The organism is Crossiella sp. S99.2 (assembly GCF_023094165.1).
Classification (GTDB): Bacteria; Actinomycetota; Actinomycetes; order Mycobacteriales; family Pseudonocardiaceae; genus Crossiella.
The window spans coordinates 819,644-931,212 of record NZ_JALMDK010000002.1 but is presented as its reverse complement, the minus strand read 5'-3'; the positions used below and the strand labels follow the sequence as shown (position 1 = coordinate 931,212).

At 70.8% G+C, this 111,569-nt stretch carries 112 protein-coding genes, 1 tRNA gene and 1 pseudogene (2 of these 114 running past the window's edge); 58 read left to right on the top strand and 56 right to left on the bottom strand.

Going from position 1 to position 111,569, the window contains the following annotated elements; all coding sequences use genetic code 11:
- Window positions 1-793: the 3' portion of a sigma-70 family RNA polymerase sigma factor gene (locus tag MZC64_RS10935; RefSeq protein WP_247763320.1), read on the top strand. Its footprint begins 587 nt before the window's first position; 793 of the gene's 1,380 nt are visible here — the last part of the coding sequence; its start codon lies beyond the left edge, outside the window; the stop codon is at window positions 791-793.
- On the opposite strand, the gene MZC64_RS10930 is transcribed toward MZC64_RS10935, so the two are convergent.
- Entirely contained in the window at window positions 794-1,840 is a 1,047-nt protein-coding gene (locus tag MZC64_RS10930) for a questin oxidase family protein (protein ID WP_247763319.1), read from the bottom strand.
- Window positions 1,841-1,948: 108 nt separating this feature from the next.
- Between MZC64_RS10930 and MZC64_RS10925 the strand changes: the two genes are divergently transcribed.
- From MZC64_RS10925 to MZC64_RS10915, 3 genes are read left to right on the top strand one after another with little or no spacing between them, the layout of a single operon-like run.
- Complete coding sequence (locus tag MZC64_RS10925) at window positions 1,949-3,598, top strand: acyl-CoA carboxylase subunit beta (protein WP_247763318.1); 1,650 nt, start codon at window positions 1,949-1,951, stop codon at window positions 3,596-3,598.
- Entirely contained in the window at window positions 3,595-4,722 is a 1,128-nt protein-coding gene (locus tag MZC64_RS10920; protein ID WP_247763317.1) for a hypothetical protein, read from the top strand. Before MZC64_RS10925 ends, MZC64_RS10920 begins: the two co-directional genes overlap by 4 nt.
- Window positions 4,719-4,931 carry an acyl-CoA carboxylase subunit epsilon gene (locus tag MZC64_RS10915; protein ID WP_247763316.1) on the top strand — a complete coding sequence of 71 codons (213 nt, stop codon included), beginning with the start codon at window positions 4,719-4,721 and terminating at the stop codon, window positions 4,929-4,931. The genes MZC64_RS10920 and MZC64_RS10915 overlap by 4 nt, the downstream gene beginning before the upstream one ends.
- 1 nt (window position 4,932) lies before the next feature.
- Here MZC64_RS10915 and MZC64_RS10910 read toward each other — a convergent pair whose 3' ends face one another.
- Window positions 4,933-6,474 (bottom strand): carboxylesterase/lipase family protein, encoded by a 1,542-nt coding sequence (locus MZC64_RS10910; RefSeq protein WP_247763315.1) that lies wholly within the window; start codon window positions 6,472-6,474, stop codon window positions 4,933-4,935.
- The gene (locus MZC64_RS10905) at window positions 6,450-7,067 is read right to left on the bottom strand and encodes a TetR family transcriptional regulator (protein ID WP_247763314.1); all 618 of its coding nucleotides are present in this window, start codon (window positions 7,065-7,067) and stop codon (window positions 6,450-6,452) included. Before MZC64_RS10905 ends, MZC64_RS10910 begins: the two co-directional genes overlap by 25 nt.
- A gap of 155 nt (window positions 7,068-7,222) precedes the next feature.
- On the opposite strand from MZC64_RS10905, the gene MZC64_RS10900 reads away from it, so the two are divergent.
- Entirely contained in the window at window positions 7,223-9,154 is a 1,932-nt protein-coding gene (locus tag MZC64_RS10900; RefSeq protein ID WP_374205691.1) for a Xaa-Pro dipeptidyl-peptidase, read from the top strand.
- 170 nt (window positions 9,155-9,324) lie between these two features.
- Here the strand turns inward: MZC64_RS10900 and MZC64_RS10895 are convergent, their stop codons facing one another.
- On the bottom strand, window positions 9,325-10,470 hold the full coding sequence (locus MZC64_RS10895; protein WP_247763313.1) for an ROK family protein: 1,146 nt from the start codon (window positions 10,468-10,470) through the stop codon (window positions 9,325-9,327).
- Window positions 10,471-10,537: 67 nt separating this feature from the next.
- Here MZC64_RS10895 and MZC64_RS10890 point away from each other — a divergent pair, with 67 nt between their 5' ends.
- From MZC64_RS10890 to MZC64_RS10880, 4 genes are all read left to right on the top strand, one after another.
- Window positions 10,538-12,340 carry a glycoside hydrolase family 27 protein gene (locus tag MZC64_RS10890; RefSeq protein WP_247763312.1) on the top strand — a complete coding sequence of 601 codons (1,803 nt, stop codon included), beginning with the start codon at window positions 10,538-10,540 and terminating at the stop codon, window positions 12,338-12,340.
- 43 nt (window positions 12,341-12,383) lie between these two features.
- On the top strand, window positions 12,384-13,016 hold the full coding sequence (locus tag MZC64_RS10885; protein WP_247763311.1) for a Maf family nucleotide pyrophosphatase: 633 nt from the start codon (window positions 12,384-12,386) through the stop codon (window positions 13,014-13,016).
- A gap of 77 nt (window positions 13,017-13,093) precedes the next feature.
- Window positions 13,094-13,171: a putative leader peptide gene (locus MZC64_RS49090; protein ID WP_374205690.1), complete on the top strand. Its 78-nt coding sequence runs from the start codon at window positions 13,094-13,096 to the stop codon at window positions 13,169-13,171.
- A 56-nt stretch (window positions 13,172-13,227) separates the two neighbouring features.
- On the top strand, window positions 13,228-14,550 hold the full coding sequence (locus MZC64_RS10880; protein ID WP_247763310.1) for a dicarboxylate/amino acid:cation symporter: 1,323 nt from the start codon (window positions 13,228-13,230) through the stop codon (window positions 14,548-14,550).
- Between the two features lie 6 nt (window positions 14,551-14,556).
- Here the strand turns inward: MZC64_RS10880 and MZC64_RS10875 are convergent, their stop codons facing one another.
- Window positions 14,557-15,309 carry a hypothetical protein gene (locus MZC64_RS10875; RefSeq protein WP_247763309.1) on the bottom strand — a complete coding sequence of 251 codons (753 nt, stop codon included), beginning with the start codon at window positions 15,307-15,309 and terminating at the stop codon, window positions 14,557-14,559.
- 180 nt (window positions 15,310-15,489) lie between these two features.
- Between MZC64_RS10875 and MZC64_RS10870 the strand changes: the two genes are divergently transcribed.
- The 9 genes from MZC64_RS10870 (at window position 15,490) to MZC64_RS10830 (ending at window position 22,204) form a co-directional block, all read left to right on the top strand.
- Window positions 15,490-17,244 carry a biotin carboxylase N-terminal domain-containing protein gene (locus tag MZC64_RS10870; RefSeq protein ID WP_374205681.1) on the top strand — a complete coding sequence of 585 codons (1,755 nt, stop codon included), beginning with the start codon at window positions 15,490-15,492 and terminating at the stop codon, window positions 17,242-17,244.
- Between the two features lie 5 nt (window positions 17,245-17,249).
- A complete protein-coding gene (locus MZC64_RS10865) occupies window positions 17,250-17,519 on the top strand; it encodes a hypothetical protein (protein ID WP_247763307.1) in 270 nt (89 codons plus the stop codon).
- A 119-nt stretch (window positions 17,520-17,638) separates the two neighbouring features.
- Complete coding sequence (locus tag MZC64_RS10860) at window positions 17,639-18,133, top strand: DUF1707 domain-containing protein (protein WP_247763306.1); 495 nt, start codon at window positions 17,639-17,641, stop codon at window positions 18,131-18,133.
- A 9-nt stretch (window positions 18,134-18,142) separates the two neighbouring features.
- Window positions 18,143-18,607, top strand: a complete 465-nt coding sequence (locus MZC64_RS10855; protein WP_247763305.1) for a DUF1707 domain-containing protein — start codon at window positions 18,143-18,145, stop codon at window positions 18,605-18,607.
- A 10-nt stretch (window positions 18,608-18,617) separates the two neighbouring features.
- The gene (locus MZC64_RS10850) at window positions 18,618-19,157 is read left to right on the top strand and encodes a GNAT family N-acetyltransferase (RefSeq protein ID WP_247763304.1); all 540 of its coding nucleotides are present in this window, start codon (window positions 18,618-18,620) and stop codon (window positions 19,155-19,157) included.
- A gap of 20 nt (window positions 19,158-19,177) precedes the next feature.
- Window positions 19,178-19,759 carry a DUF3558 domain-containing protein gene (locus MZC64_RS10845; RefSeq protein WP_247763303.1) on the top strand — a complete coding sequence of 194 codons (582 nt, stop codon included), beginning with the start codon at window positions 19,178-19,180 and terminating at the stop codon, window positions 19,757-19,759.
- A 100-nt stretch (window positions 19,760-19,859) separates the two neighbouring features.
- Window positions 19,860-20,246 carry a transcriptional regulator gene (locus MZC64_RS10840; RefSeq protein WP_221489823.1) on the top strand — a complete coding sequence of 129 codons (387 nt, stop codon included), beginning with the start codon at window positions 19,860-19,862 and terminating at the stop codon, window positions 20,244-20,246.
- Window positions 20,247-20,261: 15 nt separating this feature from the next.
- Window positions 20,262-21,410, top strand: a complete 1,149-nt coding sequence (locus tag MZC64_RS10835) for a PPE domain-containing protein (RefSeq protein ID WP_247763302.1) — start codon at window positions 20,262-20,264, stop codon at window positions 21,408-21,410.
- A complete protein-coding gene (locus MZC64_RS10830) occupies window positions 21,407-22,204 on the top strand; it encodes an ESX secretion-associated protein EspG (protein ID WP_247763301.1) in 798 nt (265 codons plus the stop codon). Before MZC64_RS10835 ends, MZC64_RS10830 begins: the two co-directional genes overlap by 4 nt.
- Before the next feature lie 65 nt (window positions 22,205-22,269).
- Here the strand turns inward: MZC64_RS10830 and glpD are convergent, their stop codons facing one another.
- On the bottom strand, window positions 22,270-24,012 hold the full coding sequence (gene glpD, locus MZC64_RS10825; protein ID WP_374205680.1) for a glycerol-3-phosphate dehydrogenase: 1,743 nt from the start codon (window positions 24,010-24,012) through the stop codon (window positions 22,270-22,272).
- Between the two features lie 205 nt (window positions 24,013-24,217).
- Between glpD and MZC64_RS10820 the strand changes: the two genes are divergently transcribed.
- On the top strand, window positions 24,218-24,955 hold the full coding sequence (locus MZC64_RS10820; protein WP_247763300.1) for an MIP/aquaporin family protein: 738 nt from the start codon (window positions 24,218-24,220) through the stop codon (window positions 24,953-24,955).
- 30 nt (window positions 24,956-24,985) lie between these two features.
- Window positions 24,986-26,506 (top strand): glycerol kinase GlpK, encoded by a 1,521-nt coding sequence (gene glpK / locus MZC64_RS10815; protein WP_247763299.1) that lies wholly within the window; start codon window positions 24,986-24,988, stop codon window positions 26,504-26,506.
- Between the two features lie 103 nt (window positions 26,507-26,609).
- Here glpK and MZC64_RS10810 read toward each other — a convergent pair whose 3' ends face one another.
- From MZC64_RS10810 to MZC64_RS10790, 5 genes are all read right to left on the bottom strand, one after another.
- Entirely contained in the window at window positions 26,610-27,251 is a 642-nt protein-coding gene (locus MZC64_RS10810; protein ID WP_247763298.1) for a class F sortase, read from the bottom strand.
- On the bottom strand, window positions 27,232-27,855 hold the full coding sequence (locus tag MZC64_RS10805; protein WP_247763297.1) for a hypothetical protein: 624 nt from the start codon (window positions 27,853-27,855) through the stop codon (window positions 27,232-27,234). The genes MZC64_RS10810 and MZC64_RS10805 overlap by 20 nt, the downstream gene beginning before the upstream one ends.
- A gap of 179 nt (window positions 27,856-28,034) precedes the next feature.
- On the bottom strand, window positions 28,035-28,640 hold the full coding sequence (locus tag MZC64_RS10800) for a class F sortase (protein ID WP_247763296.1): 606 nt from the start codon (window positions 28,638-28,640) through the stop codon (window positions 28,035-28,037).
- Window positions 28,637-29,341 carry a hypothetical protein gene (locus MZC64_RS10795; protein ID WP_247763295.1) on the bottom strand — a complete coding sequence of 235 codons (705 nt, stop codon included), beginning with the start codon at window positions 29,339-29,341 and terminating at the stop codon, window positions 28,637-28,639. Before MZC64_RS10795 ends, MZC64_RS10800 begins: the two co-directional genes overlap by 4 nt.
- A 133-nt stretch (window positions 29,342-29,474) precedes the next feature.
- Window positions 29,475-30,878: an NAD(P)H-quinone dehydrogenase gene (locus tag MZC64_RS10790; protein WP_247763294.1), complete on the bottom strand. Its 1,404-nt coding sequence runs from the start codon at window positions 30,876-30,878 to the stop codon at window positions 29,475-29,477.
- A 135-nt stretch (window positions 30,879-31,013) separates the two neighbouring features.
- Between MZC64_RS10790 and MZC64_RS10785 the strand changes: the two genes are divergently transcribed.
- A complete protein-coding gene (locus tag MZC64_RS10785) occupies window positions 31,014-31,475 on the top strand; it encodes a gamma-glutamylcyclotransferase family protein (protein WP_247763293.1) in 462 nt (153 codons plus the stop codon).
- 43 nt (window positions 31,476-31,518) lie between these two features.
- On the opposite strand, the gene MZC64_RS10780 is transcribed toward MZC64_RS10785, so the two are convergent.
- The 7 genes from MZC64_RS10780 to xylB all read right to left on the bottom strand — a co-directional run bounded on the left by MZC64_RS10780 (window position 31,519) and on the right by xylB (window position 39,684).
- Entirely contained in the window at window positions 31,519-32,412 is an 894-nt protein-coding gene (locus MZC64_RS10780; RefSeq protein WP_247763292.1) for a DUF559 domain-containing protein, read from the bottom strand.
- A gap of 144 nt (window positions 32,413-32,556) precedes the next feature.
- Complete coding sequence (locus MZC64_RS10775) at window positions 32,557-33,843, bottom strand: M20 family metallopeptidase (RefSeq protein WP_374205678.1); 1,287 nt, start codon at window positions 33,841-33,843, stop codon at window positions 32,557-32,559.
- Window positions 33,840-35,060 carry a M20 family metallopeptidase gene (locus MZC64_RS10770; RefSeq protein ID WP_247763291.1) on the bottom strand — a complete coding sequence of 407 codons (1,221 nt, stop codon included), beginning with the start codon at window positions 35,058-35,060 and terminating at the stop codon, window positions 33,840-33,842. The genes MZC64_RS10775 and MZC64_RS10770 overlap by 4 nt, the downstream gene beginning before the upstream one ends.
- A 225-nt stretch (window positions 35,061-35,285) precedes the next feature.
- Window positions 35,286-35,594 carry a hypothetical protein gene (locus MZC64_RS10765; RefSeq protein ID WP_247763290.1) on the bottom strand — a complete coding sequence of 103 codons (309 nt, stop codon included), beginning with the start codon at window positions 35,592-35,594 and terminating at the stop codon, window positions 35,286-35,288.
- Between the two features lie 99 nt (window positions 35,595-35,693).
- Entirely contained in the window at window positions 35,694-36,857 is a 1,164-nt protein-coding gene (xylA, locus tag MZC64_RS10760) for a xylose isomerase (protein ID WP_247763289.1), read from the bottom strand.
- A 2-nt stretch (window positions 36,858-36,859) separates the two neighbouring features.
- Window positions 36,860-38,110, bottom strand: coding sequence for an ROK family transcriptional regulator (locus tag MZC64_RS10755; protein ID WP_247763288.1), 1,251 nt, complete (start codon window positions 38,108-38,110; stop codon window positions 36,860-36,862).
- Window positions 38,111-38,283: 173 nt separating this feature from the next.
- Window positions 38,284-39,684 (bottom strand): xylulokinase, encoded by a 1,401-nt coding sequence (xylB, locus tag MZC64_RS10750; protein WP_247763287.1) that lies wholly within the window; start codon window positions 39,682-39,684, stop codon window positions 38,284-38,286.
- Between the two features lie 76 nt (window positions 39,685-39,760).
- Between xylB and MZC64_RS10745 the strand changes: the two genes are divergently transcribed.
- From MZC64_RS10745 to MZC64_RS10735, 3 genes are read left to right on the top strand one after another with little or no spacing between them, the layout of a single operon-like run.
- Window positions 39,761-41,509, top strand: coding sequence for a serine/threonine-protein kinase (locus tag MZC64_RS10745; protein WP_308300984.1), 1,749 nt, complete (start codon window positions 39,761-39,763; stop codon window positions 41,507-41,509).
- Between the two features lie 37 nt (window positions 41,510-41,546).
- Window positions 41,547-42,350: a purine-nucleoside phosphorylase gene (locus MZC64_RS10740; RefSeq protein WP_247763384.1), complete on the top strand. Its 804-nt coding sequence runs from the start codon at window positions 41,547-41,549 to the stop codon at window positions 42,348-42,350.
- Window positions 42,347-44,044 (top strand): phospho-sugar mutase, encoded by a 1,698-nt coding sequence (locus MZC64_RS10735; RefSeq protein WP_247763286.1) that lies wholly within the window; start codon window positions 42,347-42,349, stop codon window positions 44,042-44,044. The genes MZC64_RS10740 and MZC64_RS10735 overlap by 4 nt, the downstream gene beginning before the upstream one ends.
- A gap of 69 nt (window positions 44,045-44,113) precedes the next feature.
- Here the strand turns inward: MZC64_RS10735 and MZC64_RS10730 are convergent, their stop codons facing one another.
- The 4 genes from MZC64_RS10730 to MZC64_RS10715 all read right to left on the bottom strand — a co-directional run bounded on the left by MZC64_RS10730 (window position 44,114) and on the right by MZC64_RS10715 (window position 46,182).
- Entirely contained in the window at window positions 44,114-45,106 is a 993-nt protein-coding gene (locus tag MZC64_RS10730; RefSeq protein ID WP_247763285.1) for an aldo/keto reductase, read from the bottom strand.
- Window positions 45,103-45,504: a MerR family transcriptional regulator gene (locus MZC64_RS10725; protein ID WP_247763284.1), complete on the bottom strand. Its 402-nt coding sequence runs from the start codon at window positions 45,502-45,504 to the stop codon at window positions 45,103-45,105. Before MZC64_RS10725 ends, MZC64_RS10730 begins: the two co-directional genes overlap by 4 nt.
- 63 nt (window positions 45,505-45,567) lie before the next feature.
- Window positions 45,568-45,954: a Fic family protein gene (locus MZC64_RS10720; protein ID WP_185001645.1), complete on the bottom strand. Its 387-nt coding sequence runs from the start codon at window positions 45,952-45,954 to the stop codon at window positions 45,568-45,570.
- Window positions 45,955-45,975: 21 nt separating this feature from the next.
- Window positions 45,976-46,182 (bottom strand): ribbon-helix-helix protein, CopG family, encoded by a 207-nt coding sequence (locus tag MZC64_RS10715; RefSeq protein WP_185001644.1) that lies wholly within the window; start codon window positions 46,180-46,182, stop codon window positions 45,976-45,978.
- A 90-nt stretch (window positions 46,183-46,272) separates the two neighbouring features.
- Here MZC64_RS10715 and MZC64_RS10710 point away from each other — a divergent pair, with 90 nt between their 5' ends.
- Window positions 46,273-46,875 carry a TetR/AcrR family transcriptional regulator gene (locus MZC64_RS10710; RefSeq protein WP_247763283.1) on the top strand — a complete coding sequence of 201 codons (603 nt, stop codon included), beginning with the start codon at window positions 46,273-46,275 and terminating at the stop codon, window positions 46,873-46,875.
- Between the two features lie 97 nt (window positions 46,876-46,972).
- On the opposite strand, the gene MZC64_RS10705 is transcribed toward MZC64_RS10710, so the two are convergent.
- The 3 genes from MZC64_RS10705 to upp all read right to left on the bottom strand — a co-directional run bounded on the left by MZC64_RS10705 (window position 46,973) and on the right by upp (window position 51,466).
- Window positions 46,973-48,316: a glycoside hydrolase family 18 protein gene (locus tag MZC64_RS10705; protein ID WP_247763282.1), complete on the bottom strand. Its 1,344-nt coding sequence runs from the start codon at window positions 48,314-48,316 to the stop codon at window positions 46,973-46,975.
- Window positions 48,317-48,394: 78 nt separating this feature from the next.
- Window positions 48,395-50,338, bottom strand: a complete 1,944-nt coding sequence (locus MZC64_RS10700) for a glycoside hydrolase family 18 chitinase (RefSeq protein WP_247763281.1) — start codon at window positions 50,336-50,338, stop codon at window positions 48,395-48,397.
- Between the two features lie 504 nt (window positions 50,339-50,842).
- On the bottom strand, window positions 50,843-51,466 hold the full coding sequence (upp, locus tag MZC64_RS10695) for a uracil phosphoribosyltransferase (RefSeq protein ID WP_247763280.1): 624 nt from the start codon (window positions 51,464-51,466) through the stop codon (window positions 50,843-50,845).
- 97 nt (window positions 51,467-51,563) lie between these two features.
- On the opposite strand from upp, the gene deoC reads away from it, so the two are divergent.
- Genes deoC through MZC64_RS10680 form a run of 3 tightly spaced genes read left to right on the top strand, consistent with a single transcriptional unit; the run spans window position 51,564 to window position 54,869 of the window.
- On the top strand, window positions 51,564-52,568 hold the full coding sequence (gene deoC / locus MZC64_RS10690; RefSeq protein ID WP_185001641.1) for a deoxyribose-phosphate aldolase: 1,005 nt from the start codon (window positions 51,564-51,566) through the stop codon (window positions 52,566-52,568).
- 2 nt (window positions 52,569-52,570) lie between these two features.
- Window positions 52,571-54,010, top strand: a complete 1,440-nt coding sequence (locus tag MZC64_RS10685) for an aldehyde dehydrogenase family protein (protein ID WP_247763279.1) — start codon at window positions 52,571-52,573, stop codon at window positions 54,008-54,010.
- Window positions 54,003-54,869 carry an aldehyde dehydrogenase family protein gene (locus tag MZC64_RS10680; RefSeq protein WP_247763278.1) on the top strand — a complete coding sequence of 289 codons (867 nt, stop codon included), beginning with the start codon at window positions 54,003-54,005 and terminating at the stop codon, window positions 54,867-54,869. The genes MZC64_RS10685 and MZC64_RS10680 overlap by 8 nt, the downstream gene beginning before the upstream one ends.
- A 37-nt stretch (window positions 54,870-54,906) precedes the next feature.
- Here the strand turns inward: MZC64_RS10680 and MZC64_RS10675 are convergent, their stop codons facing one another.
- The 3 genes from MZC64_RS10675 to MZC64_RS10665 form a co-directional block, all read right to left on the bottom strand.
- Window positions 54,907-55,386, bottom strand: a complete 480-nt coding sequence (locus MZC64_RS10675; RefSeq protein ID WP_247763277.1) for a hypothetical protein — start codon at window positions 55,384-55,386, stop codon at window positions 54,907-54,909.
- Window positions 55,387-55,501: 115 nt separating this feature from the next.
- Window positions 55,502-56,083, bottom strand: a complete 582-nt coding sequence (locus MZC64_RS10670; protein WP_247763276.1) for an SMI1/KNR4 family protein — start codon at window positions 56,081-56,083, stop codon at window positions 55,502-55,504.
- A 140-nt stretch (window positions 56,084-56,223) separates the two neighbouring features.
- Entirely contained in the window at window positions 56,224-56,586 is a 363-nt protein-coding gene (locus MZC64_RS10665) for a PadR family transcriptional regulator (RefSeq protein WP_247763275.1), read from the bottom strand.
- A gap of 179 nt (window positions 56,587-56,765) precedes the next feature.
- Between MZC64_RS10665 and MZC64_RS10660 the strand changes: the two genes are divergently transcribed.
- The 5 genes from MZC64_RS10660 to MZC64_RS10640 all read left to right on the top strand — a co-directional run bounded on the left by MZC64_RS10660 (window position 56,766) and on the right by MZC64_RS10640 (window position 60,417).
- Window positions 56,766-57,086: a type VII secretion target gene (locus MZC64_RS10660; RefSeq protein ID WP_247763274.1), complete on the top strand. Its 321-nt coding sequence runs from the start codon at window positions 56,766-56,768 to the stop codon at window positions 57,084-57,086.
- A 19-nt stretch (window positions 57,087-57,105) separates the two neighbouring features.
- Window positions 57,106-58,260, top strand: coding sequence for a C40 family peptidase (locus MZC64_RS10655; RefSeq protein WP_247763273.1), 1,155 nt, complete (start codon window positions 57,106-57,108; stop codon window positions 58,258-58,260).
- A 14-nt stretch (window positions 58,261-58,274) separates the two neighbouring features.
- Window positions 58,275-58,676, top strand: a complete 402-nt coding sequence (locus MZC64_RS10650) for a YbaB/EbfC family nucleoid-associated protein (protein ID WP_247763272.1) — start codon at window positions 58,275-58,277, stop codon at window positions 58,674-58,676.
- On the top strand, window positions 58,673-59,128 hold the full coding sequence (locus MZC64_RS10645) for a YbaB/EbfC family nucleoid-associated protein (protein ID WP_247763271.1): 456 nt from the start codon (window positions 58,673-58,675) through the stop codon (window positions 59,126-59,128). Before MZC64_RS10650 ends, MZC64_RS10645 begins: the two co-directional genes overlap by 4 nt.
- A gap of 62 nt (window positions 59,129-59,190) precedes the next feature.
- Window positions 59,191-60,417: a primosomal protein gene (locus MZC64_RS10640; protein ID WP_247763270.1), complete on the top strand. Its 1,227-nt coding sequence runs from the start codon at window positions 59,191-59,193 to the stop codon at window positions 60,415-60,417.
- Between the two features lie 57 nt (window positions 60,418-60,474).
- Here the strand turns inward: MZC64_RS10640 and MZC64_RS10635 are convergent, their stop codons facing one another.
- A complete protein-coding gene (locus tag MZC64_RS10635; protein ID WP_247763269.1) occupies window positions 60,475-61,563 on the bottom strand; it encodes an adenosine deaminase in 1,089 nt (362 codons plus the stop codon).
- 407 nt (window positions 61,564-61,970) lie between these two features.
- Between MZC64_RS10635 and MZC64_RS10630 the strand changes: the two genes are divergently transcribed.
- A complete protein-coding gene (locus MZC64_RS10630) occupies window positions 61,971-63,236 on the top strand; it encodes a hypothetical protein (protein ID WP_282105173.1) in 1,266 nt (421 codons plus the stop codon).
- Window positions 63,237-63,395: 159 nt separating this feature from the next.
- Here MZC64_RS10630 and MZC64_RS10625 read toward each other — a convergent pair whose 3' ends face one another.
- The 6 genes from MZC64_RS10625 to MZC64_RS10600 all read right to left on the bottom strand — a co-directional run bounded on the left by MZC64_RS10625 (window position 63,396) and on the right by MZC64_RS10600 (window position 70,199).
- A complete protein-coding gene (locus MZC64_RS10625; protein ID WP_247763267.1) occupies window positions 63,396-64,673 on the bottom strand; it encodes a thymidine phosphorylase in 1,278 nt (425 codons plus the stop codon).
- Window positions 64,670-65,071, bottom strand: a complete 402-nt coding sequence (locus MZC64_RS10620) for a cytidine deaminase (RefSeq protein WP_247763266.1) — start codon at window positions 65,069-65,071, stop codon at window positions 64,670-64,672. Before MZC64_RS10620 ends, MZC64_RS10625 begins: the two co-directional genes overlap by 4 nt.
- Before the next feature lie 2 nt (window positions 65,072-65,073).
- A complete protein-coding gene (locus MZC64_RS10615) occupies window positions 65,074-66,345 on the bottom strand; it encodes an ABC transporter permease (RefSeq protein ID WP_247763265.1) in 1,272 nt (423 codons plus the stop codon).
- Entirely contained in the window at window positions 66,342-67,415 is a 1,074-nt protein-coding gene (locus MZC64_RS10610) for an ABC transporter permease (RefSeq protein WP_247763383.1), read from the bottom strand. The genes MZC64_RS10615 and MZC64_RS10610 overlap by 4 nt, the downstream gene beginning before the upstream one ends.
- 2 nt (window positions 67,416-67,417) lie before the next feature.
- A complete protein-coding gene (locus MZC64_RS10605; RefSeq protein ID WP_247763264.1) occupies window positions 67,418-68,986 on the bottom strand; it encodes an ABC transporter ATP-binding protein in 1,569 nt (522 codons plus the stop codon).
- A gap of 82 nt (window positions 68,987-69,068) precedes the next feature.
- Window positions 69,069-70,199: a BMP family protein gene (locus MZC64_RS10600; protein ID WP_247763382.1), complete on the bottom strand. Its 1,131-nt coding sequence runs from the start codon at window positions 70,197-70,199 to the stop codon at window positions 69,069-69,071.
- Window positions 70,200-70,622: 423 nt separating this feature from the next.
- On the opposite strand from MZC64_RS10600, the gene sdhC reads away from it, so the two are divergent.
- Genes sdhC through MZC64_RS10580 form a run of 4 tightly spaced genes read left to right on the top strand, consistent with a single transcriptional unit; the run spans window position 70,623 to window position 74,020 of the window.
- Window positions 70,623-71,048, top strand: a complete 426-nt coding sequence (sdhC, locus tag MZC64_RS10595; protein WP_247763263.1) for a succinate dehydrogenase, cytochrome b556 subunit — start codon at window positions 70,623-70,625, stop codon at window positions 71,046-71,048.
- Between the two features lies 1 nt (window position 71,049).
- On the top strand, window positions 71,050-71,472 hold the full coding sequence (locus MZC64_RS10590) for a succinate dehydrogenase hydrophobic membrane anchor subunit (protein WP_247763262.1): 423 nt from the start codon (window positions 71,050-71,052) through the stop codon (window positions 71,470-71,472).
- 14 nt (window positions 71,473-71,486) lie between these two features.
- Complete coding sequence (gene sdhA, locus MZC64_RS10585; RefSeq protein ID WP_247763261.1) at window positions 71,487-73,238, top strand: succinate dehydrogenase flavoprotein subunit; 1,752 nt, start codon at window positions 71,487-71,489, stop codon at window positions 73,236-73,238.
- Entirely contained in the window at window positions 73,238-74,020 is a 783-nt protein-coding gene (locus MZC64_RS10580; RefSeq protein WP_247763260.1) for a succinate dehydrogenase iron-sulfur subunit, read from the top strand. Before sdhA ends, MZC64_RS10580 begins: the two co-directional genes overlap by 1 nt.
- 94 nt (window positions 74,021-74,114) lie before the next feature.
- Here MZC64_RS10580 and MZC64_RS10575 read toward each other — a convergent pair whose 3' ends face one another.
- Together MZC64_RS10575 and MZC64_RS10570 are read right to left on the bottom strand one after the other, a co-directional pair.
- Window positions 74,115-74,462: a hypothetical protein gene (locus MZC64_RS10575; protein ID WP_247763259.1), complete on the bottom strand. Its 348-nt coding sequence runs from the start codon at window positions 74,460-74,462 to the stop codon at window positions 74,115-74,117.
- Between the two features lie 43 nt (window positions 74,463-74,505).
- Window positions 74,506-74,751 carry an SCO4848 family membrane protein gene (locus MZC64_RS10570; RefSeq protein ID WP_247763258.1) on the bottom strand — a complete coding sequence of 82 codons (246 nt, stop codon included), beginning with the start codon at window positions 74,749-74,751 and terminating at the stop codon, window positions 74,506-74,508.
- A 60-nt stretch (window positions 74,752-74,811) separates the two neighbouring features.
- Here MZC64_RS10570 and MZC64_RS10565 point away from each other — a divergent pair, with 60 nt between their 5' ends.
- The 3 genes from MZC64_RS10565 to MZC64_RS10555 all read left to right on the top strand — a co-directional run bounded on the left by MZC64_RS10565 (window position 74,812) and on the right by MZC64_RS10555 (window position 77,898).
- On the top strand, window positions 74,812-76,134 hold the full coding sequence (locus tag MZC64_RS10565) for a D-alanyl-D-alanine carboxypeptidase family protein (protein ID WP_247763257.1): 1,323 nt from the start codon (window positions 74,812-74,814) through the stop codon (window positions 76,132-76,134).
- Between the two features lie 208 nt (window positions 76,135-76,342).
- On the top strand, window positions 76,343-76,750 hold the full coding sequence (locus tag MZC64_RS10560) for a YciI family protein (RefSeq protein ID WP_247763256.1): 408 nt from the start codon (window positions 76,343-76,345) through the stop codon (window positions 76,748-76,750).
- A complete protein-coding gene (locus tag MZC64_RS10555) occupies window positions 76,747-77,898 on the top strand; it encodes an RNA polymerase sigma factor (RefSeq protein ID WP_247763255.1) in 1,152 nt (383 codons plus the stop codon). Before MZC64_RS10560 ends, MZC64_RS10555 begins: the two co-directional genes overlap by 4 nt.
- 22 nt (window positions 77,899-77,920) lie before the next feature.
- Here MZC64_RS10555 and yhjD read toward each other — a convergent pair whose 3' ends face one another.
- The 5 genes from yhjD to MZC64_RS10530 all read right to left on the bottom strand — a co-directional run bounded on the left by yhjD (window position 77,921) and on the right by MZC64_RS10530 (window position 83,932).
- A complete protein-coding gene (gene yhjD, locus MZC64_RS10550) occupies window positions 77,921-78,946 on the bottom strand; it encodes an inner membrane protein YhjD (RefSeq protein ID WP_247763254.1) in 1,026 nt (341 codons plus the stop codon).
- Window positions 78,947-79,008: 62 nt separating this feature from the next.
- The gene (gene trpS / locus MZC64_RS10545; RefSeq protein WP_247763253.1) at window positions 79,009-80,040 is read right to left on the bottom strand and encodes a tryptophan--tRNA ligase; all 1,032 of its coding nucleotides are present in this window, start codon (window positions 80,038-80,040) and stop codon (window positions 79,009-79,011) included.
- A gap of 38 nt (window positions 80,041-80,078) precedes the next feature.
- Window positions 80,079-80,303 carry a hypothetical protein gene (locus MZC64_RS10540; RefSeq protein ID WP_247763252.1) on the bottom strand — a complete coding sequence of 75 codons (225 nt, stop codon included), beginning with the start codon at window positions 80,301-80,303 and terminating at the stop codon, window positions 80,079-80,081.
- 206 nt (window positions 80,304-80,509) lie between these two features.
- On the bottom strand, window positions 80,510-83,011 hold the full coding sequence (locus tag MZC64_RS10535) for a bifunctional FO biosynthesis protein CofGH (RefSeq protein WP_247763251.1): 2,502 nt from the start codon (window positions 83,009-83,011) through the stop codon (window positions 80,510-80,512).
- A gap of 123 nt (window positions 83,012-83,134) precedes the next feature.
- On the bottom strand, window positions 83,135-83,932 hold the full coding sequence (locus MZC64_RS10530; RefSeq protein ID WP_247763250.1) for an exodeoxyribonuclease III: 798 nt from the start codon (window positions 83,930-83,932) through the stop codon (window positions 83,135-83,137).
- Between the two features lie 149 nt (window positions 83,933-84,081).
- Between MZC64_RS10530 and MZC64_RS10525 the strand changes: the two genes are divergently transcribed.
- Window positions 84,082-84,164, top strand: a tRNA-Leu gene (locus tag MZC64_RS10525).
- An 80-nt stretch (window positions 84,165-84,244) separates the two neighbouring features.
- On the opposite strand, the gene MZC64_RS10520 is transcribed toward MZC64_RS10525, so the two are convergent.
- The 3 genes from MZC64_RS10520 to MZC64_RS10510 all read right to left on the bottom strand — a co-directional run bounded on the left by MZC64_RS10520 (window position 84,245) and on the right by MZC64_RS10510 (window position 87,994).
- The gene (locus MZC64_RS10520) at window positions 84,245-85,159 is read right to left on the bottom strand and encodes a S1 family peptidase (protein WP_247763249.1); all 915 of its coding nucleotides are present in this window, start codon (window positions 85,157-85,159) and stop codon (window positions 84,245-84,247) included.
- A gap of 137 nt (window positions 85,160-85,296) precedes the next feature.
- Window positions 85,297-87,534 carry a catalase/peroxidase HPI gene (katG, locus tag MZC64_RS10515; protein WP_247763248.1) on the bottom strand — a complete coding sequence of 746 codons (2,238 nt, stop codon included), beginning with the start codon at window positions 87,532-87,534 and terminating at the stop codon, window positions 85,297-85,299.
- Window positions 87,535-87,562: 28 nt separating this feature from the next.
- Window positions 87,563-87,994 (bottom strand): Fur family transcriptional regulator, encoded by a 432-nt coding sequence (locus MZC64_RS10510; RefSeq protein ID WP_247763247.1) that lies wholly within the window; start codon window positions 87,992-87,994, stop codon window positions 87,563-87,565.
- Window positions 87,995-88,148: 154 nt separating this feature from the next.
- Between MZC64_RS10510 and MZC64_RS10505 the strand changes: the two genes are divergently transcribed.
- Complete coding sequence (locus MZC64_RS10505; protein WP_247763246.1) at window positions 88,149-90,260, top strand: tetratricopeptide repeat protein; 2,112 nt, start codon at window positions 88,149-88,151, stop codon at window positions 90,258-90,260.
- Here the strand turns inward: MZC64_RS10505 and MZC64_RS10500 are convergent.
- Window positions 90,257-91,135: an SGNH/GDSL hydrolase family protein gene (locus tag MZC64_RS10500; protein WP_247763245.1), complete on the bottom strand. Its 879-nt coding sequence runs from the start codon at window positions 91,133-91,135 to the stop codon at window positions 90,257-90,259. The two genes, MZC64_RS10505 and MZC64_RS10500, sit on opposite strands and share 4 nt — an antisense overlap.
- Window positions 91,136-91,337: 202 nt before the next feature.
- Between MZC64_RS10500 and MZC64_RS10495 the strand changes: the two genes are divergently transcribed.
- A complete protein-coding gene (locus MZC64_RS10495; RefSeq protein WP_247763244.1) occupies window positions 91,338-92,249 on the top strand; it encodes an SDR family oxidoreductase in 912 nt (303 codons plus the stop codon).
- A 6-nt stretch (window positions 92,250-92,255) separates the two neighbouring features.
- Here MZC64_RS10495 and MZC64_RS10490 read toward each other — a convergent pair whose 3' ends face one another.
- Window positions 92,256-93,389, bottom strand: a complete 1,134-nt coding sequence (locus tag MZC64_RS10490) for a monodechloroaminopyrrolnitrin synthase PrnB family protein (protein ID WP_308300983.1) — start codon at window positions 93,387-93,389, stop codon at window positions 92,256-92,258.
- 35 nt (window positions 93,390-93,424) lie between these two features.
- On the opposite strand from MZC64_RS10490, the gene MZC64_RS10485 reads away from it, so the two are divergent.
- On the top strand, window positions 93,425-93,874 hold the full coding sequence (locus tag MZC64_RS10485; RefSeq protein WP_247763243.1) for a YdeI/OmpD-associated family protein: 450 nt from the start codon (window positions 93,425-93,427) through the stop codon (window positions 93,872-93,874).
- Window positions 93,875-94,026: 152 nt separating this feature from the next.
- Entirely contained in the window at window positions 94,027-95,058 is a 1,032-nt protein-coding gene (locus tag MZC64_RS10480) for an alcohol dehydrogenase catalytic domain-containing protein (RefSeq protein ID WP_247763242.1), read from the top strand.
- Here MZC64_RS10480 and MZC64_RS10475 read toward each other — a convergent pair.
- The gene (locus tag MZC64_RS10475) at window positions 95,055-95,633 is read right to left on the bottom strand and encodes a TetR/AcrR family transcriptional regulator (RefSeq protein WP_247763241.1); all 579 of its coding nucleotides are present in this window, start codon (window positions 95,631-95,633) and stop codon (window positions 95,055-95,057) included. The genes MZC64_RS10480 and MZC64_RS10475 overlap by 4 nt on opposite strands.
- A gap of 166 nt (window positions 95,634-95,799) precedes the next feature.
- Between MZC64_RS10475 and MZC64_RS10470 the strand changes: the two genes are divergently transcribed.
- Window positions 95,800-96,438, top strand: coding sequence for a hypothetical protein (locus MZC64_RS10470; RefSeq protein ID WP_247763240.1), 639 nt, complete (start codon window positions 95,800-95,802; stop codon window positions 96,436-96,438).
- 4 nt (window positions 96,439-96,442) lie between these two features.
- On the opposite strand, the gene MZC64_RS10465 is transcribed toward MZC64_RS10470, so the two are convergent.
- The gene (locus MZC64_RS10465) at window positions 96,443-96,784 is read right to left on the bottom strand and encodes an SH3 domain-containing protein (protein WP_247763239.1); all 342 of its coding nucleotides are present in this window, start codon (window positions 96,782-96,784) and stop codon (window positions 96,443-96,445) included.
- A 181-nt stretch (window positions 96,785-96,965) separates the two neighbouring features.
- Window positions 96,966-98,186 (bottom strand): NADP-dependent isocitrate dehydrogenase, encoded by a 1,221-nt coding sequence (locus tag MZC64_RS10460; protein ID WP_185001597.1) that lies wholly within the window; start codon window positions 98,184-98,186, stop codon window positions 96,966-96,968.
- Window positions 98,187-98,348: 162 nt separating this feature from the next.
- Between MZC64_RS10460 and MZC64_RS10455 the strand changes: the two genes are divergently transcribed.
- Complete coding sequence (locus MZC64_RS10455; protein WP_247763238.1) at window positions 98,349-99,185, top strand: metal-dependent hydrolase; 837 nt, start codon at window positions 98,349-98,351, stop codon at window positions 99,183-99,185.
- Here the strand turns inward: MZC64_RS10455 and MZC64_RS10450 are convergent.
- Window positions 99,182-99,838, bottom strand: a complete 657-nt coding sequence (locus MZC64_RS10450; protein WP_247763237.1) for a TetR/AcrR family transcriptional regulator — start codon at window positions 99,836-99,838, stop codon at window positions 99,182-99,184. The genes MZC64_RS10455 and MZC64_RS10450 overlap by 4 nt on opposite strands.
- Window positions 99,839-99,954: 116 nt before the next feature.
- Here MZC64_RS10450 and MZC64_RS10445 point away from each other — a divergent pair.
- The 6 genes and pseudogenes from MZC64_RS10445 to MZC64_RS10420 form a co-directional block, all read left to right on the top strand.
- Window positions 99,955-100,080 (top strand): annotated as a pseudogene (locus MZC64_RS10445) (zinc-binding dehydrogenase); the annotation flags it as partial.
- A gap of 17 nt (window positions 100,081-100,097) precedes the next feature.
- Entirely contained in the window at window positions 100,098-101,099 is a 1,002-nt protein-coding gene (locus tag MZC64_RS10440; RefSeq protein WP_247763235.1) for a zinc-binding dehydrogenase, read from the top strand.
- 5 nt (window positions 101,100-101,104) lie between these two features.
- Window positions 101,105-101,926 (top strand): ABC-2 family transporter protein, encoded by an 822-nt coding sequence (locus tag MZC64_RS10435; protein WP_247763234.1) that lies wholly within the window; start codon window positions 101,105-101,107, stop codon window positions 101,924-101,926.
- Window positions 101,919-102,719, top strand: a complete 801-nt coding sequence (locus tag MZC64_RS10430) for an ABC transporter permease (protein WP_247763233.1) — start codon at window positions 101,919-101,921, stop codon at window positions 102,717-102,719. Before MZC64_RS10435 ends, MZC64_RS10430 begins: the two co-directional genes overlap by 8 nt.
- Window positions 102,716-103,732 carry an ATP-binding cassette domain-containing protein gene (locus MZC64_RS10425; RefSeq protein ID WP_247763232.1) on the top strand — a complete coding sequence of 339 codons (1,017 nt, stop codon included), beginning with the start codon at window positions 102,716-102,718 and terminating at the stop codon, window positions 103,730-103,732. Before MZC64_RS10430 ends, MZC64_RS10425 begins: the two co-directional genes overlap by 4 nt.
- Window positions 103,733-103,789: 57 nt before the next feature.
- Window positions 103,790-104,161, top strand: a complete 372-nt coding sequence (locus tag MZC64_RS10420) for a hypothetical protein (RefSeq protein WP_247763231.1) — start codon at window positions 103,790-103,792, stop codon at window positions 104,159-104,161.
- Here MZC64_RS10420 and rsmI read toward each other — a convergent pair whose 3' ends face one another.
- The gene (rsmI, locus tag MZC64_RS10415) at window positions 104,162-105,016 is read right to left on the bottom strand and encodes a 16S rRNA (cytidine(1402)-2'-O)-methyltransferase (protein WP_247763230.1); all 855 of its coding nucleotides are present in this window, start codon (window positions 105,014-105,016) and stop codon (window positions 104,162-104,164) included.
- Window positions 105,017-105,172: 156 nt separating this feature from the next.
- On the opposite strand from rsmI, the gene MZC64_RS10410 reads away from it, so the two are divergent.
- Window positions 105,173-106,636 (top strand): dolichyl-phosphate-mannose--protein mannosyltransferase, encoded by a 1,464-nt coding sequence (locus tag MZC64_RS10410; RefSeq protein ID WP_247763381.1) that lies wholly within the window; start codon window positions 105,173-105,175, stop codon window positions 106,634-106,636.
- A gap of 16 nt (window positions 106,637-106,652) precedes the next feature.
- Here the strand turns inward: MZC64_RS10410 and MZC64_RS10405 are convergent, their stop codons facing one another.
- Window positions 106,653-107,894 carry a hypothetical protein gene (locus tag MZC64_RS10405; protein WP_247763229.1) on the bottom strand — a complete coding sequence of 414 codons (1,242 nt, stop codon included), beginning with the start codon at window positions 107,892-107,894 and terminating at the stop codon, window positions 106,653-106,655.
- A complete protein-coding gene (locus MZC64_RS10400) occupies window positions 107,891-108,511 on the bottom strand; it encodes an ATP-binding cassette domain-containing protein (protein ID WP_247763228.1) in 621 nt (206 codons plus the stop codon). Before MZC64_RS10400 ends, MZC64_RS10405 begins: the two co-directional genes overlap by 4 nt.
- 69 nt (window positions 108,512-108,580) lie before the next feature.
- On the opposite strand from MZC64_RS10400, the gene MZC64_RS10395 reads away from it, so the two are divergent.
- Window positions 108,581-108,913, top strand: coding sequence for a hypothetical protein (locus tag MZC64_RS10395; RefSeq protein ID WP_247763227.1), 333 nt, complete (start codon window positions 108,581-108,583; stop codon window positions 108,911-108,913).
- The gene (locus tag MZC64_RS10390) at window positions 108,910-109,152 is read left to right on the top strand and encodes a hypothetical protein (protein WP_247763226.1); all 243 of its coding nucleotides are present in this window, start codon (window positions 108,910-108,912) and stop codon (window positions 109,150-109,152) included. Before MZC64_RS10395 ends, MZC64_RS10390 begins: the two co-directional genes overlap by 4 nt.
- Before the next feature lie 4 nt (window positions 109,153-109,156).
- Here the strand turns inward: MZC64_RS10390 and MZC64_RS10385 are convergent, their stop codons facing one another.
- Window positions 109,157-109,633 (bottom strand): GNAT family N-acetyltransferase, encoded by a 477-nt coding sequence (locus MZC64_RS10385; protein WP_221489817.1) that lies wholly within the window; start codon window positions 109,631-109,633, stop codon window positions 109,157-109,159.
- A gap of 142 nt (window positions 109,634-109,775) precedes the next feature.
- Here MZC64_RS10385 and MZC64_RS10380 point away from each other — a divergent pair, with 142 nt between their 5' ends.
- On the top strand, window positions 109,776-111,035 hold the full coding sequence (locus tag MZC64_RS10380) for a hypothetical protein (RefSeq protein WP_247763225.1): 1,260 nt from the start codon (window positions 109,776-109,778) through the stop codon (window positions 111,033-111,035).
- On the opposite strand, the gene MZC64_RS10375 is transcribed toward MZC64_RS10380, so the two are convergent.
- Window positions 111,017-111,569: the 3' portion of an AraC family transcriptional regulator gene (locus MZC64_RS10375; protein WP_247763224.1), read on the bottom strand. Its footprint extends 491 nt past the window's final position; 553 of the gene's 1,044 nt are visible here — the last part of the coding sequence; its start codon lies beyond the right edge, outside the window — the gene reads right to left on this strand; the stop codon is at window positions 111,017-111,019. The two genes, MZC64_RS10380 and MZC64_RS10375, sit on opposite strands and share 19 nt — an antisense overlap.

Genomic DNA, 111,569 nt, shown 5'->3' with positions numbered 1-111,569 from the left:
CGGCCGGCCGCAATCGCTGTCACTGCCGCAGCGGATGAGCGTGGACCGGCACCTGCGCCGCTGCCCGCAGTGCCGGGACCTGGCCGGCCGCCTGACCACGCCGCTGACCGTGCTGGGCGTGCTGTTCGCGGGCGCCTCGGTGGCCGCCGACCACCCGGCGCTGCTGCCGGTGAACGCCGGGAACTCCCTGGTGTTCAAGGCTTCCGTGCCGGTCGCGCTGGCCGCGGCACTGGCCGTGGGCTACTACCTGCTGCCGCACCCGGTCGACCCGCCGCAGGCCGCGCCGCCACCCCCGGCCACCAGCACCTCGACCACCACCGCGGAACCGACCACGACCACCCCGCCACCGCCGAGCAGTTCCACGCCGCCGACCTCGACCACCCGCCCGCGCCCGAGCAGCACCCCGCCGAGCACCGCCCCGGCCGGTCCCGGCGAGGCGCTCACGGTGCTGATCAACGACCGCCGCTCGGCCGCGGGCTGCCCGCCACTGCGCCAGGACCCGCGGCTGAACACCGCGGCCAGGCAGCACAGCACGGACATGATGAAGAACAACTACATCGGCATGTCCAGCCCGGACGGCACCTCGGTCGACGATCGCGCCCGGGCCGCGGGCTACCAGCAGACCGCGGGCGCCGCGGTGGCCGCCTACCGGGAGACCGCCAAGGACATGGCGCCCACGATCGCCGACGACGGCTCACCCGCGCTGCGCTGCGACGTGCGCTCGGTGGGCATCAGCCGGGCCGTCGGCGGCGAATGCCACTACTACTGGACGGTGATCTACGGCCGCGCCTGATCACGGCCACCGGTCGGCCATCGCGTGCGCGGCGTGCAGCAGGGCGGTGTCGCCGGTGCGCGCGTGCTCCCGGAACGCGGCCTCGGTCAGCTTGATCACGTGCGCGTCGCCGGAGGCCACCGCCCGCGCCACCAGCTCCTCGGCGGCGGGCGGCTCCGCCAGCACGACGTCGAGGCCGTCGATCCGGTCCGGGGAGAACGCGGCCACGATCCCGCCGACCACCTGCCAGGACGCGGCCACCGCCGGCGCGGCGAACTCAGCGGGCAGATGCGGCAGCACCAGCCGGATCGCGGCGGGCGCGGTGACCGCGTGGCAGAACTCGATCGGCGCCTCCGGCCTGGCCAGGAACACCCTGGCCGCCGCGCTGATCAGCTCGTCCAGCACGGCCGCCGGATCGGCCGGGGCGCCGTAGCCGTCCAGGCCCTCGGCGAACCCGGGCAGCTCGTCCAGGTGGGCCAGATCGCCGCTGATCCCGCCACCCAGCCCGATCTTGTCCGGGGTGAGCCGGGGCAGCCGGGTCAAGGCCACGCCCAGCGGGTCCGGGCCGCGCAGTGCGGGCGAGCCGGGCAGTTCCTGGTAGCGGGCGGCCCAGAAACCCAGGCCCTTGGCCAACTCGTCCACCAGCAGCGGGTCCGGGTCCGCCCCGGCCAGCTCCAGCGCGCGCACCCCGTGCGCGGTGCGGATCACCCCGTGCGTGGCGCTGGCGGCCAGTCCGGGCAGCAGCCGCGGCCACCAGGCACGCAGCACCTCTGGCCAGGGCCGCTCGGTGAGTTCGCGGCGGAACAGGCCGGTCCAGTCGCCGAGCCGGTCGATCTCGCCGAGCTGCTCGGGCCAGTCCGCGGGGTCCAGCCGGAACCGTTCGGCGGGTTCGGGTTCCAGGATCGGCCGGTACCGCAGGGTCCAGTCCGGGGCGGCCGCGGACTGGCCCAGCGCCACCAGCGCCTCGGCCGCCATCGGGCCGTGGTTGGCCAGGTAGCCGCGCCGCTCGGCCCCGGTGTCGGCCAGAACTTCCAGGCTGGCGAGGAGTTTGTCCAGGTCATCACGCATGGGTCCACGGTGTGACCTCCAGCGCGGTGGAGGTCAAGGGGTGACGTCGACGTGACATGGGCTACGGGCCGGTAGCTTCCGCCGTGATGCTGGTTACGCTGCCTGGTCATGAGCAGTGCCACCGCGCCGATGGGGCAGCCGCTGGAGTCCGCCCCGGCCGAACCGGACATCCACACCACGGCAGGCAAGCTGGCCGACCTGTACCGCCGCAACGACGAGGCGGTGCACGCCGGATCGGCGCGGGCGGTGGAACGCCAGCACGCCAAGGGCAAGATGACCGCCCGCGAGCGGATCGACCTGCTGGTCGACCCCGGTTCGTTCGTGGAGCTGGACGAGCTGTCCCGGCACCGCTCCACCAACTTCGGTCAGGAGCACAACCGGCCCTACGGCGATGGCGTGGTCACCGGCTACGGCACCGTGGACGGGCGGCCGATCTGCGTGTTCAGCCAGGACGTGACCGTCTTCGGCGGCTCGCTGGGCGAGGTCTACGGCGAGAAGATCGTCAAGGTGATGGACCTGGCGCTCAAGACCGGGCGGCCGCTGGTCGGCATCAACGAGGGCGGTGGCGCGCGGATCCAGGAGGGCGTGGTCTCCCTCGGCCTCTACGGCGAGATCTTCCGGCGCAACACGCTGGCCTCCGGGGTCATCCCGCAGATCTCGCTGATCATGGGCGCGGCCGCGGGCGGGCACGTGTACTCCCCCGCGCTGACCGACTTCACCGTGATGGTGGACAAGACCTCGCATATGTTCATCACCGGCCCGGACGTGATCAAGACCGTCACCGGTGAGGAGGTCGGCTTCGAGGAACTGGGCGGCGGGCGCACGCACAACACCAAGTCCGGCAACGCGCACTACCTCGGCTCCGACGAGGAAGACGCGATCTCCTACGTCAAGTCGCTGCTGTCCTACCTGCCCGCGAACAACCTCTCCGAGCCGCCGGCCTACCCGGGCCCGGCGCTGACCGAGTCCTCCATCGCCGACTCGCTCACCGAGGAGGACCGCGAGCTGGACACGCTGATCCCGGATTCGGCGAACCAGCCCTACGACATGCACGAGGTGCTCACCCGGGTCCTCGACGACGGCGAATTCCTTGAGGTGCAGCCGTTGTTCGCGCCGAACATCCTGATCGGCTTCGGCCGGGTGGACGGGCGCAGCGTGGGCGTGGTGGCCAACCAGCCCACCCAGTTCGCCGGCTGCCTGGACATCGACGCCAGTGAGAAGGCGGCCCGGTTCGTGCGCACCTGCGACGCGTTCAACGTGCCGGTGCTGACCTTCGTGGACGTGCCGGGCTTCCTGCCGGGCACCGACCAGGAGTGGAACGGCATCATCCGGCGCGGCGCGAAGCTGATCTACGCCTACGCCGAGGCCACCGTGCCGCTGGTCACCGTGATCACCCGTAAGGCCTACGGCGGCGCCTACGACGTGATGGGCTCCAAGCACCTGGGCGCCGATGTGAACCTGGCCTGGCCGACCGCGCAGATCGCGGTGATGGGCGCACAGGGCGCGGCCAACATCGTGCACCGCAAGACACTGGCCCAGGCGGCCGAGCGCGGCGAGGACGTGGACGCGTTGCGCGCCAAGCTCCAGCAGGAGTACGAGGACGCCCTGTGCAACCCGTACGTGGCCGCCGAACGCGGTTACGTGGACTCGGTGATCCCGCCCTCCTATACCCGAGGCTATGTGGCCCGCGCGCTGAATTTGCTGAAAGACAAAAGGGAAACCCTGCCGCCGAAGAAGCATGGGAACATCCCGCTGTGAGAACCGGTTTCCTGCTCCTGGCCGCCGCGTTGGCCGTGGCTGTCCCCGCGCCCGCCGCCGCGGCGGCCCAGGACGAGTGCGCCGCACCGGCGAACCTGAACCTGCGGATCAAGGCGCACTACGACTTCACGATGATCTACAAGTCGCAGTGCGCGGAGCAGAAGAACTGGGGCCGCGAGTTCCCGGACCTGACCGCGGACAACGGCGCCGTGTCGGTGACCACCTCCACCGCGCTGGCCGGGTCGATCGCGTCAGTTCGTTGGGGCGGCAGGGAATTCATCGGCAGCGGTGGGCACGGCGCGGCCTTCCAGTGGGCGCTGCGCCCGCTGGTGACCCGGCTGCAGGACCCGACCGGCAAACCGGGGCCGACCGAGTGCTTCAACCCGACCCAGGCCGGCAGCCAGGACGATGACCGCGAGACGAACGCGCCCTTCCACGGCGACAGCACCAGCTACCTGCACGACCCGAAGCTGACCGGAGCCACCTTCAGCTCGGTCAACCGGATGGCCAACTACGTGCCGTACGGGCAGGAGGGTCACCCGAACCCGGGCGAGACCGCGAACTGCAAGGCCACGGACTACCAGCGCAACGTCTCGCCGTTCTCCGACGGTCTGTCCCAGTACGTGCTGTGGAGCCAGATCGCGCTGGCGCCGGACCACGATCTACCGCTGCCCAACGTCTTCCGCGTCCGCGGTGACATCGTCAGCGAGGACAGCCCGCGCACGGTGGCCAGCACGCTGGTCGCCTACACCCTCAAGGAATTCAGCGCGCAGTACCGGTACAACCTGGATGCCAAGCAGCTCACCGAGTTCGGCCACGACGAGGGCGGGCAGGCCGATCCGGTGCTGCGCTGCACCGAGACCGGCTCCCACTGCATGGCCTTCTACCTACAGCGGTCCCGGTTCCCGTTCCAGGCGCCCGCCGGGGCGCCGATGAACAACACCTATTTCTGGGCGCACAGCGAGGCGCCGCGCGCGTACAACGCCTGGGGCGGGGCCTACACCATGGAGGTCACCAACTACACGGACAACTTCCGCGGGCTCAACGCGGAGGTGTACGTCGCGGTCGGTGACCAGGACCTGGTACTGAAGACGCTGGACAAGCTGCGGGAGTTGAAGCCATGAGCGAACGTCCCCTGCTCAGGGTCGTCCGGGGCACCCCGGACGACCTCGAACTGGCCGCGCTGACCGCGGTGGTCGCCGGACTGGCCAGCGCACCGCAGGCCGAGCCGGAGCCGGAGCCCCGCTCGGCCTGGGGTGATCGCGCCCGCCTGCACCGCCCGGAGCTGCGGCCCGGCCCCGGCGCCTGGCGCGCCTCAGGGTTGCCACGCTGACTCAGCGCAGGGTCCGCCAGAACTCCAGCCGGTGCTGGGCCACGAAGTCGACCTGACGGGTGCCCTCGCCGGGCGCCAGCGCCTGCACGTACTTCGCACCGCCGAACTCCGCCCAGCGCGGCAACCCCGGCCCGTTCGGATCGCCGGTGCGGGCGAAATTGGCCCAGTACTTCAGCATCCGCTCGGACAGCTCGCGCTGCCCCGGCCCGGCCTTGTCCCGGAAACCCTTGTCCGGGAACAGGTACGGCGTGTCCGCGGCGTGGAAAGCCCCGGGCGGCACGGTGTCCGGGAACGGCAGGTACACCGGCGCGTCCCGGTCGGCGAAGGAGTAGGCGAAGGTCTTTCCCTTGCCCGCGGCCAGTTCCGCCTGCTCGAAGGTCGCCGTGGCCCACAGTCCGTCGGTCAGCACGGTGGCCCAGGCCAGCGCCGGTGAGTCGAACCGGCTCAGCGGGTACTCCCGCAGAATCGCCGCCGCCCGCGGGCCGAACGCTTCGGCCACCAGCCGCGGGTACTCCTGCGCGGTCAGCTTGTCCCGGAACAGCCCGACGAAGGTCCGGTGCTCATCCCTGGTCATCCCGGTCATCATCGACACCGCCTGGGATCGCCCTTCCCGCAACGCCTTCGGCGGCAACTCGGGCAGCACCTCGCCGCCGTAGGCGTAGCTCTGGAACAGCCGCATCAGCGGGAACAGCTTGTCCACCGGGAGCTTCCGCAGGCAGTCCAGGTCCGCGCAACCCAGCTCCGGCGCCATGGCCGCGCCCAGCTGCTCGGTCTCGGCCAGCGACCGCCAGATGAACCAGTCCACCGCCGGGATCCCCGGCGTCACCGCGCCCGCGGGCAGCGGCATCAACGCCTCTCCACTGTGGACGGACGCCCGCTGGAAAAGCCCTTGCCCCCCAGGTGAAACCAGGTGCGCGCCGATCGAGGAAGCCCCGTAGGAGGAGCCGATCACGGTGACATTGCCCGGATCCCCGCCGAACGCGCCGATGTTGCGCTGCACCCAGCGCAGCGCGGCCTGCTGGTCGGCCAGCCCAAACGTGCCCGACCCGGCCAGTCCCGGGTAGCCGAACCCGCCGAACACGCCGAGCCGGTAGTTGATGGTCACCACCACCGCGTCCCCGGAGGTGGCCAGCGGAACCCCGTCGAACAACGCCCCGGAGCCGACCACCCCGTCACCGTGGATCCACACCAGCACCGGCTTGCGCCCGCCCGGTTTCGGCGTGGTCACGTTGAGGTACAGGCAATCCTCGGTGGTGCTGCTCGTTTTCGCGTACTCGGTGCCCTCCTGCGGGCACGCGTTGCCGGGCTTGTCCGCCGCCCGCACACCGGTCCAGGCCGCGGCCGGTTTCGGCGGCTGCCAGCGATCCGCGCCCACCGGCGGCGCGGCATACGGAATCCCTTGGTAGCTCAGGTGATTCGCCGCCACCGTGCCGCGCAGCTCACCCGTGTCGATCCGCACCAGCCCGTCCGCCGCCGCCGGCGCACTCGTGCAGCCGGCCAGCAGCAATGCCGCCAGCGCTAGTCCCGCTGTTCCCCTGCCCATGTCTCCCCCGGTTCACACGTGGCCAACTCGAACATCCGCACCACCTCCACCGCGCAGGCGGCCAGGTCCAGTTCCGGCTCGGCCGCCAGCCTGCGCAGCACCCCGTCCCGCACCGAGCGGATCGCCAGCGCCAGCACCTTCGGGTCGAACTCGCGGAACTCCCCACGCCGCTGACCCTCGCGCAACAGCTCCGCCAGCCCGGCCAGATCGCTCTCCAGCAGACCTGGATCCCCCGCGCTCGGGCGCAGCACCTGGCCGATCTCCAGCAACGCCAGCAACTTCGGCCGGTGCGCGGCCATGAAGTCGAAGTTGGCCAGCAGGAACGCGCGCAGCTGCGCACCGGCCGAGTCCAGCCCGGCCATCCTGGGCAGCACGTGCTCCCGGAACTCCGCCAGCACGGTGGCCGCCACCTCGGTGATCAGCTCCTCCTTGCCCGCGAAGTGGTAGCTGATCAACCCGGTGCTGCTCAGCCCGGCCCGCTTGGCGATCCGGGCGAACGAGGTCCGCGCGTGCCCCAGCTCGGCCAGCGTCTCGATCGCGGCGGCCACGATCTGCGCCCGCCGCGCGGTCTCGGTGAAGGTCTTTTTGCTCATCTGAGCAAAAACTAGCACAGCTGAGCAGAGTCCGGCCGCGCGCCCAATAGTCCGGACGCGCGGACCTGGCAACAGAAGGGCAGTGGCCCTAGCGTCAGTGCAGATCACAGGAGGTGTTCGTGACCCACCGCCGACCACTGCGCGCACTCACCGCGCTGCTGGCCACCGTGGCTTGCAGCTTTGGCGCGCTGACTCTCGTGCCCATGGCCAACGCGTCCCCGAACCAGTCGTTCCAGCTGCGGGGCGGGGTCAGTGACCCCATCTACTCCTATGCCAACGCGATCCGCGAGACCGTGTACGTGCCCACCGGGTTCGACCTGGACGGGGACAACGTGATCGACCGGGTCGCCGCGGACATCGTCCGGCCTTCGGAAGCCGCCCAGCAGGGCAAGAAGGTCCCGGTGATCATGGACGCGAGCCCGTACTACGACAACCTGGGCCGCGGCAACGAGAGCGAGAAGAAGACCTACAACGGCCAGCAGCCGGTGGGCTTCCCGCTGTTCTACGACAACTACTTCGTGCCGCGCGGCTACGCGGTGGTGCTGGTGGACCTGGCCGGGACCACCCGGTCGGAGGGTTGCAGCGATATCGGCGGCAAGTCGGACGTGGCCTCGGCCAAGAAGGTCATCGACTGGCTCAACGGCAACGCGGACGGGTTCACCACCAAGGCGGGCAACGCCAAGGCGTCTTCCTCGTGGAGCACCGGCGCCACCGGCATGATCGGCAAGTCCTATGACGGCACCATCGCCAACGGGGTGGCCGCCACCGGCGTGCCCGGCCTGAAGACGATCGTGCCGATCGGGGCGATCAGCTCCTGGTACGACTACTACCGCAGCGACGGCGTGTCCTTCGGCTTCAACCCGGTCGGCCTGGCCAACACGGTGGAGAAGGGCGGCCGCCCGGACTGCGGCGCGCAGAAGACCAAGCTCACCAACGGCGCCACCGGCAACGGCGACTACAACGCCTTCTGGGCCGAGCGGGACTACCTGCCGAACGCGAGCAAGGTCAAGGCCAGCGTGTTCGTCGTGCACGGCCAGGGCGACCTCAACGTCAAGACGCTGCACTACGGGCAGTGGTGGGACAAGCTCGGCGCGGCCGGGGTGACCCGCAAGATCTGGCTGACCCAGGCCGGGCACGTGGACCCGTTCGACTTCCGCCGCTCGGTGTGGGTGGACACCCTGCACCGCTGGTTCGACCGCTGGCTGCTGGGCGTGAACAACGGCATCGAGAACGAGCCGAGGGCCACCATCGAACGCGCCCCCGACACCTGGGTGAACGAGCCGACCTGGCCGCTGGCCGGGACCGAGCAGGTCAACCTGCGCATCCGCAAGGGCCAGAACGCGGGCCTCGGCCAGCTGGGCACCACCCAGGCCACCCCCGGCAGCACCGAGAAGTTCACCGACACCGCGGGCCAGGGCTCGGCGAACTGGGCCGCCAACCCCAACACCGCCTCCAACGCCAGGACCCTGTTCAGCACCGGCCCGCTGGCCAAGGACCTGCGCATCTCCGGCACCGGCTCGGTGACCGTGCGGGTCACCCCGACCACCAGCACCGCCCACCTGAGCGCGGTCCTGGTGCACTACGGCCCGTCCACCATCCGCAACTACGCGGGCGCCGGTGAGGGCATCAGCACCCTGGGCACCGAGTCCTGCTGGGGCGAGGCCACCCCGAGCGACAACGGTTGCTACAAGAACACCGCGACCACCACCGCGAACGTGGGCCTTGAGGTCTTCTCCCGCGGCTGGGCCGACCTGGCCAACTCGGAGTCCTTGACCAGCCAGACCCCCATCGTGCCCGGCCAGGCCCGCACCATGACCTTCCGCCTGGCCAGCACCGACCACGTGATCCCCGCGGGCCACCGCCTCGCGGTGATCATCGCGGGCACCGACTCGGGCCGCATCGTGGCCCCCGCCAACCGCCCCACGGTCACCATCGACCTGGCCCGCTCCTTCGTCACCCTCCCCATCGTGGGCGGCGCGGCCACGGTGCCCCCCGCGGCCCGGGACGCGCTGACCCCTGACCTGCCCGGCCACCTCCCGCAACTCGACCCGGCCGAGCAGACCAACGGAGACTTCGTGCGGCGCTGACACTCCACACGAATCCCCAGGCGGGGCACCCCTCCCTCAGGGGTGCCCCGCCTCCCTTTTTCCCGCGTGTTGGCCAATCTCGTACGCCGAGTTGGCCAAACTCGTACGCCCCGTTGGCCCAAGTCGTACGCCGAGTTGGGCCAACCGGTACGGGCCACCGGGGGGTTGGGTCAGGTGGGGCTGAGGAGGGCTTCGATGCCTACTACGGCGGCGCCCCGGGCCCAGTCCTCGAAGGAGAGCGGGCGTAGTTCCAGGGTGCAGCGGGCCGCGGCGCCGAAGGCGTGGGCGGTGAAGGTTTCGCGGAGGCGTTCGCCGATCAGGTCGTAGGCGGCCAGGCCCTCGCCGGAGACCACGATCCGTTCCGGGCCGACCAGGTTGGCCAGGGCGGCCAGGCCCAGGCCGATGGCGTGGCCGGCTTGGGCGAAAACCGCGCGGAGCGGCTCGTCACCGGAGCGGGCCGTGGCTACCGCTTCGGCCAGGGACAGGTCGGTTCCGGCTACCTCGCTCGCCCTGGCCACGATCGCGCGCTCTGCCGCCACCGCTTCCACGCAACCGGTTCGACCGCAAGGGCAGCGCGGGCCGTCCGGGACCACCGGCACGTGGCCCAGTTCCCCGGCCACGCCGTGCGCGCCGGCCACCAGCGAACCGTTGACCACCAGGCCGCAGCCCACGCCGGTGCCCAAAGTGACCAGGGCGAAGGAACTCGCGCCCAGGCCACTGCCGAACCAGCGTTCGGCGGCGGTGAGGGCCTTGACGTCGTTCTCCACCAGCACCGACAGGCCGGTGGCCGCGCCCAACTGGGCGGCCAGGTCGACCTGGGTCCAGCCCAGGAAGGGGGAGGAGCGGACGACGCCGGTGGCCCGGTCGATGTCGCCGGAGACGGCCACGCCCAGGGTGCGGACGCGGGGTCGGCGGCCAGGTTCGGTCAGGAGTTCCTCGACCAGGGCGGCGATGGCGGGAACCACGGTCTCGGGGGTGCACTCGGGCAGGGGGCGGCGGGTGGTGGCGCGGACACCTGCCCGCAGGTCGGTGACCACCGCGATCAGTTCGGCCGCGGTGACCTTGACGCCCAGGAAGAACTCGCGGTCCGCGCGGATGGCCAGCGGGCTGCGCGGTCTGCCCCGGCCGGAGGGGTCCTCGGCCCGTTCCTCCACCAGATAGCCGTTGTCCAGGAAGGGCCGGGTGGCCTTGGTGACCGTGGCCGAGGACAGCCCGGTCAGCTCGCCGATCTCCACCCTGGACAGCGGACCCCTGGTCAGGACCGTGGTGAAGACCAGCGCACCGGCCGGCGTGGGCTGGGGGCTGTTGTAGTGCACACCACGATGCTAATTTTCCTTCCCAAGGAAACAAAACCCGGTCCCCGCCAGTGAAGGGTCAGCAACGATGCGGTCCTTACCCCGAATCCTGCTCGCGCTCGGCCTCGTGGCCAGCGGGCTGGGCGCCGCCGCGCAGGCCGCACCCGCTGCCCAGGCGCCGGTGGTCCAGCAGGAAACCCAGTCCGCCGACGCCCAGGCCGCGCCCGCGGTGCGGCCGTACCTGGGCTGGAGCAGCTGGAGCCTGCAGACCACCTCCTACCCGGGGGTGAACCCGAAGGGGCGCGCCAGCTTCCTCACCGAGGCCAACGTGCTCAAGCAGGCCGAGGTGCTGGCCCGCGATCTCAAGCAGTACGGCTACAACTACCTCAACATCGACGCGGGCTGGTGGCACACCTGGGGCTGGGTGCCGCAGTTCGACGAGTACGGCCGCCCCAAGGCCGACCAGGAGAAGTTCCCGCGCGGCATCAAGTGGCTCTCCGAGCAGCTGCACCGCAAGGGGCTGAAGTTCGGCCTCTACCAGCCCGTCGGCCTGCAGAAAGAGGCTTTCGGTCTGGACCAGGCCAACCGGAAGAACTTCCCCGTCCAGGGCGCGCCCGGCTGCACCGGCAACGACATCGTCTACCCGGACTGGCGCACCACCAACGGCTGGGACAACGCCTACAAGATCGACTTCGACAAGCCCTGCGCGCAGAAGTACATCGACTCGATCACCCGGATGTTCGGTGACTGGCAGGTCGACTTCTTCAAGCTGGACGGCGTCGGCCCCGGCTCATGGAAGGAAGGCCCCAACTACGACAACCGCCCGGACGTGGCGGCCTGGCGCAAGGGCCTGGACAAGACCGGCCGCAAGATCATCCTTGAGATTTCCTGGTCGATCGACATCAAGGCCATCGACTTCTGGAAAGAGCACGCCACCGGCTGGCGGATCAACACCGACGTCGAGTGCTACTGCCCGACCCTGGTGACCTGGCAGAACTCCGTGGACGACCGGTTCGCCGACCTGCCGCAGTGGATCCAGCATGCGAAGCCGGGCCAGTGGAACGACCTGGACACGCTCAACGTGGGCAACGGCGTGATGGACGGCCTGACCCCGGACGAGCGGCGCAGCTACATGACCCTGTGGTCGATCACCAACGCCCCGCTCTACATCGGCGACGACCTCACCCAGCTGGACAGCTTCGGCAAATCGCTGCTGACCAACCGCGAGGTGCTGGCCATCAACCAGAACGGCATGCCTGCCAAGCCGGTGCGCACCGGGGTGGACCAGCAGGTCTGGTCGGTCAAGAACGCCGACGGCAGCCACACCGTGGCGCTGTTCAACCTGGGCGCGGCCAAGGCCCCGGTAGACGCGGTCTTCGCCGAACTGGGCATCACCGGCCCGGCCCAGGTCCGCGATGTCTGGGCGGGCGCCTCGATGGGCGCCTACCAGCACGGCTTCACCGCCGAGGTGCCCACGCACGGCACCCGGCTGCTCAAGATCACCCCGGGCGGTCAGCCCACCGGAGTGGAGGCCGAGGCGACGGACAGCGTGCTCGCCGGCGGCGCCAAGCTCGCCGACTGCGCGGGCTGCTCGGGCGGCCGCAAGGTCGGCGACCTGGGCAACGGCTCGGTCACCCTCAACGGGATCACCGTGCCGAGGGCCGGTGACTACACCGTGCGGGTGGGCTACGTCTCCGGCGATCCGCGGACCTTCGCGGTCGGGGTGAACGGGGCCGCCAACATCAACTTCGACCTGCCGCCCACCGGCGGCTGGGGCACCCCGGGCGTGGCCGAGATCGTGGTGAAGCTCAAGGCCGGGACGAACTCGCTGAAGTTCAGCAACCCCGGCAACTACGCGCCGGACCTGGATCGCATCGAGGTCGTGAAGTAGAGCCGACTCGAAGCGCACGGCCGGGCAACTAAGCTGCCCGGCCGTGCGCTTTGTTCTGGCTTCCCAGTCCCCCGCCCGGCTCAACGTGCTCCGCACCGCGGGCATCGACCCCGTGGTGCACGTCTCCGGCGTTGACGAGGACGCGGTCGCCGCCGCGCTGCCCGACCCCAAGCCCGCCGAAGTCGTGGTCGCGCTGGCCGCGGCCAAGGCCGAGGCCGTGCTGCCCGCGGTGACCGCCGAACTGACCGAGGCGGTGGTGGTCGGCTGCGATTCGATGCTGCTGATGGACACCCCGGACGGCCCGGAGATCGTCGGCAAGCCCGCGACCACCGAGATCGCCCGGCAGCGCTGGCTGCTGATGGCCGGGCGCACCGGCGAGCTGCTCACCGGGCACGCGGTGGTCCGGATCAGCGGCGGTCAGGTGGTGGCCCGCGCGCAGGAGACGATGAGCACCACGGTGCGCTGGTCCGCGCCGAGCGAGGCCGAACTGGATGCCTACCTGGCCAGCGGCGAACCCCTGCACGTAGCGGGCGGGTTCACCCTGGACGGGCTGGGCGGCTGGTTCGTGGAGGGCATCGACGGCGACCACGGCAGCGTGATCGGGATCAGCCTGCCGCTGACCCGCCGGCTACTCAGCGCGGTCGGCGTCTCGGTAGTTGATCTTTGGGTTAAATAGCCTGCTCAACGTGACTGTCCTCACCCGTTAGGGGGTCGGGGAAGACGTGAACAGGATTTACAGTTCTACCCATAGTCATGGGCATCCGATGGTTCTTCACTGAGCGCCGCCACGTCGATCTGGGACGTCTGGCGAGTTCGCTCTGTCCGGCCTGAGCCTCGCCCCCGCTCAGGCCTGAACCATCCCAACCCATGATTCCCTGGGGGAATTCGTGCTGTCCGCACTCAAGAAGTTTCCGTTCTGGGCGCAGACCGTCACCGGTCTCGTGCTCGGCGTCCTACTCGGCGTTCTCGCCAGGGCAAACGATCTGACCTGGCTTTCCACCACGCTGGCCACCATCGGCAGCACCTTCGTCCAGCTGCTCACGCTGGCCGTGGTGCCGCTGGTGTTCACCGCGATCGTGGTGAGCATCGCCAACCTGCGCAACGTCAACGGCGGGCCAGGCACGGTGGCCAGGCTGGCAGGCAAGACGCTGCTCTGGTTCGGCATCACCTCGCTGATCGCGGTGCTCGTCGGCATTGGCGTCGGCCTGCTGACCAACCCCGGTCAGGGGGTCACCCTGCCGGTGGACCCGGGCTACAAGCCGAAGAGCCAGGGCGGCTGGCTGGACTTCCTCAAGGGCCTGCTGCCGACCAACCCGGTGCTGGCCTTCACCGAGGGCCGGGTGCTGCAGATCGTGTTCCTGGCCGTGGTGATCGGCATCGCCGCGTACAAGATCGGCGGCAAGGCCGAGCCGTTCGTGAACTTCAGCCGGTCCCTGCTGGAGATCACCCAGAAGGCGTTGTGGTGGGTCATCCGGCTCGCCCCGCTGGGCACCCTCGGCCTGATCGGCAAGGCCACCGCGCAGTACGGCTTCGACCTGCTGCGCCCGCTGGCCACCTTCGCCATCGCGGTCTACGCCGGCTGCGCGATCGTGCTGTTCGTGGTCTACCCGCTGCTGCTGGCCCTGGTCGGCAAGGTCAACCCGGTCCGCTTCTTCGCCAAGGCGTGGGCGCCGATCCAGCTGGCCTTCGTCTCCCGCTCCTCCATCGGCACCCTGCCGCTGACCCAGCAGACCACCATCCGCCGCCTCGGCGTGCCCGAGCAGTACGCCAGCTTCGCGGTGCCCTTCGGCGCGACCACCAAGATGGACGGCTGCGCCGCGGTCTACCCGGCCATCGCCGCGATCTTCGTGGCCCAGGTCTACGGCGTGCAGCTCTCCTTCACCGACTACGTGCTCATCGCCGCGGTGTCGGTGTTCGGCTCGGCCGCGACCGCCGGGCTCACCGGCGCGATCGTGATGCTCACCCTCACCCTGTCCACGGTGGGCCTGCCGCTGGCCGGGGTCGGCCTGATCATCGCCATCGACGCGATCCTGGACATGATCCGCACCGCCACCAACGTGGCCGGTCAGCTGGTGGTGCCGGTGCTGGTCGCGCGCAGCGAGGGCACCCTGGACGACGAGGTGTTCAACGCCCCGGCCACCGGCGACCCGCTGGCCGTGGATTCGACCGAGGAGATCAGGACCGAGCAGCGGGTGCCCGCCACGGTCTGAACCCGCTCAGCACTCCCGGAGCTGCTGCTTGGTCGGCGCCAGATTGGGCCAGCCGGGCAGCAGCTCCTTGCGGTTCACCACCGCGGTGCAGCCGACGAAGCTGCCGTCGTGGTTGAACACCCGGAGCACGAACCGCTTGCAGCCCTGGAAGTTGCCGTTGCCGTCGCAGGCGGTCTCCACACTGAGCACCTCGGGGATGCCGTCGTTGTTCACATCCCGCAGCTGCAACACGCCCAGGTCGGACGGGTAGGAGGCCTCCACCCGCACCCACGGCCTGCCCGGCGGCTTCTCGTACAGCGTGCCCATCCTGGAGCCGTCGCCGGACTGGGCGAAGGTGACCAGGCAGGACTGGTGCTTGCTGGTGGCCACGCAGGTCAGCGAGCCCTTCTGCACCCGGCCGCCCAAGGAGATGGCCAGCGTCTCGTGCACGTTGAGCTGGGAGTCGCCGCCCTCGTTGAACCGCACCCGGCTGGACTCGCCCGCCGCGTCGGCGAGCAGCTCCACCTTCACCCCGTCCAGGGTGGCGCTGTCCACCTCGACGCACGGACCGGAGCCGCAGCGCAACGAGGGCCCGGCGGGCGGGCTGCTGGCCGGAGCACGCAGCTCGGCGCTGGACAGGGCCGAACCCGACACGCCGCCCGAGGCCGACGGGGCCTCCCGCAGCACAGCCGAACCCAGCAACGCCGCGACCGTCAGCACCGCGGACGACCACATCGCGACCTTCACCGCCCGTGGCACCCTGGCCGTTTGCTCGGCCACCGCACTTCACCTCCGTCGTTCACCCAACGTGCTCATACCACCAACGCGGACACGGCACGTGAGGTTGCTCTCGCCCAGTGCATCACCCCTGGACCCTAGACTCGCCGAACACCACCCTTTTCGATGACGTGTCGTCTCGTAAGAACGTGTCGTTCCGGGTCGCCAGCACATGGAGGTGCCGTGCCACTGCGCAAGGTGCTCATCGCCAACCGCGGTGAGATCGCCGTCCGAGTCATCAGGGCCTGCCGGGACGCCGGGCTGACCAGCGTCGCGGTCTACGCCGACCCGGACCGGGACGCGCCGTTCGCGCGCCTGGCCGATGAGGCCTTCGCGCTGGGCGGCGCCACCGCGGCCGAGTCCTACCTGGTCGCGGACAAGCTGATCGACGTGGCCAAGCGCGCGGGCGCGGACGCGGTGCACCCCGGCTACGGCTTCCTCTCCGAGAACGCCGAGTTCGCCCAGTCGGTGCTGGACGCGGGCCTGACCTGGATCGGCCCTGCCCCGCAGGCCATCCGCGACCTCGGCGACAAGGTGACCGCCCGGCACATCGCGCTGCGCGCGGGCGCCCCGCTGGTGCCCGGCACCAAGGACCCGGTCAACGGTCCGGCGGAGATCGTCGCCTTCGCCAAGGAGCACGGCCTGCCGGTGGCGATCAAGGCCGCGTTCGGCGGCGGCGGGCGCGGCCTGAAGGTGGCCCGCACCCTGGAAGAGATCCCGGAGCTGTTCGACAGCGCGGTGCGCGAGGCGGTCACCGCCTTCGGCCGCGGCGAATGCTTCGTGGAGCGTTACCTGGACAAGCCGCGGCATGTCGAGGCCCAGGTGCTGGCGGACACGCACGGCAACGTGATCGTGGTCGGCACCCGCGACTGCTCACTGCAGCGCCGCCACCAGAAGCTGGTCGAGGAGGCCCCCGCGCCGTTCCTCTCCACCGAACAGCGCGCCACCATCCACACCGCGGCCCGCGCGATCTGCGCCGAGGCCGGCTACCACGGCGCGGGCACAGTGGAGTTCCTGGTCGGCCAGGACGGCACCATCTCCTTCCTGGAGGTCAACACCCGGCTCCAGGTCGAGCACCCGGTCAGCGAGGAGACCGCCGGGATCGACCTGGTGCGCGAGCAGTTCCGCATCGCCGCCGGGGAGAAGCTGCGCTTCGACGCCGACCCCGAACCCCGCGGCCACTCGATCGAGTTCCGCATCAACGGCGAGGACGCCGGGCGCAACTTCCTGCCGGCCCCCGGCACGGTCACCCGGTTCCTGCCGCCCACCGGCCCCGGCGTGCGGGTGGACGCGGGCGTGGAGAGCGGCAGCGTGATCGGCGGCCAGTTCGACTCGCTGCTGGCCAAGCTGATCGTCACTGGCGAGACCCGCGAGCAGGCCCTGGAACGCTCCCGGCGCGCCCTGGACGAGCTGGTGGTCGAGGGCATGGCCACCGTGATCCCGTTCCACCAGGCCGTGGTGCGCGATCCGGCGTTCACCGCCGAGGACGGCTTCACCGTGCACACCCGGTGGATCGAGACCGAGTTCGACAACACCATCCCGCCCTTCGGCGCCGGCGCCGAGGCCGAGGAGGACGCCCCGCGGCAGACCGTGGTGGTCGAGGTCGGCGGCCGTCGGCTGGAGGTCTCGCTGCCCGGCGACCTGGCCATCGGCGGCGGCGCGCCCGCGGCCAAGGCCAAGCCGCGCAAGCGGGCCGGTGGCAAGGCCGGGGCCGCGGTCTCCGGCGACGCGGTGGCCGCGCCCATGCAGGGCACCATCGTCAAGGTCGCGGTCGAGGACGGCCAGCGGGTCAGCGCGGGCGAACTGCTCGTGGTGCTGGAGGCGATGAAGATGGAGAACCCGGTCACCGCGCACAAGGACGGCGTCGTCACCGGCCTGTCCGCCAAGGCCGGGGAGACGGTGACCCAGGGCTCGGTGCTCTGCGAGCTGAAAGACTGACCAGAGTGGACAGTCCAATCCAGACTGAAAATCAGAGTCTCCTGCTGGTCCTGCACGATCGCCAGGAAGCGGAGGACATCGCGGCGGAGTTGCGCGCCGACGGCTGGGTGGTCGGCGGCGTGCACCGCGAGATGCTCGCCGGCGAGGACGACGCCGAGGACGTGGACTGGGTGGTGGTCCTGGAGACCGCCCCCGACGGCCTGGCGGCCACCTGCTGGCAGGACCACCTGGAGGAGCTGGCCGAGGCGCACGACGGCTTCGTCAGCCAGCCCTAGGGCCGCCTCCGCACAGCCACGCCCGCGATAGCCGCGCCGAGGCAGCCCTAGCCAAAAGTCGGCGACCGATAGCCAAAAGGCCGAGGGCATGGCGGTCCCCGATCCCTAACGTCAACCGTGTGAGCACACATGGGGATCACGTCGAGCTGCGGATCGGGGACACCGAGCGGACCGAGGCCGAGCGGTTGCTGGGCGAGCACCTGCGGGTCGGCAGGCTGACCGCGGAGGAATTCGGCGAGCGGGCCAACATCGCGGTCTCCGCGCGCACCCGCCGGGAGCTGTCCATGCTCTTCGAGGACCTGCCCGCGCCGCACCCGACCTTCGAGCTGCCCGCGCCGCTGCAGTACCAGCCGCTGACCGAGCAGGTGGCGATGCCAATGGCGATGGCGCCGATGCGGTCGCAGGCCAACGACAACGCGCACACCGTGGCCAAAGTGCTGGCGGTGCTGATCGGCGTGCCGGTGGCCGGGCTGACCCTGTTGGCGGGCGGCGGTTTCACCCTGGCCATCGTGGACCGGCTGCCGGCCTCGCTGGCCATGCTGACCGCGGCCGCCATCGGCGTGCTGGTGCTGGCCGGGATCGTGGCGGGAGTGCAGCGGTTCAAGCCGAAGTAGCATCGGGTTGTGCCGGACAACGAGCCTGAACTGCGGATCAGCGATACCGAACGATCCGCGGCGCTGAGCGCGCTCGGCGAGCACTTCGCCGTGGGCAGGCTGCAACTCACCGAGTACGACCAGCGGGCGGGCAAGGTGGCCGCCTCGATGACCCGCGGCGAACTGCGCGAGCTGTTCGCCGACCTGCCCGAACCGCACCCGCGCTTCGACGGCGTGCCGGCCACCGCCGCGGTGGCCAAGATCGAGGGCGGCGGCGAGGTCGCGGTCCCCACCGATCCGCGCACGCCCGCCCAGCGGGCCGCAGCGGTGAGCCTGGTGGTGCTCGGCGCGGCCTGGATCCCGCTGCTGATCTTCCTGGGCTGGTGGTGGTGGATCTTCGTGCTGATGGGCGTCGGCGCGGTGTACGGCTCGCTGTGGGGCGAGGACTGGAACGGCGGACAGGGCAGCAAGAAGCGCAAGAAGAAGCGCAAGTAGGTTCTGCGGCATGGAGCCGGTGGAGATCAACGCGGGCGCGTACTACCTGCGGCAGCTGCGGGCGGACCGGCTGCTGGACGACCGGCCCGCGGTGCTGGCGGCCTTCGTCGACCCGGAGCTGCTGCGCTGGGTCACCGGCTATCAGATCGAGGACCTGGACAGCGCGGGCCGCTACATCGCGCTGCGCGAGCGGGAGTGGCAGGACGACCTGCGCTGCTCCTGGGCGGTGGCCGAGCCGACCACCGGCGAACTGCTCGCCGAGGTCGGCCTCAAGGACCTGGACCTGGTGCGCGGCATCGGTTCCGCGGCCTGCTGGACGCATCCGGAGCACCGCGGCCGCGGCGTGATGACCCAGGCCCTGCAGACCGCCCTGCGCTTCGGCATCGACGGCCTCGGCCTGCGCCGGATCGGCTACCGGCACGCCGCGGCCAACGAGTCCTCCCGCCGGGTCGCGGAGAAGTGCGGCTTCACCCTGGAGGCCACCCTGCACCAGGCCACCACGGTCGACGGCGACCTGCACGACGTGCTCGCCTGGTCCCTGGTCGTCTGAGGTCGGCTAGCGTGCCCAGCATGTCGAGACCGCTCCGGCTGCCCGCGCTGCTGCTCGGCTGCCTCGTCCTCGCCGCGTGCACGCCCCCGCCGGCCAAGCCCACCGCGCCCAACCCGCCGCCGGTGGCGATCACCACCCCGTCGATCTCGCTGCCGCCCCGCCCGCGCGAGATCAAACTCGATCGGGTGGACCCGTGCACGTTGCTGACCACCCGCCAGCGCCGGACCCTGGGCATGGATCGGCCGCCGCTGCCCACCCGCTACCCGACCATGGGCAACGCCAAGGTGTGCGACTTCCGCGACTCCACCAGGGCGCTCACCGTGCGCATCGGACTGGTCCTGGTGCAGGGCGTCGGGGTGTGGCTGGAGGAGACCGCCCAGGCCGACGTCAAGGCCGCCACGGTGGCGGAATTCCCCGCGGTGATCGTGCGCACCGCCGAGCAGACCCGCTTCTGCAACGTCGAGGTGGACGTGGCGCAGGGCCAGTTCCTGGACATCCAGTTCGGCGACGCGGGCAACGCGGCGCCGCCGGGCCTGGACGCGATGTGCGCATCCGCACAGGAGGTGGCGACCGCGGCCATGACCACCCTGATGGCCCGTTGACAGTTCACCGGTAGGTGGGATCGTTACGGAGACCACCCCAAGTGATCACTGTCGGTCGCTACAGTGGCCGCTCAAGGATTGTCCAGTTCGGGGAGACACCGTGCCGCGCACCAATTCCGCCAGTGGCGACGCAGTGCAGTCCGGTCTCGACGCCGTCAACGGCGGCGGATCGCGGGTCCGGGTCGAACAGGCCGCCATCCCGACCATGCGCAAGGCGTTCCAGAAGGCGCTGGACAAGCTGACCCCGCAGATCGGGCACGCCCGCACCGACCTGCGGATGCGGCCCTGGGCCGGTGATCCGGTGAGCGATGAGGCCGCGCAGAAGTTCAACGACCGCTCCATGGACGGCGGCGATGCCGCGCTCAGTGCCCTGGAGGGCTACCAGCAGCAGTTGCAGACCGCGGTCCGGGCGCTCCAGGAAGTCGAGTACGAGTACCGCGCCACCGAGCGCGGGAACGCCGACTCGGTGCGCACCAGCGGCTGCTGAGCAAGGGGGCGAGGAATGAGTGACCACCGCTGGCAGGGCTACTCGCACGCGGAGCTGTACGGACAGCTGCACAACGGACTGGGGCCGGCCGCCTCAGCCGCCTCGATCACCCGCTGGTCGGACATGTCCGCGGCGCTGGCCGACATCGACGCCGACATCAAGCAGGCCCTTGGCAACTCCAGGGCGGACTGGACCGGCAAAGCCGCCGAGGCCGCCGACGCCGCGCTGCACCCGCTGGCCCAGTGGGCCAGGGACGCGCAGGCGGGCGCCGAGGTGATGCGGGTGTCCGCGGAACTCCAGGCCGAGTACGTGGGCAAGGCCCGCGCCGACATGCCGGCGCCGAAGGAAGTCAGCGCGGAGAAGCCGAACCCGTTGGTCACCGGCGTGGTGCACCTCTTCGGCGGGCAGACCGACTACGAGATCCAGGAGGCGGCGCAGAGCGCGGCCGAACAGCGGGCCTTCGAGGTGATGGAGGTCTACCAGACCACCACCGCGGCCAATGTGTCCACGCTGGGCCAGTTCAGCAAACCGCCGGAACTGCACCTGGACACCGGCCACGGCAGCCCGCAGAGCAGCGGCCCGATCGGCGCCACCGCGCCACCCCCGGCCCGGCCCCGCCTGGTCCCCCCGGCCCGCAGCGCCCCCAGCCCGGTCAGCGGCCGTTCCGGCTCCGCGCCGGTGCCCGCCCCGCCTCGCCCCGGCGCACCCGCGGCCACGGGCAGCAGCACCGCTCCGGTCGGACCCGGAACCCGGCTCAGCGGCGTCGTCACCCCGCCCCCGGCCACCCCCGCGCCCAGCACCGGAACCAGTGCCACCGCGCCGTCCGGCACCGGCACCACCCCGGCGCCCGCCCGCGGGCTGCCGCACCCTCGCGTGGAGAGCACCACCTCCTCGGCCGCGACCACCCGTCCCGGTCCGCAGCACCGACCGGCCTGGGACGCGGCCGAGGCCACCCACCTCGCCGAATCCCGCCGCGGCAGTGCCGCCCCGGACGGCGTGCTCGGTCTCGACCCCGAACCAGCGCCGGCGGCCCGCTCGGCCGCAGCCGCGCCGGTGGGACGGGCCCGGCGCGAGGAGGACGGGGAACACCAGAGCTTCCTGGTCGAGGACGACGATGTCTTCGGCGACGCCCGCCAGTACGCGCCCCCGGTGATCGGCGAGTGACCCTGTTCGAGCAGGGCCTGCGGGAGCCGTTCGCGCTGACCGCGCTGGAGTTCGACGTGCTGTGGCAGCACCTCGGCCTCGGCCAGCCACCACTGGTGATCAAGGTGCCCTCCCCCGGCCGCACGCACACCGAGCGGGCCGGGCTGGAACGACAGGCCTGGGACGCGCTGGAGTCCCGCGGCCTGGGCCGCCCGGTCGCGGTGGACGCCGAACTCTCCGCACTACTGCACCTGCTCGCCGATCCGGCGCGCGAGGTGGACGGCAGGCTGTGGCTGGGCCGCAGCGTGCGGGTGCTGGCCGCCGCGCGCGAGGAGGAGGGCGCGCTGGCCGTGCTGGACTCCGGTCAGCTCACCGTCAAGGCCGTCTCCGGCCTGAGCCTGCCCCGCGAGGCCATCGCCGTGCTGCGCCCGCTGCCCGCGGGTCCCGGCCGCTCGGTCACCCTGCCCAGCGCCGACCTGGACGCCGCCGCCGCGGCCGCGGGCAACTCGGCGGACCGCCTGGGCCCGGAACTGATCGAACGCGGCATCCGCCCGGAGGACGCCCAGGTCATCACCGAGATGACCAAGGACGCGGGCGACCTGGGCCAGTTCGGCGTGGCCGCCAAGGAGCAGTGGGCCCGCCGCCGCCGAGCCGACCGGGTGATCGGCTTCTTCGACACCCCAGCGGGCCGCTACCTGCAAACCCGCCGCAGCCAGGACGGCGCCGCCGCCTGGAGCACCATCGCCCCAGTCGACACCCGCCGCCTCACCCAACACCTCGAAGAGGTCCTCACCGACCTCCTCACCCCAGCCTGACCAGTTGGGCCAACTCGTACGCCAAGTTGGCCCAACTTGGCGTACGAGTTGGGCCAACCAAGTGCTCAGCTGACTGGTTCGATGACCTCGGGGCGGGCTTCCGGGGCGGCTGAGCGCCGGGCGTCGGCGGCCTGGTCGTCCGGCTGGGTCTGCGAGTCGCGTTCGGCCTCGACCCTGGCGGTGTAGACCTCGATCTCGTGCGCGACCCGCTTGTCGTCCCAGCCGTGCACGCCGGCCATCAGCTTCGCCGCGGCCTCCGCGCTCTCCACGCCGCGGTGCGGGTACTCGATGGAGATCCGGGTGCGCCGGGTCAGCGCGTCCTCCAGGTGCAGCGCGCCCTCGCAGGCGGCCGCGTAGACGATCTCGACCTGGAGGTAGTCCGGCGCGCCTGCCAGCGGGCGGAGCAGCTCCGGGTTGCCGTCGGCGGTGGCCAGCACCTGGTGCACCAGCGAGCCGTAACGGTCCAGCAGGTGCCGCACCCGGTAGGGGTGCAGGCCGTGCTTGGCGCCGAGCTGGTCGGCCTGGTTCACCAGCGCGTGGTAACCGTCCGCGCCCAGCAGCGGCACCTTGTCGGTGATCGAGGACATGATCCGGCCGGGCAGGTCGGGACTGGCCGCGTCGATCGCGTCCGCCGCCATCACCCGGTAGGTCGTGTACTTGCCACCGGCGATCGCCACCAGGCCGGGCGCGACCCTGGCCACCGCGTGTTCCCTGGAGAGCTTGGAGGTGTCCTCGCTCTCCCCGGACAGCAACGGCCGCAGGCCCGCGTACACACCCTCGATGTCGTCATTGGTCAGCGGCGTGGCCAGCACCTTGTTGACGTGGGTGAGGATGTAGTCGATGTCCTTCTTGGTGGCCGCCGGGTGCGCCAGGTCCAGGTTCCAGTCCGTGTCGGTGGTGCCCACGATCCAGTGGTTGCGCCACGGGATGACGAACAGCACGGACTTCTCGGTGCGCAGGATCATGCCGCTCTCGGACACGATCCGGTCCCTGGGCACCACGATGTGCACGCCCTTGCTCGCGCGCACCCGGAACCGCCCTCGGGTGCCGGCCAGCCGCTGGATCTCATCCGTCCACACCCCGGTGCAGTTGATCACCGCGTGCGCCTTGACCTCGATCTCCGCGCCGGTCTCCACATCGCGCACGTGCACGCCGGCCACCCGGTCTGCCTCCCGGAGCATGCCGGTGACCTGGGTGGAGGTGCGCACCACCGCGCCGTAGTGGGCCGCGGTGCGGGCCACCGTCATGGTGTGCCGGGCGTCATCGGCCTGCGCGTCGTAGTAGCGGATGCCGCCGATCAGCGCACTGCGCTTGAGGGCAGGGACCATCCGCAGCGCACCGGCCCTGGTCAGGTGCTTCTGACCGGGCACGGACTTGGAGCCGCCCATGGTGTCGTAGAGGAACAGCCCGGCCGCGGTGTACGGGCGCTCCCAGATCCGCTTGGTCAGCGGGTAGAGGAAGCTCACCGGCTTCACCAGGTGCGGGGCGATCCGGGTGATCATCAGCTCCCGCTCCCGCAGAGCCTCCCGGACCAGGCCGAACTCAAGCTGTTCGAGGTAACGCAGGCCGCCGTGGAAGAGTTTGCTGGAGCGGCTGGAGGTGCCAGAGGCCAGGTCCCGCGCCTCGACCAGGGCCACCCGCAGCCCGCGCGTGGCGGCGTCCAGGGCCGCGCCGGCGCCGGTCACGCCGCCGCCGATGATCACCACGTCGAAGTGCTCGGAACCCAGTCTGCGCCAGGCTTCCTGCCGTTCGGCCGGTCCCAAACGACCCTGCACGATCTCCGCGCTGCTCTCCTTGGCCTTGGCCACTGAACGTCGCCTCCCTGCTCGGCTTGGACGCGGGGCCTACGCTACCGGGCCCGCACGATTTCCGTCGGCGCAGCCGACTGTCGATGACGTGCACTGACAGTAATAACGAAACTGTCCCGTTTCGAATTCTACCGTAGACAGTTGATCGGCCCAGGACTACGTTCCCGACCTCAGACGCAATGGAGCGGACTGAGGGAGGACGCGCATGTCCAGCGGAGCAATCTTCGTCTGGGAGCTGATCGGCACCGCGGTGCTGATTCTGCTCGGCGCCGGCGTGGTGGCCAACACCGTGCTGAAGAACTCACTGGGTAACAGCGGCGGCTGGCTGCTGATCAACTTCGGCTGGGGCTTCGCGGTCTTCGCCGGCGCCAGCATCGCGGCCCCGAGTGGCGCGCACCTCAACCCGGCGGTGACCCTCGGTCTGGCCACCGCGGGCAAACTCGACTGGGCGCTGGTGCCGGTGTACTTCGGCGCCCAGCTGCTCGGCGCCTTCATCGGCGCGGTGCTCTGCTGGCTGGCCTACAAACTCCAGTTCGACACGCACGACGACCCCGGCGGCACGCTCGGCATCTTCTCCACCGGCCCGACCGTGGACAACAAGCTCTGGAACACCGTCACCGAGGTCATCGGCACCTTCGTGCTGGTGCTGTGGATCCTGTTGAGCCCCAGCGCCAAGGCCGCCGCCGACGGGGTGCCGCAATTCGGCAACTCCGCGCTGGGCTACGCCGCGGTGATGTTCGTGGTCGTCGGTATCGGCGCCTCGCTCGGCGGCCCGACCGGCTACGCCATCAACCCGGCCCGCGACCTCGGCCCCCGGATCGCCTACGCGCTGCTGCCGATCAAGGGCAAGGGCGGCGCGAACTGGGGCTATTCCTGGGTTCCTGTCGTCGGTCCGCTCATCGGCGCGGTGCTCGCCGGGCTCCTGTCCCTCGCACTGGCCTGATCCACGTCCACACGAAAGGCAAGCAGCATCATGTCCGCTGAGAAGCGCTATGTGGCCGCCATCGACCAGGGCACGACCTCCACGCGTTGCATGGTCTTCGACCACTCCGGCCGGGTCGTCTCGGTCGTCCAGACCGAACACGAGCAGATCTTCCCCAAGGCAGGCTGGGTCGAGCACAACGCCGAGGAGATCTGGGAGAACACCCGCAAGGTGTGCGGGGGCGCGCTGGCCAAGGCCGACATCCAGAACTCCGAGATCGCCGCGGTCGGCATCACCAACCAGCGCGAGACCGCGGTGGTGTGGGACAAGAGCACCGGCAAGCCGGTGTACAACGCGATCGTCTGGCAGGACACCCGCACCGACGCGATCTGCGAGTCGCTGGCCGCGCTCGGCGGCGGTCAGGAGCGCTACCGCTCCCGCACCGGCCTGCCGCTGGCCACCTACTTCTCCGGCCCCAAGATCCGCTGGATCCTGGACAACGTCGAGGGCGCCAGGGCCAAGGCCGAGGCGGGCGAGCTGCTCTTCGGCAACATGGACACCTGGGTGCTGTGGAACATGACCGGCGGCCCGGACGGCGGTCTGCACTACACCGACCCGACGAATGCCTCCCGCACCCTGCTGATGGACCTCGACACCCTGAACTGGGACGAGGAGATCTGCGGCGAGATGCAGATTCCGCTGTCGATGCTGCCGGAGATCCGCTCCTCCTCCGAGGAGTACGGCAAGGTCCGGGAGCGCGGTGTGCTGGCCGGGGTGCCGATCGCGGGCATCCTGGGCGACCAGCAGGCGGCCACCTTCGGCCAGGCCTGCCTGTCCCCCGGCGAGGCCAAGAACACCTACGGCACCGGCAACTTCGTGCTGCTCAACACCGGCAACGAGAAGGTGATGAGCGAGAACGGGCTGCTCACCACGGTCTGCTACAAGATCGGCGACAACGCCCCGGTCTACGCCCTGGAGGGCTCGATCGCGGTCACCGGTTCGCTGGTGCAGTGGCTGCGGGACAACCTGGGCCTGATCAGCTCGGCCGCGGAGATCGAGCCCCTGGCCAAGGGTGTGGAGGACAACGGCGGCGCGTACTTCGTGCCCGCCTTCTCCGGCCTGTTCGCGCCGTACTGGCGGGGCGACGCGCGCGGCGCGATCGTCGGCCTGACCCGGTTCGTGAACAAGGGTCACCTGGCCCGCGCCGCGCTAGAGGCCACCGCCTTCCAGACCCGCGAGGTCATCGACGCCATGAACGCCGACTCCGGCGTGCCGCTGACCTCGCTCAAGGTCGACGGCGGCATGGTGGTCAACGAGCTGCTCATGCAGTTCCAGGCGGACATCCTGGGCGTGCCGGTGATCCGGCCGGTGGTCAACGAGACCACCGCGCTGGGTGCGGCCTACGCGGCCGGTCTCGCGGTCGGCTTCTGGGCCAGTGAGGACGACATCCGGGCCAACTGGGCGCAGGACAAGCAGTGGGACCCGGCGATGGAGGAGACCCACCGCGACAAGCAGTACCGCAACTGGAAGAAGGCGGTCACCAAGACCTTCGACTGGGTCGAGGCCGACTGACCAACCGGTCTGACCGAACGCGAGAACGGGGCGTGCCGCTTGGGCACGCCCCGTTCTTTTCGCGGTGAAGTCGCCGCTGGGGGTCGGCGCTTCAGCGCGGGTCTCAGGCCACCAGCGTGGCGTAGACGATGGTGTTGTCCCGGTAGCTGCCCGCGGCGCGGTCGAAACTGCCGCCGCAGGTGATCAGCCGGAGTTCCGGGCTGGTGGTGTTGCCGTAGACCTCATCGGTCGGGAAGTCGGACTTGGGCACCTGTGCTGAGCGCTGCACCACGAACTTCGCGGTGCTGCCGTCGGCCCGTTTGACCAGGATCTCGTCGCCCGGCTTCAGCTCGCGCAGCTTGTAGAAGATGCCCGGCTTCTTCGCCCCGTCGATGTGCCCGAGGATCACCGCCGGTCCCTTCTCCCCGGGCGTCGGGCCCTTGGCGTACCAGCCCGCCTGCATGGGCTGGCTCACCGGCGGCACCTGCACGGTGCCGTCCTTGTTCAGGCCCAGCTTGCTCAGCGAGGACCTGGCCCCGATCTTGGGGATCTCGATGGAGACCGGGTCGGACTTGCGCATGGGCTTGCCCGGCGTGCCCGCGACCGGCTGGCCGCCGGCGGGATCGTGGGCTGCCTCGGCGAACACCTGACCCCAGAGGTCCCGTGCGCCACCGCTGAGGAACACCGCCCCGACGGCGAGCAGCAGTACGGACAGGACCGCGGCGAAGACACGGCCGCCCTTCCGGTCAGCCCTGCGCGGACGCACGACGCCGCCGCAGCGCCCACACGCCGAAGCCCGCCCCGGCGGCCAGCGCGACCGCGCCACCGGCGATGGCCAGGCCCTCGCCGCCGCCGTCGGCGGTGCCGCCGCCACCGGTCTCCGGCGCGCCCTTGGGGGTCTTGGCGCTGGTGGAGGTGGTCGGCGCGGTGGTGCTCGGCTTCGGCCGGGCCGAGGTGCTCGACGGCACCGGCTTGGCCGTGGTGGGCCGGACGCTCGGCTCGGTGGGCTTGGTGGGTTCGGTCCCGGTGGCCGAGACGGCGAACTTGGCGTTGCTGGTCTGGTCCTGGCAGGCGAAGGAGACCTCGTACGGACCGGGCTGCGCGTCCTTCTTCACATTCGCCGACCACTTGGCGATCAGGGTCTTGCCGTCGTAGCTGACCCGCTTCACGTTCTCCAGCACCGCGGCGCTCGGCTCGCGGAAGTTGGAGGTGAGCCCGCATTCGGTGGTGATCTCCACCCGGCTGCCCGGCCGCACATCCGTGGCGGACATGCTGATGCTCGGAACCGCGGCCAACGCGATCGGCGCCGCGATGAGCACGCCGGTCGCACCCAGTGCGGAACCGGCGGCAAGAATGCGACCAATACCCATTGTTACTACCCCTATTCCCCGACTTGTCCCAGTGGCGGGCAGTTCGCCTGCCTACACCACCTAAGACGCCAGGGCCGCCCTCGGGTTGCCTGGATCGGCGCTGGTCAGCGACCTATGACCAGATGGCCATTCTTCGAAGACCCAGGCAACCCCGACGTTGATCGAACGTCCTACGCGGACTATTCGACCATGGTTGCATACACGATGATGTTGTCCTGATAACTGCGCGCACCCTTGTCGAATACCCCGCCACAGGTGATCAGGCGGAGTTCCGGACGGTCCGTGTCGCCGTAAACACGGTCTGTCGGAAATCCCTTCTTCGCGACCTGCTGGGTCTCGTGCACGAAAAACCGGACGGTTTTCCCGTCCTGCCGGTCGATCAGGATCTCATCGCCGATGGCGACATCGCGCAACTTGTAGAAGATGCCCGGTTTCCCGGCCCCGTCCACATGGCCGAGCACGATCGCGGGCCCCTTCTCCCCCGGTGTCGGCGCGCCGTCGTACCACCCGGCCTGCATCGGCTGGGTGATCGGCGGCACCTGCACGGTCTGGTCCTTGTTCAGGCCCAGCGACACCAGGCTGGAGTCCGCGCCGATCTTGGGCACCCGCACCCTGGTGGGCGTGGATCTGGCCAGCACGGCCACTTCGGTGGCCTCCGGCGGCGCGGACGCACTGCTCCCGGCCGGTGCGGCCGGCGGCGGTCCCGCGGCGGGCGCGGGCGCACCGCAGCCGGTCAGCAGGACCATCGCGGCCAGTACCAACCCGGCCGCACCGACCTTGCTCACGCCGGTCCACCCCCTCCGGTCTCCACGCCGCCCACCGGCTTGATCCGCACCTGCCCACCGCTCACCGGCGGTGGCGGCTGCTGGCCGGGCGGGCCCTCGACGGTGAAGAACACCGTACGAGTAGTCCCGCCACAGCGGAACGACACCTGGTAGCGACCGGGTTTGACGCCCGCCCTGACCTTGGTCTCGAAGGTCTGCTCGTACGCGGTGCCGGTCCAGCGCGTCATCGGCTCCAGCGCGGCCGAGACCGGCGCCGTGTTCGGGTTGTTGGCCTTGTAGCAGGTCCGCACGACCTTGACCTGCTCGCCGGTCCGGCCCAGGCCCGGACTGACCTGCAACCGCACCTGGCCGATGGTCTGCGGCGGCTGCACGGTCACCTGCTGGGTGCGGCTGAGGGCACCGCAGCCGTAGCTGACGGTGTGCGTGGACCCGGCGGTCAGGCCCTTGGCCAGATTCCCGGTGCCGAAGCCCCAGGTCGGATCGGCCGCAGCGGAGGTCAGCCGCACCGGCTCGGTGAACAGCGTCGAGCGCACCGGCTGCCAGTCCTTGTCCGGACACACCACGTTGAGCGAGATGTGCCCGGCGCCGAGGTAGATCACCGGCAGGTGCAGCACCGGCTCGGTGCTCGCCACCGCTGGCCCCGCGGCCAGCCCGGTCAGCAGCGCCGCGGCCGCCAGCACTCCCATGGTCCGTGCCCTCATGACGAACCGTCCCAACACTCGCGCGTGTCGCATGCTGTGCCTCCCTCATCAGCGAGTGATGTAGGGGACACGCGCGAGTGCCGGTATTCGTTGTCCGCGGTGACCAGGTCGAGACCTGGTGTCTGGAGTCCGCTCAGTCCAGGTCGTCGTGCCGCATCAGCTTGCGCCCGGCCTCGGTGATCGAACCGGACAGCGAGGGGTAGACCGAGAAGGTGTAGGCCAGGTGCTCCACGGTGAGCTGGTTCTGCACCGCCAGCGCGATCGGCGTGATCAGCTCGCTGGCCACCGGGGCCACCACCACGCCGCCGATGACCACACCGGTGGCCGGGCGGCAGAACAGCTTCACGAAGCCGCGGCGCAGGCCCTCCATCTTGGCCCGCGCGTTGGTGGCCAGCGGCAGCATGATCGTGCGCGCGGGCACCTCGCCGGCGTCGATCGACTGCTGGCTGATGCCCACGGTGGCGATCTCCGGGTGGGTGAAGACGTTGGCCGCCACGGTCTTGAGCTTGATCGGCTGCACGCCCTGGCCCAGCGCGTGCCACATCGCGATCCGGCCCTGCATGGCCGCGACCGAGGCGAGCATCAGCAGTCCGGTGCAGTCACCGGCGGCGTAGATGCCCGGCACGGTGGTGCGGGAGACCCGGTCCACCGGCACGAACCCGCCGGGGCCCGCCTCGATGCCGACCTTGTCCAGGCCGATGTCGGCGGTGTTCGGGATCGAGCCCACGGTCATCAGCGCGTGGCTGGCCTCGACGGTGCGCCCGTCGGCCAGGAAGACCTTGACCCCGCCCGCGGTCCGCTCGACCTTGTCCGCCCGCGCGTGCTTGAACAACGCGGTGCCCCGCTCGGTGAACACGTCCTCCAGCACCGCGGCCGCGTCGGCGTCCTCGTGCGGCAGGATGCGGTCCCGGCTGGAGACCACGGTGACCTTGACGCCCATCTCGGTGTAGGCGGAGGCGAACTCGGCGCCGGTGACACCCGAGCCGATCACCACCAGGTGCTCGGGCAGCTGCGGCAGGTCGTAGATCTGCCGCCAGGTCAGGATGCGCTCGCCGTCGGGCTGGGCGCCGGGCAGGATCCGCGGGTTGGCGCCGGTGGCGATCAGCACCACATCGGCGGCCAGCTTCTCCACCGACCCGTCGGCTCCGCGCACCGCCACCCGGTGCTGGGCCAGACCGGGCGCGTCGTCGCACAGCCGGGCGTGCCCGTTCATGATCCGCACACCCTCGCGCTGCACCCGCGCCCGGATGTCCGCGGACTGCGCCAGCGCGAGTCCCTTGACTCGCCCGTGCACCACGGGCAGCTCGATCCCGGTCGGACCGTCCCCGGTGTTGATGCCGAGTTCGGGCCCGTTGCGGAAGGCGGAGCGGGCGCCTGCGGAGGCGATGAAGGTCTTGGAGGGCACGCAGTCGTACAGCACACAGGCGCCGCCGAGGCCGTCGCTCTCCACCAGGGTGACGTCGGCTCCGTGCTGGGCGCCGACCAGCGCGGCCTCGTATCCGGCCGGCCCGCCTCCCATGATCACGATGCGGGTCACGGGGGTCCTCCTGTGGTGGGTGGTGCGGTCAGGTTGTCGGCGGGTCCAACCGTACGCGCTACCCGTCCGGGGTCAGTTCGGAGGCTGTGCGCACGGCGCGTCCCGATGGCGCGGACGGGTCGCTAGGCTAGGGCCGTGCCGCTCTATGCCGCTTACGGGTCCAACATGGATCCGGACCAGATGACGGAGCGCGCTCCGCACTCGCCGATGGCCGGTACGGGGTGGCTCGTCGGCTGGCGAATGACCTTCGGAGGCGAAGACCTCGGCTGGGAGGGCGCGCTCTCCACCATCGTCGAGGATCCCGGCAGCCAGGTCTTCGTGGTCCTCTACGACGTCAACAACGACGAGGACCGCCTGGACCGCTGGGAAGGCGCCGAACTGGGCCTCTACAAGAAGATCCGCCTCCGCGTGCAAACGCTGGAAGGCTCGGTCCTGGCCTGGCTCTACGTCCTGGACGCCTACGAGGGCGGCCTCCCCTCGGCCCGCTACGTCGGCGTGGTCGCCGACGCCGCCGAAGCCGCGGGCGCCCCAGCCGACTACGTCAACGACCTCCGCACCCGCCCCTGCAACGGCATAGGCCCAAACAACAACAACTGACCCACTTTGCCCAACTCGTACGGGTGTTTGGCCCAAGTGGACGTCAGGTTGGTCGTTCTCGGCGTTGGAATGCCTGGCGGAGCCGGGTGTACAGCTCGTCTGGCGCTCGTAGGTCACGAGCGGTGGCACGCACCGTGATCCAGCCACGACCTGCCATCCGCTCGTCCCGCTCGGCGTCCTGCTCGGCACGGTTCTCGTGGGCCTCGTAGCCGTCGTATTCCAGTGCGATCCGGTGCCGCGGCCAGGCGAAATCCAGCCGGTGCAGCACCCGGTCGTCGAAGTCCCTGACCTCGTACTGGAGTTCCGGCCGAGGGAAGCCGCCGTCGACGAGCACCAACAGCATCGAACTCTCCGCCGGTGACTCCGGCTGGCCGGTGACCAGGTCGAGTAGCGCCCACGCCTGATCAATCCCGCGCGGGTTCGCCCTGGCCCGCAGCCGATGGCCGATCTGATGCCGCAGATCGTCCTGAAGCTCCGGCGGCAGTGATCGGAACGCCTGGTCCGCACAGGCGAATCCGGCCCGGTGCGTCCGCCCGCAGAGCAGCTCGGCCAGCACGTGCTCCGGGGCCAGCACCCGTAGCCCGTCCAGCAGCACTACATCCTCCGGCTGGAACGGATCATGGTGCACCACCAGCCCGGCTCGGTTTCTCGGCCAGCGTGAGTACGGTACGGCGACATGCACATCTGTGCTGGTCAGCGGAGTCCAGCCATAGATCTCGGCCGCGGTCGGCCCGGTCAGCGCGGCCTCAGGGCCGGCCAACAGCAAGGCTCCCCTTGCCCGGGTCCGCGGATCATGCGCACGACCGGCGGGCACAAACAGATTCCGCCAGAGCCGGGTCAGCCGACCGGCGGTCAACGCGTTGCGCAGCCCACGTTCACCCAGCGCGGCGATGGCCTGCTGCCGGGTGCAGGGAACAGGAAGCGGAGTGAGACCCATGCCAACAACGATCGACCCGACTCACTCATCAGCACCACCCCGATCGCCAACCTGTGGATAACTCCCCAACCGGCTGACGACTTGGGCCAAGTCGTACGCCCACTTGGGCCAACTTGGCGTACGAGTTGGCCCAAGTGGGCGGGATCAGGACTGGAGGGCGTCTAGGGCGGCTTGGGTGAGGATGCGGATGCCGACTGGGAGGGCGCGCTCGTCCAGGTCGAAGGTGGGTTGGTGGAGGTCTTTTTGCGGGCCTTGGCCGGACCAGACGCCGAGGCGGGCGAAGGAGCCGGGCACGTGTTCCAGGTACCAGGCGAAGTCCTCGCCGCCGGAGGACTGCTCGGTGCCGGTGATGGCGTCCTCGCCGAGCGCGGTCTGGGTGGCGGTGCGCAGCAGGCGGGTGCTCTCCCGGTCGTTGACCACCGGCGGCACGCCGCGGCGGTGCAGCAGGTCGAAACCGATGCCCAGCGGGGCCAGCAGGGCACCGACCAGCTCACGGGCCACCGGCTCCAGCTCGGCCCAGGTGTCCCGGTCGCCGGTGCGCAGGGTGCCGCGCAGCAGACCGTCCTGCGGGATGGCGTTGGCCGCGTCGCCGGCGTGCACCGCGCCCCAGACCAGCACCGTGCCCGAACGCGGGTCGACCCGGCGGGTGAGCAGCTCAGGCAGCCGGGTGATCAGCGTGCCGAGGCCGTGCACCAGGTCGGCGGTCAGGTGCGGGCGGGAGGTGTGGCCGCCGGGCGAGGTCAGCCGGATCTCCAGCAGGTCGCTGGCGGAGGTGATCGCGCCGATCCGGGTGCCCAGCTTGCCCACCTGCAGCCGCGGCGCGCAGTGCAGGCCGAAGATCCGCTCCACGCCGTCGAGGCCACCGGCGGCCAGCACGTCCAGCGCACCGCCGGGCATGACCTCCTCGGCGGGCTGGAAGATCAGCCGGACCCGGCCGGGCAGCGAATCGGCACTGGCCAGGGCCAGCGCGGTGCCCAGCAGCACGGTGGTGTGCGCGTCATGCCCGCAGGCGTGCGAGACGCCGGGCACGGTGGAGGCGAAGGGCAGGCCGGTGTCCTCGGTCAGCGGCAGCGCGTCGATGTCGGCGCGCAGCGCGACACAGCGCGATCCGCTGCCGACCTCGCAGATCAGGCCGGTGCCGCCGGGCAGCACCCGGGGCCGCAGGCCGGCGTTGGCCAGCTCGCGGAAGAGGAACTTGGTGGTGTTGTGCTCGTTGCGGGACAGCTCCGGGTTGGCGTGGATCTGCCGCCGCCAGGCCACCACCTGAGCGAGGTTCTTCCCCAGCCACTTGTCCAGCCAGGACGGTCCCCGCCCCGCGCCAAGATCCTCCACAGTGGACATGGTGCGGCCGGAGCCGGGGCTCAGCACGTCGATGGGTCCGCGGGACTCCGGTCCGAAGGGCGGGCCGGGTCGGGAATCCAGGACTGTCACGCCTCAAAACCTCCTGCCGTGGCTGGCACGGCAACGCGGCTGTTCACACGATCTGCGGTGTCCGCGAGCAGCCGGGCTCGCTGGGCATCATCCGCGGCGGCGGCCACCGCGGTCCAGGCCAGCGCGAGCGCGCCGTCCAGCACCGCCTTGTCCGCGGAGGGCGAGGCGCAGGCGGCCGCGAACTCCGGTTGGTGGTTCACCGAACTGCCACAGTCGATGGCGATCGTGGGGTGGATGGCGGGCAACGCGTGGGTGATGTTGCCCATGTCGGTGCTGCCGGTCTGGCGGTTCGCCTCCTCGGCGGGGCTCAGCGGCTCCCGGCCCAGTTCCGTCACGGCAGCGCGGTACGCCAGGGCCAGCCACGGGTCCGGGGCCAGCTCGGCGTAGTTCGGGGACACCTGGGTGATCTCGTGCGCGCAGCCGGTGGCCACGGCGCCGGCCTCGAAGCACCGGCGGATCCGCTCGTCCAGGTGGCTCAGCGAGTCCATGTTCTCGGCTCGCAGGTAGAACAGCCCGGCGGTGCGCGCGGGCACGATGTTGGGCGCGGCGCCGCCGTGGGTGACGATGCCGTGCACCATCTGCCCGTGCTCCAGGTGCTGGCGCAACAGGCCGATGGAGACCTGGGCCACGGTCAGCGCGTCCGCGGCGTTCACGCCCAGATGCGGCGCGGCGGCGGCGTGCGAGGCCCGGCCGGTGTAGGCGACCTCGAGGTCGGTGATGGCCAGCGAGGAGCAGGCGCAGGTCTCGTGCGGGGCGGGGTGCACCATCATCGCCATCGACACCTCGTCGAAGGCCCCGCGCTCCAGCATCAGCACCTTGCCGCCACCGGCCTCCTCGGCCGGGGTGCCGAACAGTTTGATCGTGATGCCGAGCCGGTCGGCGACCTCGCGCAGGGCGAGCGCGGCGCCGACCGAGGAGGCGGCGATGATGTTGTGCCCGCAGGCGTGGCCGACCTCGGGCAGCGCGTCGTACTCCGCGCACAGCCCGACCACCAGCTCACCCGAGCCGTAGGTGGCGGTCAGCGCGGTGTCCAGGCCCGAGGTGCCGCGTTCCACCTTGAAGCCCTCGCGGGCCATCAGTTCGGCGACCTTGTCGGCGCTGCGGTGCTCGGCGAAGGCCAGCTCGGGTTCGGCGTGAATGCTCCGGGAGAGCCCGACCAGCGCGTCCGAATACCGCTCGACAGCGGAGCGGCACTGGACTTTGGTGTCGGTACTCATTTGCATCCAATCCTGCACTACCCGTTTTGGCCAAGATCCAAAGATCGACAACGAGCCGCCTGGCGGTTGGTTCGCTGCGCCGAGCGGAGCCGTGCCCTTCGGTCTGGCTGTACCCCGGTCCCGTCCATCGGAACGTGCCCACTCCACCACGTCAATGCGGACGAAGGGGTTTCGATCCGGCCTATCTCTTCTTCCGGCTAGGTAAAATACCAGGTCAGAGCAGGGTCACCCGGCGCTCTTACCCCACTTCTTGCGGTATTTCCGCCCGAAGAAGACGATCGCCAGCAGCAGCACCGCGATGATCGCGATGGTCACCCGGCGCTCGTTGTCGGCCTGCTGTTCCGGCGTGACCGGCGGCGCGGTGCTGGTCGAGGACGGGCTGGTGCCACTCGGTTTCGGCGTGCTCGGGGGCTGCTGCTGCGCGAGCACCCGGACCACGGCCACCGGCTCGGCCGCGGCGGCCGCGGTCGGCGTGGCCAGCAGCGCGAGCCCACCCAGCAGGGCGGCTACCGCCGCGTTGGCCCGACCTCGCATCGTCGTCTCCCCTTCGGAGGGTGCACCGTCGAGAAGAGCATGCCCTGTCGCTCGGTCGACGGTCACCCCACCCAGGGATCTTGGTGGCGGATCGTGAGTTCAGCGCACCCCGAACAGGTGATCGAGTGCCAACTGATCGAGTCGTTCGTACCCCATTCCACGTTCTGCCGCCGACTCCGGGTCAAAGGACTCGGCACGCAGTTCCGCCAGGTCCTCCCCGGGCAGCAGGGTGGGCACGGCCAGCGCGCCGATCCGGGACGCCTCCTTGGCCGCGGCCACCTCGGGATCGGCGTGGAAGGCCGCCGCCCGCTCGGCGAAGATCAGGTAGTTGCGCATGCAGGCGGCCGCGGCGGCCCACACGCCGTGCTCGTCCTCGGTGCGCGCGGGCTTGAAGTCGAAGTGCCGGGGACCGTCGTACCCGGCCCGTTCCAGCAGGTCGACCAGGTGGAAGGCGGCCTTGACGTCGCCGTTGCCGAAACGCAGGTCCTGGTCGTAGCGCGGCCCGGTCTGGCCGTTGAGGTCGATGTGGAACAGCTTGCCCGCCCACAGCGCCTGGGCCACCCCGTGCGGCACTGACAGCCCGGCCATCTGCTCGTGCCCGACCTCCGGGTTCACCCCGACCAGCTCGGGATGGGCCAGCCGCTCGATGAAGGCCAGCGCGTGCCCGATGGTGGGCAGCAGGATGTCCCCGCGCGGCTCGTTCGGCTTGGGTTCCAGCGCGAACCGGATGTCGTAGCCCTGCTCGCGCACGTACCCGCAGAGCAGGTCCACCGCCTCGGCGTAGCGGTCCAGCGCGACCCTGGCGTCCTTGGCCACCGGGGTCTCCGCGCCCTCGCGCCCACCCCACAGCACGTACACGCCCGCGCCCAGCTCGGCGGCCAGGTCCAGGTTGCGCAGGGTCTTGCGCAGCGCGAACCGGCGCACATCGCGGTCGTTGGCGGTGAACGCGCCGTCCTTGAACACCGGGTGGGTGAACAGGTTGGTGGTCAGCATCGGCACGGCCAGCCCGGTGTCGGCCAGCGCCTTGCGGAAGCGGTCCAGGATGCGCCCTCGGCTGAGGTCGTCGGCGCCGAACGGGATGAGGTCGTCGTCGTGCAGGCTCACCCCCCACGCGCCCAGCTCGGCCAGTGTGCCCAGCGCGTGCCCGGGGTCCATGGCGGGCCGGGTGGGTTCGCCGAAGGGGTCGTTGCCGCGCCAGCCCACCGTCCACAGCCCGAAGCTGAAGCGGTGTTCCGGCCGCGGCCGATAGGGATCAGTGCGCACGACTACCTCCGGCTGTCCACTGTGGACTGTGCGGGGACGAGTTCCCAGCGGTTGCCCGGCGCGGGCACTGGGGCCAGCGTCGGGTCGGTCAGCACGTGTTCCATCGCCGCGTACGCGCCGCCGCGCACGGCCGCGGTGAACCCGAGATCCGAGGGCAGCAGGCGGCAGGCGGGCTGATCGGCCCCGGTGGCGACCACCCTGGCGGTCAGCTCGCGTTCGGCCGGGGCGATCAGCCAGTCGGCGAGCACCGCGAAGTAGCCGCCGAGCACCACCGCGGCCGGGTTGAGGATGTTGACCAGGATGGACGCGCCGACGCCGAGCGCGGCGCCTATCCGCTCCAGCGCGGCCAGCGTGCGCTGGTCCCCCTCCCGGGCCCGGCTGACAATGGTGGCCAGCCGTTTCTCCAGGTCAAGCGAGGGATCGCGGATCGGGTCGCCCTCCTCGGCGACCGCGCGCAGCAACGCGCCGAGGCCGACCTGGGTCTCCCAGCAGCCCTTGCGCCCGCAGCCGCAGTCCGCGCCGGAGGGGTCCAGCGGCATGTGCCCGACCTCGCCGGTGAACCCGGTGGCGCCGCGCAGCAGCCGTCCGTCGGCGATCACGCCACCGCCCACGCCGACCTCGCCGGTCAGGTAGAGCAGGTCGGTCGCGCCCGCGGCCACCCCGGTGACGTGCTCGGCCACCGCGGACAGGTTGGCGTCGTTGTCCACCGCGATCCGCCCGGCCGGCAGGTCCAGGCCGGCGCTGAGCTGCTCGACCACGGCCGCGTCCCGCCAGTGCAGGTTGGGCGCGAACCGGACCACGCCGCCGTCCACGTCCACCAGGCCGGGCACCGCGGCGGTGACCCCGGCGACCCAGCCGCCCATGGCCTCCACCGTGCGGCGGGCCTCGGCGGCCAGACCGGCCAGCAGGTCGATCGCGGCGACCGCGCCCAGCCCGACCACGTCGGTGGGCACCCTGCGGTGCAGCACCAGGTCGCCGGAGAGGTCGAGCACGGCGACCGCGGCGTAGTCGACGTTGGCCTCCAGGCCGATGCCGCACACGGTGCGCGGGCGCAGCTCGACCAGCTGACCCGGCCTGCCGATGGCGCCGCCGACCACCGCGCCGAGCCGGACCAGCCTGCGCTGCTCGAGTTCGGCGACCAGACTGGACATGGTGGCCTTGTTGAGCCCGGTCATCCGGGCCAGCCGGGCGCGGGACTGCGGCCCGTCGGCCCGCAACGCACGAAGCACCAGGGCCAGGTTCGCCTTGCGCAAGCCGGCATGGTCGGCGGGACGGTCCGGACCCTGCACCCTGCACCTCGATTCGTTTGTTGCCCAGTCAAACTAAGACTCCGACGGCCGCAGGTCAACCTGACCCCGCCCGGACTGCCTATCGGCTGAACGGCCGCACGTCACCCCGCTGATGAGTGGATCACCCGTTCAGTCCATCAGTAATCGTGTACTTGACCCCGGGCGGAGGAATAGGCCGCCCGGACCTCGGCGTAATCGTCCGGGTTCGCGGCCGGGCAGGGCTCGGACCGCAGCTGCCACACCGGCGGTTCCGCGGTGCCCGCCGCGGCCCAGGCGGCCTGCCTGGCCGCGCCCAGCGCCACGTACTCAGCGGGCTCGGGCGCCTCCACCGGCGCGGCGAAAAGCCCCGGCGCGACCGCGCGCACCGCGGCCGACCGGGCCGCCCCGCCGACCAGCAGCACCCGGCGCACCTCGACCCCGTGCGCGCGCAACGCGGCCAGCCCGTCGGCCAGTCCGCAGAGCATGCCCTCGACCGCGGCCCTGGCCAGGTTCTCCGGGGTCATGTTGGCCCGGCGCAGGCCGGTCAGCGTGCCGGCGGCGTTCGGCAGGTCCGGGGTGCGCTCGCCGTCCAGGTAGGGCAGCAGCACCAGCCCGCCCGCGCCCGGCGCCGCGGCCAGCGCCAGCCGGTCCAGTTCGGCCAGGTCCACGCCGAGCAGCTGGGCGGTCGCGGTGAGCACCCTGGCCGCGTTGAGCGTGCAGACCAGCGGCAGGTAGCGGCCGGTGGCGTCGCAGAACCCGGCCACCGCGCCACTGGCGTCCGCGGCCGGCTGCTCGGCCACCGCGAACACCGTGCCCGAGGTGCCCAGCGAGACCACCACGTCGCCCGGCCCGGCGCCCAGGCCGAGCGCGGCGGCCATGTTGTCCCCGGTGCCCGCGCCGAGCAACCAGCCTTCCGGCGTCTGACCTGCGCTGTCCGCCGGTCCGAGGATGCGCGGCAGCTCCGGCACCCGACCGAAGGCCGCGGTGAGGATCTCCGGCAGCCACTCGCCGGTGGCCGGGGCGAAGTAGCCGGTGCCGGAGGCGTCGCCGCGGTCGGTCGCGGGCGCCTGGCCGGGTTCGGCGAGCTGGCTGGTCAGCCAGTCGTGCGGCAGCAGCACCCTGGCCACCCGGTCGGCGAGGTCGGGCTCGTGCCGGGCCAGCCAGGCCAGCTTGGTCACGGTGAAACTCGGGCCGGGCACCGAGCCGGTCCGCCGCGCCCACTCCCCCGGCCCGCCCAGCCCGGCGGCCAGTTCGGCCGCCTCCGGGGCCGAACGCAGGTCGTTCCACAGCAGCGCGGGCCGCACCGGCGCGCCCTCGGCGTCCACGGTGACCAGGCCGTGCTGCTGCCCGCCCACCGCCAGCGCGCTGACCGGTCCTGGCAGCCCGGCGGTGGCCTGGGCGAGCGCGTCCCGGCAGGCCGCCAGCCAGACCCTCGGGTCGACCTCGGTGGCGTCCGGGTGCGCGGCCCGGCCCTGGGCGATCACCTGGCCGGTCTCGGCCTCGACGACGAGGGCCTTGGTGGACTGGGTCGAGGAGTCGATGCCGATGGTGAGTGCCATAGCGCGGCATCATGCGCTGCCGGTGGCGGAGCGCGCCAGCGTCCGGCCGAGCGGGCGAACGTGCAAAATGGACCTTGTGCCACCCGCTGACACCCCCTCCGACCAGCCCGGGCCGACCGATGTCCCGGTCGAGCCGGACTTGCCGGTCCGCCGCATCGCCGAGCGCTACCGGCTGAACGGGCTGCTCGGCCGGGGCGCGATGGGCACGGTGTGGTCGGCGCACGATGAGATGCTGGGCCGCCGGGTCGCGGTCAAGGAGGTCCGGCTGCCCCCCGGCATCCCGGTGCCGGAGGCGGACGCGCTGCGCGAGCGGACCCTGCGTGAGGCGCGGGCCATCGCGGTGCTCTCCCACCCCAACGTGATCACCCTCTACGACGTGGTCCGCCAGGACGGCGAGCCGTTCGTGGTGATGGAGCTGCTGCCCTCGCTCAGCCTGGCCGAACTCGTCCGCGAGCAGGGCCCGCTGTCCACCGCGCAGGCCGCGGCCATCGGCGACGCGGTGGCCGCCGCGCTGGAGGCCGCGCACCGGGCCGGGGTCACCCACCGCGACGTCAAACCCGGCAACGTGCTGGTCGGGGTGGACGGGCAGATCAAACTCACCGACTTCGGCATCGCCCGCAGCGTCAGCGACCACACGCTGACCAGCACCGGGATCATGCTCGGCACGCCCGCGTTCATCTCGCCAGAGGTGGCCTCCGGCGATCCGGCCACCCCTTCGGCCGACCTGTGGGGACTGGGCGCGACGCTGTTCGCGGCGCTGGAGGCGCGGCCGCCGTATGACGCCGACGGCGACCCGCTGGACACCGTCACCGAGGTGGTGCACGGCGAGGTGCCGCAGATCGACACCGGGCACCCGCTGCATCCGGTGATCGCCGGGCTGATGACCAAGGAAACCGGCTCCCGAATGTCCCTGGCCGAGGTGCGCAGGCTGCTGCACCCGCTGCTGCCCGAACCCGGCGAGCGCCTGTTCGAGGTGAAGCCCAAGGAACTCCAGCCCGAGTCCGCCGAACTGCTGGAACAACCGCGCACGCCCACCCCCGGCTCCGGGGTGCTGCCCGCGCTGCTGGCCAGCGACCCCGGCCCGCTGCCGTTCCTGACCAGCGCGGGCGAGCCCAAACGCCGCTCGCGTGCGGGCAAGGTGCTGCTCGCCGCGCTGGCCTTCGTACTGTTCACCGGCGCCAGCGGCGGCGGGTTCGCGCTGGCCAGGGTGCTCGGCGGCAAACCCGTGCTGCCCACCACCGAACCCGTCCGCACCACCGAGCGGCTGTTGTCGCCGGTGCTGGGTCTGGAGCCGCGCACCGAACGGGCCAGCAGCACGCCCAACGACACCGGCGGCGAGTTCACCGTGAACGTGCCCAAGGACTGGACCACCTTCCGCGAGCTGCGGGTCGGCTCGCCCGCGGTCAGCGCCGCGGTGCGCTTCGTCTCCGCGGACGGACGGCAGGAGCTGGTGATCGAGCGCTTCGCCAACTACTACCCGCAGTTCCGGCTGACGAACTTCCTGAACAACCTGGCGCGCAACGCGGTCAGCCCCCAGGGCAGCTACAACGAGACGCCGCCCCGGACCGGGACCAAGGCCCAGGATTCGCCGGAGGCCTCCGTCGAGTTGCTGTACCGGGTTGCCGATCCCGGACCGCTCACGTCCATGGCCAAGCAGCCCGACGTCGGCGAGAGCAACCTGGTCCGGCGCTCCACCTACCTGCTGCTACTGCCCAAGGTGCGGGATCTGTGGGTGGTGCAGGTCACCGTGCCCACCGAGTCCGAGGACACCGGGCAGAAGGAGCTGTTCGGGCCGATGGCTGCCAGCTTCATCCCCGCTGGCTAGGGTCCTTGGTGTGACCGAGACAAGCACTGCTCTGAACGTGAGCCCCGCGGCGGACCCCGACGCGGCTGCCGCCGCCGCTGCCGCGGAACTGGCCGCTCGAACCGGCATCGCATCCCACGACATCGCCCTGGTGCTGGGCTCCGGCTGGCGGCCGGCCGCCGACGTGCTCGGCGAGCCGGTCGCCGAGGTTCCCATCGGCGAACTACCCGGTTTCGTCGCGCCCAACGTGACCGGCCACGGCGGCACCGTCCGCTCGGTCCGGGTGGGCGAGAAGAACGTGCTGGTGCTGCTCGGCCGCACGCACTACTACGAGGGCAGGGGCATCCCGCAGACCGTGCACGGCGTGCGGGTGGCCACCGCGGCCGGCTGCACCACGGTGGTGCTGACCAACGCCGCCGGTGGCCTGCGCCAGGGCATGCGGGTCGGCCAGCCGGTGCTGATCAGCGACCACCTGAACCTGACCGCGGCCTCGCCGCTGGTGGGCGCCAGGTTCGTCGACCTCACCGACCTGTACTCGCCGCGGCTGCGCGGGATCGCCAAGGAGATCGACTCCTCGCTGGAGGAGGGCGTCTACGCCGGGCTGCCAGGCCCGCACTTCGAGACCCCGGCCGAGATCCGGATGCTGCGCACCATGGGCGCGGACCTGGTCGGCATGTCCACCGTGCTGGAGGCCATCGCCGCCCGCGCCGCCGGGGCCGAGGTCTTCGGGCTGTCCCTGGTGACCAACCTGGCCGCGGGCATCACCGGTGAGCCGCTCAACCACATCGAGGTCCTGGAGGCGGGCAAGGCCGCGGCCACCGAGATGGGCGAGCTGCTGCGGAAGCTCGTGGAGCGGGCGTGAGTCCTGCGGGCAGGGACGAACCCGGGACGCGGGCGAAGCTGGGCACGGAGCTGCGCGACGCCGCGTTCCGCTGGATCGCCGATGACGTCGACCCCGATGCCCGGCTGGAGCTGCAGAAGGTGCTGGCCTCGGCGATGGCGGGCGATGAGTCCGCGGTGGCCGCGCTGGCCGACCGGATGGCCGGGCCGTTGCAGTTCGGCACCGCGGGCCTGCGCGGACCGCTGCGGGCCGGGCCGAACGGGATGAACCGCTCGGTCGTGGTGCGCACCACCGCCGGCCTGGCCGAGTACCTGCGGGCGCAGGGCCGTTCCGGCGGGCTGGTCGTGGTCGGCCGGGACGCCCGGCACGGCTCGGAGAACTTCTGCTCCGACGTGGCCGAGGTGCTCACCGGCGCCGGCTTCGACGTGCGGGTGCTGCCCCGGCCGCTGCCGACCCCGGTGCTGGCCTTCGCGGTGCGCGCGATCGGCGCGGTGGCCGGGGTGCAGGTGACCGCCTCGCACAACCCGAAGGCGGACAACGGTTACAAGGTCTACCTGGACGCGGGCGCGCAGATCGTGCCGCCGGCGGACCGGCAGATCGAGGCGGCCATCGCCCAGGTGCCCGCCGCGGTCTCGGTGCCCAGGGTCGCCGCCTGGCAGCCGGTGGGCGAGGACCTGATCGAGGCCTACGCGGACCGGGCGGCCGGCCTGCCGCGCGGGAAGGCGCGGGAGCTGCGGGTCGCGGTGACCGCGTTACACGGGGTGGGCTCGGAGACCTTGCTGGAAGTGTTGGGGCGGGCCGGTTTCACCGATCTGCACCTGGTCGAGTCACAGGCCAGCCCGGACCCGGATTTCCCGACCGTCTCCTTCCCCAACCCGGAGGAGCCGGGCGCCACCGACGAACTGCTCGCGCTGGCCGCCGAGGTCGAGGCCGATCTGGCGATCGCGCTGGACCCGGACGCGGACCGGTGCGCGCTGGGTGTGCGCGGTCCGGACGGCTGGCGGATGCTGCGCGGCGATGAGACCGGCGTGCTGCTCGGCAACCAGGTTCTGTCCACATTGGACCGACAGGCGCACCCGGATCCGTTGGTGGCGACCACGATCGTGTCCTCGGAACTGCTGCGCTCGGTGGCCAAGGCGCACGGCGCGCGCTACGACGAGACGCTCACCGGCTTCAAGTGGCTGGTGCGCGCGGGCGATGGCAACGGCACCGGTCTGGTCTATGCCTACGAGGAGGCGCTGGGTCACTGCGTGGACCCGGACTACGTGCGGGACAAGGACGGCATCAGCGCCGCCGTGCTCGCCTGCGATCTGGCCGCCACGCTCAAGGCCGAGGGCCGCGGCCTGCTGGACGCGCTGGACGACCTGGCCGTGGCACACGGGCTGCACCTGACCGACCAGGTGTCGCTGCGGGTGGCCGACCTGGCGCTGATCGGCGCCACCATGCGCCGGTTCCGCGGCACGCCGATCACCGAACTGGGCGGCACCGAGGTGAGTCAGACGGATCTGGAGCCCAAGGCGGATGTGCTGGTGCTGCGGGCCGAGGGCCTGCGGGTGCTGATCCGCCCCTCCGGCACCGAGCCCAAGGTGAAGGCGTACCTGGAGGTGGTCACCCCGGTCACCGGCCACGACGCCCTCCCCCAGGCCCGCGCCGAGGGCAAGTCCCGCCTGGCCAAGGTCCGCGAAGCCATCACCACCCTGCTCACCGCCCCCTGACGCCCCACTTGGCCCAACTCGTACGCCGAGTTGGGCCAAGTGGGCGTACGAGTTGGGCCAACTCGACGGTCAGCCGTTGAGGATGGCCATGCCCTGGTCGGGGTAGCGGTTGCCGGCGATGGCCTCGACGGGCACGGCGGCCTCGACGGTGGCGATCTCCTCGGCGGTGAGGGTGATCGTGGCCGCGGCGATGTTCTCCTCCAGGTACTTCAGCCGCTTGGTGCCCGGGATCGGCACCACGTCCTGGCCGCGGGACTGCACCCAGGCCAGGGCGAGCTGACCGGTGGTCACGCCCCGCTCGGCCGCGATGGCCTCCAGCGCGCGCACGATGCCGAGGTTGCGGGCCAGGTTCTCCTCGCTGAACCGGGGCTGGCCGATCACCCGGAAGTCGTTCGCGTCGAAGTCCTTGGTGCTGGCGTACTTCCCGGTCAGGAAGCCGCGGCCGAGCGGGGAGTACGGGACCAGCCCGATGCCCAGCTCCCGCGCGGTCGGCAGGATCTCCGCCTCCAGGTCGCGGGTCCACAGCGACCATTCGGTCTGCAGCGCGGTGATCGGGTGCACCGCGTGCGCCCGGCGCAGGGTGGCCGCGCTCGCCTCGGACAGGCCCAGGTAGCGGACCTTGCCCTCGGCCACCAGCTCGGCCATCGCGCCCACGGTCTCCTCGATCGGGACCTTCTGGTCGACCCGGTGCAGGTAGTACAGGTCGATGTGGTCGACGCCGAGCCTGCGCAGCGATGCCTCGGCGGCTTCCCGCACGTAGGCGGCGTCGCCGCGGACCCCGCGCTCGTGCGGGTCGGCGGTGCGCACGATGCCGAACTTGGTGGCCAGGGTGACCTGGTCCCGCCGGTCCTTGATGGCCCGGCCGACCAGCTCCTCGTTGCGGTGCGGACCGTAGACGTCCGCGGTGTCCAGCAGGGTCACGCCGAGGTCCAGCGCGCGGTGGATCACCTGGATCGAGGCGGCGTCGTCGGTTTCGCCGTAGAACTCGCTCATCCCCATGCAGCCCAGGCCCTGGGCCCCGACCTGCAACGCACCGATGTTCCGGGTGGGCAGGGTGGTCATGCTGTTGCCTCCTCGTGGATCAGATCGGCCGCGGTCATCTGCTGCTCGATCTGGTCGTAGTGCTCGATCTTGTAGTCCAGGATCTCCAGGCAGGCCTGCAGCTCGGCGATGCGCTCGCGCACCGAGGCGCGCTGATCGGTCAGGATCGCCTTGCGGCGGCCGTAACTGGCCGCGCCGCGGTGCCGGAGCTGGGCATATTCCCGCATCATCCGGATGGGCATGCCGGTCAGCCGGAGTTTGGTGAGGAACCCCAGCCAGCCCAGGTCGTCATCGGAGTAGGACCGCCGCCCGCCGGAATCCCTGGCGGGCGGATCCAACAAACCGATGCGCTCGTAGTACCGCAGGGTGTCCACGGACAATCCGCTGCGCTCGGCTGCCTGGGCGATGGAGTAGCTCACGTCGTCGACGGTAGGAGCTGGAGTGCGCTCCAGGTCAACCCGGATCCACGAACGGGTTTTCGCTCAGTCCTCGTCCTTGGGACTGGCCCACTCCTCAAACCGGTCTGCCACTTCAGAAACTTCGATCAGACCGCGGCCCAGATCGCGGACGACGTCGAGCGCCTCATCCTCGTCGGCGTCGATCCACCAGCCGTTGATGTCACATAGGGTCACCGCGGCAACCCAGCCCAGTCGCCAGTTCCCTTCCAGCAGCGGACGGGTGCGCACGATCGAATCGAGCAGAGCGGCAGCCTTCAACCAGAGCGTCGCGTACGCCTCGACGCCGAGCACGGCGGCACGAGGTCGGTGCGCGGCGGAGTCCAGCAGCCCGACGTCGCGCACCACAAGGTCACCCCCAGTGACCGCGGTGGCCAGCACGAGCAGGTCGCTGGCATCCAGATAAGTGATCACTAGCCAGGGAATACCAGAAAATCAGGTCGAGCCGAGCCTTTCCAGCAATCCCCGATAGCGGGGAAGAACACGTTCCAGCGCATCGGAGAGCTGTTGCTCCTTGTGCAACCGGGACCACCGGTCGGCCAGCGCCAGGCGCACGATCTCCTGTTTGGAGCGGCCCTCGACGGTGGCTAGCTCGTCGAGTTGCCGATTCTCCTCTTCGGTCAGCCGCAGCGTCATGGCCATGCGGGGGATGGTACCGATCTGGTATCACCGTATCCAGAGGTCAGATACGTCCATTCGGGTTACGTAACAGTGTTCCGGTACGATCGGGCGGTGCCTCGACCGAAGACGCACGACGAAGCGCTGCGCGGGAAGCTGCTCGACCGGGCCGGGCAACTGCTGGCCGCCCAGGGCCCCGGCGCACTGGGTCTGCGCGGGCTCGCCCAGGACGTGGGCACCTCCACCACCGCGGTCTACTCGCTCTTCGGCGGCAAGCCGGGGCTGCTGCGCGAGCTGTACCTGGAGGCGTTCCGGCGCTTCGGGCGGTGGCAGGCCGCGGTGCCGGTGACCGCGGACCCCGCGCACGACCTGACCGAACTCGGGCTGGCCTACCGCGCGGCCGCACTGGCCGACCCGAACCTGTACCCGGTGCTGTTCAGCTCACTGGAACTGGACTTCGAGCCGGACGAGGAGACCATCGCGGCCGCGATGAGCACCCTGGCGCCGCTGCTCGCGGTGGTGCGCCGGGGCATCGAGGCTGGCGTGTTCGCGGCGGAGTCGGCGGAGGAGCTGGCCAACTCGGCCTGGGGCCTGACCCACGGCCTGGTCAGCCTGGAGCTGGCCGGGCGGCTGGTGTCCGGGCCGGACGCGGAGCAGAACTACCGGCGGGCGATGGCCGCGCACACCCGCGGCTGGCTCGCGCCCCTGTCCGACTGACAGAGCCCTGCTGGCCAGGGGCGACCCTGACACAGAGGGCGCGAGGCCCGGGACACCCCGCCGCCAACGGTTCCCCGGGCCTCGCTGAACTGTCCGTCTAGGACAGTCCTCTGTGGATCGCCGAGAACAGCTCACCGTTGTCGGTGTCACCGTCCAGCGACCAGACCATGGCGCCACCCAGCTTCTGCTGCCGGATGTAGCGCGTCTTCGCCCCGATGGAGACGGGGTCGTCGAAGTTCCAGAACGTGCCGCCGTCGTAGAGCCAGCCGGTGGCCGCCTTCGGGTCCCGGTGCAGGGTGAAGCCGGGCAGCTGCTTGATCTTGTTGTAGTTCAGGTAGCCGCATTCGTGCGTGCTGGGCGCGCAGCCGGTGGCCGGCTGGAACAGGCCGTTGCCGCCGCCGGTCACGCCGGTCCAGCCGCGCCCGTAGAAGGGCACGCCGAGCACCAGCGAACGCCGGGGCGCGCCGCGGTCCAGGTAGTCCTTGATCACCTGGTCCAGGTCGAGCTTGCCGGGCGTGGGGTCGTTGTCCGGGGCGTGGATGGCGGACTGGTGGTTGGTCACCGGGTCCCAGGCGCCGTGGATGTCGTAGCCCTGGATGGTGGCGAAGTCCAGCAGCCGGAACACCTTGGGCACCTCGATGCCCGCGTCCAGGGTGCCCGCGCCTGCCGGCAGGAAGGCGGTCAGCTCGTAGCGTTTGCCGGTGCGCCAGGACAGTTCGGCGAACTGCCTGCGGAACTCGGCCAACGCCAGGGTGAAGTTCTGCTTGTCCTCGGGCCGGACCACGTTGCCGGGCGCGCCCGCCGCGCCTGGCCACTCCCAGTCCAGGTCGATGCCGTCGAACAGCCCGGCCGCCGCGCCCTGGCCGCCCTGGGCCAGTCCGTCCAGCTTGGGCAGGTCGCCCTTGAGGTAGAGATCCACGCAGCTCTGCACGAACGCCTTGCGGGAGGCCTCGGTGAGCACCGCGTTGGAGAAGTACCTGGACCAGGTCCAGCCGCCCAGGCTGATGTTGACCTTGAGGTTGGGGTACTTCTTCTTCAGCTTGCGGATCTGGTTGAAGTTGCCGGCCAGGGCCTGTTCCGGCTTGTCCGCCACCCCGTCCACCGATTCGGCCGCGGTGTGCAGCCGCTGGTAGTCGGCCTTGGCGTCACCGAGTCCGGCGGTGCTGCTGGCGAAGCACTTGCCGTCCTCGCTGACGTTGCCGAAGGCGTAGTTGAGGTGGCTGAGCTTGCCCGCGGTGCCGGAGCTGACCAGCTTGTTGACGGTGTAGCCGAACTGGTTGGCGCTCCACTGCGTGTAGTAGCCGACCCTGCGCTGGGACTGCCCCCAGTGCTCGGCCGCGGCCTCATCGGCCACGGCTGCCGGTCCCAGTGATGCCAGGAGACCGGCCAAGGTGGTGACAACGACCGCGGCGATCCGGCCACGGCGCTGAGTGGTCCTCATCTGCGAGCACTTCTCCTTGATTCCGGAGGGTGGTCGCGGCCCGGGGGCAGGGATTCCCGGGCCGCGACCGTGGTTTTCCTATCCGAGCGCGGTGGCCAGGGCCTTGATCAGCTCACCGTCCGCGGTGTCGCCGTCCAGGGACCAGATCATCGCGCCGCCCAGGCCCTTGCTCTTGGCCCAGTTGACCTTCCTGGTGATCTCGGTGGCATCGTCGAAGGTCCAGAAGGTGCTGCCGTTGAACAGCCAGGCGTGTCCCGCGGTGGTGTCGCGGTGCACCGTGTAGCCGGAAGCGATCAGGTTCTTGATCTTCTTGTAGTCCTCGATGCCGGCCTCGAAGGTGCCCGGCGCGGGACCGGTTGCGGCCTGGAAGAGACCGTTGTTGGCATTCGTCACCCCGGTCCAGCCCCGGCTGTAGAAGGGCACGCCGAGCACCACCCAGTTCGCGGGCGCGCCCCGGCTGAGCCAGGCGTCCACCGCGATCTCGTCGGAGTAGGCGGTCGGGCTGGGGTCGCCCGCGGGGAGCTTGACCGAGGACTGCTGATTGGCCACCTTCTCCCAGCCACCGTGGAAGTCATAGCCCTGGACGTTGCCGAAGGTCAGGTTCTTCACGACCTCGCCGACCTCGAACCCGGCGTCGACCTTGCGCGGGTCGGCGGGCAGGAACGCGGTCAGGTCGTACTTCTTGCCGGTGCTCGCGCCGAGCGCGGCCAGCTGGGTCCGGTACTCCGCGGCCAGCAGGGTGAAGTTGCGCTTGTCCTCGGGCCGCACGATGTTGCCGGTGTTGCCCTCGGAGCCGGGCCACTCCCAGTCCAGGTCGACGCCGTCGAAGATGCCGGCGCCGGAGCCCGGTCCGCCCTGCGGGTCGCCGCCCATGACCGGCAGGTTGCCCTTGATCCACATGTCGATGCAGGAGCTGACGTGGGCCTTGCGGGAGGCGTCGGTGAGCGCGGCGTTGGAGAAGTACTTGGACCAGGTCCAGCCGCCCAGGCTGATCAGCACCCGCAGGTTCGGGTACTTGGCCTTGAGCTTCTTGAGCTGGTTCAGGTTGCCCGCCAGGGGCTGGTTGTAGACGTCGGCGACGCCGTCGACGGCCTGCTCGGCTGGCAGCCTGCGCTGGTAGTCGGCCCAGGAGTCGCCCTGGCCCGCCTGGTTGACCTGGAAGCACTTGCCCTCGGCGTTGACGTTGCCGAAGGCGTAGTTGAGGTGGGTCAGCCGGGCCGCGGTGCCGGAGGTGTCCAGGTTCTTCACGTGGTAGGCGCGGTCGTAGACGCTCCACTGGGTGTAGTAGCCGACCTTGCGGTTGCCCCCGGGGCCAGGGTCGCCGCCGCCGGTGGCGGTCTTGCCGCTGACCGAGGGGCTGGCCGCGGAGGTGTTCCCGGCGGCGTCCTTGGCCCGCACGGTGAAGCTGTAGGAGGTGTCCGCGGTCAGGCCAGTCACGGTGACCGAGGCGCCGGTCGCGGTGGCGACCACGCCACTGGCGCCGAGGATCTCGTAGCCGGTGACGCCGACGTTGTCGGTGCTGGCAGGCCAGCTCAGCGAGATGCTGGAGCTGCTGACGCTGGTGACCGCGGGCTGACCGGGCGCGCTGGGCGCCTGGGTGTCGGGTTCGCTGCTGCCGCCGTCACAGGAGGCGCCGTTGACCTTGCAGCCGGACGGGTCGGCGTAGGCGCCGGTGAACTGGACGCCGAAACCGAAGCTCGCGGACTGGCCGGCGGCCAGATTCCCGTTCCAGGACTGGCTTTTCGCGGTCACGTGCTGGCCGCTGACGGTGTGCGTGGCCTCCCACAGCGAACCGAGCCGCTGACCGGTCGGCAGGTCGAACTCCACGGTCCAGCTCGCGATCGAGGCCGGGCCGTTGTTGGTGACGGTGAACCTGCCCTCGTAGCCGGTGTCCCAGCCGGAGGTCTTGGTGAACTTCGCGGTCACCCCGGTCGCCGCGTGAGCGGGCAGGGCGGCCAGGCCCACCAGGGTGAGCAGCAGGGCGGTCAGCATCGCGGTGGCACGCCATCGGCGGATGGGCATGTCTCTCCTCGCGTCAGGAGCGAAAGGCACAGCAGGGGGGTGAGACTGGAGGTGCGTGAAACCGGCCGGGCTCCGGAGGACTAACGGCACTCCGGAGCCGGCCGGAAGCCGGTTACCTCGGTCAGCCGGGCACAGGGAGTCTTGACGCGGGTACGGCGATCTGCGGCAGCCATCGCGACCTCATCTCTTCAGGGCTCCCTGGGTTGGCGGACCCATGGCGTGGATGGAGCACGTGCGAGGCGGCGGCGAAACTCAGGTGGTGCTTGCGCGGTGTTCCCGCGCTTGCAATCACCATGTGGTTCAGACCACAGAACGTCAAGGTCTAGACCAATCAGTCACTCGTTCGGCCTAGCAAAACGCGAATGTCGTTCAACCCCAACCGTTTGGGCCAACCGGACATGTGTGCACTGGTCCAAACGGACCCACGAACGGACTAAGTCAAAGGGCCTCCGCGCGACTGTCGCGAGGAGGCCCTTCGGCGGGTTGACCGGCTGGGAGCTGCGGTTACACCGCCCCGTAGAGGCGGTCCCCGGCATCGCCGAGGCCGGGCACGATGAACCCGGAGTCATTGAGCCGTTCGTCCACGCTGGCGGTGACCACCCGCACCGGAAGGCCCGCGGAGGCGAGTTTTTCCACCCCTTCCGGCGCGGCCAGCACGCAGACCGCGGTGATGTCGGTGGCGCCCCGGTCCACCAGCAGCCGGATCGTGTAGATCATCGAGCCGCCGGTGGCCAGCATCGGGTCCAGCACCAGCACCGGGCGCCCGGCCAGGTCCGCGGGCAGCGACTCCAGATACGGGGTCGGCTGCAGCGTCTGCTCGTCGCGGGCCAGCCCGACGAAACCCATCTGGGCGTCCGGGATCAGGTTGTGCGCCTGGTCGGCCATGCCCAGCCCGGCCCGCAGCACCGGCACCAGCAGCGGCGGGTTGGCCAGCCGGAAACCGTCGGTGCGGGCCACCGGGGTGTGGATGCGCTCCACCGCGACCGGCGCCGCCCGCATCGCCTCGTAGATCAGCATCTGGGTGAGTTCCTGGAGCGCGGCGCGGAAGGCGGCGCTGTCGGTCCTCGCGTCGCGCATGGTGGTCAGACGGGCGCGGGCCAGCGGGTGTTCGACGACGAGAACGTCCATGGTCGAAGACGGTAGCGCGGTAGGCCATTTGGGTCTTGAACTGCCGGTTGTGGATGGATTACCGGGTGAGCCGGGTCACGACCCTAGACTCTGGCGCATGGCTGCACCGTCATCGGCGACGGCTGCCGGACCGGGCGTACCCGCCCCCTCCGGTGGACCGGCGCTCCCTCCTGAACTGGCCGACGCGACCAGGGACGACACCGCACTGCGCCGGTTCCTGCACGGCCTGCCCGGCGTCGACGCGGTCGGACTCGAACAGCGCGCCGCGACCCTGGCCACCCGGAGCATCAAGAAGGCATCCAAGCTCTGGGCCATCGACACCGCCATCAGCATGGTCGATCTGACCACGCTGGAGGGCGCGGACACCCAGGGCAAGGTGCGCACCCTGTGCGCGAAGGCCCGCAGGCCCGATCCGGAGTACCCGGAGGTGCCCAGGGTCGGCGCCATCTGCGTGTACCCCGACCTGGTGGCCACCGCGGTCGAGGCGCTGGGTGACAGTGGGGTCGGCATCGCCAGCGTGGCCACCGCCTTCCCCTCCGGCCGGTCCAACCGCGCGGTGAAGCTGGCCGACACCGAACTGGCGGTGCAGGCCGGCGCGACCGAGATCGACATGGTGATCGACCGGGGCGCGTTCCTCTCCGGGCGCTACGGCCAGGTCTTCGACGAGATCAAGGCGGTCAAGGCGGCCTGCGGCTCGGCGCACCTCAAGGTCATCCTGGAGACCGGCGAGCTGGCCACCTACGACAACATCCGGCGCGCGTCCTGGCTGGCGCTGCTGGCCGGTGGCGACTTCATCAAGACCTCCACCGGCAAGGTCTCCCCCGCGGCCACCCTGCCCACCACGCACCTGATGCTGCAGGCGGTGCGGGACTGGAAGGACCAGACCGGCGAGCTGCGCGGGGTCAAGCCCGCGGGCGGCATCCGCACCACCAAGGACGCCATCCGGTACCTGGTCGCGGTGCACGAGGTCGCCGGCCCGGAATGGCTGACCAACACGCTGTTCCGGTTCGGCGCCTCCAGCCTGCTCAACGATCTGCTGATGCAGCGGCGGACCCAGCTTGAGGGCCACTACAGCGGCCCCGACTACGTGACGGTGGACTGACCATGAGCAATCCCGTGTGGGAGTACGCCCCGGCCCCGGAGTCCAGGGCGATCGCCAACCTCAAGGCGAACTACCAGATGTTCGTCGACGGCGCCTTCGTCGACGGCGAGGGCGAGCCGCTCAAGACGGTGAACCCGGCCACCGAGGAGGTGCTCGCCGAGGTGAGCACCGCCGCGCCGGCCGATGTGGACAAGGCGGTCAAGGCGGCCCGGCGCGCCTACGACAAGGTGTGGGGCCGGATGCCCGGCGCCGAGCGGGCCAAGTACCTGTTCCGGATCGCGCGGATCATGCAGGAACGCGGCCGCGAGCTGGCGGTGCTGGAGACCCTGGACAACGGCAAGCCGATCAAGGAATCGCGGGACGTCGACATCCCGACCGCGGCCGCGCACTTCTTCCACCACGCGGGCTGGGCGGACAAGCTCGGCTACGCCGGATACGGACCGGACCCCAAGCCGCTGGGCGTGGCCGGTCAGGTCATCCCGTGGAACTTCCCGCTGCTGATGCTGGCCTGGAAGATCGCGCCCGCGCTGGCCTGCGGCAACACCGTGGTGCTCAAGCCTGCCGAGACCACCCCGCTGACCGCGCTGGTCTTCGCCGAGATCTGCCAGCAGGCCGGACTGCCCGCCGGGGTAGTCAACATCCTGCCCGGCGCCGGTGACGTCGGCAGCGAGCTGGTCAACCACGGCGGCATCGACAAGGTGGCCTTCACCGGCTCCACCGACGTCGGCAAGCTGATCCAGAAGTCCCTGGCCGGCACCGGGAAGAAGCTGACCCTGGAGCTGGGCGGCAAGGCAGCCAACGTGGTCTTCGACGACGCGCCGCTGGACCAGGCGGTCGAGGGCATCGTCAACGGCATCTTCTTCAACCAGGGCCACGTCTGCTGCGCGGGCTCCCGGCTGCTGGTGCAGGAGTCCATCGCCGAGGAGCTGATGGCCAAGCTGCGGGCCAGGGTGTCCACGCTGCGCCTCGGCGACCCGCTGGACAAGAACACCGACATCGGCGCGATCAACTCCAAGCCGCAGCTGGACCGGATCCGCGAGCTGGTGGCCTCCGGTGACGCCGACGGCGCGGAGCGCTGGACCAGCCCGTGCCCGGTGCCGGACAAGGGTTTCTACTTCGCGCCCACGGTGTTCTCCGGCGTGCAGCAGGCCATGCGGATCGCCCGCGAGGAGATCTTCGGGCCGGTGCTGTCGGTGCTGACCTTCCGCACCCCGGCCGAAGCGGTGGCCAAGGCCAACAACACTCCGTACGGGCTCTCCGCCGGGATCTGGACCGAGAAGGGCTCGCGCATCCTGTGGATGGCCGAGCAACTACGGGCCGGTGTGGTGTGGGCCAACACGTTCAACCGGTTCGACCCGACCGCGCCCTTCGGCGGGTTCGGCGAGTCGGGCTTCGGCCGCGAGGGCGGCCGGGCGGGTCTGGAGGCGTACCTCGATGTCTGAGCGGATCAGCGTGGCCAAGACCTACAAGCTGTACGTGGGCGGGAAGTTCCCCCGCTCCGAGTCCGGACGGGTGTACCCGGTGAACGACGCACGCGGGAAGTTCCTCGCCAACGCGTCCCTGGCCTCGCGCAAGGACGCGCGGGACGCCGTGGGCGCGGCCCGGTCGGCCTTCGCCAAGTGGTCCGGCGCCACCGCGTACAACCGCGGCCAGGTGCTCTACCGGGTGGCCGAGATGCTGGAGGGCCGCCGGGAGCAGTTCATCGCCGAGGTGGCCACCGCCGAAGGCATCGCCGCCAAGAAGGCGGAGACCCTGGTGGACGCCGCGGTGGACCGCTGGGTCTGGTACGCGGGCTGGACGGACAAGCTGGCCACCGTGCTCGGCTCGGCCAACCCGGTGGCGGGCCCGTACTTCTCCTTCACCACCCCCGAGCCCACCGGCGTGGTCGCGGTCTTCGCCCCGCAGGCATCCTCGCTGCTGGGCCTGGTCAGCGTGGTCGCCCCGGTGATCGCCGCGGGCAACACCTGCGTGGTGGTCACCAGCGAGGACCGCCCGCTGCCCGCGATCACCCTGTCCGAGGTGCTGGCCACCTCCGACCTGCCCGGCGGCGTGGTCAACCTGCTCACCGGCAAGGCAGCGGAACTCTCCCCGTGGCTGGCCGAGCACGCCGACGTGAACGCGATCGACCCCACCGGCGTGCCGGTGGCGGCCAGGGCCGACCTGGAACGCTCGGCCGCGGGCACGGTCAAGCGCGTGCTGCGCGCCCCGGCCAAGGAACCGGACTGGACCGCCACCCCGGACATCAGCCGGCTGCGCGGTTTCCTGGAGCACAAGACGGTCTGGCACCCGACCGGCGTCTGAGCCGACGGTGGGGGCGGTTCCGCCGCCCCCACCCCGCTCAACGCGGCACGTCCAGCCAGTACTGGCTCGGCTGCACGTTCGCCGCCCGCTCCGCCTGGACCCGGCGATGCGCCCGCACCCCGGCCCAGCTCATCAGCACGCCGGCCAACAGCCCCGCGAGCAGCAGCGCGATCGGCGCCAGCACCGGCACGTCCACCAGCACACTCCGGCGCATCTCCCGGCCCAGCTGCTCGTAGAGGAACAGCTGGACGAAGACCACGCCACCCAAGAAGACGACGGCCCCCACCGCCACCGCGACACCCCGCCTGCGCAGTGCCCTGGACCGCTCCGGCCCGGTGCGCCCGGCCGACACGGCGAACAGGACCAGCACGATCGACACCCCGCCCAGCGTGCTCAACACCGTGCCGACCGCGTCGATCAGCTCCTCGCCGGTCAGCACGGTCCGCCCCTGCCCGGTGTGCAGCAGGCCCTGCAGGGCAGCGGCGAACAGCACTACGCCGACCACGGTCCCCAGCACGTACCAGCCTAAGAACGCGCGGTCTTTTCCAACGTTGTACATCCGCCCCCCAGTGCTCCCGATGTGGAAGCCCATCGTATCCGGGAAGCCACCGCGCACACGGGAAAATCCGAGGTCAGCGGATCCGCCAGTCCAGCCTGCCGTCCGGGGTCACGGTCGGCTGGCTGTGCCGCACCGGCGTGCCCGTCTCCAGGGCCTCGGCCACCTCGGCCACCATCTCCGCCAGGCTGGGCCACTCCGGCTTGTGCACCTCGGAGCGTTCCTGGTCCCACTCCAGCACGCAGCCGTGCAGTGGGCCTGGCCGCAGGTCGACGACCAGGGCGTCGCCGCAGCCGTCGAAGGCGATGGGCACCCAGGCCGGGTGGAAGCTGCGGGCAGCGGTGCCCGCCTCGGGTTCGGCGTCCGGTTCGGCCCAGGTCGCCCGGTAACGCAACCGGCGCCATTCCCTGGCATCAAAGGCACTGCGGGTGCTGTGCGGGGTGTAGAAGGGCGGCAGGATCTCGGCGAACTCGGTGCGCTCGGTGCCGTCGCACAGCGTCCACCACCGGCACAGGTCAGCCGGGAAGCTCAGATCCAGGCGGCGTTGCAGCTCCTCGACCTCGGCGGGCGCCGCGCCCGGCCGGAGGAGTTCATGGGTGGTGGGCGCGCTCGCGGCCAGCCAGGTCCTCAGCCGGCCCCAGCCCTCGGCAACGTCCATAAACACATGATCGCAGCTCACGGGCTTGATCGGTGCCGCCAACCCGTGATCATCGTTGGTCCGGTCGGAGCAAGTGTCAGCACAAACTCGGTGGGGCCGGCCCCCGACGCCGGCCCCACCGAAGTCTCATCGCGGCGCTCTCAGCCGCTCAGCGCCGCCTCGCGCATACCGCGCTGGACGACCGTGGTCGCCGCGCCCGCGAAGGCCGTCCACTGTGGAGCGTGCTCGGCGAGCAGCCGCCTGCCGCCGTTGCTGATCTCGTAGAACTTGCGGCCCGGCCCGCCGTCGCCGGCCCGCCAGGCGCTGTTGAGCAGCCCGGCCTCCTCCAGCCGGTTGAGCAACGGGTACAGCGTGCCGCCCTTGACCTCGCCAAGGCCGGACTCGGCCAGCTGCTGGGAGATCAGGTACCCGTAGCTCTCCCCGCTCTCGGCGAGCAGAGCGAGCACGGCCAGGTCGAGCACGCCGCGCAACCACTGCGCCTGCCGCACCTCGACCGGACTCACGACTAGAAGGTACCGCCAGCTAGCTGGCTGTGCAACCTAGTCGGTCGCGTGAATCCGGCCATCCACGCCCACAACCGGCCTGACGTGCGGCAAGCTGGGCTATCCGGCCGGAACCGTGGGGCACTCCCCCGCGTCGAACCGGTCACACAGGGGCTCATGGGGAGAGGCGACGGGGAGCGATGGCCGAGAAGGGTTTCAAGGTCGACCCGGCCGCGTTGACGAGTTACGCCAACGCGGCCAAGGGCATGTCCGGTGAAATCGGCAAGGTCGGCAGCGGCACGCTGGCCGGGGCCAACGCGGTGCCGGGCAACGCTTTCGGCAAGATCGGCGCGGAGGTCTCCGGCGCGCTGACCCCGGCCGCGCAGTCGATCCTGGACGCCATCGCCGCCGCGGCCAAGGCACTGGGCGAGCTGGGCACCGCGGTCAGCGGCACGGTCACCGACTACCACCAGCAGGACGCCGAGCACGCGGCCAGCGTCAAGCGCGCCGGACAGCGCTGAGCACAGGGGGATCCAGAACATGTCCGACGTCGAAGCGGTGCTCAACGGGCTCACCGAACCGTTGCGCAACAACCTCAAGGACATCGAGGGCGACCACGGCGCGGCCCAGCGCGCGGCCACCGCCTTCGGCCAGGCCAACACCGCGCTGGCCGATCTCAAGGGCAGGCACAACGGCGCGTTCAAGGGCGCGATGAACGGCTGGTACGGCGACCGCGCCAACGTTTTCCAGGGCCGGGTCGCCACCCTGGAGGGCTCGCTGGACAAGCTGGCCGCCAACTGCAAGACCGCCCAGGACGCGGTCAACGGCGCCTACAACGCGGTCACCACGGCCAAGGGCAACATCGAGCGGCTGGTCAACGAGCTGCGCGGCGCGGTCACCCCGCAGGTGCAGGCGGCGCTGGCCGGCAAGGCGGGCGGCAACAAGGCCAGCGTGCCCGAGGCGATCAAGCAGTGCTGGTGCACCGCGGCCAACTTCCACCTCAAGGGCACCCAGGAGATCACCAAGGCCAAGCAGGCGCTGAGCGAGGCCGCGGGCAAACTGCGCGGCCTGCCAGGGGTGGACGTGGGTTCGCTCGGCGGCATGGGCGGCGCGCTCGGCGGCGGCGTGGACGGCACCGGCACCGCGGGAGCCAACGGCCGCAACGGTTCCGGCGGCAACGGCAGCGGCTCCTCCGGGGGCGGTGGCGGTTCGGGCAGCGGGGGCGGCGGCGGTGGTGGGGGCGGCGGTGGCGGCGCGCCCGCGTCCAACCTGCCGGTGGCCATCCCGCCGCAGCCGGGTTCCGGCGTGGACGTGAACCTGCCCGGCGGCAAGACCGTGCAGGCGCCCAACGAGATCGCCGCGGCCGCGGTGCGCAAGGCGCTGACCGCGCTGGGCACGCCGTATGTCTGGGCGGCCTCCAACCCGCCGCAGGGCACCGACTGCTCCGGGCTGACCAAGTGGTCCTACGCGGCCGCCGGGTTCGAGCTGCCCAGGCACTCCGCGGCCCAGGCGATGGGCGCGCAGGTGCCGCCCGGTGAGCTGCTGCCCGGCGACCTGGTGGTGTGGAAGGGTCACGTGGCGATGTTCATCGGCGACGGGCAGATCATCGAGGCCGGTGACCCGGTGCAGATCGGCAAGCTGCGCACCACCAACAGCGGCATGCCGTTCATGGGCTTCTTCCGGCCGACCGGCTGAGCGGGGGTAGGTCGATGCACGAGGACTACGTCGAGGCGGACAACGCGCGGGCGGCGGCGAAGATCGCCGAGACCGACCAGCGGGTGTCTGAACGGCTGGCCCGGTCAGGGCCGGTGCTCGGCCGGGCCCGCTCCGGCGACGGCGCGGTGCGGGTGACCGTGGTGCCCGGCGGAGAGATCCAGGAGGTCCTGATCGACCAGAGGGCCCTGCAACTGGGCTCCGCGCAACTGGCCGCCGAGGTGCTCAAACAGGCCCAGCGGGCCACCAGGGACGCGGCCGGGCGGCTGCACCGGACCCTGCACGGCGTGCTGGACGCGCGGGCGTCGGAGGGACTGACCGCGCTGGGCATGGCGCCACAGCCGGTGACCGACGACGATGACGAGGACGGCGGGTCTTTCCTGCGGAGGGCGCGATGAGCGAGCCGGATGAGCTGCGCGAGGCCGAGGACCGGCTGCTGGCCAGTCAGCAGCTGGAGGCCGACATGGCCAGGGTGGTCGGGCAGGCGCGCAGTCAGGACGGGCTGGTCGCGGCCACGGTCAACGCCAGCGGCGAGCTGCTGCAGCTGTGGCTGGACCCGGCCGCGGTGAACCTGGGCGCGGACCGGCTCGGTCAGGCGATCACCGAGACCGCCCGGCAGGCCGCCGAGTTCGCCGTGCAGCGCTCCTACAACGTGCTCGCCCGCGCGCTGGGCGATGAGTTCACCGCGGTGGTGGAGGCCGTCGGCGGCACCGTGCCGGCCCGCGCGGCGGGCTGGGACAGCGCCGCGGTGACCGGCCCGGCCGCCACGCCCGGCAGGCCCGCGGCCACCACGGAGGAGGACGAGGACGTGTTCTCCTTCGATCTGTCGAGCCTTCGTTCGGACCGGTGATCCGCTGCGCGCGGTGAACCCGTAGGCTGCGGCCGAATCCGTCGGCGACCCGGAGGCAGGGAATGGCCCAGGACATCGTCCCGATCGAACTCGGTCTTCCGCAGGGTGACCTGGTCACGCTGTGGGCGCCGAAATGGCGTGAGGACGGCGAGGAGTGGGAGGCCTTCCTCGGCCACGGGGAAGACCTCTACGGCTTCGCCGACGCCGCCCACCTGGCCGCCTACCTGCGCAAGGCGCAGGAGCACGACCTCACCGACCACCCGGCCTGGGCGCAGGTGCCCGGCCTGCACGCCGGTGAGCTGATCCCGGACGACGAGCACCGCTTCGACCTGGTCGGCGTGCCCGAGCTGGTCGCCGAGGAGCCGGACACCTGGACCATCGGCGAACTGGCCGAGACCGTGGCCATCGTGCGCTCGCTCGCCGATGTCTGCGAGCTGGACGCCGTGCACGAGGTGCTGGACTCCGCGGACGGGTTCGCCCTGCTGAACCAGGGCACCTACCCGTTCCAGGGGCGCGACGGCGAGGCCAGGTGGAACGACCTGGCCAAGGTCGTGATCGACGAGTGGGACAAGGTCCTGGACGCGATCGACGCCGTGGTCACCCAGCCCGAGGTGGACGAGGCCGCGCTGACCGTGGCCCAGGCCGAGCTGGACGAGCTGGAGACCGAGGAAGAGGACGCCGCCGAGGGCGAGCAGGCCGAGGTCGAGGAGGAGGCGCCGACCGGCTTCTGGGCCGAGGTCGGCATCGACCCGATCAAGATCATCACTTCGGTCGGCGAGCACTACACGCTGCGCTGCTACCTCGATGACAAGCCGGTCTTCCTCGGTTCCGAGGGCCAGATCGACGTCTTCGGCACGCCGCGCGCGCTGGCCCGCTTCCTGGCCACCGGCGAGGGCGATTCGGCCGAGGACCACGCCAACGATCTGTCCGCCGTGGTCACCTGGGAGGACGTGGTGGCCGCGGCCACCAACGGCGACCTGGAGATCGAGGTCGAGCAGGACAACACCTACGTGCTGACCGGGTTGTCCGACGATCTGGCCGGCGGGGTCGAGCAGGTGGACCCGTACCAGCTGGAGCTGGCCGTCGAGCTGATCACCGACGCGGCCCAGTGGGCCGGGGACGAGTCGGCGGAGAAGGCGCTGACCAAGTCGGAGAGCCTAGGCTGGCTGGTGTCCTTCGTGATCCGCCCGGACCCGAACCGGCTGGCGCCGAGCGCGCCGTTCACCGCCGAGGTGGAGTCCTGGGAGAAGCTGGTCGCCGGCTTCGAGGAACGCCTGCGCGCGCACTGAATCCTTAATAGACAGTGGGGCCGCACCCGGATCACCGGTGCGGCCCCACTGCTTTTCTCATGCCTGGAGCGCGGCGTAACCGGGCTTGATCACATCGTTGATGATCGCCAGGCGCTCGTCGAAGCCGATGAAGGCGGATTTCATCGCGTTGACGGTGAACCATTGCAGGTCGGCCCAGTCGTAGCCGAATGCCTCCACCAGCGCGGCCATCTCGCCCGACATCGAGCAGTGACTCATCAGCCGGTTGTCGGTGTTGACCGTGACCCGGAAGCGCAGCCGGTGCAGCAGGCCGATGGGGTGCTCGGCGATGGAGGCCGCGGCGCCGGTCTGCAGGTTGGAGCTGGGGCACATTTCGAGGGGGATGCGGCGGTCGCGGACGTAGCTGGCGAGGCGGCCCAGGTGCACGGTGCCGTCCTCCTCCACCTTGATGTCGTCCACGATGCGCACGCCGTGGCCGAGCCGTTCGGCGCCGCAGTGCTGGATGGCTTCCCAGATCGAGGGCAGGCCGAATGCCTCACCGGCGTGGATGGTGAAGTGCGCGTTTTGCTGGCGCAGGTATTCGAAGGCGTCCAGGTTGCGGGTGGGCGGGAAGCCCGCCTCGGGGCCGGCGATGTCGAAGCCGACCACGCCGGCGTCGCGGTAGCGCACGGCCAGTTCGGCGATCTCCAGCGAGCGGGCGTTCTGCCGCATGGCGCAGAGCAGCGTGCCGATCCGGACCTTCTTGCCGCGCGCGGCGGCGGTGGCCTCGCCCTGCCGGAAGCCTTCCTGCACGGCTTCCACGATCTGTTCCAGGGACAGGCCGCCCTCGGTGAACAGTTCGGGGGCGTAGCGGACCTCGGCGTAGACGACACCGTCGTCGGCGAGGTCCTCGGCGGCCTCGGCGGCCACCCGGACGATCGCCGCGGTGTTCTGCATGACGCCGACGGTGTGCGCGAAGGTTTCGAGGTAGCGGACGAGGGAGCCGGAGTCGGCGGCCTCGGCGAACCAGACGCCCAGTTCCTCGGCGTCGGTGGTGGGCAGGTTGGCGTAGCCGCCGGCGTCGGCCAGGTCGATCACGGTCTGCGGTCGCAAGCCGCCATCGAGGTGGTCGTGCAGCAGCACCTTGGGTGCGGTGCGGATGGTTTCCAGAGTCACCGGGGTTGACATGGCGACACGGTACCCGTGCTCGACCGGCGTGTTGGCAAGCCGTTCCGGAGAGCACACGCTATGATCATTTGACCTGTAAGACGAGCGGTAATTCCACTCTGTCGGATGGTTCTTTGATGTTCTCGCGGCTCCTTCGCCACGGAACGTCGATCATGGTCGGGGAAGCAAGTAGCTCGAATGGGGAACGCGGTTCTGCGCTGATCAACCACTGAAGATCAAACCACTGGCGTTTCCTGCAGCCAGTCACCCGAATGGCGTACTCCTAGCCAACTTTCACCGAAGTTCGGCCGGGGGTCGGTGACCAACAACTCGGGCGACTGGCTAGAGTCGCGTCCGTCGGTCCCCTCCCTTCGACGAAGGTCCCTGCCGTGAGCGAGAACAACCACTCCACAATGTCTTTCGATCGGATGCGCAACACGCTGATCCGCGCAGCCGAGATCCGTGAGAGCGAACAGCAGCAGATCTTCGACGCGCTGGACGAGATCCACGCTCGACTCTCGCCGCTGGAATCGCTCGGCTCGGTGCGCAAGCGCCTCTCCGAGCTGCCCGACCGCACCGAGGTCAGCGTGCTGGCCGAGCGCCTGGACGAGACCCTCGCCCGGCTGGAGGCCCAGGACGGCGCGATCGCCGGGCTCGGCCGCGCGGTGGAGAGCCTGGTCGACAAGCTGGCCAAGCCCTTCGCCCAGCTGGACGGCCGCCTGGACGGCGTGGCCGGCCGGTTCGAGGGCGTGCAGGGCAAGATGGACGGGCTTGAGGACAAGCTCTCCAACATCCACAAGCGGCTGGACGACCTCGGCGGCAACGTCGAGCGGCACCTGGACAAGCAGGACGCCCGCCTGGAGGCGCTGCCCGCCGCGATCACCAACCCGGTGCGCGAGCGCGTGGAGGCGCTGGAGACCGTGTTGCGCGGCCGGATCGACGAGGTGGACGAGGGCGTGCACGAGCACCTCGACGGCACTCGCGAGGCGCTGCAGCGCTCGCTGACCGAGAGCACCGACAACCTGCGCGGCCTGATCTCCGAGGGCACCGACACCCTGCGCAGCTCGATCAACGACGGCACCAGCTCGCTGCGCGGCGCGATCACCGAAGGCAACAACACCCTCAAGAGCAGCATCACCGAGGGCAACACCGGCCTGCGCAACAGCATCAACGACGGCAACAACAGCCTGCACAACGCGCTGGCCGCGGCCCGCGACGAGCAGAACGACAAGCTGGACGACCTGCTCGGCCGTCCCGCGGTCGACCCCACCGAGCGGCTGCAGGGCCTGGCCGACCGGCTGGAGGCGCTCAACGCCCGGCTGGAGCAGGTCGGCGGCCGGATCGACGAGGTCGAGGACAACGTCAGCGGCCGCCTTGGCGACCTGGACGGCAACGTCAAGCAGGGCCTGAACCGGGTCACCGGCTCGGTCACCGAGCGCCCGGACAACGACGCCCTGCTCGGCCTGGTCCGCCAGGCCAACCAGGAGTCCGACCAGCGCCACGCGGGTCAGCTGGACGAGGCCATGGCCACCTTCGCCGAGCTGATCCTCGGCGGCGGCGCCCCCACCCCGCCCCCGCCGCCCGCGGTGATGCCCCGCCAGCAGCGCCGCAGCCGCGCCAAGAGCACCGGCAAGTCCCGCGACGCGGAGAAGTCCGTCGACCCCGATGGCGTGGACGTGGACATCGACAGCTGACGCACACCAGGACCGACCAGAGCGCCCCGGGAGCCCCAAGCTCCCGGGGCGCTGTGCTGTCTTCCGGCGACTTGGGCCAACTGGTACGCCGGTTTTGCCCAAGCGGGCGTACCAGTTGGCCCAAGTCGTACGGGAGTACGCCGCGTTGGGCGTTGTGGGTCAGCCTCGGAGGGTGTCCAGGATGAGGGGTTTGGCTTCGGGGGCGGAGTCGCCGATTTCGTAGCTGCCGGCGAGGGCGTCCAGGGCTCCGTCGAAGGCTTCTGGGGTGTTGGTGTGCAGTTCCAGAAGGGGCTGGCCCTTGGTCACGTGTTCGCCGGGTTTGGCGTGGCAGAGGATGCCCGCGGCGTGCTGGACCGGGTCTTCCTTGCGGGCCCGGCCCGCGCCCAGGCGCCAGGCGGCGACGCCGACGGCGTAGGCGTCCAGGGTGGTGAGGGTGCCGGTTTCGGGGGCCTCGACCACGTGGATGTGGTTGGGCTTGGGCAGGGCGGCGTCCGGGTCGCCGTGCTGGGCCTTGATCATCCGGCACCAGGTCTCGTAGGCCTGGCCGGAGGCGAGCACGGGGGCCGGGTCGGTGTCGATGCCGGCCAGGGTGAGCATTTCCCTGGCCAGGGCCACGGTCAGCTCGGTGACGTCGGCGGGGCCGTTGCCGCGCAGGACCTCGATGGACTCGGCCACCTCCACCGCGTTGCCGACCGCGCGGCCCAGCGGGATGGACATGTCGGTGAGCAGGGCGCTGATGTTGAGGCCGTTGGCCTTGCCGATGGCCACCAGGGCCTGGGCCAGGCTGCGGGCGTCGGCCTCGGTCTTCATGAACGCGCCGGTGCCGGTCTTGACGTCCAGGACCAGGGACTGGGCGCCCTCGGCGATCTTCTTGCTCATGATCGAGCTGGCGATCAGCGGGATGGCCTCGACCGTGCCGGTGACATCGCGCAGCGCGTAGAGCTTGCGGTCGGCAGGCGCCAGGCCCTCGGTGGCGGCGCAGATGACCGCGCCGACCGAGTTGAGCTGGGCGGTGATCTCCGCGGTGGACAGGTTCGCCCGCCAGCCGGGGATGGACTCCAGCTTGTCCAGGGTGCCGCCGGTGTGGCCGAGGCCCCGGCCGGACAGCTGCGGCACGGCCGCGCCGCAGGCCGCCACCAGTGGGGCCAGCGGCAGGGTGATCTTGTCGCCGACGCCGCCGGTGGAGTGCTTGTCCACCGTGGGCCGGGTGACCGCGGACAGGTCAAGATGCTCGCCGGAGGCGACCATCGCGGCGGTCCAGCGGGCGGTCTCCTCAGCGGTCATCCCGTTCAGGAAGATGGCCATGGCCAGGGCGGACATCTGCTCGTCGGCCACCGCGCCCCGGGTGTAGGCGTCGATCACCCAGTCGATCTGCTCGTCGGTCAAACGATTGCGGTCGCGCTTGGCGCGGATCACGTCGATCGCGTTGTGACTCATGCTGGCGGCTCCGGCAGCTGGTCGGGTCCAAAGGCATCCGGCAGGACCTCGCTCATCGGCAGGATCCCGCGCGGGGTGTCGAGCAGGCAGTCCGGGCCGCCCAGCTCGTAGAGCACCTGGCGGCAGCGGCCGCACGGCATCAGCAGTTCGCCGGTGCCGCTGCGGCAGGTCACCGCGACGAACCGGCCACCGCCGGTGAGCCGCAGCTGACCCGCCATCGTGCACTCCGCGCACAGCCCGAGGCCGTAGGAGGCGTTCTCCACATTGCAGCCGGTCACGATCCGGCCGTCGTCGCAGACGGCCGCCGAGCCCACCTGCAGCCCCGAGTAGGGGCAGTAGGCGTGCCCGGCGGCCTTGACCGCGGTATCCCGCAGCAGTTCCCAGTCCACAGTGGACATTGTCAGCCGCGCCGGTACTCGACGCCGTTCGCCGCCGGTGGGCGCAGTCGTTGCGCGGACACCGCCAGCACCACCAGCGTCACCAGGTGCGGCAGGTAGGTGGTGATCTGGCTGGGCAGCTCGTTGAAGGACCAGTACACCCAGTACAGGAGCAGCGCGCCGGAGACGGTCACCGCGGTGGCCACCCAGCGTCGCCGCCAGAGCTGCCAGACCACGACCACACCCAGCGCCAGCACCGCCGCGTACAGCAGCGCGAGCACCGCGCCGCCACCGCTGCGCAGCTGCAACCCGTCGGCGTAGCCGAACAGCGCCGCGCCGCCGAGCAGGCCGGTGGGCCGCCAGTTGCCGAAGATCATCGCGGCCAGGCCGATGTAGCCGCGGCCGTTCGTCTGGTTCTCCAGGTAACCCGACTGGCCCGGGTTGAGCAGCAGCGCCGCCCCGCCGAGCCCGGCCAGTGCGCCGGAGACGATCACCGCGGCGTACTTGTGCAGGTAGACGTTGACGCCCAGCGATTCGGCCGCCACCGGGTTCTCCCCGCAGGAGCGCAGCCGCAGGCCGAACCGGCTGCGCCACAGCACCAGGTAGGTGATCGGCACCAGCAGGATGGCCAGCATGGTCAGCGGGGACACCCCGGTGACCAGGCCCTTGAGGATGCCCGCGACGTCGGAGATGCCGACCCGCTGCTCGTTCTCCAACTCGGCCAGCCAGTCCCCCAGCGGCTGCATGGAGAAGGTGTCGAACTTGGGCACCGGCGGCGATTCGCGCGGGTTGTGCGAGACCGGCTGGAACAGCAGCGTGGACAGGTACTTGGTCACGCCGGCGCCGAGCAGGTTGATCGCCACACCGGAGACGATGTGGTTGACCCCGAAAGTCACCGTGGCGATGGCGTGCAGCAGGCCGCCCAGCGCGCCGAAGACCGCGGCCGCGACCAGTCCGGCCCACGGGCCCCACTGGTAACCGGCCCAGGCCCCGCCCCAGGTGCCCAGGATCATCATGCCCTCAAGGCCGATGTTGACCACGCCCGCGCGCTCGGCCCACAACCCGCCGAGCCCGGCGAGCAGGATCGGCATGGCCAGCTGGACCGCGGTCTGGAAGGTGCCCGAGGAGGTCAGCTGCGGCACGCCGGTCAGGTAGGAGGCGGTGGACAGCGCGCCGATGGCCGCGGCCACCAGCAGCAGACCAACGCTCCAGCCCGGCAACTTGCGCTTCGGCCCGGGACCAGCGAGAAACGCTGCGCTGTCGGGGGTCTGCGGGGTGTCGACTACGGCGCTCATGCGGCCACCTCGTCCGTCGTGCCGAGCTGCTGCCCGACCTTGCGTTGTTCGGCCGCCAGGGTGATCCGCCGGACCACCTCGTAGGCCACCACCACCGACAGCACGATCGAGCCCTGCATGATGGTCACGATCTCCTTGGGCACGCCCACGTTCTCCAGCGCGACCGAGGACTTGTCCAGGAAGGCCCACAGCAGCGCGCCGAAGGCGATGCCGACCGGGTGGTTGCGGCCCAGCAGCGCCACCGCGATGCCGGTGAAGCCGTAGGCGGCCGGGAAGTTCAGCGTGTAGGTGTAGTCGCGGCCGAGCAGCTCGGGCATCGCGACCAGGCCCGCGGTGGCCCCGGAGAGCAGCATCGCGACCAGGATCATCTTCTTCGCGTTGACCCCGCCCGCGGTGGCCGCGGTGGCCGACTCGCCGGAGGCGCGCAGCTCGAAGCCGAACCGGGTGCGGTTCATCAGCACCCAGTAGCCGACCCCGGCCAGCACGGCCAGCACCACCAGACCGAAGATCGTGCCGGCGCCGCCGAGGGAGATGCCGGGCACCCAGCCGGTCTCGGCCACCACCGGCGTGCCCAGGTTGTTGCCGCGCAGCTCACCGAAGACCGACTGCTGGATCAGGTACGCGGCGATGCCGGTGGCGATCCAGTTGAGCATGATCGTGGAGATGACCTCGTTCACCCCGCGGGTGATCTTGAGGATGGCCGGGATGGCCGCCCACATCGCACCCACCAGGACCGCCACCACCAGGATGAACAGCGTGTGCAGCACCGGCGGCAGGGTGACCGCGCCACCGGCGATCATGGCCACGATCGCGGCCAGCTTGTACTGGCCCTCGACGCCGATGTTGAACAGCTTCATCTGGAAGCCGATGGCCACCGCGAGCGCGGCCAGGTAGTAGGTGCTGCCGGTGTTGACGATGTCCACCGCGGTGGTGCCCTGGCCGACCTGCGCGATCATCGCGCCGAAGGCCTCAAGCGGGTTGCCGCCGGAGATCACCAGCGCGATCGAGCACAGCAACAGGGCCGCGATGATCGCCAGCAGCGGGGGCAGCAGGACAGCGCGGGCGTTCAGCTTCACTGCTCGGTCCCCTCGTCGATGGCGCCGGCCTCGTCTTCGCAGTCGCCGGTCATGGCCGCGCCGAGGTCCTCGGGCGTCACCACGTTCGGGTCCGCGTCGGCGACCAGCCGTCCGCGAGACATGACCTTGATCGAGTCGGACAGCCCGATCAGCTCGTCCAGGTCGGCCGAGACCAGCAGCACGGCCAGGCCGTTGGCCCGCGCGGTGCGGATCTGCTCCCAGATCACCGCCTGCGCGCCCACATCCACGCCCCGGGTCGGGTGCGAGGCGATGAGCAGCACCGGGTCGCCGGAGAGTTCGCGGCCGACCACGAGCTTCTGCTGGTTGCCGCCGGAGAGCGCGGCCGCGGGCACCTCGATGCCAGGGGTGCGCACGTCGAACTGCTCGACGATCCGCCGGGTGTCCGCCCGCGCGCCCTCGATGTCCAGCCAGCGGCCGCGGACCACCGGACGGCGGGTCTGGTAACCCAGGATGCGGTTGGCCCACAGCGTCTGGGTGAGCAGCAGGCCCTGCCGGTGCCGGTCCTCGGGCACGTACCCGATCCCGGCCTCCCGCCTGGCCAGCGTGGGGGTCTTGGTGATGTCCTCGCCGCCCAGGGTGACCGAGCCGCTGTCGATCTTGCGGATGCCCATCACGGCCTCGACCAGTTCGGTCTGGCCGTTGCCCTCCACGCCCGCGATGCCCAGCACCTCGCCCGCGTGCACGGTCAGCGTGATGTGGTCCAGCAGCGGCCGCTGCCCGCCGGCGGCGCACAGCCGCACCTCGGACAGGGTGAGCACGGGGCGGTCGGTGACGGTGGACTCGCGGGTCTCCGGGCTGGGCAGCTCGCTGCCCACCATCAGCTCGCCGAGCTGGCGGGAGGTGACGGTCTTCGGGTCGGCGGTGCCGACCGTGCTGCCGCGGCGGATCACGGTGAGGCTGTCCGCGATGGCCCTGACCTCGTCCAGCTTGTGCGAGATGAACAGGAACGTGTAGCCCTGCTCGCGCATGCCGCGCAGGGTGAGGAACAGCTCCTCGACCTCCTGCGGCACCAGCACCGCGGTGGGCTCGTCCAGGATGACGATCTTCGCGCCGCGGTAGAGGACCTTGAGGATCTCCACCCGCTGCCGGTCGGCCACGCCCAGGTGCTCCACCGGCAGGTCCGGGCTGACCCGCAGCCCGGTCTGCTTGGCCAGCTCGGCGATCCGCTTGCGCGCCTTGGATCCGATGCCGTGCAGCGCCTCCGCGCCCAGCACCACGTTCTCCAGCACGGTGAGGTTGTCGGCGAGCATGAAGTGCTGGTGCACCATGCCGATGCCGGCCTTGATCGCATCCGAGGGCGAGCGGAAGTGCGCCTGCTCGCCGTTGACCTCGATCGTGCCCTCATCGGGCTGCTGCATGCCGTAGAGGATCTTCATCAGCGTGGACTTGCCAGCGCCGTTCTCCCCGCACAGCGCGTGCACCTCGCCGTGCGCCACGGTCAGGTGCACGTCGGAGTTGGCGATCACGCCGGGGAAGCGTTTGGTGATGCCGGTGAGCCGGACCGCGGGGCGCGAGTGCTGGGCGGCATCGAGGGAACTGCTCATCTTCGAGTTCTCCCGGTGGGTGGCGGCTAACGCGCGGCGGGCCCGGAGCCGCGCCCCGGGCCCGCCGCGTGTCGATGCTTGCTCAGCTGCTCGGCTTGTCCGAGACCTTGATCTGGCCGGCCACGATCGCGGCCTTGTAGGCGTCCACAGTGGACTTGATGTCGTCGATCTTGCCGCCGCTGGTGGCGTAGCCGACGCCGTCCACGCTCAGGTCGAAGGACTTCGGCAGCGTGCTCAGGTCGTTCTTGGCGGCCGCGGCGATGTAGTCGTAGACGGCCACGTCGACCCGCTTGAGCACCGAGGAGATGATGATGTCCTTGGACTCGGCCACGGTGGTCTGCTTGTACTGGTCGGAGTCCACGCCGATGGCCAGCGCGCCGCGGGCCTTGGCGGCGTTGAACACGCCCTTACCGGAGGCGCCTGCCGCGTGGTAGAGCACGTCCGCGCCGCCGTCGATCAGACCGTCCGAGGCGACCTTGCCCTTGGTCGGGTCGTTGAAGCCGGAGACGTCACCCGCGGGGGTGAGGTACTTCTTCTCGATCTTGATGTTCGGCGCGGCCGCCTTGGCGCCCGCGTAGAAGCCCGCCTCGAACTTCTGGATCAGCGGCACGTTCACGCCGCCGACGAAGCCGACTGAGCATTTCTTGCTCTTGTACGCGGCGATCACCCCGGCCAGGAAGGAGCCCTGCTCCTCGGCGAAGACCAGCGGGGTGACGTTCTTGGCGCCCTCCACGCCCGCGTCCACGATGGCGAAGCGGGTGTTCGGGAACTGCGCGGCGACCACCTTGAGCGCGTCGGCGTAGGCGAAGCCGACCGCGACAATGGGGTTGTAGCCCTCGCTGGCGAGCTGGCGCAGGCGGCTGGACTTGACGTCCTCGGTGTCACCGGCGGCCGCCGATGCCTCCTTGACGTTGCTCTTCTGCACGCCCAGCTCGGCGATCGCGCGGTCGATGCCCGCGGCGGCGGCGTCGTTGAACGAGGCGTCACCCCGGCCGCCGATGTCGTAGGTCAGACCCACCTTGAGCGCCTTGGCGTCGGGCTTGGTCCCGGTCGTGCTGCTGCTGGTCGAACCGGCCTGCACGGTGGGCGGGGTGGCCTTCTGGCACTCGGCCCCGCCGGCGTTGCCGCCAGGGGTCGTCCCGCTGTCCTTCGCGCACGCGACCAGCGACAGGACGCTGGTGATCGCGACCGCGGCCACCGCGGCGTTTCGCATCCGACGCACGGCTCTCGTCTCCTTCACATGGCCTCACCGAGCTACCTCACGGCCGCCCGGCACAACCCCCGGCTCCATCGACGGGGGCTTCTACAACATCACAGTCGAGCCTGACAAGCAGCTCTCCGGCGACGAACCGTACCCGCCGGTATGGCGTACTCCGCAGGCAGTCTGCCGTACGTGACCGAATTGTTGGCCGCTCCATCCACAGGCCGCCCCCGTTCGCGCCGAAGTTCGCGCGCGCGAGTTACGCGCGTGTTGCGTCGCGGGCGCGAGTCCCCCGAGAGGCTGTCTCGTCGATCACAGCGGGCGACGTCAAGTGGGTCGACCGGCGTCTACACGGCTAGCATCCCGTGGGTCAAGGCCCCGGCTGCCCGAACACCGGTGCCAGAGATCCAGCAATGACGTTGGAGGCCGTCCACCATGGCCAGCACAGAGGCCGCGGCGACGCAGCAGCGGGGTTCCCGCGGCGGCGGCAAGCTGTACCGGGGAGACCTGGGCATGTGGTCGTGGGTCGCCCACCGGATCACCGGGGTGCTCACGTTCTTCTTCCTGTTCGTGCACGTCCTGGACACCGCGCTGGTGCGGGTGTCGCCGGAGGCGTACGACAAGGTCATCGCGACCTACAAGGAACCGTTCTTCGTCCTGTTCGAGCTGGGCCTGGTCGCCGCGGTGCTCTTCCACGCGCTCAACGGCATCCGCGTCATGCTGGTGGACTTCTGGGGCAAGGGCCCCCGTTTCCAGCGTCCGATGATGTGGACCGTGCTGGTGATCTGGGCCGCGCTGATGATCCCCGGCTCGTACCACCTGCTCGCCAAGGCGTACAGCATGTTGATGGGCGGGATGTGACATGAGCGAAGCGACCCTCAACGCGCCCGACCTGGCGCCGCCGCGGCAGCCGCGCCGCCGGGCCGCCCGCCGGAGCAACTTCGAGCTGGCCAGCTGGCTGTTCATGCGGCTGTCCGGCCTGGTGCTGGTGTTCCTGGTGCTCGGCCACCTGCTGATCATGCTGTTCCTGGACGGCGGTGTGCACAAGGTCAACTTCGCCTTCGTGGCCGGCCGCTGGGCCTCGCCGTTCTGGCAGTTCTGGGACCTGTCCATGCTGTGGCTGGCCATGATCCACGGCGGCAACGGGATGCGCACGATCATCAATGACTACTCGCGCAAGGACAGCACCCGGTTCTGGCTGACCACGCTGCTGTACGTGTCCGTGATCCTGACAGTCGCGCTCGGCACGTTCGTGATCTTCACCTTCACCCCGAACTTCGGCTGAGCGAGGCTCCCACCATGCAGTTCCACAAGTACGACGTCATCATCGTCGGCGCTGGTGGCGCCGGGATGCGGGCCGCGATCGAATCCGGCCAGCGCGCCCGCACCGCGGTGCTCACCAAGCTCTACCCGACCCGGTCGCACACCGGCGCGGCCCAGGGCGGCATGTGCGCCGCGCTGGCCAACGTCGAGGAGGACAACTGGGAGTGGCACACCTTCGACACGGTCAAGGGTGGCGACTACCTGGTTGACCAGGACGCCGCGGAGATCATGGCCAAGGAGGCCATCGACGCGGTGCTCGACCTGGAGAAGATGGGCCTGCCGTTCAACCGCACGCCCGAGGGCAAGATCGACCAGCGCCGCTTCGGCGGGCACACCCGCAACCACGGCGAGGCCGCCGTGCGCCGGGCTTGCTACGCCGCCGACCGCACCGGTCACATGATCCTGCAGACGCTGTACCAGAACTGCGTCAAGCACGGCATCGAGTTCTTCAACGAGTACTACGTGCTCGACATCTGCCTGACCGAGACCGACAACGGCCCGGTCTGCACCGGCGCGGTCGCCCTGGAGCTGGCCACCGGCGAGATCCACGTCTTCCAGGCCAAGGCGGTCGTGTTCGCCTCCGGCGGGTTCGGCAAGGTCTTCAAGACCACCTCGAACGCGCACACCCTCACCGGTGACGGCATGGGCATCGTCTTCCGCAAGGGCCTGCCGCTGGAGGACATGGAGTTCTACCAGTTCCACCCGACCGGCCTGGCCGGCCTGGGCATCCTGCTCACCGAGGGCGCCCGCGGCGAGGGCGGCATCCTGCGCAACTCCTCCGGCGAGCGGTTCATGGAGCGCTACGCGCCCACCATCAAGGACCTCGCGCCGCGGGACATGGTCGCCCGCGCGATGGCCACCGAGGTGCGCGAGGGCCGCGGCGCCGGCCCGCACAAGGACTACGTCTACCTCGACCTGACCCACCTGGGCGCCGAGGTGCTGGACGCGAAGCTGCCCGACATCACCGAGTTCTCCCGCACCTACCTGGGCATCGACCCGGTGACCGAGCAGGTGCCGGTCTACCCGACCGCGCACTACGCGATGGGCGGCATCCCGACCAAGATCTCCGGCGAAGTGTTGCGGGACAACGACAACGTGGTCCCCGGCCTCTACGCCGCCGGTGAGTGCGCGTGCGTGTCCGTGCACGGCGCGAACCGGCTGGGCACCAACTCGCTGCTGGACATCAACGTCTTCGGCCGCCGCGCGGGCATCGCCGCCGCGGAGTACGCCAAGACGGTCGAGCACACCGAGCTGCCGGACAACCCGGCCACGCTGGTGCAGACCATGGTCAGCGGGATGCTGTCGGCCGACGGCGGCGAGCGGGTGGCCGACATCCGCGGCGAGCTGCAGACCACGATGGACCTCAACGCGTCGGTGTACCGCACCGAGGAGACCCTCAAGCAGGCCCTGCACGACGTGCAGGCGCTGAAGGAGCGGTACGCGCGGGTGGCCATCCAGGACAAGGGCAAGCGGTTCAACACGGATCTGCTGGAAGCGATCGAGCTGGGCTTCCTGCTGGAGCTGGCCGAGGTGCTGGTGCAGGGCGCGATCAACCGCAAGGAGTCCCGCGGCGGGCACGCCCGCGAGGACTACCAGCAGCGCGACGATGTGAACTTCCTGCGGCACACCATGGCCTACAAGCACGGTGAGGGCCTGGCCGCGGACATCCGCCTGGACTACAAGCCCGTCACCATCACCCGTTACCAGCCGATGGAGCGCAAGTACTGATGACCGCGACTGCTGAGGCCCCCGCGGCGGGTTCCCGCGGCGCCCTTCCCCCCGCCCCCGAGGGGTCCACGCTCGTCACCGTCCGGATCCGGCGTTTCACCCCGGAGACCGACGCGGAGCCGCGCTGGGAGTCCTTCTCGGTGCCCGCGCTGCCCACCGACCGGGTGCTCAACCTGCTGCACTACGTGAAGTGGTACGTCGACGGCTCGCTGACCTTCCGCCGCTCCTGCGCGCACGGCGTCTGCGGCTCGGACGCGATGCGGATCAACGGCGTGAACCGGCTGGCCTGCAAGGTCCTGGTCAAGGACCTGATGGCGAAGAAGGGCAAGCCGACCACGATCACCCTGGAGCCGATCAAGGGCCTGCAGGCCGAGAAGGACCTCCTGGTGGACATGGAGCCCTTCTTCGAGGCCTTCCGGGCGGTCAAGCCGTACCTGATCAACTACGGCCAGGACCCGTCCAAGGAACGCATCCAGTCCGCGGCCGACCGCGAACGCTTCGACGACACCACCAAGTGCATCCTGTGCGCCTGCTGCACCACGAGCTGCCCGGTGTACTGGGTGGAGGGCTCGTACTTCGGGCCCGCCGCGATCGTGAACGCGCACCGGTTCATCTTCGACAGCCGGGATGAGGCGGCCGAGGAGCGGCTGGACATCCTCAACGATGTCGACGGTGTCTGGCGCTGCCGGACCACGTTCAACTGCACGGACGCCTGCCCGCGCGGGATCCAGGTGACCAAGGCGATCCAGGAAGTGAAGCGCGCACTGCTCTTCCGCCGCTGACCCACAGCTCAAACCACATTGGCCCAACTGGTACGCCCAGTTGGGCCAATGTGTCGTACCAGTTGGCCCAACTGGGCGCGCGGGGTCGGCGAGGTCAGCGCCAGAAGACGGCTACGCCGACGTTGAGGACGGTGAGGGCGGCCAGGGTGGGGACGAGCCAGCCGGCGATCTTCTGTTTGCTCAGGTTGGCCGCGACGACGGCGCCGATGGCGATCAGGACCAGCAGCTTCACGCCGATCTTGATGTTGTCCACGTCCTTGCCGAGCGGGTAGGCGATGCCGACCAGCGCGACCCCGGTGACCAGCTGCAACAGCACGCCGTGCAGCCAGCCCTTGTTCAGCGGGCCGTCCTTGGCCGTCTTGAGCTGGAGCAGGATCATCCCGACCAGCATCGCCATGCCGAGCAGGTGCAGGAAGATCAGGACAAGCCGCACGAACTCCACGGCGGTCTCCTTCGTGGTGGGAAGAATTCAGCAGTTCTTCAGATCAGCATGCCGTAGTCTGCCTACGTATGGCACGGAAGCCGCGCCACCCCATGACGCCGATCACAGTTCCGAGCACCAGCGACGTGATGACCAGCACCAGGTGCACGGTGAAGAAGCCGGTCGGGGAGCCGTCGGCGGCCCAGGAACGGGCGTCCCGGGAGATGTTCACCAGGAACGTCGGCCAGATCCACCAGCTCCAGAGCGCGAAGGCCAGCAGGAACAGCGAGGCACGGCGGGACAGGATCACCACCGCAGTATTCCGGTGGGCCGAATACCGTTCCCGGGCCGGGGTGGCTAGCCTGCCCTTGTGCCATCTACCGCCCACCGCCCCGCAACGGCGCTGGTCGCCTCTGTCTGCGCGCTGCTGGCTGCCGCGGTGCTGAGCGCTCCGGTCGTGCTGGCCCAGCCGTCGCAGACCACGACGCCGACCTCGTCGAGTCCGTCCGCCTCCTGTCAGGACCGCAGCATTCCGCCGCCCGCGGTGGACATGTCCGAGCAGCCCAAACCCGGTAAGACCGCGCCCGGCCCGCTGCCGGTCCCGGCCAAGCCGGTCGGCGGCTCGCGGCTCTACGACTGCGGCGTGATCACCCCCAGCGGTGCTCCGGCGCCGCCGGGCCCGAACCTGCTCAACGCCCAGTCCTGGGTGGTCGCGGACCTGAACTCAGGCGCGATCATCGCGGCCAAGGACCCGCACGCCCGGCACCGCCCTGCCTCCATCATCAAGGTGCTGACCGCGCTGGTCGCGCTCAAGGAGCTGGACCCCTCGACAGTGATCGTCGGGGAGAAGGCGGACACCGAGCAGGAGGGCAGCAAGGTCGGGGTCGGGGTCGGCGGCAAGTACACCGTCAAGGACCTGATCACCGGCATGATGCTGGACTCGGGCAACGACGCGGCGCACGCGCTGGCCCGCAAGCTCGGCGGCGTGGACGAGACGGTGCGCAAGATGAACCAGCTCGCCCGCCAGCTCGGCGCGCTGGACACCCGGGCGGCCACCCCCTCCGGCCTGGACGGCCCCGGGATGTCCACCTCGGCCTACGACCAGGCGGTCATCTTCAAGGCCGCGCTGAAGAACCCGGAGATCGCCAAGGCGGTCGCCACCAAGTCCTTCAACTTCCCCGGCTACGGCAACAAGCCGGCCTTCAAGGTCAGCAACGACAACCAGCTGCTGGCCCTGTACACCGGCGCGCTGGGCGGCAAGACCGGCTTCACCGACGACGCCAGGCACACCTTCATCGGCGCGGCGGAGAAGGGCGGCCGCCGGCTGGTCGCGGTGCTGATCAGGGCGGAGAAGATCGGCGCCCAGTCGGTCTACACCCAGGCGGCCAAGCTGCTGGACTACGGCTACAGCGTCAAGGCGGCCTCGGAGCCGGTCGGCCAGCTGGTGGAGCGGGCCCCCGCGGAGACCGCGGCCAGCGGTGACGGCGGCGCGGCCCAGGCCAAGCAGGACGGCAACGGCGGCATCACCGCCCCGGAGAACCCCTCCGCCGCCGCGGTCACCCCCTTCGGCAACGTGGGCCTGCCGCTGACCATCGCGGCCGGCGTGTTCGTGATCATCTTCGCCTTCCTCTACGTCCGGAAGAAGCGGGCGAAGGCGGCGGCCCGGGCACGAGCGGCCGCCGCGGCCGTCTGAGCGGCCCGCAGCGACGTCAACGTGACGATGCCGCCCTCCCCACGCCGGGAGGGCGGCATCGTGCTTTTCCGGGCTCTTCCGCAGCTCAGGGGGTTCGGCGAAGAAAATCTGAGAAATCTTGGGCGGTGATGTCGAGATCCCGCGGCCTGCTCCGTCCCTGCCGTGAAAGCGACCACACTGGGTCGCACCAGCACCAAGGAGAACCACAATGGCCAAGTACCTGCTGCTCAAGCACTACAGCGGCGCCCCGGCTGCGGTCAACGACGTGCCCATGGACCAGTGGACCCCGGCAGAGATCTCGGCCCACATCCAGTACATGCAGGACTTCGCGGACCGGCTGACCAAGACCGGCGAGTACGTCGACGGCCAGGCGCTGGCCCCCGAGGGCCTGTGGGTCCAGTACGGCGGCGAGGGACGCCCGCCGGTCACCGACGGCCCGTTCGCCGAGACCAAGGACCTCATCGCGGGCTGGATGGTGATCGACGTCGACAGCCAGCAGCGGGCCATCGAACTGGCCGGTGAGCTGTCCGCCGCGCCAGGGGCCGGCGGCAAGCCGATCCACGAGTGGCTCGAGGTGCGCCCGTTCCACGGCGTGCCGCCGACCATCACCGAATGACCTCGGTGCTGAACGAGGTCCTGCTCCGTAGCCTCACCCCGGGAGTACTCGGCATCCTCGTCCGCCGCGGAGCGGATTTCGCGGCGGCCGAGGATGCCGTGCAGGACGCCCTGGTCGAGGCGCTCCGGGTCTGGCCGGCGGAGGAGCCGCGGGATCCCAAGGGCTGGCTGGTCACCGTGGCCTGGCGCAAGTTCCTGGACGCGACCAGGGCCGAGACCGCCCGCAGGCGGCGGGAAGACCTGGTCGAGGAGGAACCCGCGCCCGGTCCGGCACCCGCGACGGACGACACGCTCCAGCTCTACTTCCTGTGCACGCACCCGTCGCTGACGCCCTCCTCCGCGGTCGCGCTCACCCTGCGCGCCGTGGGCGGGCTGACCACCCGCCAGATCGCCCAGGCATACCTGGTGCCCGAGGCGACCATGGCGCAGCGGATCAGCCGGGCCAAGCGCACTGTCGCCGAGGTGCGTTTCGACCAGTCCGGCGACGTGGCCACCGTGCTGCGGGTGCTCTACCTGGTCTTCAACGAGGGCTACTCCGGCGACGTCGACCTCGCCGCCGAGGCCATCCGGCTCACCCGGCAGCTCGTGGCCGCCATCGACCACCCCGAGGTGGCCGGGCTGCTCGCGCTGATGCTGCTGCACCACGCCCGGCGCGCCGCCCGGACCACGCCGGAGGGCGAGCTGGTGCCGCTGGCCGAGCAGGACCGCACCCGGTGGGACACCACCCTGATCGCCGAGGGTGTGGCCATCCTGCAGGCGGCGCTGGCCAGGGACCGGCTGGGCGAGTTCCAGGCCCAGGCGGCCATCGCGGCCCTGCACGCCGACGCGCCCGCCGCCGCGGAGACCGACTGGGTGCAGATCGTGGAGTGGTACGACGAACTCGCCCAGCTGACCGACAGCCCGGTTGTCCGGCTCAACCGGGCGGTGGCCGTTGGCGAGGCCGACGGACCGCGGGCCGGACTGGCGGCCTTGGCCGCGCTGGACGGCTCGCTGCCGCGTTACACCGCGGTAGCGGCCTACCTGCACGAGCGGGACGGCGATCTGGCCACGGCGGCCCGGCTCTACGCCGAGGCCGCCCATCAGGCGACCAACCTGGCCGAGGTCGCCCACCTGACCCGCCAGGCCGCCCGGCTCAACGCCAGCCGCTGACGGGCCGCCGCTCCGGCCTGTTTCAGTCCCGCCGGGAGCGGAACAGGCCGCGCAGCAGCAGTCCGACGGCCGCGCCGATGCCCAGCAGTGCCGCGGTCTGCCGGGGCGCGGGTCCGCCGCGCACCTCCACCACCGGCCGGATCACCGCGGGCGGCGGTGGCTGGATCGGCTCCGCGGCCAGGTTGTCCCGCGCGGTGGCGGTCCAGGCGGTGACGAAGAGCAGGAAGCGGGAGACCAGGTAGATGAAGACCAGCAGACCCAGCAGCGAGCCGAAGGCCGCACCTGCCGGACTGGCGCTGATGCTGCGCAGGTAGATGCCGCCGACCTGCTTGAGCAGCTCGAAGCCGATGGCCGCGGCCAGCGCGCCCTTGAGCGCGCTGCGGGCGCTGACCCGCTTGCGCGGCAGCCAGGCCAGCACCCAGAGGAACACGCCGAAGTTGGCCACCACCGACAGCAGCACGGCCAAGCCGAGGAACAGCACCCTGGGCAGGCCCTGGTTGTGCAGGCCGACGAGGTCGAGCAGGTCCTCGGCGAAGCCCTGGGCCAGCGTGGTCAGCCCGAAACTGACCACCAGCGCCAGGCCAAGGCCGATCAGGGACAGGAAGTCGACCAGGTAGGTGCGCAGCAGCGGCAGCTCCTCGCGGGCCTGACCCCACTGCGCGGTGATCGCGTCGCGCAGGTTGGTCATCCAGCCGACGCCGGAGTACAGCGCGACCGCGAGACCGATGATGCCGACCGCGTACCGCTGGTCGATCGCCTGCTGCACGGCCCTGGTCAGCGTGTCGCTGAGCGCCTTGTCCGGCACCGCGGCGGCCAGCTCGGCCTTGGCCTGGTCCAGCAGCTCGGTGTTGCCGGAGAGCACCAGACCGGCCGCGGCGAAGGCGACCATGAGCACCGGCACCAGCGAGAGCACGCTGAAGTAGGTGATCGCGGCCGCGTAGTGGTCGCCGTAGCGCTCCTGGTACCGCCCGCCGGCCCGGACGAGGTGATCCAGCCAGGGGAATCGCTCCCGCTGCCTGGCGAACCAGGACGGCTTCTCGGTGCTCACCCCGAAACGCTAACCGGGGTGAGCCGCCATTCGCCTGATCAACTCACCCGCACGGCGCAGTGTCAGCCGCCGAGCGGGAGGAAGCCGACCTTCTTGTAGACCTTGGCCAGCGTGCGGGCGGCCACGTGCCTGGCCCGCTCCGCGCCGCGCTGCATGATCTTGTCCAGCTCGGCCTTGTCGTCCAGGTACGCCTTGACCTTGTCCTGGATCGGGGTGACCCACTCGATCACGACCTCGCCGAGGTCCTTCTTGAAGTCCCCGTAGCCCTGCCCGGTGTACTGCGCCTCCAGCTCGGCCACGGACTTGCCGGTGAGCGAGGAGTAGATGGTGAGCAGGTTGGAGATACCCGCCTTGTGCTCGGCGTCGAAGCGGATCTCCCGCTCGGTGTCGGTGACCGCGGAGCGGATCTTCTTCGCCGAGGCCTTCGGGTCGGCCAGCAGCTCGATCACGCCCGCCGGGACCGACTTGCTCATCTTGGCCGTCGGTTCCTGCAGGTCGTAGATCTTGGCCGTGCCCTTGACGATGTGCGCCTCGGGCACGGTGAAAGTGGGGCTGTACCGGGAGTTGAACCGGTTGGCCAGGTCGCGGGTCAGCTCCAGGTGCTGGCGCTGGTCCTCGCCCACCGGCACCCGGTTGGCCTGGTACAGCAGGATGTCCGCGGCCTGCAGGATCGGGTAGGTGAACAGCCCGACGCTGACATGCTCGGCGGCCTGGCGGGCCGACTTGTCCTTGAACTGGGTCATCCGCCCGGCCTCGCCGAAGCCGGTCAGGCACTGCATCACCCAGCCGAGCTGGGCGTGCTCGGCCACGTGGCTCTGCACGAACAGGGTGGCGCGCTCCGGGTCGATGCCCAGCGCGAGCAGCTGGGCCACCGAGACCCTGGTGCGCTGGCGCAGTTCGGCCGGGTTCTGCTCGACGGTGATCGCGTGCAGGTCGACCACGCAGTAGAAGGCGTCGTGGTCCTCCTGCAGGGCCACCCACTGCCGCAGCGCACCGAGGTAGTTGCCGAGGTGGAAGGAGTCGGCGGTGGGCTGGATTCCGGAGAGCACCCGGGGACGGGGCTCGGCCACGGGGGTGGACACGTCGCTTGGCACGTCCGCGATTCTCGCAGGTGCCGCGATGACCGTGGGAGCTACGGGTTGATTCGCTCGTTGGCCGGGTCGACCTTGGCCTGCCCGCGCAGACCGCGGACCACCCCGGCGACCATGCCGCCGACGCCCAGGGCGACCGCGACGATCGGCACCAGGCCGGTGGTTCCCACCGACGCGGCGACCGCGGCCTGCGCGGTCTCGCCTGCGTTGGCGACTCCGGAAGCGAGAAGACCGGTTGCCGGCACGACCAGGAGCGTGGTGATCACGCGCGGGACGGCACGAGCGGTGCGGCTGCTCACGAGCGTTCCTCCCAAAGCACGGTTAACCCGTTCGAGTGAGGGTACCTGTGGTTCTGCGGGGAAAAGCTACCGAACGTGTCAACCCGCTCATATTTGCCGCCGGTTGCACCTTCGTTACGTGAGGCAGAGTAGCGGGCCGGTGACAACCCGCTTTCACCCGGCTACTTGATCATCTACTGGGCATACGTGGTAGTGCGCTCTCGCGCGGGCCGGTGCACCGCGGCCGCGATCGAGTGAAGCTGCTGGACAGTGCGGGCCGAACCATGCTCTGACCCGGCCATACGGCTGATCGTCTCCTCCATCAGGGTGCCGCCGAGATCGTTCGCGCCGCCGGTGAGCACGTCCGCGGTGCCCTCGTCGCCGAGCTTGACCCAGGAGCACTGGATGTTGCGGATTCGCCCGTGCAGAGCCAGCCGGGCCATCGCGTGCACGGCCCGGTTGTCCCGCCGGGTCGGGCCGGGACGGGCCACCCCGGCGAGGTAGATCGGCGCGTTGCGGTGCACGAAGGGCAACGGCACGAACTCGGTGAAGCCGCCGGTCTCGTCCTGCAGCCTGGCCAGCGTGCGCAGGTGCCCGAGCCAGTGCCCCGGGTGGTCGACGTGGCCGTACATCATCGTGGAGCTGGAGCGGATGCCCAGTTTGTGCGCGGTGCCGACCACTTCCAGCCAGGTCGCGGTGGGCAGCTTGCCCTTGGTCAGCACCCAGCGGACCTCGTCGTCGAGGATCTCCGCGGCGGTGCCGGGGATGGTGTCCAGCCCGGCGTCGCGCAGCTCGGTCAGCCACTCCGCGATGCTGACCCCGGCCTTGGTCGCGCCGCTGACGATCTCCATCGGGCTGAACGCGTGCACGTGCATGCCGGGCACCCGCGCCTTGATCGCGCGCACCAGGTCGGCGTAGCCGGTGACCGGGATTTCCGGGTCGATGCCGCCCTGCATGCAGATCTCGGTGGCGCCCTCGTTCCAGGCTTCCTCGGCCCGGTCGGCGACCTGCTCCGGGCTGAGCCGGAAGGCGTCCGCGTCGCGTTCCCGCTGGGCGAAGGCGCAGAAGCGGCAGCCGACGTAGCAGACGTTGGAGAAGTTGATGTTGCGGTTGACCACGTAGGTGACGTCCGCGCCGATCACCTCGGCGCGCAGCTGGTCGGCCAGCCTGGTCATGGTCTCCAGCGCCGGTCCATCCGCGGTGAACAGGGCCAGCGCGGCGGCGGCGTTGCGCTCCTCCAGCAGCGCGGCCGGATCGGACTCGGCCAGCCGTAAGCCGGCCCGCACGTCCTCGTCCAGCCGCTCCGGGGTGACCGCGCCACCGGCCTGGCTGCGCAGCTCGTCCCAGTCGCCGTAGACGGAGTCGAAGTCGCTGCGGCGGTCCCCGGTGCGGCCCTCGGTGTCGATGCTGGTGTGCAGGTCCACCCGGCCGGTGCCGGCCAGTCCGCCGTCCGGCTCCTGCCACTCGTGCCCGACAACGGGCGCGGCCATGTCGGCCAGCCCGCCCGGCTGGGCCAGCGCGGTGATGTGCGGCAGCACCCGGACGTCGAACCAGGGCTGACCCTGGCGGACGAACTTCGGGTACGCGGTCAGCCGCTCGACCAGGGTGAACCCGGCCTCGGCTGTGGTCGCGGCCAGCGATTCGATCTGCGGCCAGGGCTTCTCCGGGTTGACGTGGTCGGCGGTCAGCGGGGACACGCCGCCCCAGTCGTCGATACCGGCCCGCAGCATCAGCAGGTGCTCGTTGCCGACCAGGTTCGGCGGCGCCTGCACGCTCACCCCCGACGGCATCAGCAGCCGGGCGACCGCGACGGTGGCGGCCAGCTCGCGCAGATCGGCGTCGGGCGCGTGCATCATCGCGGTGCCCGGCTTGGCCAGGAAGTTCTGCACGATGATCTCTTGGATGTGCCCGTATTGCCGGGCGATCTGGCGGATCGCGAGCAAAGATTCGGCGCGCTCAGTGAGATTCTCGCCAATGCCGATCAGGATGCCGGTGGTGAACGGCACGCCGACCCGGCCGGCGTCGGTGATCGAACGCAGCCGGACCGCGGGCTCCTTGTCCGGCGAGCCGTAGTGCGGGCCGCCCGGCTCGCTCCACAGCCGGGTCGCGGTGGTCTCCAGCATCATGCCCATGCTGGGCGCGACCGGCTTGAGCCGCTGGAGTTCCTCCCAGCTCAGCACGCCAGGGTTGAGGTGCGGCAGCAGCCCGGTCTCCTCCAGCACCGCGATCGCGCAGGCGCGGACATAGTCCACAGTGGAGGAATAACCGCGTTCGTCCAGCCACTCCTTGGCCTGCGGCCAGCGCTCCTCCGGCCGATCGCCCAGGGTGAAGAGGGCTTCCTTGCAGCCCATGGCCGCGCCCTGGCGGGCGATCTCGAGCACCTCCTCGCGTTCGAGGTAGGCGCCGGGCACCCGGTGCGGGACGGTGACGAAGGTGCAGTAGTGACAGCGGTCCCGGCACAACCGGGTCAGCGGGATGAACACCTTGCGGCTGTAGGTGACCAGGCCCTCGCGGCCCTCGGCCCGCAGATGCGCGTCCCGCACGGTCGCCGCGGCGGCCAGCAACTGCTCGAACTCCTCGTCCCGCGCGGCCAGCAGCACCGCCGCCTCCGCCGCGTCCAGGCTGACGCCGTCCCGGGCCCGCCGAAGCGCGCGCCGGATCGCCGATGGACTGGGTCGCTGATCATCCGCGGTCACCACAGCAGCCTAGGCACCGGTGGTGACCGGAGGGAACGACGCGCGGGCCGAGGGCGTCGTACCAAATATCACCGAGAATTCGGGAATAAGAAACCAGGGAGTCCCGATGCGACGCGGCTGGGATCAGGCGGCGTAGGTCACCGTGACGGGCGAGTGGTCGGACCAGCGCTCGGCGTAGGTCGCGGCCCGCTCGACCACCGCGGTCCGGGCGCGCCCGGCCAGTCCGGCGGTGGCCAGGTGGTAGTCGATCCGCCAGCCCGAGTCGTTGTCGTATGCCTTGCCGCGGTAGGACCACCAGGTGTACGGCCCAGGCCCCTCGGGCTGGAGCGCGCGGTGCACGTCCACATAGCCGCCCTCGCCCAGCACCCGCCCCAGCCAGGCCCGTTCCTCAGGCAGGAACCCGGACTCCTTCTGGTTGCTCTTCCAGTTCTTGAGATCGATCTCCTGGTGCGCGATGTTCCAGTCCCCACAGACCAGCACCTCCCGCCCCTCGGCCGCGGCCTTCTCCCGGCGCTCGATCAGGTAAGGCAGGAAGCCGGCCATGAACCGCTCCTTCTCCTCCTGGCGCTCGGTCCCGACATCACCACTGGGCAGGTAGAGGCTGCCAACGGTGAGCCCAGGCAGATCCACCTCGGCATAACGCCCACTGCGATCAAACTCGGCCACCCCGAACCCAATCCGCACCGCCGAAGGCTGCTCCCGGGTCAGCAACGACACCCCGGCCCGCCCCTTCAGCTCGCTGTGCGCGTGCACCACATGCCAGCCCTCGGGTTCCCGCACCTCCTCGGTCAACTGCCCCGGCTCAGCCCGCACCTCCTGCAAACACACCACCTGGGCGCTGGTGGCAGCGAGCCAGGGCAGGAAGCCCTTCTTGGCGGCGGCCCGCAGGCCGTTGACATTGACGGTGGAGACGGTCAGCACGGCGCGAGGGTAACCACCACCCCCGACAACCCCCAGCCCACCACGCGGGAAACCCGGTCGGAGCGCCCCGTGGCGGGGGTGATGGAGGGGGTGCGCTAGGCTGGGCGGGACGGAGCCCGCTGACGCTGGTCAACGGGGTCCTTCCACCGGTCCGGGTGGCGGAATGGCAGACGCGCTAGCTTGAGGTGCTAGTCCCCGAAAGGGGGTGGGGGTTCAAGTCCCCCCTCGGACACAAAAAAGTAGCTTGCCTGCGCACTACAGGTGTTCATGTGGTCACTCGGACACGAAAATCCAGCATCATGACGCACGGGGTCAGGTGCCGCTGATCTTGGCTCCGACCGCGGCCAACGCCGTGGTCACCGGCTGGAAGAACGTCACCCCGCCGGACCGGCAATCCCCACTCCCACCCGAAGTCAGCCCAATGGCGCTCCCGTCCTGCGTGAACAGCGACCCACCACTGTCCCCGGGCTCCGCGCACACGGTCGTCTGGATGAGCCCCGTGACCGTCCCCTCCGGGTAGTTCACGGTCGCGCCGAGCGCGGTCACCCGGCCGTTGCGCAGGCCGGTGGTGCTGCCCATGCGGAAGACGCGCTGGTTCACGGTGGCCGCGGCTGCTCGGCGGATTTGCACGATGCGGCCGCCGCCGGTGTCGACCGCGCTGGGGGGTCGGGTGGCGGGGTTGTCGTAGGTGAGGAGGGCGAAGTCGCCGTTGCCGGGGAATCTGGACTGGCGGGCGGTGGCGATGGGGGCGCCGCCCTGGGTCAGGGACCAGCGGCGGGCCGCGGTCACGCAGTGGCCCGCGGTGAGGATGGCGGGGGCGCCGGCGTTGGTGGTGACGTTGAAGCCCAGGGAGCAGCGGGAGTTACCGCTGAAGATGGCGTCGCCGCCTTCGGCGAAGAGGGTGAACTTGCCGGGGGCGCGTTGGACGCGGACCTTGCTCGTGCCGATGGAGCCGACGGTGGACATCAGGGTGTTCCACTTGTCGCCCTTGACGGTGCTGTCCGCGGTGACCACGACCTGGCCGGTCTGGGGATCTTCCGCCCAGGCGGTGCCGGGGATGGATGCCTTGCTGCGCAAGGTTTCCGTGGGTGCGGCGGCGGGGTCTACCGCGTCCGTGTTGGCGGCGTTGGCCTGAGGCAGGGCGATGACCACCGCTGCGGCCAGGGTGATGGTTGCCGCGGTCACCACGATCTTCGGGCGGTTGATCCTCTTGTGTCGAGCGCGCATTCGACGACCTCCTGCACCGGTTCGATTCCGACTTGTGCAGAAGTACGGGTCGAGTGGGTCGCGCAGTTCACCTCAATTGGCGGCGCGGCGCCTCGGCGTCCAGGCCGGCCGGGTGGCGGCCGGCCTGGACGGTCCGATCAGACCAGGTCGAAGCGGTCCAGCTGCATGACCTTGTCCCAGGCGGCGATGAAGTCCTTGACGAACTTCTTCTGGGCGTCATCGCTGGCGTAGACCTCGGCGACGGCGCGCAGCTCGGAGTTCGAGCCGAACACCAGGTCGACGCGGCTGCCGGTCCACTTGACCTCGCCGGTGACGCGGTCGCGGCCCTCGAAGGTCTCCGCGTCGGCGTTGGCCGGCTTCCACTCGGTGTCCATGTCGAGCAGGTTCACGAAGAAGTCGTTGGTCAGCGACTCCACCGCGGTGGTGAGCACACCCAGCGTGGACTGCTGGTGGTTCGCGCCCAGCACGCGCAGGCCGCCCACCAGGACGGTCAGCTCGGGGGCGCTCAGGGTGAGCAGGTTCGCCCGGTCGATGAGCAGGTACTCGGCAGGCAGGCGGTGGCCCTTGCCGCGGTAGTTGCGGAAGCCGTCCGCGGTCGGCTCCAGCGCGGCGAAGGACTCGACGTCGGTCTGGTCCTGCGTGGCGTCGGCGCGGCCGGGGGTGAACGGCACCTGGACGTCGTGGCCGGCGTTCCTGGCGGCCTGCTCGACCGCGGCGGCGCCGCCGAGGACGATCAGGTCGGCGAGGGAGACCTGCTTGCCGCCGGTCTGGGCGCTGTTGAAGCTCTCCTGGATGCCTTCCAGCGTGCGCAGCACGGTGGCCAGCGTGTCCGGACCGTTGACCTCCCAGGCCCGCTGCGGCTCCAGGCGGATGCGGGCGCCGTTGGCCCCGCCGCGCTTGTCACTGCCGCGGAAGGTGGCGGCCGAGGCCCACGCGGTGGAGACGAGCTGGGCGACCGACAGGCCGGAGTCGAGCACCTTGGCCTTGAGCGCGGCCACGTCCTCGGCGTTGATCAGCTCGTGCGTCACCTCGGGGATGACGTCCTGCCACAGCAGCTTCTCCTGCGGCACCAGCGGGCCGAGGTAGCGCTGCAGCGGGCCCATGTCGCGGTGGGTCAGCTTGAACCAGGCACGGGCGAAGGCGTCCGCGAACTGGTCCGGGTGCTCCAGGAACCGGCGCGAGATCGGCTCGTAGATCGGGTCGAAGCGCAGCGCCAGGTCGGTGGTCAGCATGGTCGGCGGGCGGGTGAGCGAGCCGTCCTCGGGGTCGGGCACGGTGTTCGCGCCGCCGCCGTCCTTGGGCTGCCACTGGTGGGCGCCGGCCGGGCTCTTGGTCAGCTCCCACTCGTAGCCGAAGAGGTTCTGGAAGAAACCGTTGCCCCACTTGGTCGGCGTGGCCGTCCAGGTGACCTCGAGACCGCTGGTGATGGTGTCCCGGCCCTTGCCGGAGCCGAAGCTGTTGCGCCAGCCCAGGCCCTGCTCCTCCAGCGGCGCGCCCTCGGGCTCGGCCCCGACGTACTTGTCCGGGTCGGCCGCGCCGTGCGCCTTGCCGAAGGTGTGGCCGCCGGCGATCAGCGCGACGGTCTCCTCGTCGTTCATCGCCATCCGGCCGAAGGTGTCCCGGATGTCGCGGGCCGAGGCCAGCGGGTCCGGGTTTCCGTTGGGGCCCTCGGGGTTGACGTAGATCAGGCCCATCTGGACCGCGGCCAGCGGGTTCTCCAGGTCGCGGTCACCGGAGTAGCGCTCGTCGCCGCCGAGCCAGGTGCGCTCCGGGCCCCAGTACACGTCCTGGTCCGGCTCCCAGACGTCCGCGCGACCGCCGGCGAAGCCGAAGGTGGTGAAACCCATGGTCTCCAGGGCGCGGTTGCCCGTGAAGATCATCAGGTCCGCCCAGGAGATCTTGCGGCCGTACTTCTTCTTCACCGGCCACAGCAGGCGGCGCGCCTTGTCCAGGTTTCCGTTGTCCGGCCAGCTGTTCAGCGGCGCGAAGCGCTGCATGCCCGCGCCGGCGCCACCGCGGCCGTCGTGGGTGCGGTAGGTGCCCGCGCTGTGCCAGGCCATCCGGATCATGAACGGCCCGTAGTGGCCGAAGTCAGCGGGCCACCAGTCCTTGGACGTGGTCAGCACCTCGTCGACATCACGCGCCAGCGCGTCCAGGTCGACGGTCTGGAACTCCGCGGCGTAGTCGAAGTCCCCGTCCATCGGGTTGGCGACCTCGGAGTGCTTGCGCAGGATGGCCAGGTTGAGCTGGTTCGGCCACCAGTCACGGTTGCCGCCGCCCTCGGTCGGGTGACTCAGGCGCCCCGCCGAGACCGGGCACCCGCCCGCGGCTTCCTCATTCATCTCTCCAACAACGGCGTCAGGGCTGTCAGCCACGGGAATCCTTCCAAGATCAAAGGGTTGCTCAGGAACTGGTTGTGGTGGAGCAGCCGGGGCACAGGCCCCAGTAGATGACCTCGGCCTCGTCGATGACGAACCCGTGGTCGTTGGAGGCGGTCAGGCAGGGCGCGGCGCCGACGGCGCAGTCGACATCGGCGATGGCGCCGCAGGACCGGCACACAACGTGGTGGTGGTTGTCCCCGACCCTGGCCTCATAGCGGGCCACCGAACCCGGCGGCTCGATCCGCCGCAGCAGACCCGCCCCGGTCAGCGCCCGCAGCACGTCGTAGACCGCCTGGTGCGACACGGCGCCGAGATCCGTGCGCACCACACCGAGGATGGAATCGGTGTCGGCGTGCGGGTTCGTGTGCACCGCGGCGAGCACCGCCAGCCGCGGCCGGGTCACCCGCAGGGCGGCCCCACGCAACATGCGCTCGAAGTCCGAGGTGGTGGGCACAGGCGGCAGTCTGGCCCATTTTCTGGAATGAATCAAGTTGGCGATCGGCGGGAACCGGGATCGTCGCCGCACGTGGCGGGCTGTCATCCAGCAGAGTTAGGACGCTCGCCCGATAGTGGGCACTTGTTGTTGCCAGTCGGGCAAACTGTGCGCCATGTCGGCCACCCCCGAGGTTCACAACACCGTTGGCGGACCGGTGAGCGGGAACCTGGTGCAGGCCGGGACGATCTACGGCGGGGTCGCGATCTCCGCCGACTGGGTTTGGCCGACACCGCGGCAACTACCGCACTCACCGGGCACGTTCACCGGCCGGGCGGACGAGCTGGCGGCGCTGAGCAAGGCCCTAGATGACGGGGCATCAGCGGGCGCCACCGTGGTGATCTCGGCGCTGAACGGCACCGGCGGGGTGGGCAAGACCTGGCTGGCGCTGCACTGGGCGTACCAGAACCTCGAACGTTTTCCGGACGGTCAGTTGTTCGTCGACCTGAACGGATTCCACCCGGCGGACCCGCCGATGGCGCCGCGGGAGGCCGTGCACGGGTTCCTGACCGCGCTCGGCGTGCCGCCGGACCAGATCCCCGCGGAGGAGCAGGCCCAGCGTGGGCTGTACCGGACCCGGCTGGCTAACCGGAAAGTGCTCATCGTGCTCGACAACGCCCTAGACGGCGCGCAGGTCAAGGACCTGGTGCCCGGCGGGGACACCTGCACCGTGCTCATCACCAGTCGCAACCGGCTGGCCGGGTTGCAGGTCAGCACGCCCTTCCACCCGGTGGACGTCAAGGTCCTCAACGACGAGGCGGCCACAGAACTGCTGGGCCGGCGACTGGGACAGCAGCGGCTGGATGCGGAGCCGGAAGCAACAGCTGAGCTGCTGCACTGGTGTGCCGGGTTGCCGCTGGCGTTGAGCGTCGTAGCTGCCCAGGTGCGCCAGGGCGACCTTTCGCTGGCGAAGCAGGCCAGACTGCTGCGTGATGAGCGTGAGCGACTGGCCGCGCTGGGTGGCACGGAACCGGACTCGGTGCAGACGGTGCTGTCCAGTTCGTACCGGGGTCTGTCCGGCAACCAGAAGAAGGTGTTCGCGTTGCTGGGACTGGCTCCCGGACAGGACATCAGTGTTGCGGCAGCGGCAAGTCTGGCCGGGCTGGCGGAGTCGCGGGTGGAGCGGATCCTCGACGAGTTGGTGGCGGTGTCCCTGCTCCAGTGCGAGCACGAGCGCTACCGCATGCACGACCTGGTGCGCCTGTACGCCAGCAAGGTGGCCGAGGATGAACTTTCCCAGCGGGATCAGGAGCTGGGCCCCCAGCGGCTGTTCGACTTCTACGTGCACATGGCGCACGGCGCGGACCGGCAGCTCATTAAGCACCACATCGAGATTGAGCTGCCCGACCTGCTCGACGGCTGCGTGCCGGTGCCCCCGGCCAGCGAGGCGGAAGCCGAGGCGTGGTTCGCCGCCGAGCACGCCAATCTGATGGCAGCACAGCACCTTGCGGTGCAGCAGCACCGCGATGCGGCGGTGTGGCAGCTGGCCTGGACCATGACCTCGTTCAACCTGGGCCAGGGGCACCTGCACGACAACCACACCATGTGGCGGGCCGGGACCGCAGCTGCCGCGCAGCTGAGCAAAGCCCTCTACCGCACCCAGGCCTACCGGCATCTGGGCCGGGCTTGCGGGCAGCTCGGCAAGCACGATGAGGCGTTGCAGCACCTGGAACGCGGTCTGGAGGTGGCCGCGGCCGACGATGACCAGCTCGGGCAGGCGCACACCCACCGCGCGGTGGCGACGACTTACGCGCTGCGCGAGGACTACCAGCAGGCGCTGCAGCATTCCCGCGAGGCGATGCGGCTCTACGACCAGCTCGCGCACAGCGTCAGCGGCGCGCACGCGCTCAACGAGGTCGGCTGGTACACCGCGCTGCTCGGCGACCTGACCACCGCTCAGGAGCACTGCGCGGCAGCGTTGGCCCGCTGCCAGCAGGACAACAGCCAGCGCGGCATCCCTCGTTGCCTGCTCAGCCTCGGCTACATCGCCTTCCGCACCGGCGACCTGGACCAGGCGATCGACCTTTACCAGCAAGCCCTGGCACTGTGCCGGCAGCGGACCGATGCCGCCACCGAGGCAGACGTGCTGGTCCGCCTCGGTGACGCCCTGGCCAGCAGGGATCCGGATGCGGCACAAGCCGCGTGGAAGCAGGCGCTGGAGCTGTTCGTGCAGCAGCGGCGTGGGTTGGAAGCCGAGCGGATGCGGGTGCTGATCGACCGGTCTTAACGCAGTGCGTCGGCGGTCAGGCCGCCGACGTAGTCCTGGCCCAGCGCGTTCGGGTGCACCGGCACCGACAGCGAGGTCGGGATCAGGCCCTCGACCCACTTCGTGCCCGGCAGCTGGCACACGTCGTGCCCGGTCACCAGGCCCGGGTTGACGAAGGTGGCGCCCGCGGCCTTGGCCCAGCCGCCGATGCTGGTGTTCAGGTGGGCCTGGACCGTCTCGAAGTAGGCCACGTCGCCTGCGGCGATCGGGACGAGCGGCCAGCAGCCCTTGCTGGGCGGGAGGATGCGGAGGTAGCCGACTACGGCGATGCGGGCCTTGGGGGACTTGGCTTTGATGCCGGTGAGGACCTTGGTGAGTTTGGGGCCCAGGTCGGCGATGCGGCGCTGGAGCTGGTCGCCGTCCTGGGTGAAGTGCTTCTTGCAGGGGGCGCCCGCGGGGTCGGTGACGCTGAGGGTGGCGCAGGTCAGGACGATCTCGGCGAAGCCGATGTCGTTGCCGCCGATGGTCAGGGTGACCAGGTCGGTGTCGGGGGTCAGGGAGTCGAACTGGGGTGGGTTGACGCCCAGGGGGACCTGTTGGGGGGCGGTCATGTCAGGAGTGGTGGCGGCGCCGCAGGTGCGGTCGACGAAGGTCTTCGGCTTGAGCCGGGCGGCCAGCCGGGCCGGGTAGTTGTCCTTGGAGCGGGCGCAGCCCACCGGGTCGAGGTGGATGTTGGTCAGGGTGCCGACGGAGGCGAAGGAGTCGCCCAGCGCCACGTAGCGCGCGACGCCGGCCGGCGCGGCGGCGGCGATGGCAGACGCGGCGGGCAGGGCCATCGTCGCGGCCAGGCCGGCCGCGAGCAGGAAGCGACCGGGAGCACGAACACCTGAAGCCATGGGGACCTTCCCTACTCACGAGTAGCAAGATGGGGCGAGCGTGGCCGGTGACGCCGATCACAGTCAAGGGTGGGCGAATTAAATACGTAGCCGCACTGGAGAGGCTGGGGTCACAGATAGCAGACCGGCGGTTCGTTGCTAGAAGACCGGTGGGCTGTTAACTTGGGGGAGGTAACAGACCGGCGGATCTTTAGGAGTTGTCATGTACCGGGTTCCTGATCAGAGTGGGCGGCGGATCGTGGTGACCGGGGCGAACAGCGGCACCGGCAAGGAGGCCACCGCACGGCTGGCGGCGGCCGGGGCGCGGGTGGTCATGGCGGTGCGCACGCCGGCCAAGGGCGAGGCGGCCAAGGCGGAGATCCTGGCGCGGGTGCCCTCGGCCCAGCTGGAGGTCAGGCGGGTCGATCTGGCCGATCTGGGCAGTGTGCGGGCGTTCGCGCGGGAGCTGGCTGAGCAGGGCGAGCCGGTGCACACGCTGGTCAACAACGCCGGGGTGATGGCCCCGCCCACCCGGATGACCACCGCGGACGGGTTCGAGCTGCAGTTCGGCAGCAACTTCCTCGGGCCGTTCGCGCTGACGAACCTGGTGCTGCCGTTGCTGTTGCGCGCCGATTCGCCCCGGGTGGCGACCATGGCCAGCGGCACCGCGAACTTCGGTCGGATCCACTTCGACGACCTGCAGTTCGCCGGGCGATACCGCCCTGTCTTCTCCTACGCGCAGTCCAAGCTGGCCAACTTGCTGATGGCCCGGCGCCTGGCCGCGGTCGCCACCGAGCGCGGCTGGGACCTGCTCAGCACCGGCGCGCACCCCGGCTACACCCGGACGAACCTGCAGACCAGCGGCCCCAACCTGGGGCGGGCCCGGCAGCGCACGCTGTTCCGCGGCGACTTCACCCTGCTGCCCTCCCAGGGCGTCGCGCAGGGCACCGAGCCGTTGCTGTTCGCGGCGGCGGATCCGGCGGCGGAGCAGGGCGCCTACTACGGGCCGCGGCACCTCGGGCTGGTCGGGCCGACGATCAAGGCGGGGTTGCCGCGCAGCACGCGTGGGGTGGATCTGGCGGCGTCGTTGTGGGCGGTCGCCGAGGAGTTGACCGGGACCGCGTTGCCGGTGTGAGGCGGGTCAGGCGCAGCGGTCGCGGAGCTGGTCCAGGCGGGTGCGCGCGGTGGTCAGGCCGGGGCGGTCCCTGGCGGCGCGCAGGTCGGCCAGCCGGGCCAGGGACTCGATCACCACGGCCAGCGGTGGGCCGCTGGCGGTCAGGTCCTCCTGACGGCTGGGCGGGGCCTGCTGGGCCGGGACCTCCAGGTACGGCTTGACCAGTTGGTGGTGGTGGAAGGTGTAGGCGGCGGCGTGCGCCCGGCAGACCGCCAGGAAGAGTTCCGCGTTGGCGCGGAGCTGGGGCGGCATGGGCTCGGCTGACTCGCGCAGGAAGGCGGTCAGCAGGGGTTCGGTCCGCAGCGCGGCGCGCAGCAGCGGCTGGTCCTCCGGCGGCAGGTACGGGGCCTTCTCGCTGAGCAGATGCTGGTAGAACGGGTCTTCTGGACGGCACAGGCCCAGCAGCAGGTCGATCTCGTTGACCGCGGCGAAGTCGCCCGCGTTGGCGCCGCGGTACTCGATGCCGTTGACCCGGTAGGACTTGAAGTACGGGCGGATGTTGAAGAAGAACCGGTCCACGTCCAGTTCCTTGGCCAGGCTTTGGTTGAACCGCAACACATCCAGCAGCGCGACGCGGGCCTCCTCCAGCAGGTAGCCCGCCAGCGGGTTGCCCACGCCCAGGGTGGGAATGCGGCGCAGCGCGGTGGCCGCGCGCTGGTAGGCCAGCACGGCCAGGCCGTTGTACTCGATGAAGATCCGCTCGTCGGGCAGGGTGGTGAAGGTGCGGTAGCCCGCGCGGCCTGCCAGGTTGTACAGCGACTGGTGCGCGAAGACGTAGCGTGGCGCGACGCCCAGGGCCAGGCCGATCCGGTTGGCCACGGCGTGCGCCGGGGTCAGCTCGGCCGCGCTGCCGACCTCGTGCCTGCGGCAGGCGCCCAAGTAGAAACCGACCAGACCGAGCAGGTCGTAGCTGGTGACCGGGTCCAGCTCGGCGATCAGCGTGGCGCCCTGGGTCACGATCGTGTGTTTGAGTCGGTCGATGTCGGGGTCACCGAGCAGGATCTCGGTGTGGGCGGCGAAGTAGCGCTGCTCCAGTTCGGTGTTGAGGTCGGCGAACCGCGTGCGGATCCAGTGGTCGAGACGATCCGCGGCAGTGGTCACGATCGCGTTGGTACCACAGTGGAAAGGGCACCGCGATGAAGTTTCTGACCACCGTTGAGCTGGGCGGCAAGACCGCGACCGGGCTGCGGGTGCCGGTCGAGGTGGTGGAGGTGCTCGACGCGGGCAAGCGGCCCGCCGTGCTGGTCACCATCGGCGGGCACCGCTACCGCAGCACGGTCGCGGTGATGGGCGGGGAGTACTGGCTGCCGCTGAGCGCGGAGAACCGCACCGCGGCGGGGGTGGCGGCGGGTGACCGGATCGAGGTGACGGTGGCCCTGGACACCGCGCCGCGCACGGTGGAGGTGCCCGCGGACCTGGCCGCCGCGCTGGCCGCCGAACCCGCGGCCGCGGAGTTCTTCCGGGGCCTGTCCTACAGCAACCAGCGCTGGCACACGCTCAACATCGACGGCGCGAAGACCGCGGAGACCAGGGCCCGGCGGATCGCGAAGTCGGTCGAGCTGCTCAAGGAGGGCAAGGCGCGCTGAGCGGTCACGCGATCACCGTGTCGCCCTCGGCCCACAGCCCACGCACCGCCGGGATGCGGGTGCCGGCGCGGTAGCGACGAGGCCGAGCAAGGACCGCCGACCAGTCAAGGTGTCGCTTGACAGAGTTTAAGACGACCGGTCATATTGACGCCATGACCACTGATTCCAAGACCACCTACCGCGCTGTCGAGGCGCGGGGTTCCCGGCAGTTCACGCTGGTCGAGCGGGAGATCCGGGAGCCGGCCCCCGGCGAGGTGCGGCTGCGCGCGCTGGCCTGCGGTGTCTGCCACACCGACGCGATGGCGGCCGAGGGGCTGCGCGAAGACCCGAGCCAGCCGATCGTGCCTGGACACGAGATCGTCGGGGTGATCGAGGTGGTCGGCGCCGGGGTGCGCGGCTGGCAGACCGGTGAGCGGGTCGGCGTGGGCTTCCTCGGCGGGCACTGCGGGGCCTGCCAGTCCTGCCGCCGGGGCGACTTCGTGAACTGCGCGGACCAGCCGCGCACCGGCACCAGCGTGGACGGCGGGTACGCCGAGGTGGTCTACGCGCGGGCGTCCGGGCTGGTCCGGATCCCGGACGAGTTGTCGGCGGTGGAGGCCGCGCCGCTGCTGTGCGCTGGGCTGACCACCTACAGCGCGCTGGCCGGCCTGGACGCGCGGCCCGGCGCGCTGGTGGCCGTGCAGGGCATCGGCGGACTCGGGCACCTGGGGCTGCAGTACGCCCGCGCGCTCGGCTACCGGGTGGCGGCCATCGCCAGGGGCACCGACAAGGCGGCGCTGGCGGCCGAACTGGGCGCGGAGCACTACATCGACAGCCGGACCGAGGACCCCGGCGAGGCCCTGCAGCGGCTCGGCGGCGCGGCCGCGATCGTGGCCACCGCCTCCAGCGGGGCCTCGATGTCACCGCTGATCACCGGGCTGGCGCCGCGGGGCGTGCTGCTGGTGCTCGGCGCGGCAGGCGACCCGATCATGGTGAACACCACCGACCTGATCTTCGGCACCCGGTCGATCACCGGCTGCCTGACCGGTTCCTCGATCGAGAACGAGGACAACCTGGCCTTCAGCGTGCGCGGCGGGATCCGGGCGATGAACGAGGTGCTGCCGCTGAGCGAGGCGCCCAAGGCCTACGAGCACATGCTCTCCGGCAACGCCCGCTTCCGCGTGGTGCTCGATCTGACGGCTTAGCCCACGGCGAGCAGGTCGTCGAACACGACCGCGAAGAAGTCCTCGAATGCCTGCCCGGACCGCACCACCTTGGTCCGCAACACCGTGCCCTGCCAGGCGTTGAGCACGAACCGGGCCACCCGGTCCGGGTCCAGCCCTGCGGGCGCGGCGCCCTCGGCCTGCGCCTCCCGCACCAGGTCGGCGATCGCCCCGGACCAGGCGCTCAGGTCGGTGTCCACCTCGGCCCGGATCGCCGCGCTGTGATCGGCCTGCTCGGAGCCCATGTTGCCGATCAGGCAGCCGCGGGTGAACTCGTTGCCCACCATGACATCCCGCATGATCCCGAACCGCGCCCGCAACCGCTCCAGCGGCGCGGCTCCGGGGTCGGCGTCCCGGCTCCACTCCGGGTTGGCCGCGTACCGCCCGATCACCTCGACGCCCAGCTCCTCCTTGCTCCGGAAGTGGTTGTAGAAGGAGCCCTTGGGCACGCCGGCGGCCCGGGTGATGGCGTCCACCGAGCAGGCGGAATAGCCGCTGCGGTGGAACTCGACGAGGGCCGTTTCGACGATGACCTCGCGAACGCTGGGACGTGGCATGAGTTAAATATGACCAGTCGTCTTGAGGGTGTCAAGGCTGGTCGGAGCGGTGGCCGGGCTGGCCGAATGACCGATCCGCCGGCTCGATCTCCGGCTCTTCAGCCGAGGTGCGGCTCCCGGCGGCCCGGCAGGGTGGGGGCAACTTCACTGGGGAGGAGCAGCGGACATGGGGACCGGGCGGCGGGTCAATGTGGGGCGGGTGGCGGCCTTTGTCGCGGGGCTGGCGGTGGTGGGCTATCTGATCGCGCCGTTGTTGCTGGCCGGGAATTCGGCCTCGGAGGCCGCCGCGGCGGCGGAGGTGCGGCCGCTGGTGGGCGGGGAGGTGTCCGGGGTCCGGGTGGAGGGGCTGCCGGGGGTGGACTCGGCGGGGAGCTGGTTCGAACTGGTCGAGGCGAGTGGGGTGGACGGGCTGGGGAACCCGGTCCGGGTGCTGGCCCGGCAGGTGGATCCGGGGCGGCACCGGGCCGAGGACGTGTCCTGGTTCGTCTCACTGCCCGCGGTGACCGGGTTGCGGGCGGTGGAGGGCGGGCGGCTCAGCGGAGAGGTGGACGGGGTCCGGGTGGACCTCGTGCTGGGAGCCCGGATCGAGGGCAATCAGGTGGTGGTCGTGGCGGAGAACGCCAGTGTGGCGGGGGATCCGGTGGCCATCGACGCGTTGCCCGAGGGCGCACGGGCGGCCGCGGCGCCGCGGCGCGCGCCATTGCCGGCGGGGGTGTCCGGACTCGGAGTGCGGGGGCTGGACATGGACGGGGAACGGCCCCGGGTCGAACTGGGGGCCGGTGGCGTGGTGACCGGGGTGCGGTGAGGCGCTACTGGCAGGTGTTGCGGGAGTCCGGTTTCAGGAACTCCGCGGCCACCCAGCGGTCGTCGGCGAGTTTGCGGAAGCCGTCCTTGGTCTCGCCGTGGCCGCCGGTCTGGGCGTCCTTGCGCAGCCTGGCCACCACCTTGTGCGCGGTGCCGGGGCCGGAGCGGACGTTGAGCAGGTCGGCCTGCACGTGGAACTCGCAGCGGGGCTTGCCGTCGGCCGGGGCCTCCCCCGGCTTGTCGCCCTGGGCGTTGCTGCCGAAGGACAGCACGAACAGACCTGCTGCGGCAGCACCTGCCAACAGCACCGGACGGATCATGAACACGGCGGCCTCCTCGGCGCTCACGGGCCTGTACCCGGTATAGCGGGCTGGCTCTGAGCTGCGAAGAGGGCGGCGGGCAAGTGCACTCGGGTGCCCGGACCGGCCACCCGAACGTGCTTGCGGCGGCAACGAGCTGTGAACGGAAAAGCCCGAGGGCCGTCTTCCGGCGCGGGAAGACGGCCCTCGGAACCTGTGGTGACCGGACTCAGCCGGCCATCTTCTTCTGCAGGTTCTCATCCAGGGTGCCGAGGAAGTCCTCGGTGGTCAGCCACTCCTGGTCCTTGCTGATCAGCAGCGCCAGGTCCTTGGTCATCTTGCCGCTCTCGACGGTGTTGATGATGACCTGCTCCAGGGCCTCGGCGAAGCCGGTGACCTCGGGGGTGCCGTCCAGCTTGCCGCGGTGCTTCAGGCCACCGGTCCACGCGTAGATCGAGGCGATCGGGTTGGTGGAGGTCGGCTTGCCCGCCTGGTGCTGGCGGAAGTGCCGGGTGACGGTGCCGTGCGCGGCCTCGGCCTCGACGGTCTTGCCGTCCGGGGTCATCAGCACGGAGGTCATCAGGCCCAGCGAGCCGAAGCCCTGCGCCACGGTGTCGGACTGCACGTCACCGTCGTAGTTCTTGCACGCCCAGACGTAGCCGCCCTCCCACTTCATGGCCGCGGCGACCATGTCGTCGATGAGGCGGTGCTCGTAGGTCAGGCCCTTGGCGTCGAACTCGGCCTTGAACTCGGCCTGGAAGATCTCCTCGAACACGTCCTTGAACATGCCGTCGTAGGCCTTGAGGATCGTGTTCTTGGTCGACATGTAGACCGGGTAGTTGCGCAGCAGCCCGTAGGACAGCGAGGCGCGGGCGAAGTCCTCGATGGACTTGCGGAAGTTGTACATCCCCATGGCGACGCCGCCGCCCTCGGGGAACTGCGCCACCTCGATCTCCACCGGCGCGGAGCCGTCGGCCGGGGTGTAGGTGATGGTGACGGTGCCGGGGCCGGGGACCTTGAAGTCGCTGGCCTTGTACTGGTCACCGTGCGCGTGCCGGCCGATGATGATCGGCTTGGTCCAGGTGGGCACCAGGCGCGGGATGTTGGAGATGATGATCGGCTCGCGGAAGACCACGCCGCCGAGGATGTTGCGGATGGTCCCGTTCGGGCTCCGCCACATCTTCTTCAGGCCGAACTCCTCGACGCGCGCCTCGTCGGGGGTGATGGTCGCGCACTTCACGCCGACGCCGTGCTTCTTGATGGCGTTGGCCGAGTCGATCGTCACCTGGTCGTCGGTGGCGTCCCGGTACTCGATGCCGAGGTCGTAGTACTCGAGGTTGACATCGAGATACGGGTGGATGAGCTTGTCCTTGATGAACTGCCAGATGATGCGGGTCATCTCGTCGCCGTCGAGCTCGACGACGGTCCCGTGAACCTTGATCTTGCCCATGCGCCGGGCTCTCCTCTCGCGACAATGCAAGCAAGACAAGCGTACTGGTAGCGGCGGGTAGTTGCTTTTGGCCCTCGGGAAAAGGGAACACCGTCACACTCGCTGTCGGTGCCGACCGATAGGTTTCCCTCGCTGAACCGGGTGAATCTGCGGGGGGAATCGATGTCGACAGGGCCGACGCACGCGATCAGTGGGACCGCCGCCTGGGGGGCGGTGGTGGTCGGCTTCGGCGCCTACGACCTGGGACACTTCACCCCGCAGACCGTGGTGGTGGGAGCCATCATGGCCTCCGGCGCGGCCCTGCTGCCCGATCTTGACCACCCCGGCTCCACGGTGTCCCGCACCTTCGGCCCGATCAGCAAGGCCGCGTCCAAGGCGATCAACACGGTCAGTCACGCGGTGTATCGGGGAACCCGGACCAAGAAGGACTCCAACCGGGACGGCGGCCACCGCGGCCTGACCCACACCGTGGTCTTCGCGTTGCTGGCCGGGATCGGCACCACCGCGGTGGTGCAGGCGACCAACCGGTGGGCATTGCCGATCCTGCTGTTCTTCTTCTGCGGCCTGGCCGTGCGCGGGCTGATGCACAAGTGGTGCCCGAAGCGGGACGCCTGGGCGATCAGCGGTTCCTCCGCGCTGCTGACCATCCTGTGCTGGTCCTGGGCGCAGACCGGGCCGGAACAGGCCCCTGCGCTGGGCATCGCGGTGATCACCGGCTGCGTGGCGCACTACATCGGGGACGCGATCACCGAGCAGGGCTGCCCGATGCTGTGGCCGGTGCCGATCATGGGCAAGCTGTGGTTCCCGGTGGCCCCGCCGAAGCTGCTGCGGATGAAGACCGGCGGCAAGGTTGAGCTGAGCCTGATCCTGCCGGTGCTGACCGTCGCCGCGGTGTGGCTGTCCGCGGCCGCGTTGCAGCGGGCCGGGGCGGCGCCCTGGCTGGAGTGGGACCTGCTGCCCGGCGGCTGGTCCTCGGTGCCGCCGGTGGCTGCCGGCTAATCCGGCAGCTCGGCCACCAGTTCGTCCACCTCGCGCTCGTACAGCGCGCCCGCCGAGATGCCCATCGGGCCGAACTGTTCGGTCACCTCCAGGCTGACCAGGCCGTGCAGGCGGCTCCACGCGGTGAGCGCCCAGTGCAGTTCGGCCGGGCTGCGGGTGCCGTGCCCGGCGCGGGCGCCCCAGGCGGACAGCTCGTCCTGGAGCTGACCCGGTAGTTCCGGGCCGGGTGTGCGGCCGGTGTCGTCGAAGACGGTGAGCAGCACGGTCATCGCCCGGTTGGCGGCCGCGATGGTGTCCTCGGGGGCCTGGTAGCCGGGCACCGGGGTGCCGAAGAGCAGCAGGTACCGGTGCGGCTGGGCCAGGGCCCAGCCGCGGAAGGCGGCGGCGTAGGCGCGGGCCCGTTGCCCGGCGGCGCCGGTGGTCGCCTCGGTGACCGTGTCGGCCAGGTCGTGGTAGGCGTCCGAGATCAGCGCGGTGAGCAGGGCGTCCCGGCTGGCGAAGTAGCGGTAGAGCGCCGGGCCGGTCACCCCCATGCGTTTGGCGATGGCGTTCACCGACACCCCGGTCGCGCCGGCCTCGGCCACCTGGGCCAGCGCGTGCTCCTTCACCTCGGCGATGGTCTGCTCGCGGAACCGCTCGCGCCGGTCGCTCACCCGTGTCCTCCTGCCCTCTTGACAGGATGAAGGTAACAGACTCAAACTCATGTAAGAAGTTGTTACTCCAGTAAGAGCCCTGTTAGGGCTTCCGCGCCGCGCCGGCTGAAGTTCTCGGTTTGGCACGAGGTGGAAAGCTGGACCCAAGGGTGGCCGAAAGGCTGCCGATGGACCGGGCCGGTGAGGCGCTGACGACACTCACCGCGGGCGGCGTCACCGGCAAGATCGTGCTCACCCCCTGACTGGGAGGAGTGCCCAGGTGACTCGGGTACGCGAGATCGTGGTTGCGGCCAAGGGCGGACCGGTTGAGGTGCGGGAACGCACCGCGCACCACCCGGCGGCAGGCACCGCGCTGATCGAGGTGGAGGCCAGCGGGGTGGCCTTCGCGGACGTGCACATGGTGCACGGCACCTACCCCGCCCAACCCAAGTTCCCGTTCACCCCCGGCTACGACCTGGTCGGCAAGGTGCGCTCGATCGGCGACGGCGTCTCCCAGCACCTGATCGGCACCAGGGTGGCCGCGCTGACCGTCACCGGCGGCTGGCGGAGTTTCGCCGAGGTCGAGGCCACCAAGCTGGTGCCGGTGCCCGAGGGCGTGGACAGCCCGACCGCGGTGGCCGCGGTGCTCAACGGGATCACCGCGTTCCAGATGGCCGCCAGGGCCAAGCTCGGGTCCGGGCAGACCGTGCTGGTGCACGGGGCCAGTGGCGGGGTGGGCACGCTGCTGGTGCAGCTCGCGCTGAACGCGGGCGCGCGGGTGCTGGGCACCGCCTCGGCGGCCAAGCACGAGGCCGTGCGCGAACTGGGCGCCGAACCGATCGACTACCGCGGCGACGTGCCGGCGCGGGTGCGTGAGCTGGCGCCCGACGGGGTGGACGCGGTGTTCGACCACCTGGGCGCGCAGAGCTACGCGCAGAGCTGGAACCTGTTGGCGCGCAAGGGGATCGTCATCGGCTACGGCTCGGCCAGCACCTATGACAAGCCAGGCAACCGGTTCCTGCCGTACCTGCCGCTGGTCGGCCGGATCCTCGGCTACAAGGTGCGCGGACTGCTCGGCGCGAGCAACGGGCGGCGGGCCGATTTCTACGGCATCCGGCCGGGCGCCGGCGCGAACGCGGCGCTGGCCGAGGTGTTCGAGCTGGTCCGGAGTGGACAGTTGGAGGTGCCGATCGCCGAGCGGATGCCACTGGTGGAGGCGGCCGCCGCACTGACGAAGATGACCGGCTCCCGCGGGGTCGGGAAGATCGTGCTCATCCCCTAATTGACTTGCCCCGCGCCGTAGCGTTGCTGGACGTGCGCTCTTCGGCAGCTCCCTATGCGCGCATGATCGGCGCGGGTTTCCGTCGTTACTCCTCCTATCGTCAGGCCACCGTCGCGGGCCTGTTCACCAACGTCGTCTTCGGGCTGCTCCGGGTCTCGGTGCTCTTCGCCATGCTCGACGGGCGGCGCGAGATCGCCGGCTACGACCCGGCCCGCTCGGCCACCTATGTCTGGCTCGGGCAGGGCATGCTCGCCACCGTCGTGTTGTGGGGACAGCACGAGATCGGCGAGCGGGTGCGCACCGGGGACGTCGTGGTGGACCTGTCCCGGCCGTGGAACCTGCAACTGGCCCTGCTCGCCGAGGACCTCGGCCGGGCCGGGTACGCCGTGCTCACCCGGTTCCTGCCGCCAGTGGTCTTCGGCGCGTTGTTCTTCCCGTTCCTGTGGCCACAGCACAGCCTGACCTGGCTGCTGTTCCCGCTGAGCCTGGCGCTGGCCGTGGGCGTGAGCTTCTGCGCCCGGTTCCTGTTGGCGCTCAGCGCGTTCTGGCTGCTGGACAACCGCGGCCCGGTCTCGCTGTACGGCATGTCCGCCGGGATCCTGGGCGGGCTGATCGTGCCGCTGGCCTTCTTCCCGGACTGGGTGCAGACCGTGCTCTGGCTGACCCCGTTCCCCTGCCTGGTGCAGGCCCCGATCGACGTGTTCACCGAGGCCGGTTCACCGCTGATTCCGTTGGCCTACCAGGCGATCTGGTTCGGCATCCTCTACCTCGGCGGGCGGCTGGCCATGCGCGGCGCGGTGCACAAGGTGGTGGTGCAGGGTGGCTAGCCTCACGGTGTACCGCAGGCTGATCGGCGCCCAGATCCGCTCGCAGCTGAGTTACCGGGCCTCCTTCGCGATGGCCTGTGTCGGCGACGCGATCGCGCAGGCCACCGAGCTGGTGGCGATCCTGGTGATCTTCTCCCGGATCACCGACCTCGGCGGGTTCAGCCGCGCCGAGGTGCTGCTGATGTACGCGCTGGCCAGCACCTCCTTCGGCCTGGCCGATCTGGCGGTCGGCCAGCTCGACCGGCTGCCGCAGTACCTGCGCACCGGCAAGTTCGACTCGGTGCTGACCCGGCCGCTGAGCAGCCTCGGCCAGATCATGGTCTCGGACTTCCAGCTCCGGCGGCTGGGCCGGATCTGCCTGGGCATCGGCGTGCTGACCTACGTGGTGTCCACAGTGGACATTGATTGGGGCTGGCATACCGCACTGCTGCTGGTGATCACCCCGATCGCGGGCGCGGTGCTGATGAGCGCGGTGTGGATCATGGCGGCCTCGGTGTGCTTCTGGCTGATCGAGGGTTCGGACCTGGCCAACAGCCTCACCTACGGCGGACACTTCCTCGCCTCGTACCCGATCACCGTCTACCCGGCCTGGCTGCGCACCGCGCTGGCCTTCGTCATCCCGGCCGCCTTCATCGCCTACTTCCCCGCGCTCGCCCTGCTCGGCAAGCCCGATCCGCTGGGCACGCCTGCCTTCCTGGGCTGGATCAGCCCGGTGGTGGCGGTGCTCGCGCTGGGACTGGCGGCACTGGTGTGGCGGGCCGCGGTCAGACACTACCGAGGGACTGGATCATGACCCCGCACCTCGAAGCCGAGGACCTGACCCGCACCTTCACCGTGCGTCGCAAGCTCAGCCGGTTCCGCAGCGAACGGCACCAGGTGACCGCGGTGGACTCGGTGTCCTTCGCGGTGCAGCGCGGCGAGGCGGTCGGCTACGTCGGGCCCAACGGCGCCGGCAAGTCGACCACGATCAAGATGCTCACCGGCATCCTCACCCCCACCGGCGGCCGGGTGCGCACCTGCGGCCTGGACCCGTCCCGGCGGCGGGTGGAGCTGGCCGCCCGGATCGGCGTGGTCTTCGGCCAGCGCAGCCAGCTCTGGTGGGACCTGCCGCTCTCGGACAGCTTCGCGCTGCTGCGCGATATCTACCGGGTGCCCGCCGCCGAGCACGCCACCCGGCTCGCCGAATGCGTGGAACTGCTGGGGCTGGGCGATTTCCTGGGCACGCCGGTGCGGCAGCTCTCGCTCGGGCAGCGGATGCGCGGGGAGGTCACCGCGGCGCTGCTGCACGCCCCGGAGCTGCTGGTGCTGGACGAGCCGACCATCGGCCTTGACCTGGAGTCCAAGGAGCGGCTGCGCGAGTTCCTGGCCGAGCTGAACGCCACCCGCGGTGTCACCCTGCTGCTGACCACGCACGACCTGGACGACATCGAACGGCTGTGCCGCCGGTTGCTGGTCATCGACCACGGCCGGGTGCTCGCCGACGGACCGCTGTCCCGGCTGCGCACCGAGGCGGTCGGCGAGCGCACCCTGGTGGTCGACCTGGAGGCGCCCGCCGAACCGCTGACCGGGCTGCCGGGGGTGACCGGGTGCCGGGTGGAGAACGAGGGCAGGCGGCACCACCTGGTCTTCCGGCGGGACCGGATCACCGCGGCCGCGCTGATCGCGGCGGTGGCCGAACGGGCCGCGGTGCACGACATCTCGGTGGTGGAGCCCAGCATCGACGACGTGATCCGCCGGCTGTACGCGGGCGAGGTTGTCCACCCAGCGGAGGAGATCGGGGTCAACCCGCGGACCGACGCGGGCTGACTTCCGCTCTCCCTAGCCTGGGCGCCACTGACGACGTCCACCACTGGAGGGGTTTCGATGCGCAGGTCACGGCTGGTCTTACTCGCTCTCGCCGCGGTGCCGGCGATCGCCGTGCTCGGCGCCTGCCAGCAGGCGAGCGCGTTCGCGGACAAGGCCAAGGTGTGCACCGAGGCGATCAACCTGGCCACCCTGCAGCCCAACCCGAACGACCCGCAGCAGACCAGGAACGAGGCCAAGGAGAAGGCCGACCGGCTGATCGACCTGACCAAGAACGTGGCCGAGGCCGACGTCAAGGGCGCACTGACCACGGTGGCCGACCACTACACCTCGCTGGCCAAGGAGAAGGTCGACGGCGTGCTCAACCTGGGCAACTGGGCCAAGCAGACGGTGGAGAACCTGAACACCGTGCGCAAGGTGTGCCTGGGCTGATCAGCTCTTGCGGGCCAGCAGCACCGCGTCGTAGAGGGCCTTGCGGCTGACCCCGGTGCTGGCCGCGACCGCGGCGGTGGCGTCCTTGAGCCGGGCGCCACCGCGCACCCGCTCCTCCACCACCTCCACCAGCGCGGTCACCTCGACCTCGTTCTGCTCCGGCGGCACCCCGGCGAGCACCACGGTGATCTCCCCGCGCACCCCCTCGGCGGCCCATTCGGCCAGTTCGGCGAGGGTGCCGCGGCGGATCTCCTCGTAGGTCTTGGTCAGCTCCCGGCAGACCGCGGCCAGCCGGTCGCCGCCGAGCACCTCGGCCGCGTCGGCCAGGCTGTCCGCCAGCCGGTGCGGGGCCTCGAAGAAGACCGCGGTGCGCTGCTCGCTGGCCAGCTGGGTGAACCAGCGCCGCCGCTCACCGGCCTTGCGCGGCGGGAAACCCTCGAAGCAGAACCGCTCGCAGGGCAGGCCGGACACGGCCAGCGCGGTGGTCACCGCGGAGGGTCCGGGCAGGCAGGTGACGGGCAGGTCCTCGGTCACGCAGGCCGCGACCAGCCGGTAGCCGGGGTCGGACACGCTGGGCATGCCCGCGTCGGTGACCAGCACGACCGTCCCACCGCCGCGGATGGCCTCGACCAGGCCGGGCAGCCTGCCCACCTCGTTCTGCTCGTAGAAGCTGACGATCCGGCCGAGTGGCTCGACCTTGAGCGCGGAACACAGGTTGCGCAGGCGGCGGGTGTCCTCGGCGGCGATGACATCGGCGCTGCGCAGGGCCTCGGACAGGCGCGGTGAGGCGTCGCCGATCTCGCCAAGCGGGGTGGCGGCGAGCACCAATCGACCCGATCCGGGTGGGGCGTCCATGCTCCTCACCCTACGATCGACGCCGTGAGTGTTCTGGTGCCGCCCGCCGCCGGCCGTACGACCGACGAGGGCTGGCTGGCAGCCGAGAAGGCGCCGCCGCCCGAACCGCCAGGTGGCGCCGTGGTGCACGACCCGGCCGAGCGCCTCGGCCCGCCCATGCCAACCGACCGCCTGCGCGGCTGGCTGGTGACCCTGTCGCTGGCGCTGCTGGGCGGGCTGGTGCGGTTCTGGAACCTCGCCCACCCCACCGACAAGGGCACGCCGGTCTTCGACGAGAAGCACTACGTGCCGCAGGCCTGGCAGGTGCTGCGCAACGGCGGCTATGAGGACAACCCCGGCTTCCGGCTGATCGTGCACCCGCCGCTGGGCAAACAGCTGATCGGCTTCGGCGAGTGGCTCTTCGGCTACAACGGCCTCGGCTGGCGGTTCACCGCGGCCATCGCGGGCGTGGTGTGCATCATCCTGATCGTCCGGATCGCGCGGCGGCTGACCCGCTCCACGCTGCTGGGCGCGCTGGCCGGGGTGCTGCTGGTGGCCGACGGGGTCAGCCACGTGCAGTCCAGGGTCGGCATGCTGGACATCTTCCTGACCGTGTTCATCGTGGCCGGCTTCGGCGCGCTGCTGGTGGACCGGGACCTGGTGCGCGACCGGCTGGCCGTGGCGGTGCGCGAGGGCTGGATCAACGCCAGCGAGTACGGGCCGCGGCTCGGTTTCCGCTGGTGGCGCTTCGCCGGTGTGCTGCTGCTCGGGCTGGGTCTGGGCGTGAAGTGGTCGGCGGCCTTCTTCGTGCTGGCCTTCGCCGCGCTGAGCGTGTTCTGGGACGTCACCGCCCGCCGCGCGGCCGGGGTGCGCCGCCCGTGGCGCGGCACCATCGCCAGGGACCTGTTCCCGGCCTTCGCCGCCTTCGCGGTGGTGCCGGTGCTGGTCTACTTCGGCACCTGGTGGGCCTGGTACGCCAGTGAGACCGGGGTGGACCGGCACCTGGTCGGCGGCACCCTGTCCGAGGGCGGAACCTGGGGCTTCATCCCGGACGCGCTGCGCGCGCTGCTGTACAACAACGGCGAGGTGCTCAACTTCCACAACAACCTCAGCCCGACCGAGAAACACCCGTACGAGTCCAAGCCGTGGGCCTGGCCGATGGGTCTCAAGCCGATGCTCTACTACTTGGAGTCCAACGGCGTGGTGCCCGGCTGCGGCCGCACCGACTGCATGGCGGGTGTGAAGCTGATCGGCACCCCGGCCATGTGGTGGCTGGCCTTCCCAATGCTGGGCTGGGCGATCTGGCGCGCCTTCGGCAAGCTGGACTGGCGCTACGCCGCCGTGCTGGTCGGCTACTGCGCGGGCTGGCTGCCCTGGTTCACCAACCTGGACCGCCAGATGTACTACTTCTACGCCACCCCGATGGCCCCGTTCATGGTGCTGGGCCTGGTGCTGATCCTGGGCGAGATCCTGGGCAAGGCCAGCGACGGCGTGGAACGGCGCAAGACCGGGCTGCTGGTGGTCGCGCTGTACGTGGGCCTGGTGATCGCCAACTTCGTCTGGCTGTGGCCGATCCTCAACGGCGATTCGGTGACCCCGTGGCGCTGGCAGGCCGAGGTCTGGCTGCCGTCCTGGAACTAGCCCGCCGCCCAGTGCCTCAGCCGAGCAGCAGCAGGCCGAAGAGCAGCAGCACCAGGCCGCGGAAGGTGTTGGCCAGGTAGGCGACCGGGATCGGCCCGGCGCCGAGTTCGATGGTGGCGGTGCTGGTGTCGTAACTGGCGGCGTCGCGGGCGACCGTGCGCAGCACCGACACCGCGACCAGCGGAATGACCAGGGCCAGCGCCGGGGTCAGGGCGGCCGGGACAAGCAGCAGCGCGGCCGCGGTCCACAGCGTGACCAGGGCGGTGAGCAGACCGGCCCAGGTCTGCCAGATCACCCGGCGGTCGAAGCCGAGCCAGCGGCGCAGCCCGGCGCTGCGGTACAGCTCGCCGAGGCCGCCGGTGAAGGGCAGCACGGCGAAGTAGCCGCCGAGCCCGAACAGCCAGACCGGGGACAGCCCCCAGGCGGCGCCGGCCGCGACCAGGCCCGCCAGCAGCAGCGCGGGCACTACGAAGCGACGGCGGGCGAGCAGCCGGACCAGCTCCAGGCGCAGCAGCACCGGGCGGCGCAGGGTGATCCGCGCGGAGACCGGTTCGCCGACCGGGAGCAGCAGCAGGACGTCCAGGAAGCGGGTGGCGACACCGCGGATGACCCGGTTGGCCCAGCGGCTGACCAGCTGTGCCCGGCCCAGCCGATCGGCCGCGCGGCTGGCGCCGATCAGGGCCGCTCCGGTCAAGGTCAGGAAGGTGCCCGCGACGGCGGCGAGCAGGATCGGGGTGAGCAGGCCGCAGAGCGCGACGATCGCCAGCGCGGCGAGCACGGCGGGCAGTGCAAGTTCGACGGCGCTGGTCAACTCGGTCGGCAGCCGCCACACCAGGACCGCGGCCAGCGCCGCGCTGCTGAGCAGCAGCGCCGTGCCCGCGAGGGTGGCCGGCACGGACAGCCCGCCGACCAGCGCGACCAGGCCCCACAGGTAGCCGAGTCCACCCAGCCGGGCCGCCCAGGCCGCCCACATCCGGCGGCCCAGGGTGCGCACCCTGCCCCCGGGCCCGAAGTCGGACCAGGTGAGCTGGGCCGGACTGGCCCACTGGAAACCGCGTTGGCTCAGTGAACGCCAGGCCAGCGCGGCGGCCAGGCAGAGCAGGGCCAGCACGGCGGGCTCGGCGGCCGCGCCGGTGGTCACGCCCAGGGTGACGCGGACGTCGGCCAGGTCGAAGAACGGGTAGACCAGCAGCGCGGCCAGGAACAACCAGCCCAGGGCGCGGTCGTCCGGCAGCAGGCGGGTGAGCAGCCGGGTCACGTCAGCTCCACGGTGCGATCCGCGATGGCCGCGCGCAGGTTCGGATCGTGCGTGGCCACCACCACCGCGACCCCCTCGGCGGTGCACTGCCGCACCAGCTCGGCCACCCAGCCCCGCGCCTTGACGTCCAGGGCCCGCTCGGGCTCGTCCAGCAGCAGCACATCGTGCGGCCGGGCGATCGCGCCGAGCAGCAGCAACCGCTGCCGTTGCCCCGCGCTCAGCGCCGCCGCGGCCACGTCCGCGCACACCCCGAGTCCGGCGTACTCCAGGAGTTCCAGCACATCCTCGGCACTGGTTGGACGGCCGAAGGAGCCGAGCAGCAGGTCGATGTGCTGGCGCGGGCTGAGTTCGGGGAAAAACTCGGAATCGTCCAGCTTCACCGACACGGACCGCCGGAACTCCACCGAGGTCTCATCCGGCGGCGCCCCGGCCACCAGCACCTGGCCCTCGCTGACCGGCTGGGTGCCGTACACACAGCGCAGCAGGGTCGACTTGCCGATGCCGTTGGCCCCCGTCAGCGCCACGCACTCCCCCGGGTCCACGGTCAGGTCCAGCTCCCGGAACAGCCACCGCTGGGCAACCCGGACCCCCAGGCCCGCCGCGACGATCTCCGCCATGTCCGCACGCTACCGGGATCCGCCATCGAGTGATGGCTTGCCAACGGGGCAAAGGCAACACTGGCCGCCATGACCGAAGAATTCCGCTACGGCTGGGACGCACCCCGCATCCCGCCCTACGAAGGCCCCCTGCCCCCGACACCACCCAACCTGGAGGTCGGCCGCTTCCCCACCATCGCGGAAATCCGGCGGCTGCTGCCCGCGAAGGCGCTGGCGGAGTTCGAGCGGCAGCTGGCCGGGGCCAGGCTTGATGAGCTGGTGGCGGTGGTGCAGGACTGGGGCGCGCACGCGGTGCACCTGCACGACGAGGACTACCAGCGGGCGGCCCGGCTGATCGCGGAGGGGCGGGACGGGGAGCTGGAGTCGGTACGCAGGCTCCAGCTGGAGCGGGGGGAACTGTGACCGGCGGCTACCTGGTGGTCTACGAGGACCAACCGCGCAAGACCCTGGACGGGCTGCCCGCGGCCACCCGCGCGCGCATCACCGGGCGGATCGAGAGCTGGGCCAGGAACGCGGAGCTGCTCGACTGCGACGACTACTCCAGCCACCGGATCGACGAGCCGCCGGTCTTCAGCGCGCGGGTCCGGGTCCGGCACACGAGCCGGGCCGTGATCACGGTGACCCTGCTCGCCCTGGCCTGACCGGCTAACCGAATCGGGCGATCAGTTCCGCCCGGTCCAACCGCAGGTCGTACTGGTCGATGTCCGCGGCGAACCCCTGCGGCACGATCTTCTCCACCCGGAAACCCAGGTGCTCGAAAAAGCCGGTGCTGTGCTGGCTGGTGCTCAGGGTGACCGCGACCGCATCCGGATCGGCCGCGATCAGCCGCAGCCTCGCCTCCAGCAACGCCCGGCCCAGGCCCTGGCGGTGCCTGCGTCTCTCGACCATCCCCCAGCACAGCGTCCACACGCCTGGCTGGGCGCCGTTGGGCGCGTGCCCGCCCGCGGCCACCAGTCCGCCGTTGATCCGGCCGACCAGGTACACCCCGGGCAGCTTGTCCAGGAACTCGGTGAACTCCGCGCGCTCGCTCGCGGCGAAGAAGAACGGCACGTTGCTGTCGAACAGCCGCAGGCAGTCGTCGCGATCGGCTCGTTCGTACGCCGTCAGACGCATCATTGCCATCGAGGCCTCCCCAGCCTCTCGGGATGGGTGAGTATGACCAGCCCCGGCCGGGACACGCCAGCCTCTCCAGTGAATGTAAACGCTTTCCAATTCGGCCGACCGGACCTGTCGCGACGACCGGCGGAAATGGTCGCATGTGCGGGTGACCGCACGTACCGCAGTTGTGCTCGCCGCCGCCGCCGCGGCCGCCCTGCTCCCCAGTCCGGCCTCGGCCGCGCTCCCGGCCTCGGTGGTCAGTCGCGCCTGGTTCGGCGGCGGGGCCGACGGCGCCTCCGGCACGCCCGCGGTGAGCGCGGACGGCCGCCTCATAGCCTTCGCCTCGACCGCGGCGAACCTGGTCCCGCATGACCGGAACGGGCACTCGGACATCTTCGTCCGGGACACCTGGACCGGGCTGACCTCGCAGGTCAGCGCGGGTGACGGTCCGGCGTACGACGCCCCGGCGATCAGCGCGGACGGCCGTCTCATCGCCTACCTCACCGCCGCCACCGACCTGGTGCCCGGCGATGCCAACGGCCTGCCGGACGTGGTGGTCACCGACCGGCGCACCGGCCGCAGCACGGGGGTGAGCACCGGCGGGGACGGGGAAACCTTCGGCGCGCCCTCGATCAGCGCGGACGGGCGGTTCGTGGTGTTCCGCTCCGCCGCGACCAACCTGGTGCCGGGCGACACCAACGGGGTCGCGGACGTCTTCGTGCGGGATTTGCGCACCGGCGGGATCGAGCGGGTCAGCGTGGCCGCGGACGGCGCCCAGGGCGACAAACCGGCCCACCACGGCACCGCGGTCAGCGCGGACGGGCGGCACGTGGTCTTCCCCTCGGCCGCGACCAACCTGGTGCCCGGCGATACCAACGGCAGCGTGGACATGTTCGTCAAGGACCGCGCCACCGGCACGGTGACCAGGGCGAACACCACCGCCACCGGCGAGCAGAGCAGCTCCTACACGCTGATGCCCGCGATCACCGCCGACGGCGGGCAGGTGTTCTTCGTGGCCTGGGGCGACAACCTGGTGCCCGGCGACACCGAGGACACCCCGGACGTGTTCGGGAAAACCCTGCGCACCGGGGAGATCCGCCGGGTCAACACCGCCAGCGACGGGCGGGCCGCGGACGCCCAGCCCTACCAGCCCACGATCAGCGCGGACGGCCGCTACCTGAGCTTCGCCTCGATCGCGGCGAACCTGGTGCCCGGGGACACCAACAACGTCGACGACGTCTTCCTCAAGGACCTGCGCACCGGCGTGCTGACCCGGATCAGCCTGCGCGCCAACGGAAAGCAGGCCGACGGCTTCTCCGTCACGCCTGCACTGAGCGCGGACGGGCGCAGCATCGCCTTCGCCTCGCACGCCCGGCTCGGCCTCGGCGAGGGCAGGCACCCGGACGTCTACCTGGTGCGCCGGTAGGCCCCGGGGGTGGTTCCGGTCCAGCGGCGGAAGGCCCTGGTGAACACGGCCGCGTCCGCGTAACCCAGCCGCGCCGCCACCTGCGCCACGGCCAACTCGGTGCGCTCCAACAACTCCAGCGCGCGCACCCGGCGGATCTCCTCGGCCAGCCGCCGGTAGGACACGCCCTCCGCGATCAGCCGCCGGTGCAGGGTCCGGGTGGAGACGTGCAGTTCGGCCGCGACCACCGGCATCTCCGGCACGCCCTCGGCGTGCGCGCGCAGCCGGGCCCGCACCCGGTCCGCGGTGGCCCCACCGCCCAAACTGGCCAGCAGCGCGGCGCACTCCCGCTCGCACACCCGCCGGGTGCGGCCGTCGGCCTGCGGCAGCCTGCGGTCGAGCAGTCCGCGCTGGGCGATCAGCGCGTTGTGCCGCGCGTCAAAGACCACCGGCGCGCCCAGCGTCCTGGCATACGGGGCCTCGGCTGGGCTGAAGCGCAGCTCGACCCGTTGCGGCACAAGGGGTTCGCCGAGCACCGCGCCGAGGATGGCCCGG

Excerpts from the sequence above, each read along its gene's own strand:
- MZC64_RS10930 (WP_247763319.1), bottom strand. The coding sequence starts at position 1,840 with ATGCGTGATGACCTGGACAAACTCCTCGCCAGCCTGGAAGTTCTGGCC.
- MZC64_RS10925 (WP_247763318.1), top strand. The coding sequence starts at position 1,949 with ATGAGCAGTGCCACCGCGCCGATGGGGCAGCCGCTGGAGTCCGCCCCG.
- MZC64_RS10915 (WP_247763316.1), top strand. The coding sequence starts at position 4,719 with ATGAGCGAACGTCCCCTGCTCAGGGTCGTCCGGGGCACCCCGGACGAC.
- MZC64_RS10910 (WP_247763315.1), bottom strand. The coding sequence starts at position 6,474 with ATGGGCAGGGGAACAGCGGGACTAGCGCTGGCGGCATTGCTGCTGGCC.
- MZC64_RS10905 (WP_247763314.1), bottom strand. The coding sequence starts at position 7,067 with ATGAGCAAAAAGACCTTCACCGAGACCGCGCGGCGGGCGCAGATCGTG.
- MZC64_RS10890 (WP_247763312.1), top strand. The coding sequence starts at position 10,538 with ATGCGGTCCTTACCCCGAATCCTGCTCGCGCTCGGCCTCGTGGCCAGC.
- MZC64_RS49090 (WP_374205690.1), top strand. The coding sequence starts at position 13,094 with ATGGGCATCCGATGGTTCTTCACTGAGCGCCGCCACGTCGATCTGGGA.
- MZC64_RS10850 (WP_247763304.1), top strand. The coding sequence starts at position 18,618 with ATGGAGCCGGTGGAGATCAACGCGGGCGCGTACTACCTGCGGCAGCTG.
- MZC64_RS10845 (WP_247763303.1), top strand. The coding sequence starts at position 19,178 with ATGTCGAGACCGCTCCGGCTGCCCGCGCTGCTGCTCGGCTGCCTCGTC.
- MZC64_RS10835 (WP_247763302.1), top strand. The coding sequence starts at position 20,262 with ATGAGTGACCACCGCTGGCAGGGCTACTCGCACGCGGAGCTGTACGGA.
- MZC64_RS10820 (WP_247763300.1), top strand. The coding sequence starts at position 24,218 with ATGTCCAGCGGAGCAATCTTCGTCTGGGAGCTGATCGGCACCGCGGTG.
- glpK (WP_247763299.1), top strand. The coding sequence starts at position 24,986 with ATGTCCGCTGAGAAGCGCTATGTGGCCGCCATCGACCAGGGCACGACC.
- MZC64_RS10805 (WP_247763297.1), bottom strand. The coding sequence starts at position 27,855 with ATGGGTATTGGTCGCATTCTTGCCGCCGGTTCCGCACTGGGTGCGACC.
- MZC64_RS10795 (WP_247763295.1), bottom strand. The coding sequence starts at position 29,341 with ATGAGGGCACGGACCATGGGAGTGCTGGCGGCCGCGGCGCTGCTGACC.
- MZC64_RS10780 (WP_247763292.1), bottom strand. The coding sequence starts at position 32,412 with ATGGGTCTCACTCCGCTTCCTGTTCCCTGCACCCGGCAGCAGGCCATC.
- MZC64_RS10770 (WP_247763291.1), bottom strand. The coding sequence starts at position 35,060 with ATGAGTACCGACACCAAAGTCCAGTGCCGCTCCGCTGTCGAGCGGTAT.
- MZC64_RS10765 (WP_247763290.1), bottom strand. The coding sequence starts at position 35,594 with ATGCGAGGTCGGGCCAACGCGGCGGTAGCCGCCCTGCTGGGTGGGCTC.
- xylB (WP_247763287.1), bottom strand. The coding sequence starts at position 39,684 with ATGGCACTCACCATCGGCATCGACTCCTCGACCCAGTCCACCAAGGCC.
- MZC64_RS10730 (WP_247763285.1), bottom strand. The coding sequence starts at position 45,106 with ATGACCACCCTGCCCACCCGGAACATCGGTGCGTTGCAGGTCGGGGCC.
- MZC64_RS10715 (WP_185001644.1), bottom strand. The coding sequence starts at position 46,182 with ATGGCCATGACGCTGCGGCTGACCGAAGAGGAGAATCGGCAACTCGAC.
- MZC64_RS10705 (WP_247763282.1), bottom strand. The coding sequence starts at position 48,316 with ATGAGGACCACTCAGCGCCGTGGCCGGATCGCCGCGGTCGTTGTCACC.
- MZC64_RS10700 (WP_247763281.1), bottom strand. The coding sequence starts at position 50,338 with ATGCCCATCCGCCGATGGCGTGCCACCGCGATGCTGACCGCCCTGCTG.
- upp (WP_247763280.1), bottom strand. The coding sequence starts at position 51,466 with ATGGACGTTCTCGTCGTCGAACACCCGCTGGCCCGCGCCCGTCTGACC.
- deoC (WP_185001641.1), top strand. The coding sequence starts at position 51,564 with ATGGCTGCACCGTCATCGGCGACGGCTGCCGGACCGGGCGTACCCGCC.
- MZC64_RS10685 (WP_247763279.1), top strand. The coding sequence starts at position 52,571 with ATGAGCAATCCCGTGTGGGAGTACGCCCCGGCCCCGGAGTCCAGGGCG.
- MZC64_RS10680 (WP_247763278.1), top strand. The coding sequence starts at position 54,003 with ATGTCTGAGCGGATCAGCGTGGCCAAGACCTACAAGCTGTACGTGGGC.
- MZC64_RS10670 (WP_247763276.1), bottom strand. The coding sequence starts at position 56,083 with ATGGACGTTGCCGAGGGCTGGGGCCGGCTGAGGACCTGGCTGGCCGCG.
- MZC64_RS10660 (WP_247763274.1), top strand. The coding sequence starts at position 56,766 with ATGGCCGAGAAGGGTTTCAAGGTCGACCCGGCCGCGTTGACGAGTTAC.
- MZC64_RS10655 (WP_247763273.1), top strand. The coding sequence starts at position 57,106 with ATGTCCGACGTCGAAGCGGTGCTCAACGGGCTCACCGAACCGTTGCGC.
- MZC64_RS10650 (WP_247763272.1), top strand. The coding sequence starts at position 58,275 with ATGCACGAGGACTACGTCGAGGCGGACAACGCGCGGGCGGCGGCGAAG.
- MZC64_RS10645 (WP_247763271.1), top strand. The coding sequence starts at position 58,673 with ATGAGCGAGCCGGATGAGCTGCGCGAGGCCGAGGACCGGCTGCTGGCC.
- MZC64_RS10640 (WP_247763270.1), top strand. The coding sequence starts at position 59,191 with ATGGCCCAGGACATCGTCCCGATCGAACTCGGTCTTCCGCAGGGTGAC.
- MZC64_RS10635 (WP_247763269.1), bottom strand. The coding sequence starts at position 61,563 with ATGTCAACCCCGGTGACTCTGGAAACCATCCGCACCGCACCCAAGGTG.
- MZC64_RS10630 (WP_282105173.1), top strand. The coding sequence starts at position 61,971 with ATGCGCAACACGCTGATCCGCGCAGCCGAGATCCGTGAGAGCGAACAG.
- MZC64_RS10625 (WP_247763267.1), bottom strand. The coding sequence starts at position 64,673 with ATGAGTCACAACGCGATCGACGTGATCCGCGCCAAGCGCGACCGCAAT.
- MZC64_RS10620 (WP_247763266.1), bottom strand. The coding sequence starts at position 65,071 with ATGTCCACTGTGGACTGGGAACTGCTGCGGGATACCGCGGTCAAGGCC.
- MZC64_RS10615 (WP_247763265.1), bottom strand. The coding sequence starts at position 66,345 with ATGAGCGCCGTAGTCGACACCCCGCAGACCCCCGACAGCGCAGCGTTT.
- MZC64_RS10605 (WP_247763264.1), bottom strand. The coding sequence starts at position 68,986 with ATGAGCAGTTCCCTCGATGCCGCCCAGCACTCGCGCCCCGCGGTCCGG.
- MZC64_RS10600 (WP_247763382.1), bottom strand. The coding sequence starts at position 70,199 with ATGCGAAACGCCGCGGTGGCCGCGGTCGCGATCACCAGCGTCCTGTCG.
- sdhC (WP_247763263.1), top strand. The coding sequence starts at position 70,623 with ATGGCCAGCACAGAGGCCGCGGCGACGCAGCAGCGGGGTTCCCGCGGC.
- MZC64_RS10590 (WP_247763262.1), top strand. The coding sequence starts at position 71,050 with ATGAGCGAAGCGACCCTCAACGCGCCCGACCTGGCGCCGCCGCGGCAG.
- sdhA (WP_247763261.1), top strand. The coding sequence starts at position 71,487 with ATGCAGTTCCACAAGTACGACGTCATCATCGTCGGCGCTGGTGGCGCC.
- MZC64_RS10580 (WP_247763260.1), top strand. The coding sequence starts at position 73,238 with ATGACCGCGACTGCTGAGGCCCCCGCGGCGGGTTCCCGCGGCGCCCTT.
- MZC64_RS10560 (WP_247763256.1), top strand. The coding sequence starts at position 76,343 with ATGGCCAAGTACCTGCTGCTCAAGCACTACAGCGGCGCCCCGGCTGCG.
- MZC64_RS10555 (WP_247763255.1), top strand. The coding sequence starts at position 76,747 with ATGACCTCGGTGCTGAACGAGGTCCTGCTCCGTAGCCTCACCCCGGGA.
- MZC64_RS10520 (WP_247763249.1), bottom strand. The coding sequence starts at position 85,159 with ATGCGCGCTCGACACAAGAGGATCAACCGCCCGAAGATCGTGGTGACC.
- MZC64_RS10505 (WP_247763246.1), top strand. The coding sequence starts at position 88,149 with ATGTCGGCCACCCCCGAGGTTCACAACACCGTTGGCGGACCGGTGAGC.
- MZC64_RS10500 (WP_247763245.1), bottom strand. The coding sequence starts at position 91,135 with ATGGCTTCAGGTGTTCGTGCTCCCGGTCGCTTCCTGCTCGCGGCCGGC.
- MZC64_RS10495 (WP_247763244.1), top strand. The coding sequence starts at position 91,338 with ATGTACCGGGTTCCTGATCAGAGTGGGCGGCGGATCGTGGTGACCGGG.
- MZC64_RS10485 (WP_247763243.1), top strand. The coding sequence starts at position 93,425 with ATGAAGTTTCTGACCACCGTTGAGCTGGGCGGCAAGACCGCGACCGGG.
- MZC64_RS10480 (WP_247763242.1), top strand. The coding sequence starts at position 94,027 with ATGACCACTGATTCCAAGACCACCTACCGCGCTGTCGAGGCGCGGGGT.
- MZC64_RS10475 (WP_247763241.1), bottom strand. The coding sequence starts at position 95,633 with ATGCCACGTCCCAGCGTTCGCGAGGTCATCGTCGAAACGGCCCTCGTC.
- MZC64_RS10470 (WP_247763240.1), top strand. The coding sequence starts at position 95,800 with ATGGGGACCGGGCGGCGGGTCAATGTGGGGCGGGTGGCGGCCTTTGTC.
- MZC64_RS10460 (WP_185001597.1), bottom strand. The coding sequence starts at position 98,186 with ATGGGCAAGATCAAGGTTCACGGGACCGTCGTCGAGCTCGACGGCGAC.
- MZC64_RS10455 (WP_247763238.1), top strand. The coding sequence starts at position 98,349 with ATGTCGACAGGGCCGACGCACGCGATCAGTGGGACCGCCGCCTGGGGG.
- MZC64_RS10425 (WP_247763232.1), top strand. The coding sequence starts at position 102,716 with ATGACCCCGCACCTCGAAGCCGAGGACCTGACCCGCACCTTCACCGTG.
- MZC64_RS10420 (WP_247763231.1), top strand. The coding sequence starts at position 103,790 with ATGCGCAGGTCACGGCTGGTCTTACTCGCTCTCGCCGCGGTGCCGGCG.
- rsmI (WP_247763230.1), bottom strand. The coding sequence starts at position 105,016 with ATGGACGCCCCACCCGGATCGGGTCGATTGGTGCTCGCCGCCACCCCG.
- MZC64_RS10410 (WP_247763381.1), top strand. The coding sequence starts at position 105,173 with ATGCCAACCGACCGCCTGCGCGGCTGGCTGGTGACCCTGTCGCTGGCG.
- MZC64_RS10400 (WP_247763228.1), bottom strand. The coding sequence starts at position 108,511 with ATGGCGGAGATCGTCGCGGCGGGCCTGGGGGTCCGGGTTGCCCAGCGG.
- MZC64_RS10395 (WP_247763227.1), top strand. The coding sequence starts at position 108,581 with ATGACCGAAGAATTCCGCTACGGCTGGGACGCACCCCGCATCCCGCCC.
- MZC64_RS10385 (WP_221489817.1), bottom strand. The coding sequence starts at position 109,633 with ATGGCAATGATGCGTCTGACGGCGTACGAACGAGCCGATCGCGACGAC.